The sequence below is a fragment of the Williamsia sp. z71 genome, from assembly GCF_059553375.1.
Map to the genome: position 1 here is coordinate 1 of NZ_JCANWX010000011.1, position 115343 is coordinate 115343.

Below are 115343 nucleotides of genomic sequence, written 5' to 3' on the forward strand. Positions count from 1 at the left end.
CTGAGCTGGGTGTGGTCGCAGAGACCAGAGAGAAGCGACTGTTTACTAAAAACACAGGTCCGTGCGAAGTCGTAAGACGATGTATACGGACTGACGCCTGCCCGGTGCTGGAAGGTTAAGAGGACCGGTTAATCACTTCGGTGGTGAAGCTGAGAATTTAAGCCCCAGTAAACGGCGGTGGTAACTATAACCATCCTAAGGTAGCGAAATTCCTTGTCGGGTAAGTTCCGACCTGCACGAATGGCGTAACGACTTCTCTGCTGTCTCAACCACAGACTCGGCGAAATTGCATTACGAGTAAAGATGCTCGTTACGCGCGGCAGGACGAAAAGACCCCGGGACCTTCACTATAGCTTGGTATTGTTGTTCGGTTCGGTTTGTGTAGGATAGGTGGGAGACTGTGATACATGCACGCCAGTGTGTGTGGAGTCGTTGTTGAAATACCACTCTGATCGTATTGGACATCTAACTTCGGACCATGATCTGGTTCAGGGACAGTGCCTGGTGGGTAGTTTAACTGGGGCGGTTGCCTCCTAAAATGTAACGGAGGCGCCCAAAGGTTCCCTCAGCCTGGTTGGCAATCAGGTGTTGAGTGTAAGTGCACAAGGGAGCTTGACTGTGAGACGTACATGTCGAGCAGGGACGAAAGTCGGGACTAGTGATCCGGCACCGGCAAGTGGAAGCGGTGTCGCTCAACGGATAAAAGGTACCCCGGGGATAACAGGCTGATCTTCCCCAAGAGTCCATATCGACGGGATGGTTTGGCACCTCGATGTCGGCTCGTCGCATCCTGGGGCTGGAGTAGGTCCCAAGGGTTGGGCTGTTCGCCCATTAAAGCGGCACGCGAGCTGGGTTTAGAACGTCGTGAGACAGTTCGGTCTCTATCCGCCGCGCGCGTAAGAAACTTGAGGAAACCTGTCCCTAGTACGAGAGGACCGGGACGGACGAACCTCTGGTGTGCCAGTTGTCCTACCAAGGGCACCGCTGGTTAGCTACGTTCGGAAGGGATAACCGCTGAAAGCATCTAAGCGGGAAGCCTGTTCCAAGATGAGGTTTCTCACCCTCTTAGCAGGGTTAAGGCCCCCTACAGACCATGGGGTAGATAGGCCAGAACTGGAAGCCCGGTAACGGGTGCAGGTGACTGGTACTAATCGGCCGAGGACTTACAACCAAAACAAACAAAGTTTGTCACGCATCCACTGTGCAATATCTGAAACAACACACAAACAAACAAATGATCAGCACTAATCATTGACTTGATTTGTGACGATGGTTGTTTCACATTGTTACGGCGGCTATAGCGGTAGGGAAACGCCCGGTCCCATTCCGAACCCGGAAGCTAAGCCTACCAGCGCCGATGGTACTGCACCCTAATCAGTGTGGGAGAGTAGGACACCGCCGAACACAATTTGCGAATACCCTGTATCCGATTCCAGCAATGGACTCGAATACAGGGTATTTTGCTATGTCCAGGCCATTTCTGAGGTCCTCGACGTTATCTGGGCACAGCCAGGGCGTCTGGTGCGTAGTATCCGACGATATGAGCACCCCTGAGCCTCGGCTGCTGGTGACCACGTCGCGCATGCCGTTCGCGGTCGATGAAATCCGCAAGCTGGGGGCGGCGGACAGGGACGTCACCGCTGCCGACACCTTCAGGGCGTCGCCCGGCAGTCATTCGCGGGGTGCAGCGCGGCACGTCCAGGTGCCGGCGCCAGTGCAGGACACCGCTGCGTTCATCGACGCGGTCGATGCTCTGATCGACAAGCACGAGATCAATTGGCTTCTCCCGATGTTCGAGGAAGTGTTCTACCTCGCCGCGCATCGTGACCGTTTTGAAGGTCGCGCCGAACTGTTCTTCCCGTCGTTCGAGACGTTGGCGAAGGTTCACGACAAAGTGAGCTTCAGTGGGATCTGTGAATCGTTGGGCCTACCGGTGGCGACGTCGATTGTCGCGACATCGAACAGTGAACTCGTCGAGGCGGTGACGCACTGGGACCACTGGTTCGCTCGGGCGGCCTTCGGACGAGGTGGACTTGATGTCATCACCAACTCCGGCCAGCTGGCCGGGGAAGGATCACTCGAGGACATCACGCCCACCCCCGAGGACCCGTGGCTGGTGCAGGAGTACCTACGCGGCGTCGACCGGTGCAGCTGGAGCGTGGTTCATCACGGCGAAGTGGTCTTGCACTCCTGCTACGAGCACGCACTCACCATCGACGGTCGCGGTGGCATCGTCTACGAGTCGGTGGACTCACCGGAATCATTGGAAGCTGCGCAAACCATTGCGCGCGAACTGGATTGGCACGGTCAGATCAGTTTCGACTACCTGATGACAGACGACGGCGTGCACCACATGGTCGAGTGCAACCCGCGCCCGACGGCGGGTTGTACAGTCGCAACGCCGGAGGAGTTCGATGCGGCACTGTTCGGCCCCAGGCCCGACTCCCCGGTCGTGGTCCCGGCCGGACGCAAGCGGGCGATCAAAGCTGCCGCGTTGCGCGATGCGCTGAAACATCCGACCCGTGCGCGTACCGATTTCGCCGCTGTCCGGGGCGCGGCTGATGTCTACGAACAGCCGCACGATCGACTACCGCTGTTGTATTCGGCGTTGTCGTTGCAGCATGTCCTGAAGTACCGCAAGACGTTGGGACTCAGCCGGAACAAGAAGGAAGAACTGATGGCAGCGCAGTTCTTTGATGTGTTGTGGAACGGTTCTGCGATCAATTGATCGGGTGCACGGCCCGTAGCGAAAACGCTGCGGGTCCGGCTCACGAGATCAGATCGGCAACCGGCGCGCTGACCGGCGGGCGACCGCCGTCCACTCTGCCCACAGCGTTATAGTTGCGTCATGCAACACGACAGAAGTGGGGCAGTCGCGCAGGTACACGAAGAACTCGTGTACCTGGTCCGTGAGGTGATGACGGGCGAACGCCCGGCCGAGGGATCGGCCACCTTTGCTCAGCACTCGGTTCTGTCGTACATCGCGCGTCACCCCGGTTGCCGGGCCACCGACATCTCGGATGCATTCGAGGTGCACCGCTCGACGGTGTCACGCCAACTTCGGCAATGCGTCGACGCCGGCTGGATCCTGGTGGCACCGGGTCCGGTGCGGCAGGGACACCCGCTCACCTTGACCGACCTGGGCAGCGACGTTCTCGCCGTCACCGACCGCGAGCGGCTCGAGCAAGTGCAGGACCGCGTCCAGGACTGGTCGACAAGCGACGTCGATGAGTTCGCAACCATGCTTCACCACTTCCGTTCCAAGACCACGCCCGTCCGCACGGGTACCGAGACACCCGGAGATGACCACAGTGCGTGAGTACACGGCTACAGCAAAGTTCACCATCGCCGACGACGACGCCCTGGTGCGAACGGTCTACCGGCACGCCGAGCAGACACCGGACCTGGTGCTGTTCTCCCGTCCCGACGGCGACACCTGGCGCGATGTCACCGCCACCGATTTCGCCGAACTGGTGACCGGCGTCGCGAAGGGACTCATCGCGCGCGGCGTGCAACCGGGGGACCGGGTGGCATTGCTGTCGGCCACCCGCTTCGAGTGGTCCCTCTTCGACTTCGCCATCTGGGCGGCCGGGGCGGTGTCGGTCCCGATCTACGACTCCTCCTCGTTGGATCAGATCCGGTGGATCGTCGAGGATTCCGGTGCGGTGCTGGCGATCGGGGAATCTGCCGTACACACAGCGGCGTTCGCGACCGTCGGTGTCGACGCCCTGGCCATCGATGAGGGTGCGGTCGACACCCTGATCGCCGCCGGCCGCGAGCAGAGTGAGAGCAGCGTCCAGGAGCGCATCGCACAGATCCGCGCCGACGACCTCGCGTCCCTGGTGTACACCTCCGGGACCACCGGTCGCCCGAAAGGCTGTCAGCTCACACATCGGAACTTCCTGTCCGAGGTCCGGGGCATCCTGACGGCCAGCATCGGTACGGTCGCCATCCCCGGCAATCGCATGCTGACGTTCCTGCCGCTGGCGCATGTCCTGGCCCGCGCGGTGTCGCTGGCGATGTTCGAGGCGGGTGGGACGCAGGCGCACTGGTCGGACTTCAGCACCATCGTCGGACAGTTTTCGCGGTTCAAGCCGCACGTCATCCTCGGCGTACCGCGGGTATTCGAAAAGGTCCGTGACTCCGCCGCACAATCCGCAGCCAAGGGTGGTGCGGCCAAGAAGGCGATCTTCGATTTTGCCGAGAACACCGCGGTGCGCTACAGCGAGGCGCTCGACACGGGTAAGCCGTCGTTGTCGCTGCGGTTGCAGCACAAGGTGGCAGATCGGCTGGTGTACTCGAAACTGAAGTCAGCGCTCGGTGGTGAATGCTGGTTGGCCATCTCAGGTGGCGGTGCGCTGATGCCGCGGCTGGGTCATTTCTTCCGCGGTGTGGGTGTGCCGATCTACGAGGGCTACGGCCTGACCGAGTCCACCGCGGCGCACTGCGTGAATGTGCCAGGGGCACAACGGATCGGCAGTGTCGGGCAACCGATGGGCGGCAACAGCGTACGCATCGCCGAGGACGGTGAGATCGAGCTGGCCGGCGGCGTCATCTTCGACGGCTACTGGCACAACGACCAAGCCACCGCCGACGCCTTCGACGACGGCTGGTTCCGCACCGGCGACCTCGGTGCCCTCGACGACGACGGATTCCTGACCATCACCGGCCGCAAGAAGGACCTACTGGTCACCGCCGGCGGCAAGAACGTGTCTCCGGGTCCCCTCGAGGATCGGATGCGCTCGCATCCGCTGGTCTCGCAGGCCGTGGTGGTCGGCGACGGCCGACCGTTCATCGCTGCGTTGCTGACGGTGGACGCGGACGTGCTCGGGCACTGGGGTGCCGAGAACGGCAAGGCCGACGGAGCCACGGCCGCCGAACTCCGCGACGACCCGGAATTGATTGCGGCACTACAACTCGCTGTCGATGACGCGAACTCGACCGTCTCCCATTCGGAGGCCGTCAAGAAGTTCACGATCCTCGTCCGGGACCTGACCGAAGAACATGGCGAGCTCACCGCCACGCTGAAGATCAAACGAAACGTGGTCTCCGAGCGGTTCTCCGCCGAGATCGACGCGCTGTATCGCTGATTGGCGGCCGAGTGACACTGTGGTGGCAAAGGGCCGATCGGCCGGATCATGTCAGGTCAGTGCGGATCTTTGTCGATTCTCGATCGTGCGAGATCTGCCGCGCCTTGGCCCAGTAGCAACCACAGCCCGGTGATGTCGTCGATCAACTGCTCGCGGCTCACCTCTAGATCGTCGTTCACCCACGACAGGATGGTTTGAGCGGTACCGCCGATGACAAAGGCCGGACCGGTCGCAGCCAAGGAGTCGCGTTCGAGTTCCACGTCGTGGACGTGTCGGGCGTGTTCGGTCAGCACCATGGTCAAGCCGGCGATGGCAGCGCTACGTTTGCCCTCCTTGTCTACCGTCGTCGGGACGCCGCCGAGGAGGACCAGCGCTTTTCGCCGGTCCGCTCCCAGCACGTCGACAACGGCTTCCACGGCGGCCCGGGCCTGGTCCTCGAGCGATGATCCCACTGTCGCGAGATGGCTGTTGATGGCGGCGGTGCCGACTTCGGTCGCCACCTCATCGATGGTTGCATCGGCCACCTGATCGAGGTCGGCGAAGCTCTCGTAGAAGTACCGCTTGTTCAATTGCGCTTCGGAGCAGAGGCCGGCGACCGTCGTCGACCGCCAGCGGTTTTCCGCCATGGCGCTCAGGGCCACATCCAGGAGACGGGATCGTCGCTTCGCCACGCGCGCGGACGTGGTCGCACCCGCGTAACTGCGCTCGCCGACATTCGTCACGGGGCCAAGTCTTCCATCTCCACGATTCCGTACCCCTGACGGTGCTCAGATTGGTACCGTTCTGTGCCAGAAGACGAAGCCGGACGATTGCATATCGACTGGAGGATCCTATGACCGAACGGACGCAGACGCCATGACGATGTCGCTGGTGCCGTCGAGAGCGACGATGACCGATACGTTCCAACAGGTCGCGGCGCGCGCGGCGTCCCTGTATCCGTCATCGGTGCAGCCACTTGCCGTTCCGCCGCCGGGTTCTGGACTGCGGCCGGTGATGGGTAACTACGGATTGCCGGTGCTCGGGCACGTGTTCGAAAGCGTCGCGGAGCCTTTGGGATTCGCGCGCCGACGCTATCGCGAATTCGGCCCGGTGTCCTGGACCGGTGCACTCGGATTCAAGATGGCCACCGTGACGGGTCCAGATGCCCTGCAGGAAGTGTGGCTGGACAAGAAGAAGGTCTTCTCGAGCGAAATCGGTTGGCAGCCCATCATCGGCCCGTTCTTTCACCGGGGATTGATGCTTCTCGACTTCGACGAGCACCTCTATCACCGGCGAATCATGCAGCAGGCCTTCACCCGGCCGCGACTCGATGGGTATCTAGCGCTGAGCCGCCCGCTGGTCTCAGAGACGTTGTCCACCTGGACAGTTGGTGACAAGGTTCCGCTGTACGACCGAACGAAAGAGCTGCTGCTGGAGTTGGCGAGTCAGGTGTTCATCGGCGAATCACCCGATGGCGCAACGGCCCGCAAGCTCTCGCATGCCTTCGACGATGCCGTCGTGGGAGGGCAAGCCCTGATCCGACGTGACGGTGTGCCCGGACGGTGGGCACGCGGACTGCGCGGCCGACGATACCTGGAGAACTACTTCCGCACCGCGATACCAGGGCGACGTGACAGTGCCGGTGACGATCTGTTCACCGTGCTGTGCCAGTCGCAGACCGACGAGGGAAGCACCTTCACCGACGAAGACATCACCAACCACATGATCTTCCTGCTGATGGCGGCCCACGACACCAGCACCATCGCGCTGTCGATGCTGATGTATCACCTCGGCAAGGACCAGCCTCTGCAGAGGCGGCTACGCGAGGAAGTGCAGTCGCTCCCGGATGAGGCGTCGATGGACGACCTCAACTCTGCACCCCTGCTCGACGCGGCCTTCAAGGAGTCGCTGCGAATGTACGCGCCGGCCGGGACCCTGTTCCGGCAGGCCACCGATGACACCAGCATTCTGGATTACTTCATTCCGGCCGGTACCGAGATTGCATTGAGCGTACACACCTCGATGCGTCTGGATACCTGGTGGGATCGGCCAGATGAGTTCGACCCCAGTCACTTTGACGATCCAGCCGTTCTCGAGCAGATGCATCGCTACGCCTGGTCGCCCTTCGGTGCCGGGGCACACAAGTGCATCGGAATGTACTTCGCCGGTTCGACCGTCAAAGCCATCCTGCATCGTATGCTGCTGGACTTCGAATGGTCGGTGCCCGCGTCCTACACCCCGCTGATGACCTGGGGGACCGGCCCGACACCGGCCGACGGTTTGCCGGTGCGGCTTCGGCGGCGCCGAGTCGCGCACCCACCTGCCGTCTGATCGATCAGAGTCGAGCCTTGCTGGGCTGGCCCGTGTTACTGGGCTTCGTGCAGGTCAGCGATTGGTCAACCCGCGTTGTCGTAGGTGCGTTCTACCGTGTGCCACGGGGTCATCACCGATGACCAACGGCGCTGGGGAGGGCACCATGGCACGACCAAGTTTCGGTAGGTTTGACGACTTTGATGACGACGATGGCTACGGCGACAACCTCGGTACCGAGAGCAGCGTAGAAGCCGATTGGAGCGCACTTGGCAGTCGGCTGGGTGCACAACTCCGACCGCTCCGTCGCGAGGAGATCGTCGAGGTGGGGCGTACCGACCAGCCTCCGGGCTACCAGCCGTTGTTGAAGTTCACAGTGACCGGGTCGGGGCGTGTGAGATGCGCGATCGACGGGATGCCTCGTGCGAATTTCGCTGATGCTGACAGCTTTTCGGCGTTGCTGGCTCTGTGTGACGCCGTGATCAGACTCGGCTGGCGACAGTTGCGCAGTGGCGCATACATCAACGAGGCCAGCAAACGCGATCTCGACAAGCTCTTGGAGGCTGTCGTACGGTTGCTGCGTGATGAGTTCGAGGTAGAGCATCCTCTCTTCGTCATTGTCCGGAACCCGATTGGATCTCGGCCTCAACCGTCGCGGCCCACTGAGTTATCGGCGCGGAGGATCGGTGATGCAGAGACAGCGTCGCCATCCCTCGGGACGGTTCCACGTGACATGGCACATTTGCGCGAGATGACTCACAAGATCCTGACGGCTCGCTTCGGCGACCGGGTTCAGCTTGAGCAGAACGTCATTGGATTCAGCACCGATGTTGGCCTACATACGAATATCCTGGTCTCGCCGCAGGCGCTGCGTCTTGAGTTCTGCACGGTGTTGTCCCATCAGATCCCGGACATGGACCTACTCGGTGCGGTGATCGCCGAACACTCGTCGCGCTGGCCCGATGTTTCCATCGTCGTCACCAAAGGTCACGTGTTCGCGGTGCGCGCCATGGAGGCCGCGGTCTTCTCTCAAGCCAACTTGCTGGCAGCTCTGGCGGCCTGGCAAGAGTTCTGCAGTGACGGCGCAATCGACATCATCGAGCAACTACAACCTGACCCGTTGGATGACTTCGAATGCTCGCTGTTCAACGAGGTTCCGGAACGGTTGATCGACATGGTCGACCGGTACTCCCGCGGTGATCGATCAGGCCTGACACCGGACGAGATCGCACGCGGGTGCAGAGGCAACACCCCAATGCTGCGCCGGTACGCGCGTATCTGTTCCGACCAGATCGAACGAATGAACCTAGTGGAATTCGCTTCTCGGTCACGAGGAGGAGGTCCAGAAGCTGTTGCGGGATTTCGACGCGAGCGTGAGGCCATCGAGCAGTTCCTGCCGGCACTCGTAGCGGCGATAACCCTTGCTGCACAATATAATGGCGAGCGGGAGGCGGGGCGGTGGAGTTGAGGGGAATCACTGCTAAGTCACGTTTCGGCGTGGCTGGTTCTTCGCAAGAGGGCTGGATCGGGCCGGAACTTGCGCATGAGAAATGGCGTCGTCGTAAGTGACTCCGAAGAGCCACGATCATCTGCTCAGTTTGGGTCGAGCGAACCAACCACTTAGACATCCATGCGCCGGGCCGTTGACCGTCGGTGATGAGCAGGTAGAGTTCGACGGACAAGTCAGAACAGCGGTTCTGATCGGCGCTGTGGGGTGCTAGTGGGTCTCAGTTTGGTGTGGATCCTGAGCTCATGCTCAGAACTGCTGTAAAGCTGGCGGTGTGGCATGCGGATAGCGTGGAATTGTTTAAGGCGGGGCATGCGCGGCTCGGTGTATCCATCGAGTCTGGGTGGGCCGGGAGGTCAGGAGATGCGCTCTCAGTTGTCTTGGACAGTGGCGTAAAACTGCCGGGGATTTGACCAGCGCATCTCTCCGCAGAGGGGTTATCCGGGCCCCAGCAGGGTTCAGCCCAGTCGTAGGAACTGAGCTCGGGGTCGCCGGGCGATCCGTCAAAAGTCAAGATTGTCGAGATTCAGGAGTGAAGTCGAAAAGATCAGGATTTATGCGGCTGTGGGGATCGTCGATGCTGTGGGCGATACCAGTGGCATACGTGGTTTGTGCGGCGGGCTTTACCATTGCAATGGCGATCGGTCTCTTGAATGACAACTCTGCCGATTCGCTTCCGGACTTTTTGGGATCGATTCTCGTAGGCTTCTTCATATGGGGCACGATAATTTTCATCGGCACGTGTTACCTGCTGGTTCCACTGATCGGACTGGTCATTGCTGGGGTGCGATATTTTCTAGCTGCACGACCTTCGCGTCTACGAACGCGGCGACCGTGAGCGGCGCGCTATCAGCTGCCATTGTTCCCCCCTGGACTGCGCCCCACGGCCAGGTTTCACCGCTTCAGAGATTGCATCTGTTGTGTTCAAGAAGGATGGCGTGACTCACGCGACGTGGTAGGTCAGCTGGGGTCAAGGGGGTACATGCAGTGACAGCACGCGAGGTGGCACGAGTTACCTGCGGTCTCGTGCTCGGATTCGTATCTTTCGGTCTCGTGTACCTCAGCATCTTCATGATTCCGGTTCTGTGGGTTGCGGCTCCGCTCGTTGCCGGTCTCGCCTGTGTAGCGCTCGGGTGTTACGGGTACCGGGTGTTCGATGGAGAGTGGGCAGCGGTGGCATACGGTGGCGCAGGATTCGTGGGAGCTGCAGTCTTCGTCCTTCTCTATTTCTGGTGAGACTTGGGCGTAGGGCAAGGTTTACAGGCCGGCTAAGTCTCGATCCCTGTGGTTGGTGTCGTGATCACGACGAGCTGTTCGCTTGTGCTTGTGCGGACGCGGACGATGTCGCTGGTGCCGTCGAGAGCGACGTCGACCGATAATTTTCAACAGGCCGCGGCGCGGGCGGCGTCTCTGTATCCGTCGTCGGTGCAACCACTTGCGGTTCCTCCCGCGGGTTCGGGACTGCGGCCGGTGCTGGGCAACTACGGGTTGCCGGTCTAGTCGCAGGCGGTTGCCGAAGTCACGATGTGGCGCCATGATGGCGCCATGACGAGTGTGCAGATCAAGGATGTGCCGGAGGATGTTCATGCGATCCTTCGGCGTCGCGCCGCTGCGGCTCATCAGTCGCTGCAGGAGTACTTGCTCAGGCACTTGATCGACGAAGCCTCTCGTCCGACTGTCCAAGAGGTCATGGAACGGGCCGGGCAACGTGCAGGTGGGTCGGCAAGTTTTGACGATTCGGTCGGGCTGTTGCAGTCCGAGCGTGGCGAGTAGTCGTGATCGTTGTCGGCGCCAGTGTTCTGGTCACGGCGTTGGCGGACGACAACGTTGACGGTGTACGGGCCCGGTCACGACTGGCGCAGGAGGTCCTGGCGGCGCCGCAGATCCTCGACCTGGAGGTGGTGTCGGTACTGCGTCGACTCACACAGGCGAAGAAAGTGAACCAACAACGTGCGGAAATGGCGCTCGCCGATCTGATCGATCTTCCGATCCGGCGCAGTGACCATATGCCGCTCCTGAGGCGTTGTTGGCAGCTTCGCGAGAATCTCACGACGTACGACGCTGCCTATGTTGCCTTGGCCGAGGCTCTGGACGTGATTCTGGTGACCGCCGACAGACGCCTCGCGGAGGCTCCGGGCATCCGCTGTGCTGTCGAGGTGCTCGGGACGGGGTAGCAGTTGCGGTCTATCCATCGAGTTGAGTGACAGGCCGCGTGGCTTTCAAACATTCTCCGACTCAGGGCAATCCGGCCCGGATGAACTCGGTGGAGTTCAGCCTCGACGAGCGCCTTCAGCGGGTGCATGTACCGCGAGTCGGTCGATCTGCTCGTGCTTCTTGATGAGGTCCAACCACACCGACCGATCGGACAGCGTCAGTGCGTTTGCCTGCTTCCAGGACCTCCACGGGTCGCCAATGGTGTTGAGGTTGAACAAGACCGCGTCGGTGGGGCCGGTGGACAGGGCCTCAGTCAACTCGCCGGACAGGGGCGGCCAGTCGTCGCCGGCGTCGTCATACAGCCGCTCAACGGTGCTCGACGATGGCCACTGCCGAAATATCTCGATGAGTGCGGCGTCGGGGAGTTCTGCAGTGACGGAGCGATCGACATCATCGAGCAACTCCACTCCGACGTGGAGAATGTGTTTGAATGCTCCTTGGTTCGTTGCTCCACCCCACGGCCGGATTTACATCACGGCCTCCTGCGTCGTACGTCAGGGTTCGTCGATTGTGCATGGGGTGCTGGAGAATACGGAGAAGTAGACGCTATCGGGCAGCTCTCTCGCTGAGATACCAATTCTGACGCCGCGGTCGTCTTTGTAGACTTTCTCCTCTGGGTACAACGACATTGGACCTCGCGGTTGAAGTCGATAGCCAGATTCGGCGAGAGCCTCGATACGATCGACGGCTTCCGCGATCTGCTCGGGGCGCGCCAGAAGCTCAGATGCCCGGACGCTCCAGGGAGGGCCCTCCCCGATAGCGTTCTTGTGGTAATTGCTGCACGGGGTCAGCGAGGCGTTCTGAGGTGCAATGGCGGTGGTGCCGGGGAAGATCAACCGAACGTTGTCGGTGACGATGGTGCGGGCCTCGGCTTCGGATGTAATTGACGCGTCGCTCTCTGCGTCATTCTCGTCGGCAGACGAGCAACCTGTCAGCAGGAGCACGGTGGCGACCAAGCATAGTCTGGCCGAGCTGTACTTCAGTCGGCGCAGCCTGCTCTCATTCGACAACGCGGAAGTCCCCGCTTCAAGTCGGCGGAATGCGCTGTAGCATCGTATCTTTCGGTCGGCTGGCGTGGTCATTCTGCGCGCCACTGGAGGCCGCAGATCAGCTCCTGCCGCAGCCGGGCAGGCGCGTGCCGGCTCAATACCATCGTTTCCTCAGATTGTTGCTCGACCTCACGGCCGTGATTGACACCACGGTCCCTGCGTCGTACGTCACGGTTCGTCAATAGTGCAGGGGGTGCTGGAGAAGACGGAGAAATAGACGCTGTCGGGGAGCTTGGTAGCCGTGATGCCTATCGTGACGCCGCGCTTGTCTTCGTAGGCCTTCTCTTCTGGGAGTGTCGGCAGTGGTCCATGCGGCCGAAGGCGATAGCCCGATTCAGCGAGAGCGTCAAGACGTCGGATCGCTTCTGAGACCTGGTCCGGTCCAGTCAGCGATTGAGATGCTTCGGCGCCCCACGGTGGACGCTCCCCGATGGCGTTCTTGTGGTAGTTGCCGCAGGGCGTCAATGTGGCATTCTGCGGCGTGATGGTCGCGATTCCCGGGAACATCAACCTAACGTTGTCGGTCACGATGGTGCGGGCCTCAGCTTCCGATTCGATTGCGGTCTTGTTGGCCTCGTTGCCATGGGATTGTGAACAGCCTGCAGATAGCGCGGCAGTGACAATCGCGAAAACTGTTATCGAAAGGCCGCGGCGCAGTTGCGAGGTGATGGTGTTACGTGACATCGATTGTCGGTCCCAACTCTGGATTGTCGGTCACGCGGGGGGCGGGCGATGAGATAGTTCACGGACACGAGGTCCGCAACGTGCTCAACCGGCTGTCCATCGCGCGTTGTCCATTGCGCGTTGGACTTGGTCAAGCGCGCCGTCGAGGTTCGCTGCGTTGGCGACGGAAGTGGTGGCTGCTTTTCCTAACCCGCCGAGATCCCAGCCTCTCAGCTGACCGATGGTTGGTCCACTAGCGAGGGACCCGGTTGTTCAGTGCACCAGCGGATTTGCATCGGTGGTGCTGGTGCATACGAGCCCTTGGCGATTTCATCAAAATCGATACCGAACTCGGGAGGTGGCTGCGGGACAGCCCCGGGGCGGCCGCCACAGTAGGTGGTGGTGTCGGTTTTGGTGCCATAAGTGTGCCCCCCAAATCTCTGGCCGGCATCGCCGGCCACATCACGTCGCGGTCCCCACCGCGCGTTCACTATATCTGGAAGTCCGGCACTCGATCGGATCCACGATTCGGTGGACGACTGGGCGTCGTCGCACCCAGAACTGTCGGTACTCGGCGCTATCTTGTCATCAGAGATCGGTTGAGGGGAGGCCACTGTGGACGAATCGGACAAGACATCGGACGTGCAGGAGTGGTTGGGCATGACGACGTGGATCGTCGAGTCGCTCGCCGACAAACCGGTCGGTTTCATCTTCGAGATGGGTCCGAGCGGCTACGTCTATCACGATGATGACGAGGACGAAGACGAAGACGACGTTGCATGTGTTCAGGTCCAGATGCTGGCCGGCGGCGTGATGATGCTTCGACGTTCGCGGTCGGTGCTCGGCCACTTGTTGATCGCCGACTACTCGTCCGACAAGCTGCCCCTGAACCGTTGGCTCTTCAACGACAACTTCGATGACTGCACTGACGGCTACATCTTCATTCGTGACCCGGAACTCGTCGCCGACGCCTGCGTCACCTGGTTCCGCGACAATTGCGGAACGCGCTCACCCAACGACCTCGGCTGCGAATACCGCTACCCGGACGGGCTTTTGCCGCCGGCGGGGGACTAGCGCCGCGTTTTCGGAGACCGCAGGGGTTCTATCTGCATCGGATAGTTGTTTGAGATTGCTCGGCGTGCAAGGAGCGCTATGGAAATATTGATGCTCGCGCTGTGCAGGGCCACAGTCACATTGCCGCCGCGGCTGATTGCGCGGATGGCCGTCACCGCTAGCCCGTTGCTTCAGCCGTGGCGCGCGCTGGTGCCTCGACCCGATCTGACGGACCAACAAGCTTGGGAGTGCCTCTGGCGGGATGATGCATTGATCAAATCGGCGCTGAAGATTCCGGGGAAGTGGACAGCCAACGCGACATCGGACCGACTCGCCGACACGGTGGCACTGTATCTAGCGCGTCCAGACGTGCCGGCGGGCCGTATCTCACTCCTCCGCACACGACTCGACTCGGACCAGCTACGTCGAATTGATCTGCTGCGCAGAGTGACTGGACTGGACGGTAGCGACCTGGTCTGCCGTGAGATCGTGGCTGAGCCGCCCCCGGGATCGCTGCGAGGCGAACACGTTGGGAAGCGGGAACTGGCGCTGATCGAACGCTATCGACAGGCGGCGCGCGACGCGGATGAGGAGCGTAAGAATAAGGCGAACAACGTTTTCGAACGTATCCTTAGGAAGGACGGCTTGATCGCGCGAGCCGAGGAGGCCCGGCGATCGGATCGGGTCGATCAGTTGTTGACGCTGAAGGCTTGTCTGTTTGGGCGGGGCTCTGTCGCCGCACGCCCCGAGGATGCGGACTTCGGCACGGCGCAGTATTTGTTGACGCTCGGTCGCACCGCATCGGTGTATCACCACAGCGACCCGGAGTTGGGTCAAGTGCTTTCGGTACTGCGTCCCATCCTGCGGGCATACATCAACCCGGGGTACACGCCACCGAGGAGTTGGGTGTCTGACCGGCTGCTGATCTTCGGGGAGGCAGGCACTGTGCCACTGGGGTATTCGATCGATGGAGAAGAGGGCAACTATCTCGTTTCGCGCTTCGGCTCGAACCTGAACAAGTACGAAGCGCTCGCAAAACTGGCAGCGGCGAACAAAGACGCGCCGCTGCGCGACCTCTGCAATCGGGTAGAGGCGGAGCAGTTGGCGCGTCATCGGTGGATCGTCGAACAGCAACAAGGAGGAATCAACAATGAGTGAAACCAGTCAGAGAACTGAACCGGATTTCGTCGCGATTGCCGACGCGATTGCGGTGGAAGCACACCACGGTCAGACGGATAAGCTCGGCCACGACTACATCGACCATCCGCGGTCGGCGGCACTCGGATTGACCCCCCCCCGAAGGCAATTGCGGTTGCGGCGGCACTGCTGCACGACGTTGCCGAGGACTCCGGGTTCACCACGTCAGACCTCGCGGATCGTGGCGTTCCTACAGACGTGGTTGCTGCGGTGCTGCTGCTCACCCGACGCGACGATGTTGCGGATAACGACTACTTACGCGGCGATCGTCAAAGTTCGGTGGCAATGGCCTGGAACTGACAATGGCACTGGCGGTGAAGCTTGTGGGCCTGGTGGCAGCGCGGGTCCGCTGCGATTTGATCTGCTTGACACGACCCTGCTGTACCGACGTCTCGGAACCCGTCGGAGAAGGAGAGCCGGTGGATTGGTGGCGGGTCCCCGCGCACGCCAGATGGCGTCTACCGCCTCGAATGTTCCATAATTTAACGGCGTCCACGGTTGGGGCCCCGGATTTGTGACATGAGTATTGGGACACGTGTAGACCCAGCACGGTGTTACGAATGGTCGATGTGCCGAAACTGATCGTTTATGAAACGCTGAGGTTTGGGAGTGGACTGCGCCAAGATTGACAGGAGGTACCTCGGCTCGCTCTCCGCTCAGAGTGTCCGGGAGTGAACGAGATCTTCCGATGATTTGGTCTGCTCTGATCTCCCTGTCACTGGCGGCAGGTCTGCGTCGCGGCCGCGACGCGAGGTGCACGCCGTCACGGTCTGCGACACGCACCAAGATTGTGAGACCGATCCGTCGCCAGCACTGACGAGGCAATGTAAGTGCCCCGGGGTGACCCAACGAGTGTCAGGCATGCCAGACCGCCTACATAGAGGTTGGGTTGGACTATCCTCGGACGCTGCTGAGTTGGCCCTCCAAGGAAACTGGGATGTGTAGTTCTATCTCTTTGCCGTCCGGCGACGTGGTTTCGCCGCTGAGGTATGGAGGGGATCACTGAGCTCGCGGTACTGCTCGAACAGGATGTCTTGCCGCTCCAACTCGGTGATATCTATGGACTTGATCCCGAACAGTTTGTCGACGGCTACATCTAATCTTCGGTGCGCTTCGAGTAGCTCCGTCGACATTGTGACTGGATCGTAGAGATCGGCTAGCGATTTGCTGGGCTGCAGCTGACGTACCGAGAGAATTCGTTCGGCCCCTGAAATGATCTGTTTGCGAACATCATTGCTCGTAGGGGGAAGTGGGAACGTGTTCCATGTCAACAGTTTGTTGAATCGAAGATCAGACTTGATCCGTCCTCCGACAGCGCGCTGCCATGCAATAAACATGGCCGAAGACATGATTGCGAAAACGAACCCATCTGCATCGGCGGCGAGAAAATTTGCATCACTACAGATTACGTCCGCGGGGAACCTATCGCTGAGGAAGTACGGGCGATTCTCGCTAACGTGCCGAGGAATGCACAGGTAGGAAGTTGGTGGCTGCGCGATCTGGCGGAACAAGTGGGGCGTTGCCGCTGCTTTTCTGGTCGAAGCAGCCTTGCTGTCGAGGCGGAAATCTCGAACGCCTGCTACTCGTGATCGGAGCAAGGCGCTTTGTTTGAGATCCGCGGTGGCCAGATCTACAAGCCAGAGACAGTGGCGGGGAGTGTTGTGGAGCAGTTCGCGAGCTCCGACATAACGGTGCAAGTACTTCGCAGCGACCGGATCAGCAGCAAATTCTTCGTATTCGTCGGGCTCGACAATAAAGTTACCGCCGTCCGTGGGCTTATTTCCGTACGCAACTTCGCCGAGTTGAAGATTTAGGGGTTTGGTGACCGGATGCACGATCACCGGACGTCCTGTGCCGTGATAAGGCGTTAAATAGGGAGTAATCGCTTTGACCCCCGCTATCTCCTCGGCGGGTGACTCCGGTTTGGCGTAGTCAAAAAGCCGTGGCTGGCTCGGTTTCTTGGCAAACCCGATGATGGTGCAGTGAACCACGGCCTGCCCGGTGGCTTCCGATGTCCATTTGAAAGTTCGGTGGGCGAACTTGATGCGCCAGTTGTCATCAAAGATCGGCTCGAATAATGGCGCAACAGCCTCGCCCTGCGTGATGGAGTTAGTGGTGACGAAGGACCACTGAGCTGTTGTTCCACGCAGGTAACTGAGGGTTTTGGCATGCCAGCCGGTGACGTAGTCGAGAGTGCCGTGGTAGCGATCACCCCATACAGCCTGAAGGTCCGCGGTTTGCTCTTCTGACCGTAGGGAAATGCCTAGCCATGGCGGGTTGCCGAATACATAGACGTCGTCACTGGGGGGTAGGACTCGCCGCCAGTCCACTTGCAAAGCATTGCCGTGGTAGATAGTTGGCGCAATAGCGATGGGTAGGCGGTCGGGCGCGAAGCCGAACTCGATCGCCATCCGCTGATTGGCGAGGTGATCCACCAGAAGCATCGCAGTTTCGGCGATCCGGGCTGGCCACTCGTCGATCTCGATGCCAAAAAAGTGGTCTAGAGTGACCCGAATATCGCTGGTGACGTCAATGCTGAGCTGCGCTCGCTCTACCTTCTTTGTCCGCTCTACGTTCTTCGACGCGTCCGCGAGGTCGAGGTCTCTTCGGCGCTTAAGAATTTCAAGTTCGAGTGCGCGCAGTTCACGGTATGCAACGACGAGGAAGTTTCCGCACCCACATGCTGGGTCCATGAAGCGGCTTCGCGCGAGATCGTTGTGTAGCCGGGTGAGCTGGGCTTTGTTATCCCAAGCTCGATCAAGTCGATCGTGGTATTCATCGAGGAACAGAGGACGGATAGTTTTGAGTATGTTCTCTTCGGTGGTGTAGTGCTCTCCGCCAGCGCGCCGTGAGTCTTTGCTCTTGACTGTCTGGAACATCGACCCGAACACCGCAGGGGAGATGATCGACCAGTCGAACTCGCAGGCGGTGAGCAGCGCGTCTCTGAGGGCTGAGGTCAGGGGTGGGAGTCTCAGCGGTCCGTGGAAGAGACCGCCGTTGATGTAGCGGAACTGTGCGTATGGGCTGTCTGCCGAAAGCTGGCGCCTCGTCTCGTCTGTGTCGAGGACGTCGAATAGGCCTTGCAGGTCCTTGTGAAGCGTGCTTGCGGTGGTGTCTTCGCGCAGGTACCGCTCAAACAGCCCTTCTGGTTTCCACATGTCGGCGTCGTCACCGAAAAGTAGGAACAGCAGCCGGGCAAGGAGCAGTGTGGCGTCATGTTCGCCGACGCCGGCGGTTTCGAGTTCTGTGTAGAGGGTCCCCATGAGGCGGGCGGCTGCGACGGATGCAGTTTCAGCTTCGTGGTCGAAGGCGTCACGCATCTTGTCGAGCAAGGCAACGAGGGTGATGTCCTCGTCGAAGGCGAGCTCGATCGCCTGTAGACGTTGGGCCAAGTGAGTAGAACGATCCCCGACGAGATGTTCGTGCACAAGGAGTTTGGCGTTAGCGCTGCCGAGCTGGGCCCGCCGCGGCCACCGCCATTCTTGCCGATGCTCGTTGCTGAAAATGACGAGCCGTTCGTGGTTGTCCTGGCCGACGAGCACGTCTATTACTCGTTGGATTTTCCGCGATGGCAGGACCGGGCTGTGCCAGATACGTAGGCCCTTGTAGCCGGCGATCTGGGTGAGTGTGAAGGTTTCGTCGTCGACCTCGAGGGTGAGGTTGGGTTGGTCGGGGTTGTTCCAGCCGAGTTCGTCGATGAACAGGGTGCGGAAGTCGCGTGCGTCGACGAGGTCGAGGAGGCGGGTGCTGGTCACGAGCGAACTCCCATGCTGGAAACGATGCGGATCGGGTCTTTGCCGCTGCGAGAGGATATGACGAGCTGACCGTCGCGGTGCAGGGCGGTGATGAGGGCAGTTAGGTCCTCGTCGCTGGACCCGTTACGGACGGCGCGGCGTAGACGGTGGTCGGCGTCCTTGGCCAGGGGGTGCTGGAACAGTTCGTCGAGTGCGGCCTGGGTATCGGCAGCATGGTTGTGCAGGGTTTCCCCAAGTCTCCGCCACAAGGTGCGTCGGACACCCCGTAAACGGCCCGCTGCGACTGAGGGCGTAGCAAGAGGACCTCGGACGAGGTCTACGAGCAGGCTGTCATGGTCGTCAGAGTGTTCGAGCCCGAGCTCTTCCGGGGTGGCCTCGAACGCGCGGAGAACTTCGTGGCCGGTGAGTAACCGGGTCTTCCCATCGACGGTTCCCTGGCCGAATCCGTCCATGCCGGATTCGGTTCGCACGTAACAGACCACACCGTCTCCGCTGTCGGTGAGGCGCCGGGCTCTGGTGGCCGAGATCATGTCTGGTAGCGCCGCGATTTTCGCGGTGAGGTCAGGATCATCTTTTTGGGCCTGGTGCCAGCGCTGGTAGGCGAGGCTAGAGGCATCGACGTCATCGGCAGCGTCCTGGTCGTCGAGATTTCCGTTGTACAGGTCGGCAATAGCCTTGACCTCGGTATCGCCGCCGAAGAATTGCTCATCGGATCCGAACGCTTCGGCGTTGGCGTGTAGGCGGTCGCTGATGCGTTGACGCAGGGAGATGACGTTGTCGACGGACTCGTGGAAGAACGAATACAACAGCACCGTGTCAGCGCGTTGGCCGACACGATCTACACGTCCGGCGCGCTGGATCAGCCGGATGATCGCCCACGGCAGGTCGTAATTGACCACGATATGCGCGTCCTGCAGATTCTGGCCCTCGCTGAGGACATCGGTGGCGATCAAGACCCGCAGCTCGTCTTCTTCTGCGGTGGCCGGTTCGTGACCAGGCATAGTGTTTGATCGGGGGGAGAACCGGTGCGCGAGTTGGGTGGGGTCCTCGCTGTCGCCGGTGGCAACGCCGACCTTGCTGATGCCGACATCGTGCAATGCGGCTCCGATGTATTCGGCGGTGTCCTTGTACTCGGTGAACACCAGAACCTTCTCTTCGAGGTGCTCGGTGCGTAGCAGGGTGATTAGGGCGTCAAGTTTGGAATCCCGGCTTGGTTCCCACTCGCCGTAGGCAACCAGCAGTGACCATATGGCGTTGGTGTCGGTGCGGAGGTCCTCCCGCAGTTTCGGGGAGAAGATCTCCGGACGAATCCACCGCACCCCGGCCGGATTTGCCGCGACTAGCGCCTCGTAGCGGCGGGACGGTTCCTCACTCACCCGGTCCTCGGTGGCGAAGTCGTCGGTGTTCGGATCTTCGTCCTCCCCGAAGGTGTTCTCGGCGATAGTTCCAGTCGGGATCGCCAGCCCGTTGTCGATCGCGTACGAGAACAGTTCATTGCGGGCGACGTGCCGTTTGAGAGACAGTGTGAACGAATGCCCGCAAGAGGAAAGTCTCTTGTAGAAGGTGGTGCGCACGAACCCGGCGACGTTGCCTCGGCCACGGTTGAGGTTGTCGACGAACTCTTGTTCCAGCTCGGCCAGTTTCGCAGACTTCAAGACGTAGCTGCCGAGTTCATAGCGAGGCAGGATCAGCGCGGTCAGAGCATCAAGGGTGGTATCGCTTGCCATGAGTGCGGCCGGATCGCCGGCGCCGAAGGAATGATCGACGGGTCTCGGGATCCGCTGAGGGAACGCGAAACGTTCACCGTTGGAGAACTCGAGGTACTGGCGGCCTTCGGAGTCAGTGAGTGAGTAGTTGTTTTTGATGAACGTGCGCGTGCGCCGCACCAGATGCTCACTCATCAACCGTTTCCAGTCGTCGGGATCCTCTGATCGGCGAAACGCGGCCATGGTGGTCGTTTTGCCGTCGACTTTGTCCGCCAGTCGGGGATCGGAGGCCATCGCATTGACCGGTGAGATTCCGAGATCGTCGTCATCGTCGATGTACAGGGCGAGCTGATTGGCCACGTCCTGGAATCGAATGTTGTAAGGGGTAGCAGTCAGCAGCAGTGCCTTGCTGTCGTTCGCATGGATATAGTCCTGGATCGCCTTGTAGTCGCGGCGGGTGTCGTTGCGCAACGTGTGGGACTCGTCGACGATGACGAACGCATACCGACGCAGGTTGGGCAGGATTGCGTGCGCCATGCTGTACGGGACGACCCGACCGTGCAGGTCGTACGCCTGGAAGTGCTCCTCCCACATAGAGACCAGGTTCTTCGGGCACACCACCAGCGGCATGTAGCCGTGCTCATCACGCAGCATCAATGCCACCGCGATCGCGGTCAATGTCTTACCGAGACCGACAACGTCACCGAGCATGGTCCCGCGTTTAGTCATAATCCGCCGAGCCAGGGTCCGCACCGCGGTGGCCTGGTATTCGAGCAGCTGCTTACTGATCTCGGACGGCACCGAGTACTCAGCCAATCCCTCGCGGACGTCGCGAGAAAGGTCGTAACAGACCTTCAGGAACACCTCGTACGGGCGCCGAGGCTCTTTGCGAACCCATGACTCATCGAGCAGATCGAGCACGTCGGCGGTGACCGGACGGCTGAACTTGTCACTCCAACGATCCCCGAACCAGTTCGCCAAGGTTTCAGCACCGTGGGTGTCGACGACGTCGACGTTGAGCTCGAGGTTATGCGTCAGGCCTGGGGCCGTGAGGTTCGAGGAACCGACGAACCCGGTGATCGGATTGTTCAAATCCTGCCGGTGACAGATATACGTTTTCCCGTGCAGCGGACGGCGGGTGAATACTCTGATTTCCACCGCCCCTTGGGCGAGCAGATCTCGCAACGACTGCAACGCAGCACGATCGGCATTGGTCGGTAGCCCACGCATCAGCTGAGTCCGCAGCTGCTCGAGGAGCTGGGCTTTGCGTTCGCGGGCCACGTTCCTATCCGCGTCGGGGCGCGGGCTGCCATCGACCCCGGCCTGCAGCTCCTCCAGGGTTTCCTGCTGTGGACCGGTCATGACCATCCCGATGAGGATCCGCACCACCGGGCTGGCCGCGCCGGCAGCCACCTTTTCTTTGACCAGCGGATCGAACGTTGCCCAGCCTCGGAGATTGAAATAACCGACCGCCACATCCATCCGATGTGACACTGCCAGCGTCTGTTGAAGATGCGTACCGAGGTCGGATTTGATGTTGTCGAAGATCCTGGTCACTCAGCAGCGCTCCTCATTGGGAAAGGTTCCAGAATAAGTTATACGGGGCTGGCAGAAGCTCCCGAAACGTGACGGAACGCCGAGCACCCTCCTCGGACTCTAGGGCCGTCAACTATGATTGTGCAGCCCGTCACTCGCACTTTGTGAAGAGCGGGTGGACCCATGGGCTGAGCGCGATGGCTGCTTCCGCCTCTGTTGTAGAACCTGAGGTTCTGCATCTGCTGGCGTGCCCTCGCTCGCCAGGAACTGAAGTGATCAAGCGATCGTTGCTTGGGTCATTCAATGGGTTTCCATGTTCCGATTCGTTGGCTGGTGAATTGGCCGTCGCCAGCTTCGATGGTCACCACGATCTGTTGTGCCGAGGACACGAAGTTGTTGTCAATGATCTCACCGGACTTCGTGGTGCGTTCCCAGTACCCGTCGGTGATCAACTGGCCACGCGCCCCGGTGGCTTGGTATGTGGCGGGCGGCATTTGGTTGGGCCCGGTTCCAACAACATGGGTGCCGTTACCGAACCAGTATTCGATGTCCCCGGACCGGACGCGCCTATACGTCTCCTTGATCTGGTCGTCACCGAGCATTTCGATTCCGGTGGAGAGCATCTCAGGACTCCGCGACCGAGAGCATGCTCACACTGTTCATCGGCGTCATGTTCGGTGTGAACGCGGCGCAGGCCGGTGTGGCGCAAGTGTCGGCTCTGATTGCGAAGCAGGTGGCCAAGAAGCTCCCGCAGCAAGCGCTGACCAAGGGCACCATTTACCCGATAGTCAAGAAGGTTGCAACGGTTCTCGGCGTTCAGATGACCAAGCAGATCTTCGCAAAAAGCGCAGCCAAGATCGTTCCGCTGGTGGGGGCAGCGGTCTCGGGGAGTCTCACGTTCGCCACATTCATGCCCATGTCCAAGCGGCTCCGAAAGCACCTCGCGAGCCTGCCGTTGACCAAGCCACGCCATGTGAGCGAGCCAGAGTCGTTCGGGCGCACGGTCATCGCGGAGTAGTCCACGTTTGACCAGGTTCGTGAGGAGCCTCGCCGTCACGAAGTCACGAGTCGGGAGCTGTTGTGCTGTACGCATCGCGATTGGATTGCCACTCGGTTGCTCACCCGACATAACGATCGCTTATCGGAGGCAAGTAGGCCGCGCGGATCTGTCGTTCGTAGCTCGAGGACGGCTATGCGGGCGGTTCGCTGTGTCAAGGGGGTGCTGGTTGTTGTGACGGCTCCGGGAGGGTTCTAGTCAAAGTCGCAACTCCGACTGTCTTCCTGAGGCTAAGGGGCGCGCGATACGTTCGGCCGATGTGCAGCTGGCATGTCCCCAGTAGGTGAGTCCACATCATGTGGCCCGACTATCGGGGACCTGCCAACAGCCGTCCAGTAGGGGCCTGGTCGATGTTCTCGTTGCACAGCCACATTCCGGGATCGGCACGAAATCTGCTCCGCAGATGAGGGCTGAGTTGTCCGGGACTCGACCGCCGGGCTAGCAATTCCGCCACGATCAGCCCAGTTGCTCGCTGTGGAAATCTGCCTGGGATATCGCCGCTCTCGTGGTGCTGTCGTCGGCTATGGCCCTCGAACGGTTGACATGTTTCTGAAGAGGCTGCCTTGCGGCGCAATGCACGCGAAATTGTCAACGGCGCACGCCCCAGGACGCTGGCGATCTGCCGAATGCTGCGTCCAGCGGCGGAAATCGGCGATCTCGACTCGCTCGCCTTGGGGTGAGAAGTGAACACTTACCTCGGGGTCATCAGTCGGTCCAGCGCGGCACGAAAGTGATAGCGTCATCGCCGCGATAGATCTTGCGCCCGCGACCAATTGTTCCCAACGGTTCGGGACCGCGCCGGCCCCTACGGCGGCGGAGTGTTCCACCTGCGGCAAGGAGCTCCATCAACCGACGACGTTTGGCCGATTGTGGACGGTGACCGACCCCTTTCTTCACACGAAGAGACAAAACACCGCCCTCCAGAATTTAAAGAGCGCTGTACGAGCCGGAGGAACCACCCCGGGTTGAATGCCTACTTTGGATCAATACCGCTACGGATACTCCGTGACGGTAACGTCGTGGGTGTCCGTCGTGGAGAACGAACTTACGTATTGAACGACTGCAGTTGACATTTTGGCGCCCGAGACGTGATTCTGTCTCTCTCTGCCTATGCTGGGGATTTGCGCTGATCGAACGACGGAGGATTGAATTGGCAAGTGAGCTAGCCGATTTCTTGGAACCGTCACCGCAATCTTTGGCAGCACAATGGCGATCGATTCTGAACCGCGGCGTCGTCGCGGCGGGGCAGCGTCAGGAGAACTTTGTTCCCTGCGAAGTCGTGCTCTGTCTGTGCGCATCTCTGCTAGTCGACCACCGCAGATTCGGCAGTAGTTCAGCGCATCGTGCTGGGTTTCCGGTACCGGAGCTCGCGCGTTTGTTCCGTCGTCCTGCGACGAGTGTTATCGCGAAGATGGCCAATCTTGACGGTACGAGAAGTCATGGGGGTAAGCATGACCTCCAGGTCGGTTCTGTTCTCCTATCGGATCGACTTGCACTGCAGGTTATCTATCTGAAGATCATCGGTTCTGCACGAAGCCTCGGGATCGGTGTTGCGACGTTGCCGGACTTCCTCGAGCTAGAGGCCGGAGATGAACTCTGGCTTCTCGGACAGGAAGAGCTTGATGACGTCGAGCTCGAGAACTCGGTGGCGGCGGAGGTCGAGAGCCTTGCGACTAAAGAACCGGATCTCCCGGTCGAGGTGACGCAACGACTGTTGACCGCTCGGGCTCGTGTGGGGCAACACCGATTCGCGAAAGGTGTGCTTTCAAATCACTTGAATCGATGCGTATTTTGCGGCCTGAGTGGTCACATTGGGGGTGTGCGCAGAAGGCGGATGCTTACGGCGAGTCACATCAAACCGTGGCGGGACAGCAACAACGACGAACGCCTCGACACTAGGAATGGTCTAACGGCTTGCCCAACCCACGACGTCGCGTTCGATACGGGGCTCCTGACTGTCGACAACCAACTCCGTATTCAGTACTCCAGCGGAGTAGAGGACGATTTTGCAACTGAGTCGCCTCTGCGGGCGGCGCTCGGAAAGCCCCCAGTCTTCGACAAGCTTTTGCTTCCGCCTACCGCCGTGCAGCCCGACTTTGCCTACCTGGATTGGCATCGCGAAAGAGTATTCGTACGGTGGTGAAATGTTCATCAGGCGAGCTTGCGGGGGGTTGCACTTGATGCCGCGGCTATACGATCTGGCTTGTTTTGTGTACAGAAATTCGCGAGTAGCACCGTGAGCCGGAGAGTATTCGACATTCGAGATTGATGGCCACCGGGCCGTGGTTTGAAGCTGTCTGTGATCACTTTGTCTCGGGCGCTTGTGATTTCATCTGTTTGGATGACCTAGCGCGCCGGTGTGGGCAACTCCGGCTGTGAACGCAAAGGTCAACGGCATGGAGAACCTTTTAGCGTGACGGCGGAATCGCCTGAGGGTCAAAGAAACCCGTGTTCGATCGCCATTGTTGTCGCAGCGATGGGCAATGATGCAGTGATGACCGCTGACGCCCATGACGCACTCGTCGCAGCTGTCCAGCGCGCCAAAGCTGGGAACTCTCTGTCGCTGGTGACCGTCACTGTGCCCAGTAGCGGTGCAGGCCGCGACGTGATGAAGCACCTGGCGCGGTGTGGTGGTCTGGCGAATACCCATGTGATGACGGTTGGACAGGCGGTGAAACTCCTCGCAGCGCCGGCGCTCGCGCCACGCACGCCGTTGGACTATCCGCTGCTCGAGGCCTCTGTGCAAAAGGTCCTTGCTGACGAACCGGGGCTCTTCACGGTAGTCGCTAACGAGCCGATCACCGCGCAAGCGATCGCCGGTGCATCGCTGGCTCTGTCTTCTCTCGCGGACCCGACCACCGAGAACTCAACGCGGCTCGTCGACGACATGTTGCGCGTTCATCGACTCGCATCGAGTGCGCATGCGTCCGCTTACTACCTGCCCCACGAGGAGTACGCGGTCGCAGCCGATCGAATAGACAAACTGGGAACCATCATTGTCTTTCAGCCGTGCGAATCCGATCCTGCCGCGGCGAAGTTCTTGCGTGCGATGCAGGTCCGCGGCGAGACGATCGAAATCAACCCAGAAATCACCGGGACCATGGTCGCCCACACCTCTGACTCGGACGACGAAGTGCGGGCCGTCACCCGCATAGTGCGGAAGCACCTGGCCGCGGGCACTCCGGGCCACCGCATCGGTGTCTTTTATGGCGCCGACGATCCGTACCTGCACCTGATACACGAGCATTTCGCAAGCGGAAGGATCGAGTTCACTGGGCCTGACTGCCGTTCGCTCATTGATCGACCACTGGCACGGTCACTACTCGCGCTCCTGCAACTCGACGTTGATCTGATGCCCCGCCGCGAACTGCTGGCGGTCCTCGCAGAGCGATCCCTGAAGCGACCAGTGATCAATGGCAAACCGATCGCGTTGCCGTGGCTTGAAAAGCTGACTCGCAAAACCGTTCCGATCGTTGGCGGCGGTGATTGGGAGCGGCTGACTGACGTCGATCCGTCGAAACGCGAATACGAAGCGGCTATTACCCTTTACAGGTTTGTCGGGCAGCTGCAGGCTGTGCTTCGGCAGATCACGTCAGCGCCCACGTGGTCTGACGTCGCTACCTTGCTGCTCGGGTTTCTCGAGCAATGGTTTGTTCTCTCGTCAAAGGGCGACAACGACCCGACTGCGACTGATGCTGATGCCATTCGACTGATCTGCCAAGAACTCACCCTCTTGGATGGGATCGCGCCAGCGCCGAATGCACCAGGCCTAGTCGACGCTTTAACCGCCCGAATTGATCGCGTCAAGCGTACCATAGGGAAATTCGGCACAGGTGTCTCCGTTGGCCCGATCAGCGCCGGCGTCGGACGGGACCTGGACGTCTGCATCGTCCTTGGGGTGGCCGAAGGAATCGTACCGGCACGTCGGCGTGAAGATCCCCTCCTGCCTGCCGAACTCACTGGACGAAAGCTCGCTGAAGAGATCGACACTCAGCACCGGCAACTGGTGCTTACGCTGGCCGCCGGTAGGGAGCACCGGATAGTCACCTTTCCCCGCGGTAGCTTGCGCGGCGGCGCAGAGAAGGTTCCGTCGCGTTGGCTGCTCCCAACGCTGAAACACCTCGCCGCCAAGCAAATTGATGTGGTCGGTTGGCCGGATCAGACCAAGGGCGTTGAATCGATCGTGGCCGTCGAGTCGTTCGACGTTGCGACCCAGAGGACAGACCTGCGGCTGGGAGCCTCCGCAGGCTCGCCTACTGAATGGCGCCTTCGCTCGCTCGCAGAGGTACCTGCCAAAGATCGACGCGGACTACTGAGTGACACCGTGATCGCCCGGGGCATGGAAATGCGCAGCGACCGGCTCAACGGGCGATTCACGCGTTTCAACGGCAATGTGTCGGCAATCAAGGAATTGGTCACCGTCTTCGATCGGCCAATCGCTCCCACGAGTCTTGAGCAATGGGTCGATAGTCCGTACCGCTTCTTCGTCCGTAATCTGCTGGGAGTCGATGCGCTCAAAGATCCCGACGAAGTTGCCGAACTGGACGCCCTGACACGGGGCAACCTCATCCACGCGGTACTCGAGCATTACATCAAAGCGGTGATTGAGGGCCGAGATGCGACGCTCGACCGTCTTTTGACCACTGCAGACGAGGTGCTCGACGACGCAATCCTGGATGCGCCGGGGTGGTTGCCCCAACTCTGGGACAAGGACCGGGCCATCATCCGCCGCGATTTCGAGACCTGGTTTGAGCACGACACGTCCGACCGCACCGCTGGGTGGGCGCCGATCGGTGTGGAGCGGCAGTTTGGTCGCAGCGACGACACCGATGAGGTCTTCATCGAACTCGACACTGGCCGCCTGACTTTTAGAGGGTCCATCGACCGGATCGATTGTCACGGCGATGGCCGAATCAGGGTGACTGACTACAAGACTGGACAGGCTAGGTTTTCTAGCGGGATAGGGGAAGCGAACCCTACGCTTGGCGGCAAGAAGTTTCAGCTGCCGGTCTATGGACTGTTCGCCGCGACTCAGGCCGAGCAGATCAGTGTTCGCTATTGGTTCGCGACCAGCACCGGAGATTTCAAGGTGATCGAGTACCCGATCACCGAAGCGGTCACAGAGATCTTCCGTACCGACATGTCACTGATCCATAGTGCGGTGACCTCAGGCTATTTTCCGCCTAAGCCCAGTGGCCAGTCGTGGCCTGACGCTCTCGTCGACCTCATCGGTAAGGCCGGCCTTGAGCGCGCCTGGGTGAATCTCGAAGGCACCAGCGAGTTGGCCGACTACATTGCGAAGCACGGAGGCTGAAGATGAGCACGGGAATAAGCACCTCCCTCGTTGACGAAGCGGCACGGCGACGGATCACAGCTGATACCGCAACCTCGCTCTTCGTCGAGGCCGGAGCCGGGAGCGGCAAGACCCACGCACTCGTTCAGCGCATCTGCCAACTGGTACTCGTGGACGGGGTTGAACTCGACAGCATCGCCGCCATCACTTTCACCGAAAAGGCCGCTGCCGAACTCCGCGAACGCGTCCGCGCAGAACTGTCGAAACATGAAACCCCGCGGGCGACGTCGGCGCTGAATCAGGTGGACACGGCGGCTCTGGGCACCCTCCACGCCTTCGCCGCTCGAGTGGTGTCGGAGCACCCGCTGGAAGCGGGTGTACCGCCCCGAATTTCGATGGTTGACGCTATGGGTTCGCAGCTTTCCTTCGAACGACGCTGGCGCCGGATGCGGACCACGCTCTTCTCTGATGAAGCCACTGCGCCCGCCGGCCTCGCTGAGGCAATGCAGATCGTCATTGGCGTTGGCGCGAAGCTCGTCCAGGTCCGCACTCTCGCCGATGCACTCGACCGCAGCTGGGACCGACTCAATCCCGGAGATACCCCGCCGCTCATCGCGGAGCACGCCATTGACGATGTCTTGATGGCTGCCGACGAGGTTGTTGCTTGCCGGCTCCAATGCACGGACCGGGGCGACAAGCTCTTCGCCAAACTCGACGACGTTGAGCAGTGGCGTACACAGATGGCTGCCGGGGCCAGTACTGGAGCGTGGCTCCCGTTGGTTGATAAATGCCCAGGACCTGGCAGCGGCGGGAAGAACGCCAACTGGGGTGGCGGCAACCGTGCCCGCGAGATCAAGGACGCCATCAAGGATCTGAAAAGCCTTGCCGCGCAGATGCGGTTGCGATACGCGTCGACGGCGCTCGAAGTCGTCATCTATCACCTGGCGCGCGCCGTCATCACCGAAGCCCGCGAACGGCAGCGGAGCGGCGAATTGGAGTTCCATGACCTCCTGGTTCATGCGCGCGATGTCCTGGCTGACGAACACGTGCAGCGCGCAGTCCACACGAGGTATCAGCGAGTACTCCTCGACGAGTTCCAGGACACCGATCCACTGCAGCTGGAGATCGCCCGCCGCATCGTCGCCGGTACCGACGAGGCAGGCCGACTCTTCACCGTTGGCGATCCGAAACAATCCATCTATCGTTTCCGCAGAGCAGACATCGTGTCGTACATGGCAGCCAGTGACGCGACACCAGACGGCGACGTCGTCCAGCTGACAACCAATTTCCGTTCCACGACAGGGGTTCTCGAGTGGATCAACGAGGTGTTCAGCGCACTCATTCTTCCCGACCATCACGTGCAGCCGACCTACACTCCGCTGCATCCTGCCCCTGGTCGTCCCTCGTGGACTGCCGAATCTTGGGGGCCTACGCCCTTCCTGTTCGCAGACAACTCAGACGCTCGCGAGGACGAACCTGCGTCGGACACCGAACGAGTGCGGGTCCGTGAGGCTGACGATGTCGCACGGATCATCGAGACTGCCGTAGGCCGCGGCTGGCAGAAGGAGAAGTTTGACGGCGCGGAGTACCAACACTCCCCGGTGAGGCTGAGCGACATCTGCATCCTTGTCCCGTCCCGAGCGGTGCTCGCATACCTGGAGACGTCTCTCGATGCTGCTGGTATCGAATTCCGTTCCGAAGCATCATCTCTGGTCTATTCGACACAAGAAGTGCACGACCTGCTCGTCACCGCGCAAGCGCTGTCGAACACTGCAGACACTGCAGCACTCGTCGCGGCGCTCCGCACCCCGCTGTTCGGGTGCGGGGACGATGACCTACTGCGGTGGAAGGCAGCGGGCGGAAAATGGAACTGGTATTCCGAGGCGCCGACTGGGTTTGAGGACTCTCCGGTTGCCGAAGGTCTCACCTACCTGCGGACGATCTATCGTGACGTTGGCCGGCACACACCTGGTTCGTTACTGAGCACGCTTGCGACCGACCGGCGCGTCTTCGAAGTTTCGATGGATTCGCCGCGTCATCGGGACGTATGGCGGCGGCTGCGGTTTGTCATCGACCAGGCGCACGCCTGGTACGGAGAAGATCGTGGTGGGCTCCGCGACTATCTGGCGTGGGCACAGACGCAGCAGGAAGAAAACGCGCGTGTTGCGGAAGCCGTTCTGCCTGAAATTGGTGTGAACGCAGTCCGCATCATGACGATTCACGCCGCCAAGGGACTGCAATTCCCGATGGTGATCGTCGCTGGTATGAGTGGTGGCTTTCCGACCAGCAAAGCGCCACTAGTCTGGGATGGCGACGGTAAAGCGTCGGCCTACCTGTGCGGGGGAGTGGAGAGCCTTCACTACGATGCGCTGGCCAGTGCCGAAGATCTGCACACTGAGGCAGAGCGAATTCGGCTCCTCTACGTGGCGTGCACGAGAGCCGAGAGCTTGTTGGCAGTATCCGGGTACCGAGGCAAGGGAAAGTGCTGGGGCAAACTCTTCGAACCAGCACTCGAAACCCTGCCCAACGAGATTCCGGAACTGGTCGATCCCGTTCGAGATGACGGAGAGGCCGTCCCATCAGGGTCTGCGACCGAGAGCTGGGAGCAGTGGCTCGTCGCCACCGAGCGTGTGGCGGCGTTCTCGGCACTCCCATCGTCGATCCCCGTGACGGACATCGTGCACGAAAAGCGTTCGGAGGCCGCTAGAATACTGGACGGATACCGCACGGCTCGGCTGCTGACAGACCCGGTCGAAGGCGAGACGGTCGCTGCCGCAGTAGGCTCCACTGAAAGTGGCGCGGCGCTGGGGACGGCCCTGCACACACTGATTGAAGCCGGTGGGCTGATCGTCGATCTCGACGATGCCTTTGACGACCGGGCGCGAACTACGGCACGAGGCGCAGGACTGGCTGATGAAGAGCGGTTCGTGCTGCTGGCTCGCTCCGCGCTGTCGTCGGAACCGGTGCGGCGAGCCGCTGACCGCGAACACTGGCAAGAGATGCCGCTGGGTGGGCTCGCGCCCGGGAGTGACATCGTGGTGGAGGGCATCGTAGACCTCGTTTATCGGGAAGACGGCGGCTCTCTGGTCATCGTTGATTACAAAACCGATGTTGGCGTGTCGGCAGCGACGCTCGAGCAGTACTGGGCGCAATTGGCGATCTACGCAGAACTGCTGCGCGCCGCGGCGAACGAGACCGTGTCTGAACTGGTCCTCGTGTTCTGCCGACCCGGAGATGCTGTTGTGCTGCGCCGGTCCCTCGCCGGCGTTCAAGGTTGAGGAGGTCGTTGTGCCGATAACCCACCCGGAATCGCCGCGTTTCGCCAATGGGGCGGAGCATCGCGTGTGGCAGGAGCTTGATCGTCAGCTCGGCGATGAAGACTTTGTCGTGGTCGGGCAGCGGGTCACTGATCACGACAAAGACCATGAAGCAGATTTCGTTGTTGCTATCGATGGGCTCGGCATTGTCTGCCTGGAGGTCAAGGGCGGCGAAGTTTGGCACGATGGGCTCGACTGGAGACAGAACCGCGGCGGCGTTCACGTGACCATCGACCCAGTAGCCCAGGCGTTTGGCGCGTGTTACGCGCTGCGCGGTTTCGTGGAGGGCGATCATCGGTGGACTCAAGGTCGCGTCCGTTGGGATCACATGATCGTCCTCCCGAACACCGAATTGCCGCCGGATTTCGCGGTGCCAGAGTGCCCGCGGTGGAAAGTGATTGACCGAACGCAGTTAGGAAACATCGCAGGCTCGATCCAATCCGTGTTGCAGCACCGAAGCGCGAATCCCGTACTAGGTGACGACGGTATCGACCAACTCAGACTCGCGCTTGCCGGTAGGGGATTGCCACAACGTGACGTGGTTGCGCGTGCGCTCGAAAACGAGGACGCGTCAGACCTTCTCACCGATCAGCAAGCGGTGATCTTGAATGCGATCAGCCTGCTCAACCGGGTAGAAGTGCGCGGCGGAGCGGGGAGCGGCAAGACGCACCTGGCAGTTGAGCAGGCGCGACGGCTCACCCGTGCCGGCCAGCGAGTCGCGTTGATCTGTTATTCGCACGGACTCGCTTCATACCTCGAAAGACTCCCTGGCGAATGGTCCCGTAGGCAGAGACCCGCGTACGTAGGGGAGTTTCACGCACTCGGTGTGCAGTGGGGTGCCCCAGCGGGGCCTGATGAGTCGGTGAGAACTGAAGAGACGGCCAAGTTTTGGGAGCGCGACCTGCCGCATCAGATGGCGGACCTCGCAGTAGCGCTCCCACCGGGCAAGCGGTTCGACGCGATCGTCATCGACGAGGCACAGGACTTTGCTGACCAGTGGTGGGAGCCGATGCTTGCATGTCTCAAAGACTCCGAAGACGGGGGCATCTTCCTGTTCAGCGATGAAGGGCAACGGGTGTTCGATCGTCAGGGTGCGCCGCCGGTACCGTTGGTGCCGCTTGTCCTTGACCACAACATGCGGAACACACGGCAAATCGCTACGGCGTTCGAGCCGCTTGTCGGGCAACGTATGCGGCTGTTGGGCGGTGATGGTCCTGAGGTGACGTTTGTGGCGTGTTCACCGGGCGAAGCCATCAACTGTGCAGACGATCAGGTCGAACTGCTGATAGACGAGGGCTGGCGGACAGAGGATCTCGCTCTACTGACGACGGGTAGTCGACACCCAGAACAGGGCGAACGGCAGAGCGACGGTAACAAGGCCTACTGGGATACTTTCTGGGACAAAGAGCAGGTCTTCTATGGGCACGTGTTGGGTTTCAAGGGCTTGGAGCGAAGGGCCGTGGTTCTGGCGTTGAACGAGTCACGGCCGCGCGACCGTTCAAGGGAACGCCTGTACGTCGGACTGTCGCGCGCCCGAGATCGTTTGGTGGTGTGCGGGGATCCGGCGTTTCTTCGAGAGGTCGGGGGGAGTGACCTCTCGGCAAAACTTAGAGCGGATATCGAATGACGTTGTGAACCGGGAGTTTAGACGGCGGCGCGTATTGCAACGGCCAAGAGCTTGCCGCCCTGGTGCCACATGGAGTCCGAGATCTACATGTTCTCAGCTACCACGGCTAAAGTGACAGCGATGAGCCAGATCAGTCCCGCGTCACTCAGATTGTGGGAAACCACCCATCTGGAGCGATGCCTGGTCGAGCGCCCGACCGTATCGGTGGGGAGAAAAGAATCGTTGCGACACAGTTCAACAATGGCCCTTCGGCTCTGGGGATTCTGCGGGGGGAACGTCTCGACGTTCTCGGGTCGGTTAGTTCGGGACAGATTGTTGTCTTCGAACCGAAGCGCGGTCTTGATTTCCGAATCCATTCGCAGGCAATTTCGTAAGCGGCGCTGGTGGCCGGCTTCAGCAAAGCCAAGCAAGTGGGTGCGGCAACGCTCTGCGTGGGATAGCGATGAATCTGCATGCGACACTACGTTTACCAGTGGTGTGTTCGGTGGGAGTTTAGTGAGCGAGATAGGGGCAGGATGGCTATTGACCGTGATCGCGGAGTGCGTCGGGCTTCTGTGGGTGAAGTCTTGGCGGAAGATCTATCGATACCGCCCTACCAACGGCCATACAGCTGGAAGCCAACAACTGCAGTTCAACTCCTGGATGACATACGGGCAGCCTTCAGGGGGCGTGAACAAACTGATGTTGCTTCTGGGGTGCGGTCCAACGCGTCTTACGTCCTCGGCGCAGTTATCCTGCACCGAGATGAAGACGCCGAGAAGCTCAACGTCGTCGACGGCCAGCAGCGCCTGCTGACGTTGACGATACTGCTCGACCTGCTAGACCAGACATCCACGCCAAACGGAGTTGATGTAACCCTCTCTGCCAGTGACGACCCAGCGGCGCCTATCGTCGTAGCGCGACAAAGGCTTGCGAGCAAGGTGAGCCTTATGGAGGACGACCCTGGAAAGCTCGCTGCCTTCGTACGAGGGAACTGCCAGTTGATCAGGGTTGAGACGGACGACGCGGACGAAGCGTTTCGGGTATTCGATTCGCAGAACTATCGTGGGAAGGCGCTGCTGCCTCACGACTTGCTGAAGGCGCACCACGTCCGCGAAATGCATGATGAGACGGAAACGATGAAGGCGGCACTCGTGGAGGTCTGGGAGTCGGTGGCCGACAACGAGCTTGATCGACTCTTCTCCACCTATTTGTGGCGGATCAGACAGTGGTCGCGCGGCTTTTCTGCGCCCGTATTCGCATCGAGACACGTCGAAGCCTTCAAGGGGCTCACGATGAGAGATGCCCACGCTCCGTCATCGCGATACCACCTTGCCGCACAAACAGCGGTGCCGCTGCTCGCAGCATGGACAATATTGTCCGACGAAGGTGAGCGAGAAGCGGCTCGAACCCGATTCCAGCTTGACGCGCCGACACCGGCCGGACGGCCGTTCTTCGAAATGGTCACGTTCATGCTCGCCGAGCTGAAGAGGCTGCGACTTGAGGGTTACAGTGAAGAAAGCTGGGATGCCTACGCATCCACCGACCGAACCCTCAGTGAAGAGAAATCTAGGTCGAAATATCGATACGTCTCAGAGCTGTATCTCGCGGCCCTTCTCTACTACACCAACAAGTTTGGTGACTTAGAGATTGCCGAAGCGAAACGCTTCCTATTTCGGTGGGCGTATTCCTTGCGCACAGAGCTCCAGCGTGTTCAGATGGTTTCAATCAACAACCATGCAAAGAACCTTGCTGACGGACAGTCGGCTTTCGTGCTCTTGCGAAACGCGGATAAACCGACAGAACTCCGACGACTTTCGGTGGACGTTAGAGGCAGAGATCAGAATCCAGAACACATGAAGGCGCTACTCGATCTGTTGAAGGGCCTGGGTGGCTGATGCGAACGCAACTTGAAGCAGAGCTGTTTGCTGTGGGAGATTTATTCGCCGACAATCACACTCACTACGAGATCCCGATCTATCAGCGAAACTATGCATGGCGCAATGAACAGATCGATCAACTCGTCGACGATGTCTTGACCGCCGCGCGAGACCAGAATGTGGACGAGTACTTCCTCGGCAACCTGATAGTCGCCCCCAGGCCGCCAACGACAGGCGCAACGTATCTGACATACGAGGTGGTTGACGGTCAGCAGCGGCTCACAACCTTGTTTATGCTGCTGAAGCGGCTTGGCGTTCAGTTTTCAGCGACGCTGACATACGCCTCACGAAGAGCGGCCACCGACGCGTTGGCTCGCCTCTCGACGTCCGAAGATGATGAGGGATCAGGAATCCTGACCGGCTACAAGGTGATCGACCGTAGAGTCACCCTCCTGTCCAATTCGGGCGAAGACTTGAAGACTTTCAAGGAATTCCTCACCGAACGTGTTCGATTTGTGCTCGCAATTCTCCCCGAAGGCACTGATCTCAATAGGTACTTCGAAATCATGAACACGCGCGGTCAGCAGCTGGAGCAGGTAGACATCGTCAAGGCCCGCCTCATGAGCTATCTACGCGCGGATGCTCAGTGCGTCGACGAACAGCGCGCTTGCTTCGCGTGGATCTGGGACGCTTGCGCGGAAATGGACAGCTACCTCCAGATGGCGCTCACACGCGGCAACACAAGTCTGCGCGGCGAGATCTTCGGCGAAGCGTGGGATCAGCTTCGTGTTCGCAACTTCTCCGAACTCGTCAATTTTTGTCCGCAAGGTGAGGGTGAAACAACCATGCGGAGTGAATCAGTTGGCCTGCGGGACGCGCTCGCGATATATGCCCAGGCAGCCGAGAAGCCGGTCGGCGATGACGACGACGAGAGTCGCTTTGAGACTCCGATCAAGTTCCCAAGCTTTCTTCTCCACGTACTCAAGGTAATGCACGATTCCGCAGACGGGGACAACGAACTTGACGGCCATCTTGACGACAGCAAGCTGATCAGGCGCTTCGACGACGAGTTCAAGGGTCTTTCGGAGTACGACCGATCGGACCATGTGAAGAGATTTGCAGAGGCACTAATGCGCTGTAAATTCGTCCTCGACAACTACCTCATCAAACGCGAGTTCACCTCGACGAACGGGGAAGACGGCGCGTGGTCTCTGAAGCGTCTAATCCGCGGCGAGAGTGTCTCCCATCGGGGAAGTGGGTCGAAAGTCACTGCCCGTTTTCCGTCCGCCTTCGCGGTGAGTCGCGAAGAATCGGATGCCGGCCCCAACGATGATGCGACAAGGGACGTGCTCCATCTTCAGTCACTATTGCGCGTGACGTACACGTCGCCGCGCACAATGCACTGGATAACAAGAGTTCTGAGAGAATCTGTGCACGATCTACCTAGGTCGGACGCGGCGGACAAGATCAGAAAGACGCTCCGCTCATACATTCAGCAGCAGGTTTATCTAGGGCTGCCGGGCGAGGAGGGGCCAACCGGCTTTCATATTGAGCGGATCGTCTACACTTATCTGGACTATCTGCTTGCTCGAGGCGCGAGTAGTCGCATGCCAGGCGACCCGGATTTCATTTTCGTGTTCAGGACGTCCGTCGAGCACTTCTTCCCTCAGCATGCCAACACTGACGATGATGGCTGGAATGCGGTCTCGCCTGAGGCCCGTGAGTTGAACATGTTCGGCAACCTTGCCCTCGTCAGCGTGAGCGCTAATTCGAAGTTCAGCAACGCGTTGCCGCGGCATAAGGCTGACAAGGATCTTGTGATCCGTCAGAGCATGAAGCTCCGGTTGATGGCGCACATCGTGAAGACGGCCGACCGATGGGACCCCAAGTCGATTCGGCAGCACGATAAAGAGATGGTTGATCTCCTGCGAGAGGACCTCCGTGCCAATGGCTTTGAAATCTGACGTCCCTATTGCCAGATCGCCGGCGGTCAGTCTTCCTTCTTTGTGGTCATGTACACGGCACGTTCAGAATTGAGCACTTTGGCCGGCCGGTGTGCCTTCGAGATGTCCGAGCCTCGTCCGACGTGTCACGGTAGGGACTCTCGGCGCATTTCGAGATTAGGTGCGAACGGTCGGTTCTCGGGCGATTGCGTTCATGACCACTGGGCCGCCGGCAGCTGTTCCGTCCGGGACCGTGTTTTAGACGGCGTTATATTTTTCTGCGTTGGCAGAATCCGAAATCGAGAGCATGACGTGAACGGGTCCTATTGGTATGCCTGATTCGATCGCCGTGTTTCTACCTGGCCTCATCCAATCGCCTCGACAGAACCACCAACCGCAGCGCGGTACGCAGACTCTTCACCGTCTCCGACCATGCCTTCTCTTCATGCTCACACGCCGCCACTTCTTCTTCGTCCTCATGCTTGAACGCGTCGGATACCGAACTGCGCCCGGCAAATCTCTGGTTCTCGCTCACTTTGATGTACCGAAGGATCGTGTCGCGATCGAAGTCGCAGATGGCTGCGATCTCCTGGGTAGTCAGTGGACCGGCATCGTCGTCATCGAGCTGCAGCAGACACAGCACCCTGCCGGCAGAGCCTCATCGGAATCTTCCACGGTCGAGCTCGCTTTGGGCACTGCTGAAGCAACCCGGCTGGCCCCGTCGCTCAGGGCGTCGAACCACTTGAGCATGGTCGAGCGCAGCACTGCGTCAGTGAAGACGGTCGCATCCATCCGGATCGAGACGCGGACATGTTCGTCGACGAGAAAGAACTTGACATCTGGCCACTTGCGGGAGAACTCCATGAGCGCCTTGGCGCCAGACGCCGGGTCCTGCGGTTCGACAACGAGATTGCTGAACATCTCGATGACCGGATCGCTTCCGTCGACGTGCAGCCACGACGTCACATCATTGACGGTGAAAACGATGTCACCGTCGTCGTCCTTCCTCGGCACGGAGCCCATCATGCGCTCAAGGGCGGCGTCGACGAGACTCTGGACTTGCCACTGGCCGGCCGCCTGAAATCTGATGTGCTGGATGGGTTCAGTCCCGCGCTCCTCAACGAAGAGTAGAAAGGTCGGATGGTGCACCTGCCAAAGTTCCTGCGCTACACCGACCGCGGCCAGAACGACGTGCTCGACGTCATCGCGACTACGTTCGACGACGCACTCGTCTTCGCTGATTGAACCCACTCGAGCTCCATCAGCAGAGACAGTTCACCATCGTCGAGGTCGCGATTTTGACCAAGAAGTGTGGGGCTCACGTGGCACCGCACCTCATCGTCGGCGGTGATCGCGAAGAGAGCGGTCGGGCCACGCCCGTCCAGGGCGCCGTTCGGCGCTGTGACCCGTACCGAGTCGGAGGCCTGCAAACCTGTCAGCCGGGATTGCAGCTCGGCACGGAACGCTGCCCATCCATCGGCAACGGAAGCGTCGAAGTCGAAGATGTTGGACATCGGGCACCCCCCTCTCTGTCGTCTGTGAGGCAAGGTTAGTGAGTGGGTCTGACAATTCCAGTCGGTCGGCCTGTCCGCTCGATCATGCGTTCGAAATAACACGCATGGAAGTAAATGTCCAGCCGCGCAACGGATTTCGATGTCAGACCCTTCCTCTACTTTTTCGTCGTAGATGGCAGTCGACTCCAACTGCTGCCGAGGGAGGGATTGGATCCGTGATGGACACAATGGATGAGGCGGGTGCCCGGACCACCGGGCCGAGATTGAGTGGGCGAGAGGTCGAGGTTCTGCGGACCTGGTTGATCTGTGACAGCAAAGAGGAAGCCGGCCGCTCGCTGTTCATCGGCGCGGCAACGGTCAACACCCACATCTCGCGCATCCGCGGGAAGTACGAGGCCGTCGGCCGGCCCGCCAATACCAAGGCCGCGCTGCTGGCGCGGGCCTTGCAGGACGGCCTGATCACCATTGATGAGCTCTGACTCCTGTGGCTGGTCTGTACGAGTACTACTCCGCCGACGCACCTCGCCTGAGGCGGCGTCCGGTCCTGTCTGTGGTGTCGAGTCCAACGTTCACCTAGAACATGGCTGCCGTGTGCATGGCCGTCGCGTTGGTTGCGACATCGATGGTGCATGTCGGGTGTCTGCTTGTAGGTGCGGTGGCGGCGATCGCTGTCCTGGCGACTGGGGCATGGCTCCGGGAGAGTCTGCCGAACGAACAGGTATGGGACAAAAGGGTATTGGTGGAGGCAGGGCGTCTCGTCGCCTCCCATGAGGTGGCTCAGTGCGGCAAGAAGGATCGCAAGTTTGTGGAGAAGGCGCGCTCCGTAGTTGCGGTGATTACCTCTTCGAAAGCTGCCACCGACGGGTGGTTGGGCGATGTGGATTTCGGGCGGATTTGTTCTGGATCGCCTCGTCGGCAGTGTAAGCGAGTGCGATGCACGAACTGATCGACAAGCTGAAGCCGTCGCGGCGCGCATCAGACAAGCAAGCTGTTGCCAACGGCCGGGAGTGGTTGGATGCCTGGTGGGGAAGCTCGACGAACGGGTTGTCGCTGGAGGAGAAGCGGTCGGGTGGCTGGGTAGGCTGGTTCGTTTGCAGCGTCAAAGTCTATGTGTCAAAAGCGCTCCAGGCGATCAGTGTCTTGCCGGGCTCGCAGTCGGGGACGACGTAGAGATCTGGTTAGTGTCGGCGCGTACTCCGACAACCTCGTCGACGTGGAGATAGCGGATGTGCCAGCAGTGGCGGTCTGAGGCAGGCAAGGACGGACTACGGCGAGGGCGATCCGACCACGTCGCAGACAGGGCCGGTGATGTACCCCTGCTCGCAGCCGTGTTGGGTTTGGATCTCCCCGCTGGTCGGTTCTTCGCCGCACGCGGTGCCACACCGCTCGAAACCGCTGATCACGCCATCGCCATTCTGATCTTGGCTGCCGGTCGGCGGGATGTAGGTATCACAGGAGGGTTCGTATCCGGTGGTTCCGTCCGAGTAGATGGCAGTGCCGGACTGATACAGCGAAAGGTCACCGCACACGAAAGTGACAACTTCTGGCGGAGTTTCAACCGACGGCGGGATCGGCGTCACCGAGCTCTCCGGCGATGGGCCGGGCGAAACCGTTGTCGAGGAGATAGGTGCATTGGCCGGCTGACTCGATACGACTGAAGAGCTGTCTGTCTCCGAGCCTTGAACGGTCGAACTGCAACCAATGACCAGCAGGGCGCAGCCGGTTACGACACCGGCCAGGCGGAGGTGCGACCGCATCATCGTCAGCATTTGGCAGGTCCACCGATCTCGATGGCCGAGAAGCCATGGGGAGTGGGTGTGGTTGCGGGATTTAATGGCTTCACAGGTGTCACCGTATCTTTGGGTTGCGCGTGACCACAGCCGCGCCAGCCTTGCAACCTACAGGCTGAGGTGGGCTAGGAGGTTGACCATTGACATCCACTTCTTCCCGGGGGCGATAATCCAGCCGCCGCGGGCCGCCGAGGCATGCAGCAGGTGGGGGGGTTCGTTTCACTCAAGAATTCCAGGAGCGTCAACTGTGTAATCCCCGCGACGTCCGACGGTGTTACGCCGACCTCTGAGGGTTGCGTCGGCGCCGCATCCGATCATCCAGCTGCGGAGGGCGGGTGGGAGGTGGTCGAATGTCCCCGCCTGCAGAGGCGGCTGATTGAAAATCCTGATTCCGGGTCCGGTAGAGAGACACCGCTGCCTTCGTCAGGACGCAAGCGACGGTCTCATGTGCCCACGTAGTTGTCCGGACACCGTGTCCGTGAAACTGGTCCCCGTGCACGTCGCACCTGGTAGCTTCCGCAGAATGGCACCCACCGTCGCACGCCGTTCCCACTTGCTGCTCAGTGTCCTGGCGGTGATGATTCTCGCCGCGGTGACCGTGCTCGCCGGGGTGGGCAGTGCGTCCGCGGCGCCGGTACCGGCGTTCTACCAACCGCCCGCTGAAGTCTCCGGCACCCCGGGGAGCATTCTTCGGTCCGAACCGTCACCGCTGGCGTTCAGTGCCCCGGCCGACGGTGGAGCCTTCCCCGCGACCGGCACCCGCATCATGTACGCCAGCACCGCCATCAACGGTGCACCGACCGCCGTCACCGGCACCTACTTCGAGCCGGCCATTCCCTGGGCTGAGCCAGGCCCGCGACCGGTCATCGCCGTCGCCGTCGGCACCCACGGTCAAGGCGATCAATGCGCCCCGTCGCGGCTGTTCAACTCCGTCATCCAGTACGGCGGTGGACTCGACGTGATGCTGCAGTACGAGATTGCTGCGATCTACGCGGCGGTCGCACAGGGCATCCCGGTGGTCGTCACCGACTATCAAGGCCTGGGCACTCCTTCTGTGCACGGGTACCTCAACCGGGTGGGCCAGGCCCATGCGGTGCTCGACGCGGCCCGCGCCGCCATCGACCTGAAATCCCTCCCGGGCAACACGCCGGTTGGGATGTGGGGCTACTCGCAGGGCGGGGGAGCGGTCGCCGGAGCCGCCGAACTGCACGCCCAGTACGCGCCCGAACTCAACGTCCGCGGAACATATGCCGGCGCCCCGCCCGTGGACCCATTGAAGACCCTGGCGCTCGCCGAAGGTGGAATCCTCACCGGTGCCGTCGGATACGCGCTCAACGGCGTCTACGCCGACTATCCCGAGGCCCGTCCTGAACTTGACCGGGTGCTCAACAGTGCGGGAAAGTCGCTGTTGCGTGAGACTGCTAACCAGTGTGTTCCGGAAACGCTGGCGCGGTACGCATTCCAGCGGACGAACGCGTGGACGAGTAGTGGCCGTCCCTTGGGTGAGGTGGCCACCGCCAGCCCGGTCCTCAAGCCCATCTTCGACCAGCAGCGTATCGGCACACTGACCCCCGAAGCACCGATTCTCATCGTGGCGTCCGACAATGACGACGTGGTGCCGTGGAGTAGCTCACGCGAAGTCGCTCGCGAATGGTGTGGTCGGGGTGCGACGGTGCAATTCACCACCTTCCCGCTGCCGCCGATACTCCCGGGAACCGCAGCAGGGCATGGCGTCCCGGGGTTCTTCGGTATCCCGACCGCGCTCGGTTGGATGATCGACCGGTTCACGGGGGTACCCCAGCAACGGTGCGTCATCGCCTGACCCGGTCACCGGGAGGCCTTTGAATCGCCGGTTCACCGCCTACTCGGTGGCCGACAAGCTGAATTAATAATCAATTCACGTCGGTGCAACATGGGGCGCGCTTACTGAAAGGGTCATTGTTCACTCTCCAACCGCCCTTGGAGGACAGCCACCATGACTCTGGTAACCGATGCCGATTCGTTGACCGGGAAAAACCTCACCATCGTGCGTGGAGCGTGTCCACACGATTGTCCCGACACCTGCGCCATGCTCTATCACGTCGAAGACGGCAAACTCGTTGATGTCAAAGGGGATAAGGACCACCCGATGACCAGAGGCGGGCTTTGCGTCAAGCTCAAGAACCTCCCCGAGCATCACTACCAGTCCGACCGGTTGATGCACCCGATGCGCCGCGTCGGACCCAAGGGTGCCGGCGAGTTCGAACGCATCACCTGGGACGAAGCACTGGCGGAGATCAAAGAGCGGTGGACATCGATCATCGACGAATTTGGCAGCCAGGCGATCATGCCGCACGCGTATCTCGGGCACCAGGGGGTGCTCAACGGTCTGACGTCGGGTGATGCGTTCTTCAACCGGATGGGCTCGACGGTGGCGGAGAAGACCTACTGTGAGTCCGGCTCGTCCACCGCCTGGCACATGACGGTCGGTGGTACCGGCGGCCTCGACATCGAATCGATGGCCCACTCGAAGTACATCATCGTGTGGGGCATGAACATGACCAGCACGAATCTGCACGGCTGGCCGTTCCTACTCGAAGCCCGCAAGAACAACGGAGCGAAGATCGTCGTCATCGACCCGGTTCGCACACGTACTGCGCGACAGGCCGATTGGCATATACCGATCAAACCCGGTACCGACGGCGCACTCGCCATGGGACTGATCAACGAGATCATCACGGAGGGCCTGACGGACACGGACTACGTCGAGAAGTACACCGTCGGCTACGACGAACTAGCGGAACGTGCGGCGAAGTACACGCCCGACTACGTCGCGGAGATCACCGGAATCCCCGCCGATGACATCCGAACCCTCGCACGCGAATACGCGACCAGTCAGCCCGCTGCGATCCGTCAAGGTGTTGCACTCGAGCGTAGCCGCGGCGGTGGCCAGGCGATTCGTGCGATCACCTGCCTGCCGGCGTTGGTCGGTGCCTGGAGGCATGTTGGTGGCGGCACGATGGAGATGCCGATCTGGGAGTTCCCGACGAAGTTCGACGCCATCTGTATGCCGGAATGGATTCCCGAAGGGACCCGCGTCATCAACGAACTCGACCTCGGTATGGCGCTGACCGGGGAGATGGAACTCGACCCGCCCCTCAAGTCGCTGTTCGTCTACAACTCGAACCCGGTGTCGCAGGGTCCGGCGCAGAACAAGACGATGCAGGGTCTGATGCGCGACGACCTGTTCACCGTCGTCAGCGAACACTTCATCACCGACACCGCCAAGTTCGCCGACATCCTCCTCCCGGCCACCATGCAGGCAGAACAACTCGACATCATGGTCACCTGGGGCCACCTCTACATCTCGCTCAACCAGCCGGCCATCGAAGCGCCGGGGGAGTGCGTGCCCAACGTCGAACTGTTCCGGCGACTCGCGAAAACCATGGGCTTCACGGATTCCTACTGGGACCGCACCGACGAACAAATGCTTATCGATTTCCACGACTGGGACGCACCGGCCCTGGAGGGCATCACGTTCGAAAAGCTCAAAGAGGTTGGCTGGATGCGACTCAACGTCGGAATGCCTGACGTTCGGGCACCGCACGCGGAGGGGAACTTCCCCACACCGTCGGGCAAGTGCGAGTTCAAAGCGAGTCTTGCTGAAGGCGGTAACTTTGTTGTCCCGGTATGGCGTTCGATGTACGAGGGGATGCAACCGGGCGGTTACGTCGATCCGTTACCCGACTACATACCGCCCTTCGAATCAGTCGCGTCGAACCCTGAGCTCGCCGCGAAATACCCACTGAGCATTGTGTCGCCGAAGCCGCACGCGTTCCTCAACAGTCAGTACGGCAATGCCGCGGACAAGCAGGTCGCCCAAGGCGAGCAGCTGGTCTTCATTCACCCGGCCGACGCCGCGGAACGCGGCATCGACGCGGGTGACCTCGTGCGGGTCTTCAACGACCGGGGCATGTTCCAAGGTCCGGCGGCCATGGAACCAAATCTGATGCCGGGTTTGGTGATGGCCAACGTGGGCCACTGGCAGAACAAGTGCTCCGGATCGACGGTGAATTCAATTACCGCGGACAGGCATTCAACTCTGGGCAATGCCGGGGTGTACTCGGACAACCTGGTGGACGTGGAGAAGGTGGACCTGCCGGCAGTGGCGGTATAGCGGGCCAACGGTGGCCTACGTCTCGCAGGCCACCCCGTCACCGTCGCGGTCGAGCTTGCTGCTGTAACCGGGCTGTCCCGCGTAGATCGGAGCTGCGCCGGCAGCGCGCACGGCGGCACAGTTCGCATAGGAGACCGACGGTGCGTCGATGACCGCTGGTGGCGTGTATACCGGCTCCGGAGGCGGCGTGTACGCGGGCGCCGGTGGCGGGGTGTAGGCGGGCGTCGGCGGCGGGGTGTTCGCCGGGCGAACCGCCGCGGGTGTGGAGGTCCTGGGAAGAGGAGTCGCGGTTTCTGTTTTGGCGACAGCGGGAGCCTCTGGCATCGCGGCGCCGCAGGTGCTGAGAACGCGTGCAATCGCGTCTTTCTCGGCCTGCGTGACCCACAGTTGGTATTCGGACTTCACGTCCACCTGTCGGGACACGTACGTACAGCGGTACGCCTTGCTGGGCGGCAACCAGGTGGCGGCGTCGCCGTCGCTCTTCTGCTGGTTGGTCGGGCCGTCGGTGGCCTGCAGGTTGCGCGGATCGTTGGCGAAGTCGATGCGCTGGGCGGGCGTAAGTTGCTGGGCGCCCTTCTGCCACGCATCCGACAACGCGACCACGTGGTCGATCTGGACGGCACTCGAGGTGTCCTGGCCGCGGAGGAAGTTGATCGACGTGGCCGTGTACGGGTCAGCGAGCACGCCGGACTGTACCGCGCACCCACGCGAACCCGCCTTGTAAACAATTTCGGTCAGATCGCGGCGCAGGATGTCGTTGCGGGTGTCGCACCCGTTGCGTCCGCCTTCGACGCTCACGGCATCGGTCCACGCGTCGCCGAATTGGCCTCGGTCGTACCCGGTCTTCGGCGCGCGGCCTTTGACCTCCAGTGCGTTCAGCTTGGTCATCGCCCGGTTGGCCCCGGAAGCGTTGTTCACCTGCGCGACGGGCGTCGCGACCGGGAGCGGCTCCTCGGTGGGGGTGGTGGTGGTCGTCGTCGTGGTTGTTGTGCTCAGGGGAGCGGGTGCCTTGTCGGCGACGGAGGTCGGTTTATCTTCCTCGGTCACCGCGCCGATGGCACCGAACACCACCAGTGCCGCCACCAACCCGCCGGCAATCCACGGCCACTTGCGCTTTTTTGTGCGCTGCGGCGGACCGGACGGTGGGCGGTCCCAGTTGGAGGGCATGGCGAAGGGATCAGGCATGGGGGAGGGGTGGCCTTTCGGGGCGTGCGCCGTCGGAGGGAATCGACGACATTCATACAGATATAGCCACCCGGGCCCTAAGTGTTACAGGGACACACTGGCGTGATTATTGATCACGTGTTCGGGCTGCTCGAAGTGCGCGAAGTTGTTCCGGGTACACATTGAATTCAACTACCGCGGATCGGCATTCAGCTCTGGGCAATGCGATAGCGCTGCGTGTAACTCCTCTGTGCTTTTTCCGGGGTGTCGGGGTCAGCACGCTAATGTCAAGTGCAGCAATGGAAAAGAGAACTGCGTCGCGTCCATCGTTCGGACTACACGTGGAGAATGAGCTGGAGGAAGAATATGTCGGTCAGCCTGGGCAAAGGCGGAAATGTCTCTCTGAGCAAGCAGGCTCCAAACTTGACGGCAGTCGGTGTCGGTCTCGGTTGGGATGTAAGGGACACCTCCGGGGTCGACTTCGACCTGGACGCGAGCGCCCTCGCTGTCGATTCGAACCGGAAGGTGCTGAGCGACTCCTTCTTTGTGTTCTATAACAACCTCACCTCGCCCGATGGTGCGATCGAGCACACCGGGGACAACCGAACAGGGGAGGGCGACGGTGACGATGAGCTGATCAATATTGATCTGCGTGCATTGACGCCGGGAGTGCAGTCGATCGTCTTCCCGGTCACCATCCACGATGCTGCCGCCCTGGGGCAGAACTTTGGGCAGGTCGTGAATGCCTTTATCCGTGTGGTCGACCAGGCGGATGGCCGTGAACTGGCCCGATTCGACCTCAGTGAGGACGCGTCGACGGAAACGGCGATGATATTCGGCGAGATCTATCGCCGGGAGGCTGAGTGGAAATTCCGTGCGATCGGGCAGGGATATGCGTCGGGCCTTGCTGGAATCGCCCGTGAATACGGTGTGAATGTGGGCTGATCGGGCCTATTTGCCAGACTGGTGCGGTGGGTGCGCGATCTGGATGGTTAAATGCGTTGCGAGGCTTACGAGTCGGTGTCATCTGTTTGTATGACAGGCCAATTGGCAGCCGAATTCGATAGCCAGGTAAGGCTGTTGCGGATCGTAAACGTGTCGTACTGGTTGCGTCGCGCATCGGCAATCTACAAATGGGCTGACCTTTGCTTCGGCGGAGCTCTGTCCATACCAGCATTTGAAAGAAGTATTGTGTCAGCACCATTCGACCCGTTCGGATCAGGCAGTAGTGCCGTGCCGAACCCAAGTTCCGTACCCTCTCAACGCGCATTCGGTTCCGCGCGTGGCAACGGTGTACCCCAGCCGGGAGCGATCCAGATCGCAGGCCCGCCCACCGGTTTGCTGATAGCCGCCGGCGTGACTGCAGCGCTGGGTGTGGTCGTCGGGCTCATCGGTCGTTCGGACTGGTTGTCGATCGTTGGATGGGCGTTGTCGGGTCCGATCGCCATCGGGATCTTGGCCGCGTACACGCTGGGTGATACGAAGCGCAGATCCGCGCCGATCTATACCAGCCCTGGCTGGGTGACCGTCGCGTACGGCGCAGTTGTTCTCATCGCTGTCGTCGGAATTGTCATTGGTGCACTGGGTTTCGCGTTCTGGGTAGGTCGGCAATGAGCGTTAAGATCAGAAAAGTAGCACAACTGCTGGCAATGTTCTTCTGTGTCACGGTGATTGCTGTTGTACTGGCGCCGACAGCGAACGCGGATGAGGGCGACGGGGCCACTCAGTTCGGCGCGTGTCTGGCGGCGCAACAGTCCGGGCAGATGCTGCTGATGATCGACGAGTCGACGAGCCTGCAGACGTCCGATCCGGACGCCGCGCGCGTCACGGCGGCGAAGTACCTGACACAGCAACTGGCGCGATTCGCTTCCGATTCCGGGGTGAAGATCGAGGTGGCAGTCTCCGGTTTCGCCGACCAGTACCGCAGCGAACTCGGATGGACTGCGCTTGACGAAGCGTCGTTGCCCGTCGTGGAATCCAGCATTGATCGCTTCCGGGACCGCAACACCGGCGTCGACACCGACTACTGGCTCGCACTGGACGGAGCGCGTCAGCAGTTCTCGGAACCGGCACCCGCCGAGGTCGGAGGCGGCAACTGCCGCGCCGTTGCCTGGTTCTCTGACGGAAAACTCGACTTCACTCCGCGAGGCGGAGTGGACAAGCCATATGCGCCCGGTGTCGACCTCAACGGGCAGGCCGGTGTCGATCAGGCCGTCGCGGCAGCTACCGAGAGCATCTGTCGCTCGGGAGGTTTGGCGGACCAGCTGCGGTCGTCGGGAATCGTCACCTTCGGCATCGGACTCGCGCCGGCGGGTTCCTCGCCGGCGGACTTCGATCTGATGAGTTCGATCGCCACGGGTGAAGCGAAACCCGCGGCATGTGGCGACTTGACGTCTCCGATCCCGGGCGACTTCTATCTCGCCCAGGATATCGATGACCTGCTGTTCGCCTTCGACGCATTCAGCACGCCCGGCCAGGCTCCGCTGGAAAGCGAAGCGACCGTCTGCGCTCGGGTGGTCTGTGAAGCGGGCAAGCACCGATTCGTTCTCGACCGCTCGGTCGGCAACGTCAACGTGTTGGCCACGGCCGATGGTGCGAATCTGGTGCCGAGCCTGGTGTCACCGAAGGGTGATCGGCTGCCGCTCGACAATCGGGCCGGTGGAACAGGCGACCTCGGTGGCGTGAAAGTCGACTACCAGTGGCCGTCGCAGAAGACCGTGTCCTTCGAGATGAGCAATGTGCAAGCGCCGCAATGGCAGGGCGTGTGGGCCTTGGCGTTCGTTGATCCGGCCGGCGATTCGGGGGCCACAAGCAAATCGAACATTCATATCTCGGGTGATCTCGTTCCGTCCTGGGACCGTGATCAGAATGCCGCGCTGCACAGTGACGATGCCGATGTCCCGGTGACGTTCTCCATCGTCGACGGGCAAGACACCAAGATCGATCCCACGGAACTACTGGGCAAGGCGAAGTTGTCGGCGACGCTCGTCGACAAGGACGGGAAGAGCTATCCCGTCGTCTCCGATGTGGATAAGAGCGCGATCTCGAACCCGGTGACGATGGATCTCTCCGGGGTGCCCGCAGGCGGCGCGACCATGCGACTGTCGCTCGCGATCACCACCGCCGACGCCACCGGTGCCAACGGCCAACGGGTGCAGGGCACCCCGCTGACACCGCGGTCCATCGACATCCCGGTGACCATCGATCCACCGCGAGGCTTCCCCGCGGTCGGCAGCACGATCGACTTCGGAACCGTTGAGGGCAAAGGAAACTTCAAGGGTTCGCTGACCGTGACCGGTCCCGGATGCGTCTGGCTGCCGCAAGAACCGGCCGCGAAGGTTGTTGCGGCTCCGGATGGTGTGGACGGACTGACAGTCACCGCATCGGCGACGTCGGCCGACAACTGTGTGACGTTGTCCGAAGGACAGCGGGAGACGTTGCCGGTGACCCTTTCGATTCCGGATGCGGCCAACGGTGTGGTCAACGGATCGGTGCAGGTGATGGTCTCACCTCCGGATGAACCCGAGCGGGCCGTGGCGGTGCAGGTGTCGTTCACCGCGGATCTGCAGAAGCCGTTGAACACCAGCAACTTTCTGATCGCGCTCGTCGTGGCACTGATCCTGGGCCCCGGTGTGCCGCTACTGCTGCTGTACTTGGCGAAGTGGTTCACGGCGCGGGTCCCGGCCAGGTCACTGCGTGCGCAGCAGATTCCGGTCACCGTGAGCGGGGGATCGGTGTTGCGTGACGGACAGCCGTTCGCCATCAGGGATCGCGACCTCGTCGAGTTGGTTCGAGGCTTGGACAAACCTGCTCGTCGCCTTGACCTCGGTGGCATCGAATTGATCACCCGAACCGGTTTGTCGCCGTTGGGTGCGGGGTTTGTCGTCGCCAAGTCCGGTGACCGAGCCGGTGCGGGCAGCAAGACACCTGCCATGCATGGCAAGACGCCGAACGCTCGGTTGCCATTGGCGGTGCACAACACATGGTTTGTGCTGCACGACCCGAACGGCCCCGCCGATCGGGCCACCGTGGTGCTCCTCGCCGGTGGTGACGCCGGGCCGCAGCAGGTCAACGCGCTCGTCGAGGACATGGTGAGGCATCTGCCGCGCACTCTCGAAGACCTGCGCTCACGGTCGACGGTGACCACCCCGAGTGGTCCGGCGGCTCCACCTCCGACGGCGACGACGGCGTTCAATCCGTTCGGTGGTTCCGGGTCGCCCTCTGCGTCACCGGCTTCGGGGGATCCATTCGGATCTGCCCCACGACCAGCTGCTGACCCGTTCGGCGGGCAGCAACGGCCGGGTTCGCAGTCGCCGAACCGTCCATCGCTCGAAAAGGGTCCTCCGGGAGCTGCTCCCAGCACTCCTGACGAACCATTCGATCCATTCCGTCGCTGAAGTCGATCAACGCTATGAAGGGCTAGAAGAGTATGAGGAGATTTCTGGTTGTCGGCTGCGGTGGTTCGGGAGGCGCAACGCTGGCCTACATGATGGACCAGTTGCGTTCGGACCTCGCTGCATTCGGCGTCACGCAGATCCCGGCCGGTTGGCAGTTCGTGCACCTCGACGTGCCCACGGCTCCGTCCCCGGGGCCAGACGGACTCGGCAACGTCCGCGACCAGGGTGGCGCTTATGTCGGCACCGGACCGCAGAGCGACAGCTACAAGGTCCTCGACAACGCCATCTCTCAGCGCCTGGCATCGGGCGGTGAGCTGGACGGTTTGGCAACGTGGGCACCGCGCGACCCCAGTTCTATTCACACCCCCTTGAGTACCGGCGCCGGTCAGTATCGCGCGCTCGGCCGGATGATCACGTTGAGCCGGGTCGCGAAGGTGCGGGAAGAGCTGCAGCACAGCTGGGATCGCCTGTTCCGCGTCGAAACCGAAAGCGAGATGCGACGGCTCGACCTCCCCGGTTCGGGTAAGTACGATGCCGGCGAGAGCCCCGTTGTGCTCGTGGTGTCGTCGATGGCCGGCGGTGCCGGAGCTTCCATGGCCCTCGACATCTGCCGGATGCTGACACTGATCCCGGGCGTCGACCCACGTCTCATGGGCGTGTTCATGGTTGCGCCGGACATTTTCGACAGCCTGGATTCGTCGGCGATCACCGGTGTGCGCGCGAATGCGTTGGCCATGCTCGGTGAGATCGTGGCGAGCCAGACCGGTGCCGCCCGTGAACACGATGTCTCGATCCTCCGCGCCCTCGGGCAGCAAAATGGCGAGGGTGAACTGATCCCGTTTGCCCGGGTCTTCCCAGTTGGACGTTATGTGGGTGCTGAGCGCACCCTGTTCGGTGACGGTTCGCCCGAGGCCGTGTACCGCGGTCTGGGTAGGGGACTGTCGGCGTTGATGATGAGTAAGTCTGCGTCGCAACAGTTTGTAGAATGGGACCTGTCCAACGGTGGCGGAACCGCAGGCAATCGCGAGTTCATCGGCTGGGGCAATGGGCAGTGGGACAACCTGCCGTGGGGGTCGTTCGGGTTCGCCAGCTTGAGCATGGGCCGCGATCGGTACGCGGAGTACTCGGCACAACGCCTCGCCCGGAGCAGCGCCGAACGGTTGCTGCGCGGCCATCTGCAACCCGGTAATCCGGCTTCTGACGATGACCAGGCCGCGGCGATCCTGGACAGTCAGTGGTCCAACATCTGCAACGAGCTCGAACTTCCGGTGACTGCCGGCGAAGCAGTTGTCGGGCAGTGGATCACGAACACGGTACTGCCTCGTCAAGATGTCATGAGTCTGTCTGCACACGTGGTGAACACCAATCTGCGCGGCTACATCGACGCCCGCGACGGTTTGAACGCCACTCACTGGGTGTCGAGTGTGCACAACGCGCTCTCCGACCGCCGCCAGTCATTACTGGACGGCAGCCACGAGCAGGCCTACTCGTGGGGTTACCGCTGGCACGTGGCCTTCGCTCAGCGCCTGGAAGCGGTGACCACGAAAGCCATTGCACAGCTTGGCCTCCCGTATGCGACAGCGCTGGTCAAACGGGTCTCGCAGTACATGCAGAACGTGGTCTTGCCGAGCGCGCAAGACCTCGCCAAGTACAGCCCGTCCGATGTCACCGAACTGCCGGCCGAGGTGACCAGCACGCTCAACGGCCTCCGCGGCAACCTCACCAGCACCTCAGAGATCCTGGCCCGCGTCCTCGAGGGAAGCCAGGGAACAATCGAACGCCAGATCTACGCGTCCCTGTCGAACCTCGTGAGCGTCGCCGCCGGCTCAATGGTGGGTGAAGTCTTCGATCCGTTGATCGAGGCACTGAACGAATCCCACATCCTGCTGCGTACGGCCGCCGGGGAGCCGGTTCGCGACGTGGGTCTCGCGCGGCTGCAGACAGACGAATATGCGGCGTGGCCGTCTGACTCGGATGCCTGGGTGTCAGATAGGTTCTCTGAAGCCAACAACGAAGTCATGCTGACCAGTTCAGCCGACTTCAAAGAGCGGTATGAAGTCGATCTGCCGCTGTCCGTCGGTGCCTCAGCTGTGGGGATGCGGCAGTTCAGCGAGGCTGTGGCGGTCGCCACCACCTACGCCATCACCGGCCAATGGGCGACCAACGATGGCAGCCACGCGCCGGCCGAAGATCAGCCGGTGGTAGAGCGGACCGCCGATTGGAAGTCACGGGCGTTCGTGACCGATCCGGCGACCGGTGAATCCCGGATCTCTTCGCCGGCCCGTTTTGACGTGCACGTCCGACCGGCCGAGCTTCTGAACCGGTCTCGCAAGTTCATCGAGAGGACGGGCGAATCGTTCGACCGTTTCTGTCGAGTGTCGTTGCGGGAGTACCTGACCGGTGTCGGAGAGCCGGAGTCCGAGTTGGCTCGGCGCCATCACGATATCGTGGCAAAGTTCGGCGAGGCGATCAACCTGGCCCGACCGCTCGCGAGCGTGAACGAACAGGCCATGCAGGCGATCCACAACACCCAACAGATGAGCTACCGGTTCAAGTTCTCGGCGGTGCCGTTCAAGGGCCTACGCGTGGCAGACGAGCTGGCGTCGGCGCTCAATGAGTACTCACGTATCGACAACAAGACCAAAGACGTGCTGGCCCGGGCACTGACCAACGAGTCGAAGATCAAACGCGTCGACATCTTCGGGTCGTACCCCAACTATTCACCGCTGGCGTTCAACTCCGTCCTCGAACCGGCAGCGCGTCAGTGGTTCGGGGCGTCTGCCTCACAGCGCCAGGCCTTCTGGCGGATGCGCCGCTCGCGGCCGCTCGCCGCCTCGCTGCCGATGCACCCGACCGAACGACGTGCGATGGTCGCCGGATGGACCCTGGGTCGTGTGATCGGCCAGGTCTCGCTGCCACCGGAACCCTACGACGAGGCAGCCCGGGTCTGGGACGGCGAGACGAGCGCCTGGCGGAATTTCCCCAATCCGCTCTTGACACCGCCCTCGCAGTTCACGGCCGAATACGATTGGATGCCGGCAGTTCTCGAGTCGATATTGCTGGCGATGGCCCAGTCCCATGAGCCGCCGGTGATGTCGTCGATGCTGCCGTACCGGGCGCTCCGCCGAATCTACGATTCGTCGGCCGAAGACGAGGTGTCGGGCGTTCACGGCCTGGCGGCTCGGACCCATCTGTCTCGCTGGCTCCGAAGCGGTGACACGGGGACGGGGCTGGCGTCGGCGGTCGAGAACACCGGACCCGGTGTGACCATCGATGAGCGTGCCGAAAGCCTTCGAACCTACCTGCACAACAACCGCGACTTCGCCGGCACGCACTACCTTCCGCCGGGCCCACGTCCGGAACCGGGATTGCCCCCGGCCCCCGGCGGCGGTGTCTTCTCGACCATCACAGTCCGCGACCAGGCCTCGGCCACCCCGATTTTCCGTGACCTGGCTCCGGACGTGTACTGGGCGACCAGTCAGATCATCGACATGATCGACGGATGCGTCGAACAGGCGAAACGGCCGGAATCGTCAGCACCGGTGCAAACGATCGCTCCGACGTCTTCAGTGATGGCGTTCGAAGTTCCCAAGGGAGGGACGTTCTGACATGGCTGCAGTCACTGTCTTCATCGCGCCGCACGGCATCGCAGACGGAATCCTCAGCGCCCTTTGTGATCTCTCCGCCGGAGGGTTGATCGAGCCTTTTGTCTGGGTGACCGAGGCGCCGACGACCGAGGTTGTCGTCAGTGTGTCGGAGGGGCGTGCGTACGACACGACACTCCAACAGGTGTTGTCGACGCAGCGGATCGACGTGCTCCGGATCTGCGTCATTGTTCCACTGGTGGGCATCGTGGCTCCGGCGTCGGCCGGACAAGAGCATCGGATCGCCGATCTGCTCGCGTCCACGTCGGGTGGCGCGCGCATTGTCCGGGTGCGATGCATGATTGCCCGGCCCGGAACCGTTGCCGCACAGTCCCCATCCGTGCTGGACGGATGGCACAACATCCTGGTGGCGCCGGAAGACGCACAGGGCCCTGGGATGGGGCACGTCCAGTTGGAGCCGTCGACAGATCCAGTCGAAATCGGTCGCCATTGCGCACCGGCTGCGGTGGCATTGCTCGGATTGTGGAAGGGCCTGGATCATCGGCCGCTTGACGACGCACCGGTGCTGCCCGGCCAGGTGGTGCGGTTGGCGCGATCGTTCTACCGCAAGCTCGACACCTCCGCGGCGGAGGACTCGCTCCGTGCCCAGGTTCTCGCTCAGGACGGGACGCTGCCACTACCCAGCGATCAACGTTCCACAGTGGTCTACATCCAAGACGTCGGATTGGCTGCTCGGACAATGTCCGATGAGCTGTGGCGCAAGTTCGACCCGGTTCTCCAAGGACCACGCATGCCCTATGTGGCCGAGAGCTCATCCGAGATCGGGGTCTGGGCCGCAATCAAGATGTTCTTCTCGTTCATGGGCGCTGCACTGCGCAATGCCCCTGCCGCCTGGTACGGACGTTTGGTGGACGGGGTCTCGGCCGGAATCGCCTCGACGGTGCATGCCACCATCTTCGGTGCCGCCCCCTCAGCGTACGACGTGGTGGCACGAGGTCGCACCGCGGAAGGTCATCTCGCGGGTTGGACCGAGATCGGTTCGGCATCAGGACAACTGAGCAGTGTCCTGGCCGACCCGACCGAAGGTCGGACGCACAACGCGGCGGTGGACATGTCGACACTCTGGCAGGACTACGCACGGGCAGCTCTCACGTTGGCCGATGGTGGTGCCCGGTCCTCGGATCTGACACCCGTTCAGGTCGGTGCAAATCGTGGAGTTCTCGGCCGGTCTGCGGATGTCGTCCCGGGGCCTGCACAGCGCTTCAACCAACTTCCCGGCATCGTCGCGGCAACTGTCGGAGTCGATGGGGTCGACGCGACCGACGCCCTCGGCATCAAGCAGCTGCGCCAGAAGCTGTCCGTACTGGAGCAGGAGTCCAACCTGGGTCTCGATGCCCGTCGGACTGCCTCTGACATCGACAACTGGCAACGCGAAACCTCAGGAAGCTTCGGCGTACAGGTCGGTCGCCGGCTCGCCGACAGCTTCGAGAACACTTTCCGTGAGGTGCAGCACCTGATGGAGAAGTTGCGAAACAGTCAAACCCTGCCGGAACAAACGACAAGCAGTCATGGGCGGTTCGCGCGGATAATCCAAGTCGGTGCGGTCCTGGCCGTTCTTGTTGCCGCGCTGCTTGTCTGGGGGGTGGTCGACGGACTGCTCGATTGGTGGTTGGCGGCGGTGATCTACGTGGTGCTCCTGCTGCTTTCGACAGCGGTGTGCGGAATCGCCTTCATCAGAAGTCAACGAGACCTGTTCCAGCAACTGAATCGGCGCAAGTCTGTCATCTCCGAACAGGAGGTGGACCGGCAAAATCTTCGTACCGGACTTCGTGATCTGGAACGTCTGTCGCAGGCATACAGCCAATATCTCTCGTGGAGCAGAGCGCTGGGAACGTTTCTCGCACAACCCCTCGGGCCCGATCACGCCGAGAGCCACGCTGATACCAGGATCGCCTGGGGTCTGCCCATGTCGGTCGCCACGGGCTCAGCCCATCCCGTGGCCGAACAGGTCGCCACCACGGCGCACTATGTGCGGCAGGATCTCTTCGGGCTCGGTTGGTTGACCGAATCCTGGGATGGGCTCGTCGGTAACGCCACCCCCGCTGCCGGACGCGCCGAACGCGACATGGAAGCCGAGCTGAGCCGGTTGTGGACCGCCCCCGGCCAGGGGTCGGGATCGCAACTCGATCGCTGGTCGAACGCTCTGTTCAGTGGTCAGATCACCTCCACCGGTGCCGACCTCGTGTGGAATCGTGCTCGCGCGAATCTGATGGGACCGAAATCCGAACTGGTCCAACGCCTGGTGGGGACTGTCGACGTCCCGGGAGTCGGCACTGACCGCGCCGTCAGCATTTCCGACTTCTTGTGTCAGATCGACCGTCCCACTCCGCCCAGCGGGAACTTCGACCGGATGGTCCTGACCGACATGGCCACGACCGCCGGGGCGGCCGAGGTACGCGACGATGTCAGAACTGCGGCACGGAACGGACTCGGGATCATTTGTGCGGCAACGCAACTGTCGGGTGCGTTGTCGATCGACAGTCTGACCCTCGACGCCCGTCGTCGGACGGACATCGAATGGAACGAAGAGGTACCGCAGATGCGTCCGGAACACACTGCACCGGCCGAACCGGTCTCGGAGAGTCGGCGATTCGCGCCTCCGAAGCTGGGCGAGGGATTCGGATTCTGAGATGACGAACATCAAACAACAGAAACGGGAAACCGCACTCCTCGTGTGGGCGGTAGCCGCGGCCGATGGCCACGACGTGCCATCGGAAGAGCAGCTCTCCACGATCGCTGCCAACCCCGAAGCACTGAGCACGTTGGCCACGGAGGGCCCGGTACTCGCGTGGAAGGCGACGATCGAGTACATCCTGCACCAGGTCAGGTTCGGGCTCGATCCGTATGCCGTGGTGCAGAACCTTCCCGGAGAACTCCTGGCGCCGGCAGAGATTGCAGCCCCGCCGCAACACGGTCGCGAACACGTGAGCGTGACGTCGTCCGGTCCTGATGCGATCGATTCGCGGACCGGTGATGCGAGCCGGCCCGCCCCTCTATCCGTGCCCTCTTCGGGTGGTTCCGTGACCGCAGATCCCGTCGAAGCGTTGATGCAGTGGCGTTCGCAGCGAATCGCTGATGGTGTGGAGTCCGCCGGAGCGATCAAAGACGCGACGCTGATCAAACTGGTCAAACACAAATTCGTCTCCGAAGACCAGATCCGTAACAAGCTCCAGGGAGCAGATCCAGCCCTCGCGGCCGAGATGGCCGTGATCTTGGCCGAGTTCTTCCCAGACGAGGCGCTTGCGTCTGGCGGATCGTCGGCACCGGCAGGTGTAGTGGCGCCGGCAACCCCAGTACCCGCTGAACGAACGACCCCGGTCCCGTCCGCGCCCGTCGCGAGTGTGGGCACCGACCCGGCCACAGTTACTCCGGTGGTCGATCGGGGATTGGGGCTGGCGCACAGGGACTTCTGCGAGTTCGAATACGGCGAGAATCCGGTCGAACCCGGTGCGGTGGTGATTGTCAAAGGCCCCGACGGGCATCGCGTGACCTGGGAGCCGTATCTGGCCTCACCCGACGACACCGTGATCTACCGGGTGGTGTCCACCGAAGACGAATTCCCCCACAAGCCCGAAGCCGGCGAGCTTCTGGTTGCCACCACCGAAATCGAATTCGACGACACCCGGTTCTTGGCCTCGGCGGTGCGCACTTTCCAGGTGTGGTGCCACGTCGGCACTGACGTCCGCACTGCAAGATACCAACAGCCGGTGCTCGTTGCACAGGGCGAAGTGGTCAGTCCGGTCGCAGACTTCAACCTGTTCGAAGACGAAGGACGAGTCATTGCGCAGTGGAACGTCTTTCCGGGTACACGGGCGGTCCGCGTCTTCCGGGTGCCGCTGAGCGAAGGTGTTCGAGGATTGAACGATCCCCGCCACCAGATCCTCTCCAACGAACCCAATCTGACCGGATTCGTCGACACGGAGGTCACTCGGGGCGAGCGTTACCTGTACCGCGCGTTGGCAGAAGTGAGTGTGGGCAACAGTGTGCGGCTCGCCAATCCTGTGCAGAAGGACATTGCCGTATCGGTTGTGCTGCAACCTGTCACCGACCTACAGGTGACCCTGAGCGGTGATCGAATCGGGGAGTTCGAACTGCGTTGGTCAACACCGCCGGCGGGGCGAGTTGTGATCTACCGGAGCCCGACCCCGCCGCCGGCAGATCTCGAGTTGTCGGAGATGCCGTATGAAGCCCTCGCACCGCAAGGGCTCGATGATGCCGCTCAGCTGAAGCACCCTGTGGTGGCGGCTGATTCGGTGTCGTCGCGCATGACTGCAGTGCCCTGGCACGGCGGGTGGGATCGCACGTATTTCACACCCGTCACCATCCTGGCCGACCATGCAAAGGTCGGAAAGGTGAGAGTCCAGACGCGCCCGCTGCCGGCCGTCACAGACGCCCGCATCATCGAGCGTTTCGATGCCCAAATCGCTTCGTTCGGATGGCCGCCGGGAGCGCGCAGCGTGCTGGCATATGTCGCCCCACGCACCGTCCCCGCCGAACAAGCCATTGCCGGTCGCCCCGACGAGGAAATCCATCTCCGGCACCATCTCCGTGACGGCGGCCTGACCTTCTCAAAACAATTGCCGGCGGGTTGCATCGTCTATTTGGTTCCGGTGTCGTACTCCGGGGGTGCGCAGATTCGTGGTGAGCACACCGGGATCCCGTACCCTGGCCTCGCTCGCATCAAATACTCATTTTCCGAGGTCCACGCTGACGCGAATGGTCGAGTCGTTGCCATCCAGCTGGAGAGCGACGCCGACTTTGACGCGCCACCTCCATTTGTGATGGTGCACAACCTGAACCGGTTTCCGTTGGGACCTTACGACGGAGTCACCGTTCCCTTGATGTCGCCCCATTCACAGCAACGGGCGTGGCAGCTCGTCGTCGGGCGGTTCATGAAGAGTCAACCGGAGAGCGGGTGGCGTGCCCTTCTGCCCAACCAGCCCGGTTACGTCCGTTTGTTCGCGGACACACGTGGCATGACTGAGTCCGTCGAAGACGGCGGCTTCCCGGTCCGACGCGTTGCCCTCGCCGACCCGCCGTTGGCCTCGCTGCGACTGGATACCCAGGTGGGGCCGGCAACGTGACGCCACGCGCGTTCGACGAGGACGAGCGTCCTGGGATCACGTCGCTTCACAAAACGGGCCGGTACGGGGAACTGATCTACACGTCATTCGACAACGGATCAGGTAGCGGCGGTGGGTGGCAGGTGAAGGACAAGATCGGCAACCTGACACCGGCGGACATCGATGCGATGACAGAACGCATCGTCACCAAGTTCGACGTGGGCTCGCCGCTGCCCCAGTTTCCGACCATTGCGACCATCGAAGGGCGTCCGGCGCGGCTCGCGTACGACGCACTCCCTGATGGTGCCGGCGTCTGTTGGCACACGGTGGATGCAGGTCTCGATGGCTCCGGTCGGCCCGGAAATGTCTTTGCGCACGTCGTACTGGATGATGACTTCGCCGAGCGGCCGTCGCTTCGCCCGATCGAGTTGTGGAACTCGCCGGATTGGCTACGGCCCTATAACGCCCAAGCGGTCCGCGCGACTACGTTGTCCGGCCGTCAGCGCGTTCAGGCCGGCGCACTCATCACCATGGGCAAAGCCGTGGACTTCCTGCTGGAGACGTACCGCGAAGGTGTGATCCAGGTGCTTCTCGATGCGGTCTACGACGCGATGGCGGGTGGGCGGCCCGTGGTCCTGTTGACCGCGACCGCTGACGCTCCTCAATGGATCGGTGCGGTGAGTTACTTCATGTCGCCGGGTACCGCCCGTCGCTTCTCGTGGACAACACATGACAACCCCGAACTCGCGCTCGCCGACGCCCGACGGGGAATGAACCTCATCTGCGTTCCGAAGAACGGCGTCGAACTACCGGCCGCAGACTGGGTCGTCATCGACGCCGACGAAGAAGACCCGCCATTGGGCGCACTGGGTGGCAAAGGTCATACGCCCTCGACATCGGCCTTCGAGGTGCCGGTCTCGCCGTGGTCGTTGCTCGCGCAGGCGGCGCTGGTTGATGCCGACCGTGCGATGCGGGTGATCCGGTTGCAGGACGACATAGCTCGTGAAGTCGGGGATCGCGACCTTTCGCCGGTGTGGCCAATCGCGGTGGCCAGTCGGTTGCTGGGACTCGGTGACGTCGACAGGGAATCCGCGCATGCGGTGACCGACGATCATCCGTCGCACCTCGGTAGCTCCGAGCGGCTTCGCGACCTCGTCGAGAACCTCTACGTCGCGGACGCGCCCACGACCCCCGTCGAAGCGATGGGGCGGCTCGCCCGGATCAGATACGCCGGAGGCAGCCAATCCAGAGCTGCATTGCAACTGGTCAGGTGTGCGCTGGGCTCCGAAGCGTGGCTTGCTGCACCCGACACGAACATCGAGTCGGTGCCGGTGTGCCGCAATGTTGACTTCGGTCGCTTGCACGATCAATTCACGCTATGGCTCAACGCGATGCAGGCCTCGCTGTCGGCAGTGACACCGCCGCCATCGGAATCCGTAGTGCTCTCGGCGTTGCGGGTAGGCGAATTGTTGAATCGGGTGGCCCGCCCGGGACCTGGGCTGGACGCCGCGATGAATGCCCTGTGCGACCTCGTTGAGGTTTCGGGTGTCGAGTTCTTGCGGGCGCGCTCTCGTGCGGGCGCCTTTGCGAAGGCAACCGCGGATATTTCGGGCGCCACGATGTCGTTGGTGCTGCAGCGTGTTGTGGCAACAGTCATTCATGCGCCGCAGGAACTGGACCTGACTGTGTGGCGATGGCTGTTCGGAGACAACGGCATTCAGCCCGGTCTCGGCGCTACCGGATCCATCATGCTCGACCAGCACGTGTGCGAGCTGTTCCCGCTCTATATCGCCGCCCTGTTGGACGATCCTGCCGCGGACCCGGTTTCTCCGCAGCGGAAGGCTGAGCTGGTCTACATCGCTGTCGAGTGTGTGATGGCGTTACGTGGCTACTCGGTGCTCGAACGCTATGAGCGGGTCGCGCGGCTGATCAGGCACCATTCACTGACGACGGTCCAGTTGCTGAACCTCATCGACAGGTATCCGCAGAACGTCCTGCCCGCCCTGGCCTGGCGACGTGTGCTGTACGCACCTGCGTCCGAGGACCTCGATCGTGTGGTCGACTACGTCTGCAATTACCCTCTGGCGCAACCCGATCCTCTTGACGATGCCTCGAAGTTGGTCATCGCGGTAGCCCGTGTCCGATCCGCGTCAGCGTGGGCCGACTTCGAAACGCGCTGGGCACTCACGCTCATGGACAACGAGGTGCAGTTGCTGGTGAGCGAGCTGCACCCAGAAGTCTTCGACCACGCCGACAAAGATGTGTGTGTTCCGTTGGGTGCGCTGTTCATAGCCGCGCAATCACGAGGTCGCACGTGGGCGTCGATCGACGCGCCGGGGGTTGACCGGTTGGCGAAACGGCTTCACTCGTTTCAGCCGGAACTGGTCGAGTGGATCGACCGGCTCGTGGAGCGAGACGTCATCGACATCGCGTGGATAGCCGGTGAATCCGCCAGCTCACAAATGGATTTCGGCACATCGCCGATCGCGTTGTGTGCACGGGTAAACGTCGACCATTCTCCGGTCACCTGGATGGATCGGACGATCGACAAGCAGCTCTCCAATGCCACCTACCGCGGACCGACAACTGTCGAGGACGTACGGGACGCCTTGTGGGATTCCGTGCGTGGCCTCACCGCTGCAGAGGCCGAGCACTTCTTTTCCGAATACCGCACGGCCGGAAAGACGTGGCTGCGCGAGCGTGGACTTCTCGCCCGCGATTCGTCGCGTCCGCGCTTCTCATTGACCAACCGAGAGGATCACACCTGATGGTGACTTACGTACTGGACGGAACCAGTTCCGCGCAGCTGCCGAAGCGGCCGCTGGCCGTCACCATGTCGGTCACCGGCGCCGTGGATGCAGCTGCACTGGTGGCCCGCAGAGACGGCATGATCGACACTTCGGTGATCGCCCACAGTCCAGGGATGTTGATCGTTCCCCGGGTCGATCACGACGTGGTCATTTCTGCGGTGCCTTCGGGAACCCTGTCAACGTTTCCGCAGGGGACCGTTCTGCATGTGGCAGTGGGTCTTGACAGCTCGAACGATTTGGATCCGGACCGGGCCCAGTTGACACCCCGGGACGTGTCAGGACTGAGCGCGCTCGAGTTGGCGGTGATAAGTCCGTCTGGCAGCGAACAGGTTTCGGTGACAACACGCCTGATCCGCCCGGAATTGCCACTGACGCCACTGGCTGCGCGGGCGCGGTCGGCAGCGCGTGGAGCACTCGGAGTCGACCAACTGCCCGCCGGACGCCAGTTGGAGGTTGTGGTCGTGGTGGACGCCAGTTTGTCGATGGCGTCGCTCATCTCGGACGGGAGTGTCGGTGCCGCGATACATATCGCCACGGGAGTCGCGGCGGTCTTGTCGGCGGGTGTGCCGGTGCGCGCGGTCCTTTCGGGTCGGACCGTCACCGAAGTTGCTCTGGAAGGCGACGATTTCACGGCGGCATTCGAATCGGCCGTCGCGTCCACGGGTATGGGAGTCGGTGCCGCGCTCGCAGAACCGGTGGTAGCTCAGGGCGGCGCACAGTTGACGATCGCCGTCACGGACGCGCCGACACAGGTGGCATCACGCGGCTTGAGTACACAGCTGGTGCTCTCGCCGTCACGCGCAGCCTTGACCGATCCCAATTTTGTGGGGGCGGTGTGTCCGCCTCCACTGCCAGGTGAGAACGCTGTCGATCGCCTTCTCGCCGAACCGGCACTGGTCGACGAAGTCGTCGGCCGCTTGTTGGCTGTGTTGAATGTCAGGAGCACCGCGCTGTGAACAAATGCCCACGCTGTTTCAACTTCCTGGGACCTGACTGGTTCGCCTGGACCGAAGCCGAGCCGTCAGTGTCTGAGACGGACGACCGGGCAACCGCTTTCAGCGGTCGAGATGTCCGGATGGGTAAGACCTGTGAATTGCGCAGGCCGCAGGATGCGCCTCCCGAGTGGGTTCCGGACATCGGTTGGGCAGAAGCGGAACTCGGAGGTGGGTCCGTTCTCGACATCTGCCCGATCTGCCATTTTGTGCTGCCGGATATGTGGCGTTGGGGTGTATCGACCTGCCTGGTGATGGCAGGTGCGCGAGCGACCGGGAAGACCGTGTACATCGCGGTCTTGATCAAACAGCTCGAAAAGTACGCCGAGCGGATGAATGTGGTGGTCGAACCGGCCGACGATCAGGTCGCGAAGCACTATGAAAATGTCTATGAGAGGCCGCTGTTCGAACAACGGGGCATCCTCCAGTCAACCCCGTCGTCCTCCACCGAAGGAAGTCCACAACAGGTTCCGTTGATCTTCAGCATCGGCATCTGGAACGGGGTCAAGCGCTACCTGGTCATCCGGGATGTGGCCGGGGAGGACCTCGAGAACAGCGAGGTCGGCGGCTATCCGTGGCAGTTCTTCGGGGCCGCTGACGCGGTGTTGTTCATGTTCGATCCGCTGAAGGTCGACGAGATCAGTGATCAGCTGCAAGACCTCGTGCCCGTCCAGACGAATCGCGGTGGCGACCCCAGAATGGTCCTTCGCAACGTGATGAAGCTGATCGACCGCGGAAGTCCGAAGCTGGCGATCATCCTGTCCAAGTTCGACGCGCTTCAAGCGCTACAGGACGTGCGAGGTAGCGAGTGGGGGCAGATCATGGCCAATGCCGGCGCCTCGTTCTCGCGTGACCCCGGTCTGAAGCTGGGGGTGTACGACGATGCCGACGGCGAGCTCCTCGATGCCGAGGTGAGCAGCTTGCTCCAGAAGCTGGACGCAGGCCCCATGCTCAGGAATCTTGAAAATCCCTACACCAGAGTGCCCTTCACCCACCGATTCTTCGCGGTGTCGGCGCTGGGTGAATCACCCCGAGGCGCAAAGCTTCACGCCAATGGCATAACACCTTTCCGCTGCCTCGATCCGATCCGATGGGTATTGGCGGAGCAAGGCGTGTTGTGAGCCGGCACGAGGTTCACGGAAAATCGCCGGATACAAGGTCGAGGTCGAAATGTACGTAACACCCCCCAAGGTCAAGGACAAGCTTGCCGATAAGTGGGCGAAAGTACTTGCTCCGGTGTTGGGAACCCATGAAGCGGTGTGGGCCTTTGCGCGGGTGACTCGTCTGAGGCCGCAAACGGAAGCCCTCGCGGTGACGAATCAGCGTCTTCTCGGTTTCAAGAGCTACGCGCTGAACGAAGCCAACTTGGTTGTATTCGCTGTTGCTGCCAGCGAAATCGTCAGCGTGAACTTTCCGGAGAAGTTGGGGGCGCCCAGGTTGGTCGTGACCACGAAGACGGGCGATATCAACTTCGGAGATATCCGGAAAGACGAGTTGGAGTACGTCCAGTACTACGTTCGCTACCTGGTAGACGCGAGCCGCAAGACCGCCGGTGCCGGCGGCGAGGGCGCGCGGGCGCCTCTCACCGACACGGAATCAGTTGTCAATGCACATTTGCAGCGTGGTGCGGTACAGGAGTCGGCCCCGGTCGTCGGCGTTCCGCTGGATGAGTTCTGGGCGAGGGCTGTCGGAAACAATTCAGGTCCTGGCGAATTGCCGTCGTTCATCATCAGCAATGGCTCGGCGGGCTTGTTGGTGGCGTTTGAAAACCGGCTGGTCATCGTGAAGGCGCATGCCTTGAACAGGGCTGCGTATGAGTCCCGTGGTGTTGCCTTTCCGTATGCCGACATCTCTGAGCTCGACTACCGGCGAGGGCTCTCAGACGGGGTGTTGGAAGTGCGCACATCGGATTCTGCCGGGGCCGCCCTGGATTCTGTAAGAGGTTGGGACGGATCGGCTCCGAACACGCTGAGGTTGCCGTGGGCCTTGCACGAGCAGGCAGCTCCGTATTTTGACGATCTCCGGCGAAAGGTGGCCGCGGCACAGCGGAGGAAGCCCGTATCGCTCTGGAAGCCGCCGTTGGAACCGCGAATAGTCGATATGCCGGCTGTTGAGACGGCCCCTGCGGAGAGCCTGGTCGTGGAGATCGAGAAGTTGGCCAACTTGTTCAATCAAGGGCTGATCGATGCTGACGAGTTCCGGGAAGCCAAGAGAGCTGTCATCGCGGCACATTCGTGAAGTCCGTGCTCACGGTCTGGCGATTGTGAGCACGGACCTACTCGAGAGGTGCCTAGCAGCTGCTGTTTTCACCGATCTTGACGACCGAGAGAACCGGATCGCCCTCGGTGATCGGCGTACCTGCTTCGGGTGTCTGCCCGACGACGACCCAGTTGCTGTCGATCACCTGATTGCGCCCTTCACCGGTGGCGTCGTCGCTACGCGAGTAGAAGACCCCGTTTTCCTGGATCAGGTCTTGGGCGTCTTGCAGGTTCATGCAGACGACGGCAGGCATGATGCCACCTGCCGCTGTGGTGGTCGTGGTGGTCCTGGTGGTCGGCGCGACCGGTGCAGGCGGGACGACTGCGGGGGTTGAGGCCGGCGCAGGCCTGGCGGTGGTCGTCGGTTCTACGGTGGCCGTGCTGGGCGCGTCGGTGACCGCTGACACCGATGAGCTTGCGGCTGTTGTGGACGTGTCCTTCTCCTCGTCACCTCCGCCGGCAACAGCAGCGATGACAAACAGCACGATCACAGCCCCGATGCCACCAAAGATCCACGGCTTCTTGGACTTCTTCGGCGTTTGGCCGGTTGGATTGCCGTCACCCGGGTTGGCCCATGAGGGCCCTCCGGAGTTCGAACCATTGAATGGAGGTGGGGGAGGTGGTGTGGTCACGAGATCCGTTCTTTCTGTTGTTGATACCGAGTGCATCGGACAGTGATCCGCTTCGAGGAAGCGGGATACGACTCGGAAGGATGGTCAACGTCTCCGGACGCCGAGGATGACGGCCATGGTGAGACGATGTGGTGAGAGCCCCTCGGGCACATCGAGGGTGGAACTGGCCGGCACGTTTCGCGGAACGATCAAGGGCGTCAGCTGGTTATAGTAGCGGCGACCGAAAGCGTTACAGAATTTTTGGGAATCATGTTGGGCTGTAACGGATCACCCGAAAATTCATCTGAACAAATGATTGCGGCCCGGTATGCGGGCAGACTCAAATCCGATCGGGCCGACAGTGCTGTTTGATGAGCTCGGGGATTACAGCTCCGGCCTCTCGCGTTCGAAAACGCTCAGCGAGCTACTGCACTACGGATCGCGTCGGCGAGGCCGGCGTACCCGACTTCGACAGGCTTGACGCGGGTCTGAAGACTGTTGATGGTGACTGATTTCTGTCAACCAACGCGCGGTTGATCGCCGAGGTCGGGGAGACGAGAAACGTCCACTGGTCCAGGTCGAGTGGATCGGCGCGGTCCCGGTCAGTGGTCCCGAAAACGCAGAAGACGTAGACATCTGCCTCGCGACGGCGTGCCTCGGAGTACGAGTTCGTTTCGGCGAACCACGCCGTTGCGGGGCTGACGCTGAACGAGATCGCGGACGGCGACCTCTGTTTCCAAGATTGAAGGTAGGCAGCTGACTTCACCTCGACACGCAAACCGTCCGCCGTCACGAGATCGTAGGCATCCCATTCGCGTCGGACGTCGCCGTCAACACACCCCAGTGCCATCCCGACGATGTACTCGGCGAGTACTCCGCGTGTGGTGTTGCTGAGCAGATCCGACGTGGACCACTCCCAGAAGTCTTGGATCGCTCCAGGTGATGGGTTTCCTCGATGTGTGAACATGGCATCGGGCCGCCGACGACATGCACTCTGGTACTCGCCGGTGAATGCTTGGGCTCGTTCGTTCACCGCCCGAGCATAGGGCAGGCAGCGGCTCGGGGGCTCCCACCGCTAGAACAGGTCACCCTGCAATTCGAAGCACTCTCATGGCAATGATCCGACAGCACCAGCCGACGTCGCACGATGCGGTGTTGTACGGCTTCGACGGTGCGTCGCTCACATTCGGTAGTCGGAAAGCTGCACTCATCTCGCTGACAGCCCCGCCGAATCGCGATAGATGAGGTTTGTCAGCGCAGTCGTTCGAAATGCCGTCGCACGTCGAAGTGGTGCCACTACCGAGTTGAGCCCCGCGCTACGGAGAGTGCGTCGTACTACTCAGAACTGCGATGACCACCCCAGCGATGGTCAGCACCCCGACGACCGATGCCATGATCCACGCCAACCGACGACGGTGTTGCCGGGCAGCGTTGATGCCGACGCCGATGCTGATCAGGATTGCCATGGAGTACAGCGAGATCCCTAGGGTCAAAGCTTCGGGCGAGATCTCCAGGGCGGTGGCGCGTTCAGTCACGGACCCCAGTAGAACATTCGTCCCGACCCGTCTTTCCGGCGAGCCGTCAGTGCGCTGCCGTGGCCTTCTTGCGCTTGGGGATCACATGCATGATCGCCACGATGATGGCGCCGACGACAAGACCGACGACCGCCGACGCGGTGGTCCCGCTGATCCAGGACAGCACGCCGCCGAACCAGCCGTGGACGAGTTCCTCCGCCCAGTGTTCGAGGTGGTGCAGTTGGTCGGCGGGCCAGTGGAAGCCGGCCTCACCGATGTTGATCAGCAGGATGTGCCCGCCGACCCACAGCATCGCCGCGATGCCGACGACCGTCAGCGTGGTCATCAGCTTCGGCATGGCCGAGACGAGTCCGCGGCCGACCCGCTGGCTCAGCGTCGACTTGCGCCCGGCCAACGCCAGACCGACGTCGTCCATCTTCACGATCAGCGCCACCACGCCGTAGACCAGCGCGGTGATCAGGAACGCGACGGCGATGAGGACCAGTAGACGCGTCACGAACGGTTCGTCTTCCACCGAGGACAGCGAGATCACCATGATCTCGGCCGAGAGGATCAAGTCGGTGCGGATGGCGCCGTTGACCATCGTCTTCTCGAACTCCGGGCCGCGTTCGGCGGCCGGCTCTTCGTCAGCACCGTGGTGGCCGGCGAAGGCCTCGTAGACCTTCTCGGCGCCCTCATAACAGAGGAACAGACCACCAGCGATCAGCAGATACGGCAGAGCCGCGGGGAGGAACTGGCTCAGCAGCATGGCCACCGGCAGGATGATCAGCAGCTTGTTGCGGATCGATCCGATCGCGATCTTGCCGACGATGGGCAGCTCGCGGGCCGGGGAGAACCCGTGAACGTAGCGCGGGGTGACCGCAGTGTCGTCGACGACGACACCTGCAGCCTTGACACTTGCTTTACCTGCTGCGGCCGCGACGTCATCCAGGGTCGCCGCAGCGGCCCGGGTGATCGCAGCGACGTCATCCAGCAGTGCGACGAGACCGCCGGCCACAGGTACCTCCTCGGTATGGGTATTCCTTCTCCCGAAGGATACGGCGTCGACGACTGTGGTCGCGGTTTGGCGTATCCGAATCCCCTGCCAGCTGCTGAGGGCGAGGTGCAGAATGTCGCCCGACGAACCCGGCCGCACCCATTTGGCATCAGCGATCCACGTGTTCGCATTACAAAACCAAACGTCCTTTCGTGAGACGGTTTTGTGGATGGCGTTGTGGCAGGAGGGATTCAAGGGCAGAGATACTACTACCGGGTAACCGATCCCGGTGCGCACCAGGTGAGTTCGTAGGTCAGAATGTGGGCATGCGAGTTCATGGCAGGTGGCGCCGGTGACCGATCGCGGTGTTTTGCGGGTGGGTGTGATCGACGACCATGAGTCCGTGGTGGAGGGGTTGCGGGCGATCATCGAGGAGGGCACGGACATGGCCTTCGTCGGTGGCGCGGAGACGGTCGATGAGTTGCTGCAGTCGACCTCCGATATCGGACTGGTGATCCTGGACCTGCGATTATCCGACGGCTCGTCCCCCCATTCGAATGTCACCCGGTTACGCGAAGCCAACATCGAAGCGCTGGTCTACACCTCCGGCGACGAACCGTTCCTGGTGCGGGAAGCCGCTTCGGCGGGTGTGCTCGGGGTGATCCGGAAGTCGGCGCGTAAAGCCGAGATCCAGGAGGCGATCCGGACGGCCGGTGCGGGACGGCAAGTGGCGTCCGTCGATTGGGCTGCCGCGCTGGATTCGGACCCCGGCTTCGTCGACCTGCCGCCCCGGTTGCGGCAGGTACTCGAACTCTATGCGTCGGGGGAGCCGACGGTGCGGGTGGCGAAGGAGACCGGCCTGTCGCCCGAAACGGTCAGCGACTACGTCGACCGGATCCGCAAGAAGTATCGGGACGCGGGACGGCCCGCACCCACCAAAACCGACCTGTACAAACGAGCGATTGAGGACGGATGGCTACCGATTCCGCGCCGCTTCCGGCGGTAGCTGCCGCGCTCGGGGACGAAGCCAAACCCGCCGGACAGCGCATCCTGCAACAGTTCTCACTGTTTGTCGGCGGTGGCTACCTTTTTTATCTCGTGCTGGTGATCCCCAACATCGGGGAGTCCATGGACGTCATGGCCGGGTGGTGGACGGTCACCGCGATCGTGCTGATCTTCGGCTCCGGACTCGCCATGGGAGCCCGCGCGATGCGGAGCAGCGCCCCTGTCCTACGCAGAACCGCGTCGGCGGCAGCGATTGCCTACGTGGTGGCTTTGGCTCTCTGGCCATTGGGCTGGGACGGAGTGCTCTTGGTCAGCGAACGGGGGATGTGGTTCTCCCAATTCAGTGGACTTCCGGCGATCGTCGCCGCAGCGGCGTGGCGGGCGCGGTGGGCGTTTGCCTACCTGGTCGGGGTCACCGTGGTGGTGCAGCTGATCAACCACGAGGTCCGGGTGCCCGAGTTCAACGGCCCGGTGATCCCCGAGATCGCGTGGGCTTTCGCCTTCTGCCTGATCCCGTTCTCCGCCGCGGTGATGGCCATCAGGACCGCCGCGATCCTCGACGCGACGCGTGAATCGGCTTATGCGGCAGCGGCGGAAGCGGCCGCGTCACAGGCCAGAGCATTGGAACGAACCCGGTTTGACGCACTGACCCACGACGGTGTGATGTCGACACTGCTCGGCGCCGCCCGCCAGGGCGCTTCGCAGCGTCTCGCCGAGCAGGCCAAACGCACCCTGGCCGACATGGACGGATTCCATAAACAACCGACGGATGACGACGTCCTTCCGGCCAACGCCGCAGTTGCCCAATTGCGCGGCGCGGTCGTCGATGCCGATCCGACCATCGCAGCGAAGGTCACGAAAAGCGATGACGCCCAGTCATATCCGGTGAATGTGGTGCTGACCATCGCCGCAGCGACCACCGAAGCGGTGCGCAACAGTGTGACCCATGGCGGCCCGGACGCGACCCGAGATGTCGCCGCGCGCTTCGAAGCCGACTCCATCGAGGTGGACGTCTGTGATGACGGCGTCGGATTCGATCTGCGTGCGGTGCCGCCGCAGCGTCTGGGACTTGCGGTCAGTATTCGGGGTCGGATGTCGGTGCTGGACGGCGGTCGTGTCACCGTGGAGTCAAAACCTGGGCACGGCACGCGGATTGCCCTGCACTGGACGCGACCGCAATGATCAGCCGGTCACAAGCGCAGGCACCTCGGGACATCACCGCGATCCTCGGGATGCACACGCCGGCGGCCAAAGGTGTTGTCGCGGTGTACATCGTCGCCATCACCATCGTCGCCATCGAAACCCGGCAGGGAATCAGTTCATTTTGGCCGGTCGCCGTGGGCGTGGTGGTGCTCGCGGCGGGCACCATCGCCCTGATCACCGTGCCGGGAGACCCGCTGCCCATGCCGCTGACCTGGGCCCTGGCCGCGGCCGGACCGATCGCGTCCGCGCTGATGCTCTCGGTGATGCCGGTTCCGTTCGAGGTGCCGCTCCAGGGGTGGACGCACGGCGCGGGCACAACGATTCTGTGTTTCATGGCGGTGCGCGGACGCTGGATCAGCGCCTGGTGGGGGCTGCTCGGGATGGCGCTGGTGTACGGACTCTGGGCCACGTTCACCGACCAGGGTTTCCTGTTCGGTGCCGGGATGGTGGTCATCGACGCCGGGCCACTGGCGATGGCGACGCTGCTGTCGTTCACGCTGCGCCCCAACGGTAAAGCCGTGTTCGCCCTGCGTGATGCCGCCACCGCGCGGATCGCGGCGCTCTCGGCGGCTCGTGCGGCCACCGAAGAACGGGATGCCCGTCTGCGTCAGCTCGACGAGATGGCCAGACCGCTGCTGGAACGCATCGCGACCGCCGAAGAGTTCACCCCGCAAGAGGCGGCCACCTATGAACTCGTCGAGGCGAACCTGCGGGACCGCCTGCGGGCACCCGCACTGACGAGCCCCGAGATCGATGCGGCGGCGCGGCTGGCCCGGGCCCGTGGCGTCGAGGTGATCCTCATCGACGATCACGGGATGGACGCGACGCCCGCCGATATCAGGGAGGTGCTGCGGGCTCGGATCATCGAAACCCTGCGCGATGCTCACGACGGCGAGATCTGTGTGCGGATCCTGCCCCCGGCACGATTGGCGCTGGCCTCGATCTACGTGCATGACCGGGCCGGAACCCGGCGGATCACCTTCGACCACACCGGGGTCGAAGCCCAGACCTAGCGGGGGGGGGGCCAGCGCCGCCGAAGCCCTTTTCGATGCCCCGATTTGTGCGGCCCCCCACTCGGGGGACCCCGCAAGACGCGTCTGGTGCGGCCGTCGTCGACGACATTAATTTCGGGTACACCCCGCCGGTCAATCCGCCGCCGGACACTGAAGATTGGAATCACCCGTGGACACGATCGCAGTTGCCCTACCCGCGACCAGACCGTCCCTGAGCGCGCGCGAGATCGAAGTGCTGCGTGCCTGGCTCGTCTGCGACACCAAAGACGCGGCGGCGCGCACCCTGTTCATCTCCGGCGCCACGGTCAACACCCACATCACGCGGATCCGCGACAAGTACGACGCCGCGGGACGACCGGCGGTGACCAAGGCGATACTGCTCGCGCGTGCCCTCCAGGACGGTCACATCACCGTCGACGAGCTCTGAACGTCAGTCTTTGGTGACCGTGGCGTCCTTGAGCGGGCGCGCGACCTGCTGCGTCCACTTGTACAGCCAGGCGATGACACCGACAAAGGCGAGGACGCCGAGGATCTCGGCCCAGCTGCTGAAGCTGTCGCCGACAACGGCCAGCGGGCTCTCGTCGCCGGTGGCCGCGACGATGCCGGCGAACAGCACACCGAACAGGCTCTCGCCGACGATCAGACCGGTGGCCAGGAGCACGCCCATCCGCTTCTTGCGTTCGACGTTGCCGCCGGTCCTAACGGCCCACCGGTTGTAGATCGTGCCGAGGATGGCACCGATCGGGATGACCAGGGTCAGCGCGATCGGCAGGTACATGCCCATACCGACGGCCAGCGGCGGCAGGCTGAGCTTGCTGGAGGACCGCGACAGGATTTCGTCGACGATGATGACACCGACGCCGATCAGGGCGCCGAGACCGATGAGGTTCCAGTCGAGGTCGCTGCCGAAGACACCTTCGGCCAGGGACGAGATCAGCGCGGCCTGCGGGGCGGCGAGTGCGTCGTCGCCGGCGCCGGGGGCTCCGGCGAAACCGAAGGCCGTGTTCATCAGCCCGAGGATCGGCGGGATGATCGCCGACCCGAACAGCACGCCGATGATCAGCGCGACCTGCTGCTTCCACGGCGTGGCACCCACCAGTTGACCCGTTTTGAGGTCCTGCAGGTTGTCGTTGGAAATGGTGGCGACACCGAACACCACCGCGGTCACGAACAGCGTGAAGGCGATCAGCGCGGTGTTCTGCGCGTCGTCGGCGTCGCCGTAGACCATCTTGATCAGCAACGCGGCGAGGATGGCGACCAGGATGCCGACACCCGAGATCGGGCTGTTGGACGAACCGATGAGGCCGGCCATGTAGCCGCAGACCGCTGCGACCACGAGGCCGATGACGAAGACGAAGATGATGCTGACGGCGATGATGCCGGTGGCGGTGCCGTGCAGGGCGGTGTTGTGGATGAAGTCCCAGAGCAGCAAACCGATCGGAACCAGGGCCACCAGGATCACACCCGCAACCATGGTGATCGGGATGTCCTGCTCGGTCAGGTCGACCTTGTCGCCCTTACGCCGCGCCCGCGCCGAGACCATCGAGTTCTGGATGCCTCGCAGGATCGGGCCGATGATCTTGAGTAGCGTCCAGATCGCGGCGATCGCGATGGCGCCGGCACCGACGAAACGGACGTCGGAGGAGAAGATGCTGCTGACGCCGTCGAGCAGCGACTCACCGGCGGGGAGATTGCCGTTGGTCTGAATGGGGAGCAGGATGCCGAACGAGATGACCAGGCCGACGAGCATGGCGATACCGACGGTGAGTCCCACCAGGTGTCCGACACCGATCAGGGCCAGCGACAGGCTCGCGCCCCACATGGTGCCGCCCGCGCCGACCTTGATGGCACCGGCGAGGGAGCTGCTGATGACCTTCAGCGCCGCGACCAGGGAGAACCCGGCGGCTGCGAGCGCGCCCACCACGATGATCCGCATCCCGCCGCGGTTTTCTTCGACGCCTGCGGTGGAGTCGCCGACCTTCAGCACCTCGGCGGCGGCCACACCTTCGGGATAGGGCAGATCGGATCCCGTCACCAGTGCCCGTCGCAGCGGGATGGAATACATGACCCCGAGGATGCCGCCGATCGCACACAGCGCCACGGTGATCCAGTAGGGAAACCCGGTCCACCAGCCGACCATGATGAGGCCGGGCAACACGAAGATGATGGCCGAGAGGGTGCCTGCCGCCGACGCGATCGTCTGGACGATGTTGTTCTCGACCACGGTGTGGTTGGCGAAATTGCGCAGGATGCTCATCGAGATGACGGCCGCCGGGATGGCGGTGGCGAAGGTGAGTCCGACCTTCAAGCCGAGGTAGACGTTCGCGGCTGTGAATACGAGAGTGATCAGACCACCGAGGATGATCCCTCTCAGCGTCAGCTCGCGCAGACCGGACGACTTCGTACGCGTTGCCGTCACATCATCTGTGGACATTTGCGGCTACCCCTCACACCAAATGGGTTCGTTGATCGATCACCCGCCGCGATCCGACGGTGGTCGTTGACCTTGACACTCTATGTGTCAACGTTATGTCTGATCGTTGCACCCCGCATTCACGGTCGCGGATGTATTTCAGCTCACATGTCGGGTGGGCTGTCACCGATCCGCCGGTTGCGCCGTCTTGGCCGAGATCGGGTCGAACCTGCAGCTGAGACGACCTAGGGATTCGTCGACCACGTCGTTCGCGGATTGGACCACCGAAAGTCTGTTGCAGGAATTCGGTCGATTCGCGGGCGAGCCGCAGCGGGGTGTTCGGTGGCTGGTCCGATTTGGCGCCGTTACATCTCGGGCAGGAGAGGCCGAACGGTCTCCGGGCTGTCGGTGCCCGGCGATACGGTGCGCCCACGAGTCGCCCATGGGGATGGGCGACGACAGCAAGGGGGAAACAATGTCTGCAGGGGTGGAATTTCGTGTCGGTGCGCTCGCGAGCGCGTGCGAACGAGAACTCGGAGATCCGGCGGGATGGATCACGCCGCGTGAATATCCGAAAGCGTTGGCGCTGTGCATCATCGACGCCATCTATTCGACGGGTGCGCGTCATGTGACGGTTGAGAACATCTTTGAGCGGTACGGCATCTACCGGGCCGCGCAGGGCGGTGACATCACGCGTGACGGAGCGCCCGAACTGCTCCGGACGTTTCACGAGTTGGGGGACGCGTCGGAGTGGGCATCCACGATCGGCAATCGAAGGCCGACATCGTCGACGCCCGGTGCGCCGCTGAAAGCGCAGGCGGTCAAAGAGGCAGCGGGCCGATTTGTCGACCTCGGGATCGAGACCACCGCTGACCTGCGCGATGTGGCCGATTCGGATGCTCTCGACGCGGTCAAGAAATCGTGGCTGGCGGTGCCGGGTCAGCGCTCGGGTGTCACCTGGGCGTATGTACTGACGCTCGCAGGAGTCCCTGCCGTGAAGGTCGATCGTGTGATCGTGAACCATGTCGCGCGTGTTCTGGAGATCCCCGTCGACGAGGTGACGCCCGCGGTGGCGAGCGAACTCATCAGAGATGTCGCGATACAGAAGCACTGGAACGTTCTCCATACCGAACACGCGATCTGGCGTCTGGGATCCAAACGTCCGGTACGCGAACCCGTCCTCCCGGTATCGACTGAGTAGCGAGTTGCTCTCGCGCACCGGTCGGTCGTTCGGATCGCTCGGTGCGCGAGGCCGGCTTTTGAGATCTCAAAAGTGATGTGGGGCAAGGGGCTTGTCCGGACAGGAATGACCGGTTTCTGGATACGGATATGAATGGCGAAGTCACGCTTGTCGATTCGTGGTCTCACAGGGGTGAGTCGCAGACTATCCGCGCGGCCGCGGATCGCAAGATCAACGGAGCCAGCAGCTTTGGGCAACAATATTTTTGTTGTGAACAATGCCCCCCGTTCGGGGGGCATTGAAAAGGCTGGCTGGATGTTGTCGGACTGTGCCACTAGCTTTAGTGGGAGACAGGCAGTCAAACCCTCGGCTGTCGAACGAAAGATCGGATCGAAAATGTTCACGATGAATCAGGCGACCGCCGAGATACTGGCCAGGCCGAGCTTGAGTGCGCGGGAGATTGAGGTCCTTCGTGCGTGGCTGCTGTGCGACTCGAAGGATGTCGCTGCCCGCACGCTGTTCATCTCCTCGGCAACCGTGAACACCCATATCGCGCGGATCCGCGACAAATACGACGCGGTCGGTCGATCGGCCACGTCGAAGACCTCGCTGCTCGCACGCGCGCTCCAGGACGGCCTCATCACGGTTGAGGAACTCTGAGTACTGCTTGAAACACCGCCAACTTCGGCCCGCTGAGGACCGACGAAGGGTCATTTACCCTTGTCGGTGCCTCACGGGGTCGAAGTTGGTAACCGTCGTGGCGTGAGAATGGTCGGCTAGCTGTTGTTTTCGTTCTGGTAGATGTCGGGGATGCCGTCGTGGTTGTCGTCGCGCTCTTCTTCTTCCTGAATCCTGCGGTAGTGCCGATTTCGGGCACGCAACAGGATTGATGCGATCAGGGCCGCGCACAGCGATCCGGTCAGCACGCCGATCTTGACGACTTGGTCGCGCTCGGTGCCCAGGCCGAAGGCTAGGTCACCGATGAGTAGCGAGACGGTGAAACCGATGCCGGCGAGGATCGAGATGCCCAAGACGTCGATCCAGCGAACGCTGGCGTCGAGGGAGGCACGCGTGAACGCCGATAGCAGTCGGGTGGTGCCGAAGATGCCGATCGCTTTGCCGAAGACCAGGCCGAAGATGATGCCCAGGGCGATCGGGTCACTCAACGCATCGGTCAGACCGTCGAACCCGCCGATCGCGACGCCGGCGGCAAAGAACGCAAAGATCGGGATCGCGATGCCGGCCGAGATGGGCCGGATCCGGTGTTCGAAGTGCTCGGCCAGACCGATGCCGGCTTCCGGGCCGCCGGCGGCCTTGCTGCGAAGCACGGGAACGGTGAACCCGAGCAGAACACCGGCGACCGTAGCGTGGATCCCGGACTCATGGACGAACACCCAGGTCAGGGTGGCCAGCGGAATGAGCAGCCACCAGGACCGGATTCGTCGCTGCACACAGATCGCGAACAGCACCAGCGGTACCGCGGCGAGCGCGAGCGCGCCGAGATCGATGTCTTCGCTGTAGAAGACTGCGATGACGGTGATGGCGAGCAGGTCGTCGACCACGGCCAGGGTGAGCAGGAACGTCCGCAACGCCACCGGTAGATGCGTGGAGATGACCGCCAGGACGGCCACCGCAAACGCGATGTCCGTCGCGGTGGGAATGGCCCAGCCTTGCGTGGCGCCATCGCCGACGTGGGCGGTGAACGCCACGAAGATGATCGCCGGCACGATCATGCCGCCGACCGCTGCGGCAATCGGGAGGACCGCACGTTTCGGATCGCGGAGGTCGCCGGCGACGAACTCACGTTTGAGCTCGAGGCCGACCACGAAGAAGAAGATCGCGAGCAATCCGTCGGCGGCCCAGGTGGCCAGAGACAAGTCGAGGTGCACGCCCAGGGCGTCGGTGCCGACCCGGAACTCGCTCAGCTCGACGTACGCATCGGACCACGGCGAGTTCGCCCAGATCAGTGCGACCACGGTGGCCACCAGGAGGATTGCCCCACCGATGGTTTCTTTGCGGAGGATGTCGGCGATGCGCGACGCCTCCGCCCATGAGCCGCGGGCAAAGAGTGTCGAGGGGGTTTTTCGATCCTGCGCTGACAACGTTGTGTCCTGTCTAGGGGTCGGAGAAACACGACACGCGCGGACCGTCGAAACAACGGCATCTTGAGCACGCGGCCGACCAGACTTCCCGGCACACCGCCGGTAACTTTACCGTCTCGCGATCAGTGCGGGCCACGTGGCGCCGGAGAATCGGAGGCAATGGCGTGGATCGGCACATAACGCGGCAGACTGTTGCCCATGTCTGAGGAAGATCTGAAGCCGGCTGCGTCCGGCAAGGCGACCACCCAAACCCGGTCGCCGCTGTTCGGTTGGTCGCCGGCCGGGAGCAACGAGGTGGTTGCTCCGACCGAACGGCTGTCGTGGCCGCGCACGGTGGGCATCGGCCTGCAGCACGTGGTGGCCATGTTCGGTGCGACATTCCTCGTTCCGGTACTCACCGGATTCCCGCCGGCGACGACGCTCCTGTTCTCCGGCATCGGCACGATCCTGTTCTTGCTGATCACCCGCAACCAGTTGCCGAGCTACCTCGGTTCGAGTTTTGCGATCATCGCTCCGGTGCTCGCCGCGACGGCCTCGCATGGGCACGGATCCGCGCTGGGCGGCATCGTGATGGTGGGCGCGGTGCTGGTCGTCATCGGCGTGGTGGTGCACTTCGCAGGCACCGGCTGGATCCACGCGTTGATGCCGCCGATCGTGACCGGAACCATCGTCGCGTTGATCGGCCTGAATCTCGCGCCCACGGCCAAGTCGAACTACGAGCAGGATGCGGTCACGGCCACGCTGGTCCTGGTGCTGCTGATTGCCTCGCTGGTGCTGTTCAAGGGACTGCTCGGACGACTCGCCATTTTCACCAGCGTTGTCATCGGCTACCTGTTCGCCCTGGCCCGCGACAAGGTCGACACCGACCCCATCGGAGCCGCCGATTGGGTCGGCCTGCCCGATTTCCAGGCGCCGACGTTCCATCTGTCGGTGCTGCCGATGTTCTTGCCGGTGGTGCTGGTGCTGGTCGTCGAGAACATCGGGCACGTCAAGTCGATCAACACGATGACCGGGATCAACTACGACCACAAGATCGGTCGCGCCTTGGCTGCCGACGGTATCGCCACGGTCTTGGCCGGCAGCGGCGGCGGTTCTGCCACAACGACGTACGCCGAGAACATCGGTGTCATGGCGGCGACCAAGGTGTACTCGACGGCCGCCTACTGGGTGGCCGGCATCGCCGCGGTGCTGCTGGGTATGTCGCCGAAGGTCGGTGCGGTGATCGCATCGGTCCCGCCGGGTGTCCTCGGTGGTGTGACCACCGCGCTCTACGGTCTGGTCGGCATCCTGGGCGTGCACATCTGGGTGACGAACAAGGTGGACTTCTCCAAACCGGTCAACCAGTTCACCGCCGCCATCGCACTCGTGATCGGTATCGCCGACTTCTCGTGGACGATAGGCGATTTGAGCTTCGGTGGCATCGCACTCGGTGCGCTGGCGGCACTCCTGATCTACCACGTCATGCGCGTGGTCGGCGGCTGGCGCGGAACGGTTGTGGTGGACAAGGCGGACGTCGAGTAGACGTGCACTGTCCCGACTGATCGCCCCCTCAAGCTTTTTGAGGGGGCGATCTTTTGTCTGTCACACCAGTTCCGATTTCAGACACAAGGGTGGGGCGCAAGGTTTAAAACATGGTGATTGCAACCCGAAAGCCCAGTGTCGCAAGGCAAATCAAATTCTACCCCTTGACGTCTGGTCCATCGACCGCATAGATTCCTCCTCACCATCCAGAGCGACCGAGAGACTTGGCTCGTCGACGTCGCAGCAACCCCGTCGCAGGACGTGTGGGTGCTACCGCCAAGAACGATGGAGGAACGATTATGGATCGCGCTTCGTGGAGACGTCTGCACGTCGACCTGTGCCGAGCGGGCACCGGCGTCTGTACGTAGGTCTGACCCACCTCACCCACACATTCTTGCCCTATTGGAAGGCCCTTCAGCGATGCTCGCTGCGCGCATACACCGGTGGTCACAGTGACCCAGATAGATATCCGCTCCACGCTCGACGAATCCGCGGCGGTGGACGACGCCGACCTGGTCATCGCGCGGAAGTGGCATCCATGGCGTTGGATCATCGCGATTGCCGCGCTGATCGTTGTCGCCCAGTTCTTGCACGGATTTGCGACCAACCCGGGCTGGGATTGGGGGACGTTCGCGCAGTACTTCACCGCGTCGTCGGTGATGTCTGCGTTGTGGCTGACCATCCAGTTGACGTTCTGGGGATCGCTGTTCGGATTTGCGATCGGCATCGCGCTGGCCGCGGCCAGGCTGTCGAAAAATCCGGTACTGCAGGTGATTGCCTGGTTCTACATCTGGGCGTTTCGTTCGATCCCCTTGATCGTCCAGTTGCTGTTCTGGTTCAACCTCGCGTACCTCTATCAGTCGCTGTCGGTGGGAGTTCCGTTCGGGCCGGGCTTCTTCGAGTTCAATGTCAACAACGTGATCAGTGGTTCGGCTGCGGCCATCATCGGTCTGGCGTTGCACCAGGCGGCGTATTCGGCGGAGATCATCCGGGCCGGGATCATCTCGGTGGATCAGGGTCAGCTCGAAGCCGCTGCCGCACTGGGTATTCCGAAGCGCCGCGAGTTCTTCAAGATCATTCTGCCGCAGGCGATGCGGGGAATCCTTCCGAACGCCGCGAACGAGGTCATCAGCTTGTTCAAGGGCACTTCGATCGTGTCGGTCATGGCAATTGCCGAGTTGTTCTACCAGGTGCAGGTCATCTACGGGCGCAGTGGACGGGTCGTCCCGCTGCTGATGGTTGCCACGGTCTGGTACATCGTCCTGACGTCGATCTTGTCGGTGGTGCAGTTCTACGTGGAGCGGCACTATGCCAAGGGCGCGCTGCGGACCATTCCGTTGACGCCGGTGCAGCAGATCCGAAAGCGGTTCTCCGACATCTCCTTTGCTCCACGCGGGGCGACCCGATGACCGAGGCGATAGAGAATTCGAGGTACGCGGTCGAGGTCAGGGGAGTTCACAAGTCTTTCGGCGACCTGGAGGTGCTCAAGGGCGTCGATCTGGTGGTTCGCCCAGGTGAGGTCACCGCGATCATCGGTCCGTCGGGATCAGGCAAGTCGACGCTGTTGCGTGCCCTCAACCACCTGGAGAAAGTCGATCACGGCACCGTCCGTGTCGATGGTGACCTGGTGGGGTACAAACGCAGGGGAAACAAGCTTCACGAGCTGAGCAACAAGGAGATTCTGCAGCAGCGCTCGCGGATCGGTTTTGTGTTCCAGAACTTCAACCTGTTTCCGCATCTGACCGCCCTGGAGAATGTGATCGAGGCGCCGATCTCGGCACAGAGACGCAAGCGGTCGGACGTCGAGCCCGAGGCAGTGGCTTTGCTCGAGCGCGTCGGCGTCGGTGAGAAGGCGCACGAATACCCACGCAGGCTCTCGGGTGGGCAGCAGCAGCGGGTTGCGATCGCTCGCGCACTTGCACTGCGGCCCAAGGTGATCCTGTTCGACGAGCCGACATCAGCGCTCGATCCCGAACTCGTCGGCGAAGTGCTCGAAGTCATCCGTGGGCTCGCCCGCGACGGTGCGACGCTTGTCATCGTGACCCACGAAGTGGGTTTCGCACGAGAGATCGCCGACACGGTGGTTTTCATGGATGGCGGCGTCATCGTCGAACAGGGAACCCCGACCGAACTCATCGACTCTCCCAAGGAAGAACGCACCAAAGCCTTTCTCGCGCACGTCCTCTGAACCGTCTTCACTCAATCCGACAAGCAAGGAACAATCATGTCCAGAACAAGCCGTCGACTCGCGGTCGTCGCGTCCGCATTTGCCACGCTCGCATTGCTGGTCACCGGGTGCAGCGAACCCGCTGCCGAGTCCGAAGTGGTCACGTCCGACGGACAGAGTTTCGACCTGTCGCCGGAGCAGTCCAGCCGAGTTCGCGTCGACAAGGTCGACGACATCGCGGCCAAGGTGCCCCAAGCGATCCGCGATCGGGGCACGCTGGTCGTGACCGGTGCCGGCGGTACCGCTCCACCGCTGCGGTTCTACGCCACCGACGACAGGACGATCATCGGATCGGAGGTCGACTTCACGTACCTGATCGGCAATATCCTCGGCCTCGACGTTGATCTGAAGGTTGCTGACTGGTCGCAGAACTTCGTCAAGATCGACTCCGGTGAGAACGACCTGTTCATCTCCAATGTCACCGTGACCGAAGAGCGCAAGGACAAGTACGACTTCGCCACGTACCGTTTGGACAACCTCGCCTTCGAAGCGCCCAAGGACAGTGGCTGGAAGGTCGAAGGCCGCAAGGATATTGCGGGCAAGAAGATCGGAGTCGGTTCCGGAACCAATCAGGAACAGCTGCTGGTCGACTGGAACGAACAAAATGTCGCCGAAGGTCTCGCGCCGGCAGAGATCGCGTACTACCAGAACGCATCCGATTACTACCTGGCTCTGGGTTCGGGTCGCATCGACGGATACTTCGGCCCCAACCCGTCGTCGGTCTACCACGCTGCGACCTCGGGCGACACCGAGGTGATCGGCGTGTTCTCCGGTGCGGGTGATGCACTGCAGGGCGAGATCGCGGTTCTGACCAAGAAAGACAACGGCCTCATCGAAGCCATCAACGAGGCGATCAACCACGCTATTGAAGACGGCAGCTATCAGAAGGTCATCGACCGTTGGGGCCTGCAGTCCGAGGCCGTCACCGTCTCGGAGATCAACCCGCCCGGACTTCCACGTACCGAAGGATAGGTCTCCCGATGGAGGGAAGACGAGTGAGTGCACGACCCAGTGGAGCCGGCCGAGCGGCCACCGCCACGGCTGATACTGCACACCTGCAGATCACCACGGTCCATCAGGACGATCCGCTGGCTTCCCCGCTGATCGAGGAGTTGGCTCTCGAGTACAGCTCTCGTTACGGGCGCAGCCCGGGGGAGCAGTACAGCGAACTGCGGGCCTATCCCGCAGAGGAGTTCGCGCCACCGGGGGGTGTGCTGATCGTCGCATTGGCCGACGGTGCCCCGGTCGCCGGTGGTGCGTTCCGTCAGTACGACGCCACCACCGCCGAACTCAAGCGCATCTGGACGGCGTCGGCGTACCGGGGCCGGGGGTACGGCAAGGCAATCGTGGCAGAACTCGAGACGATCGCAACCAGCCGTGGCTATCGCCGAATCTTTTTGACAACCGGATGGAACCAGCCAGAGGCAGTGGCGTTGTATCTCGCTGCCGGTTACACGCCGCTGTACGACACCACACTGCCCTCCGACGAGGTCGGCGTGCATCCGTTCGAGAAGAATCTGGATTCGAAAGAGGTTTGTGCATGAGCGTTTTCGCCCTGGGTATCGAGCTCGATGGGGAGGGACGTCATCCGGCGGCGTGGCGACGGGCATCTCATGCACCTGACGCCTTGCTGACCGGAGAGACCGTGCGACGGAGAGTGGCTGCTGCGGAGAACGCCGGCTTCACGTTGGCGACGTTCGACGACTCGATCGTCGGTGCGACCAGCGAGATCGTCGGTCGCATCGACGCGCCCAACCGGGCGGCCTTCGTGGCCGCGACGACATCGACCATCGGACTTGTACCGCTGATCGGTACGACATACGCCGAACCGTTCCATACGGCTTCACAATTGGCCACTCTCGACTACGCGTCGCGTGGACGGGCCGGGTGGATCGCGGCACCCGTCACCGACAGTGCCGCGTCGAAGGTATGGGGCCGACCCGTGGTGGTGGGCGAGTCAGAACGTGCACGCGAACAGCATGATTCGATCACCGGCGCCCGTGATCTGTGGGACTCCTGGGAGGACGATGCGGTGATCCGTGATTTCGCCTCGGGCCGGTTTCTCGATCGAGACAAGCTGCACTACATCGATTTTCAGGGTGAGAGTTTCTCCGTGAAGGGTCCGGCGATCGTTCCCAGGCCACCGCAGGGACAATTGGTGGTGTTCGGAACCGCGGGCGACGTCGATGTACGCCTGGTCTCGGAGCCTTCCGTCGCCGCGATTGCCACGGCCGCGAGGGCCTGCGACGGGGTTGCCTTTGCCGAACTCGATGTCACCCTCGACACCGCCACCGAATCGGGTGCCGAGCGACTGGAGCATATGAACTCGTACACGCCGGCCCAGGAGTCGCGGCGTCTCCAATTCATCGGCAGTGGAGATGAACTCACCGAACTCCTGACGGAGTTGGCCGGCCATGTCGACGGTGTCAGAATCCATCCGGCCGTCGTCGATGAGGATCTGGTGGTTCTCGCTCGCCACGTGTTGCCGCGCCTGTTCGCCGCCGGCATCAGCCATCGTCCGGTGCCGGGGTCGACATTGCGCGCCAACCTCGGCCTCACCCGTCCTGCAAGTCGCTACCAGAAGGCCTGATACGTCATGACCGTTCTCCGCCCCGATGCCCACGTGCACTTCGGCGTCTTCTTCCAGGGCGTCAACCACACCACCATCTGGTCCGATCCGGCGAGTGCGTCGCAGATCGACTTCGAGAGCTTCCGCCGTGTGATCACCACTGCAGAACGCGGATTGTTCGACGCGTTCTTCCTCGGCGAAGGCCTGCGTTTGCGCGAACAGCAGGGCAAGATCCTCGATCTCGACATCGCCGGACGGCCCGATGCCATCGCGCAACTGGCGGCCCTCGCCGGGATCACGTCGCACATCGGACTCGTTGCGACCCAGAACACCACGTACAACGAGCCGGCGGACCTCGCCCGACGCCTCGCTGGACTCGATATTCTCTCGGGTGGCCGCGCCGGGTGGAATGTGGTGACAACCGACAACGCGTGGACGGGGGAGAACTTCCGGCGCGGCGGGTTCCTCGACCACGAACTGCGGTACGAGCGTGCCGGACAGTTCATCCAGGTCGCGCGAGAGATCTGGGATTCGTGGAATGACCATGCGATCTCCTCGTCTCGGGATGCGGATTCCTGGGCGGCCAAGGATGCAGTCCGTATCGTTCGCCACACGACGTCGCAGTTCGACGTCGAGGTGACCCCGACCCTTCCGCGCAGCGCCCAGGGGCATCCGGTGATCTTCCAGGCCGGTGACTCCCCGACCGGGCGTGACTTCGCGGCCGCCCATGCCGAGGTGATCTTCTCGGCTCACGGAACGCATTTCGATGATGCGCTGGCGTTCGCGACCGACATCCGGGCGCGCCTGCGCAAGGCCGGCCGACCGGACGATGACATCAAGATCCTGCCCGGTACCCAGATCGTGTTGGCGGAGAACGCCTCGGAGGTCGAGGAGAAGGAGCGGTGGGTCCGCGAGGGGCAGTTCACCGGGCAGACGGCGCTCTCGCTTGTCGGGCAGGTGTGGGGCCGTGACCTTTCCGATCGTGATCCCGATGGTCCACTACCTGAGGAGGATCCAGTACCGGCACCTATCTCGGTGACGCGAGGGGCGGCCCGGGACGGTAAGGACCCGATCGTGATCGCCCAGGAATGGCGGGCATTGGCCGAGGCGAAGAATCTGTCGCTGCGGGAGGTGGCCATCGCGACGACGGCGCGCTCCGGATTTGCCGGCACACCAGGACAGGTGGCCGACGAACTGGTCAAGTGGGTTCGCAGTGGTGCGACCGATGGGTTCAACATCTCGCCGTACATCGTGCCGGGCGGGCTCGATGACATCGTCAATTGGTTGGTGCCGGAGCTGCAAGAACGCGGCGCCTATCGGACCGCGTACGACACAGATACCCTGCGCGGGCACTTGGGCCTACGTGAACCACTGACGCGACGCGAGCGCGGTGGCAGCGATATAGGCGCTGCAGGTTGACCCACGCGCCTCCGCCCGATCTTCCCAGATGCTCGGCCTGGCACTGACTTTCGGCGACGATACCGTTGGCCGCAGTCTCGGGTTGCTGTGCGCGGTGGCCGACCGGAGAAGGAGGCGAGCATGAAGTTCTCATGGTTTCTGCCGACCGGAGGTGATGACGAACAACTCGGCGCAGGCTCGCATGGCGTCGGGATTGCGCGCGGCGGTACCGCCACCAGTGGCGTCGCAGGTAAGTCCGGTGCGCATCGCGCCGCAACGTTGGACTACCTGACAGAAGTCGCGCAAACCGTGGACCGCTTGGGGTTTCACGCCGTCCTGACACCGACCGGGGCGCACTGCGAGGATTCGTGGCTCGTGACATCTGCTTTGATCGCCGCCACCGAGCGGTTGAAGTTCCTCGTGGCGTTCCGTCCGGGTGCGGTGGCTCCGGTGCTCTCGGCGCAGATGGTCAGTACGTTCCAACGATTGTCCGGTGGGCGTGCTCTTCTCAACGTGGTTGTCGGCGGCGACGATTCGGAACAGCGTGCGTACGGTGACACGGCGGGCAAGGACGATCGCTACCGTCGGGCACAGGAGTTTCTCGAGATCGCACGAGCGGTCGGGAATGGCGAAGACGTGCGGGTCGACAGTGAGTTCTACACGGTAGAGCGCGACGGCGGCGGGTTCAGTGGGTACGATCCGGTGCCGCTACCGGAGGTGTATCTGGGCGGTTCCTCGGCGGCGGCGATCGAGGTGGCAGCGGCGCAAGCCGACGTATTCCTCACGTGGGGCGAGCCGCCGGCGGAGGTTGCCGAGAAGCTGGCCGTGGTCAAGGCCAGTGCCGCCGAGAAGGGCAGGTCTGTCCGAGGTGGCATCAGATTGCACGTCATCACGCGCGAGAGCGCCGGCGAGGCGTGGGATGCGGCGGAGAACCTCATCGCCGGCTTGGATGACGAGACGATCGAACGTCGGCAAAAAGCTTTGCGGACACTGGGTTCGGTTGGCCAACGCCGCATGCTCGACCTGCACGGTGGCGACCGCTCGAAACTGCTCGTCGCGCCCAACTTGTGGGCCGGGTTCGGCCTCGTGCGCGGGGGAGCCGGCACGGCACTGGTCGGAAGCCACGAGGAGGTGACCGAGCGCATCGAGGAATACCGGGACGTGGGTATCGAGGAGTTCATCTTCTCCGGCTACCCGCATCTGGAAGAGGCAGTGCACTTCGGGACCGGGGTGCTCCCCAGATTCCGCGAGGTCCCCGGCAGCTGAGATGGGCGCGGTTACCGGGTCGCCGCCACGCTCGGCTGATCGAAGTGTGCGCTGACGTCCACGCTGAGCAGTTCGGACGCCTGGAAATCGTTGTGACGAAAGAAGCGGTGCTGCTCGCGCGGAATGTCCCGGTGGCGGCGTCAGTGGTGAACGAGACCTCGGGCCCGAGGAAGCGGACCACGCCCGCACGGGAGAGCGCGAGCAACTGTTCCAGGCGCAGCGGAGGGGGACCGCTGGCGTGGCCTGCACCCATTCGGCCAGCGTGGGGCCGGGGCGCAGGGGCCCGTCGATCGTGGTGGTGTGGTCGGTGAACATCGTGACGTCGGCGGCGATGGAGTTCATCCACAGCAGCGGAGGTTGGCTTTCGCGCCAGATGCGGCCCGCCCCTGGAGGGAACGGGTCGATGACGTGGATGTGAAGGTCGCGGTCGGTGGCGCGGGCCAGCAGACGCTCGAGTACACCGGTTCCGCGTGGGCCGGCGCCGACGATCGCGATGGTCAACGGGCTCATGTGTCCTCTTCGTGGGTGTTTGGCGCACGGTCGAGGGTCAATGTCCGACGGTGGGGCGATCCATCGGGTGCTCGCCGATCCGAGCAACCTGGTATCCGCGGAACTGCGTACCGCCGGGTTCGAGGTGCGCACCGTTCGTGACGCCGGGCACGTCGTTCATCTGGACGACTTGGCAGGGTTCTTGGAGGCGCTGGATCTCGCTCGATTCGATGTGCCGGTGTCGACATGAGCGAACGCAGACGCCTGTGAAGACCGTCACCGGGGAGGTGGCATCGAGCTCGGAGCGCGGTTCGCGGAGGACGTCTTCACATCACGTTCCGCGAGAATCTGGAGTTGCCGGCTCTGCCGCCTCATGAAGCGACATGGATCTGACTCCGGCAAACCCGCCGTCGCCGAACACCACAGCCGAACAACACAATCGGACTCGGTCAGTCCGGCCGGAGTGCATCCACGTCGGAGGACGTGGTCCTGGCCTTGCGCCGGGTGCGATCGCCGGGCAACACCACCGCACGCAGACCGGACCGCAGGGCCTCTTTGGTGCAGGCCCATCCGTCGGCCTCGTGGATGCAGGCACGGGCCTCGTCGACGTCGCCGCGTTCGGCGGCGTCGTCTGCGGCGCGACGCCAGGAGATCGTCTCGTCGGTGCTGATCCGGAGGTACCGCAGGATCGCATCGCGGTCGTAGTCGCAGATCTCGGCGACCTCGTGGGGAGCGAGGACACCCGTTCCGTCCGGGTCGAGGTGCAGCAGCACCATCAGTGCCGGCGGTAGGCCGTCGTTGTGGTCGGCTGAATCAAGGGCGGCGCCCGTGACGTCACCGGTGACTCCGGCACACGCGATTTCGCGGGCGATCACGCCGGCGCCGATCCGCATGAACTTGAACCAGGCATGCATGGCGTCCTCGACAACCGAGGGCGTGAACACTTCCGCGTCGATGCTGATCTGGGCGACGGCGTGATTGTGGGAGATGACGAAGTCGACCTCGGGCCAGTGCGGGCCATGGATGTCGAAGACCGCGCGCACGTGCGGGTTCGTGTCGATGTCCGGCGCGAGCATCGTGAACAGGTCGACGTAGGACTCGGTGGTCCGCACCCGCAGCCACGAGGTGAGACCGCCGAGGGTGAAGGTGATGTCGCCGTCGTGATCTTTGGTGATGGGGTCGCAGGTCACCTGGGCCAGGACACCCTCGACCAGGGCCTGCAGGTGGGCCGGGCCGCTGGGCCGGACCGAGACGTCTGCCGGGGGTGCGCCGTCGTCGTTGCCCGGGACGGGTCGGTCGAAGAATGCGGGGTGCACCACCTGCCAGTGGTCACGGATCACCGCGGTGGCCTCGGCGGCGAGCCGGTCGACGTGGCGGCGACCGACCGACAGCGTGAACTCGCCCGAGTTCAGTGCCCGCCAGCCGCGTTCGAGCAGGGCTTGGGGAGCCGCGCTCTGGTCAGGCCAGAGGTACTTCGGGAACTCCGACGACAGTCCGCAACGGATCCGTCCGGCGCCGGTGACAGTGAAGGTCAACGCCTGCGCATGTTCTTCGAACGGGGTGTCGGGTCGGTCCAGGACGTAGTGGTCACCCTGCTTCAAATCGGCCAGGGTGTCGGCCAGCGATAGCCGGAACTGCGCCCACGAATCATCCATCGAACTGTCGAAGTCGAACGGATCGGTCATGGTTGCTCCTGACTGTTGCTGGACCGTTTGACTGTGACCCTATAGCGCATCTGATCGTTACGGTCATTTAGCACGTTCTACGTTAATGGCAGGGTCCGACAGATCCGTATCCGAGCTGGTCAGGTGCTTGTCTTGAACTATTTGTTCGAGGTGTGAGGTGGGCCTCTCCGCCGTAAGTTGATCAGCAGAGTCCGCCGAACCGGCTGTAGGGAGCACTCCGCGTGGCCAAGGTGATCGCGACCATCAGCCTCAAGGGAGGCGTGGGCAAAACGACGGTGACAGCCGGAGTCGCGGACTTCCTGGCCGGCGAGTTCGGGCAGCGGGTCCTCGTCGTCGACCTCGACTCCCAGATCAACCTGACCACGATGATGATCGGTGAGCAGCGCTGGCTGGAACTGAATCGAGCCGGGCGGACACTTGCCACCCTGTTCAACGACGCACTGGACGGCACCGCGGACTTCGCGATCGGGTCCGCGGTGCAGCGGTCGGTGTCGTCGGTCGGGGCGGTGACCGGCCTCGACCTCTTGCCGTCCTCGCTCGATCTCATCGAAGTGCAGGAAGAGGTCAGCGCGCTGCGGGTGCGGGCCGACGACACGTTGGCCGCGGTCACCATCCTGCGGGACGCGATCGCACCGATCCGCGACTCCTACGACTACATCCTGATCGACTGCCCGCCCAACGTCGGCCCGATCACCCTCAACGGCCTGGCGATGGCCGACGGCTACATCATCCCGGCCATCCCGGACGTGCTGTCGACCCACGGCATCCCCCAGATCCAGCGGCGGGTCAAGGAGTTCAGCGACGAGATCGGCCAACAGATCGTCGAACTCGGCGTGGTGATCACGAAGATGCGAGCGAACTCGACCGTCCACCAGTCGACGATCATGAAGCTACGGCGCGATCCGAACATCCAGAACGTGCTGCCGAGCTATTTGCCGGAATCCAATTCGATTGCAGGTGCAGCAGAGTTTCAGGTGTACTCGACGTTGAAGAGCAAGTACGGAACGCACGGCCAGTTCGATCGGTTTCGTGGACTGACAAGGAACTTGATGACGGAGGCGGAGCGGAAACTATGAGATCTCAGCCCGTTCCCGCCGTCGAGGCGCTCGATGATCCGATCGGCGCCTCGCTCCATGGCTTTCATGCCGACCTCGCCCAGGTCGCCGGGCGGGTGCGACGATTTGAGCCCGGAGTCTCGAAGTTCATGTCGATTCCCCCGGATCCCACACCTGACGATTGGGCGGCGGCGGCAGCCCTGGCGGTCTCGTCCGGGGTGATTCTGTTCAGTGCCACGCCCTACGCCGTACCGGAGTATTGGCCGGCGTCCAGCACTGTCGACCTCGTGCAGATGGTGGCCGAAAATGTTGGTGGTGCAGGTGATCCCGACGCGGTGATTCTGGATGAGGCCGACGTACCCGAGATGTTGGCGCTGACCGCAGCGACCAAGCCCGGTCCGTTCACGGCCCGGACCATCGAACTCGGAACCTACGTGGGTATCCGGGACCAGGGACACCTGGTGGCGATGGCGGGGGAGCGGATGCGGGCGCCCGGCTGGACGGAGATCAGTGCGATCTGCACGGCCCGCAGCCACCGCGGACAGGGCCTGGCGGCACGTCTGATCCACACCTTGGCCGGTCAGATCCACGCCCGCGGGGAACAGATGTTCCTGCATGCGGCGATCACGAACACGTCGGCGATCAGGCTGTACGAGCGCCTCGGTTTTCGTGAGCGACGACGTTTGGTGGCCACCGGTCTGAGTGAGATCTGACCCGGGTGTGAGTGACGCGGTGGCCGGTCACGCGTGCGGCTTGGAATTGAGCATCCGTTCGCGGAGGCTGTCGTAGATCGGTTGCGAACCCGCGAGCTGGGCGACCACCACGGCCATCGCCGTCGCCGCGATCATCGGAACGGTCACGGAGGTGACCGCAGTCATCTCGATGACGAGCAGCATCCCGGTCAGCGGGGCCCGGACCACGGCGCCGAAGAACGCCGCCATACCCACAATGGCCATCGCGATCTTCAGTGACGAGTCCACGCCCGGCACGAAAACGTCTGCGACACCGACGAATAGAACGCCCCAGAGGGCGCCGACCGCGAGCAACGGGGCGAACAGACCACCCGGCGTCGCCGATGCGTAGGACAAGGGGCCGGCGAACAACCGGACCACGAGGTAGCCGACGACCGCGGTCAGTGCGATATTGCCGCCGCCGATCAGCTTCTGCGCCAGGTCATCCCCGCCGCCGGCGGCCAGCGGGTCGACGACCAGGAGTGCACCGACGATCGCGCCGATGATGGCCGCTTTGACTTCTCGCGGGACGGTGGCAAAGCGCGCCACCAGATCGAGTGACCCGAGGATCAGCTTGTTGTAGAACACGCCGAGGACGCCGGTGAGAAGGCCGAAGACCACGAACACCGGCAGCAGGGTGATCGACGGGGAATCGACGTCGACGACCCGGAAATCGGGGTGGTCTCCCAGGATGATGCGCGAGCAACCCACCGCGACCGCCACTGCCAGCAACGTCGTGATGACCGTGCGCGCCCGGAACGTCTTGGTCACCTCTTCGAAGACGAACAACGCGCCGCCCAACGGGGCGTTGAAGGCAACGGCGAGTCCGGCTCCGGCAATGGACGTCTCCAGCAGGTGCGCATCGTCGTCGCCGAGCTGGACCCGGCGGCCGGCCTCGGCGCCGATCGCCGCCCCCATGTGGACTGTCGGGCCCTCCCTGCCCAGGACGAGTCCGGACCCGATCGACAGCAGGCCACCGAAGAACTTGGCAGGCAGCACCCGCAGCGGTGACGCCTTCGCCTCGCCCCGAGAAACCGCCTCGACGCGTTGGATACCGCTGCCCGAGGCCTGCGGGACCCACCGGACGATCAGCGCGGCCAGTCCCGCGCCGGTCGCGGTGACGGCCACCGGGATGAGCCACCCGGGTCCGGGCAGCTCGTGCGCCCACTCGAGCATGTATCCGCGCCACTGGTCGGCCTCGCGCAGGCACCACCGGAATGCGCCGCCGACGAAGCCGATCAAGATGCCGCAGACAACCGCGAGAACGCAGAGCATCCCGATCCCGCGTACCGAGCCGAGACCACCGTCGGAAACAGCCCGAGATTCCGCCATCGTGTCTGCTTCTCCCTGCGCTGACGTGGTGATTGTCACTGGATCGACGACTCTGCGGTAACTCTAGTGGCCCACTTGGCCCGGACCGGCGTCTTTGATGGCGGGTGTCTGAGGTGTACCTGCGGCGAACACCGGTCGTGGTCCGGTTCTAGAGTCGAAGGATGACGATGCGAAGGTCCTGGGCCGAAGACACTCGGCTCCCCGGGTCCACGGTGCGGCCGGCGCTGCGCCGGGTCGCCGACAGTTCGGCGTCGCTCGACGATGACGAGTGGATTCTGCTGCTGCAAGCGCAGGGTGACGAGCTGGACGAACTGTGTGAACTGGCAGATTCTGCCCGTCGCACCGCGGTCGGCGACGAACTCACCTTTGTTGCCAACCGGAACCTCGACACCGGTGCTGTGCTCGACCTCGGCGCATCGCCGCGACTCGAGGACCTCGTCGTCGAAGCCTGGACGCTCGGCGCCACCGAGATCTGCCTGCAGGGTCCGGTGCCGCAGTCGCGGCCGGCGAGCGACTACCTGACGGTGGTCGAACGTATCCGGGCCGCCGCGCCGGAGATGCATCTGCACGCCTATCGGGTACCGGAGGTGATCGATGCCGCCGACCGCCTCGGGATCACCGTCCGCGACTTCTTGTCGTCTGCCCGCGCCGCCGGGGTCGGCACTGTCCCCGGGACCGCCGCGCAGATACTCGATGACGCAATCCGGGAAGCGCTCTCGCCGACCGGTCAGGCGCTGCCGGTTCAGGCGTGGGTCGAGACGATCTCCACCGCGCACGATGTCGGCCTCAAGTCCACCGCGACGATGCTCTACGGGCACCTCGAACGGCCGGAGCATCAGGTGGCACATCTGCGGCTGTTGGGCCAGATCCAGGCGCGTACGGGCGGTTTCACCGAACTCATCCTGATGCCGATGCTGCCGGAGTTGGCTCCACCGCATCTGCGCGAGCGGGCCACCCGCGGTCCGTCGCTGCGGGAGACGCGGGCGGTGCACGCGGTGGCGCGGCTGATGCTGCAGGCGTCGTTCGATCACGTCCAGGCCGCCTGGCCCAAGCTCGATGCCGAAGCGCTCATGGCGGTCCTGCGCGGTGGTGCCGACGACGTGGGGGGCGTGCTGATCGACGGGACCCTGATGCCGGGCGCCGGCCCGGAGAGCGGCAGGCAGTTGCTGCCTGCCGATGTGGACCGCCTGGCCGCGGACCTGCGCCGGTCCGTCCGTCAGCGCACCACGCCCTACGGCTGCGCTCCAGCCGATCGTCGCGACGTCCTGCGACGGGTTTTTGCATGACCGGGCCGAACCCGCTGCCCGACTACGTCGATGTCGCGATCGTCGGGGCCGGATTTGCCGGGCTCGGGATGGCGATCCGCACCGCGCGCCGCGGCGACGAGAGTTTCGTGATCCTCGAACGGGAGAACGCGGTCGGCGGTACCTGGCGGGACAACCGGTACCCGGGGGTGGCCTGTGACGTGCCCGCACACGTGTATTCGTTCTCGTTCCGTCCGCCGGGCGACTGGGAATCGCTGTTTGCCGCGGGCGAACAGATCCACACCTATCTGGAGCAGGCGGCCGCGGAGGAAGGGCTGTTGCCGCACCTGCATCTCGGCGTCGACGTGACCCAGACGAAATGGCTGCCCGACGAACTGTGTTGGGCCGTTTCGACCACGGCCGGTGAACTCCGGGCGCGCGTACTGGTGGTCGCGGTGGGACGTCTGGCCGACCCGCTCGTTCCGCCGATCCCGGGGATGGATGCGTACCCGGGCAGTGTCTTCCACACGGCGCGCTGGGACAACTCCGCGCCGATCGACGGTGCTCGGGTCGGCGTGGTCGGCACCGGTGCCTCGGCGATTCAGCTGGTCCCCGAATTGGCGCGGCGCGCCGGGGAACTGGTGGTGTTCTCCCGCAGCGCGCCGTACGTGGTGCCGCGAGGCAACCGGCCCTACAGCCCGGCCGAGCGTGAAGAATTACAGGTCAAGGCCAACGCCGATCGTCTCCGGGAGGAGCTGTTCACCGAGGCGGACAAGGCTTTTGGGCAGCGCCGCGGCCTGCACCCCGACATCGACCAGATCCGTGACCGGGCGCTGGGCCATCTCCATGCGCAGGTCACCGATCCGGACCTGCGTGCCGACCTCACGCCGCACTACGAGATCGGTTGCAAGCGAATCCTGTTGAGCGACGACTTCTATCCCACCATGATCCGGCCGAACGTCACGCTCGAACCCTCCGCGTTGGCAGAGTTCGACGGGACCCGGGCGGTTGCCGCCAGTGGGAAGGCGTACGAACTCGACACCGTCGTGATGGCGACCGGTTTCTCCGCGGCCCGCCCGGAGTTCGCCACCCGCATCATCGGGGTCGACGGTGAACGGCTGTCGGAGCATTGGCGGGCCGGGATGGTCTCGTATGCGTCCACCGCCATCAGCGGTTACCCCAACATGTTCGTCCTCGACGGACCGAATGCCGCACTGGGCCACAATTCGGCGATCTACATGATCGAAACCCAGATCGACTACGTCCTCGGTGCGCTCGACCACCTCAACGACAGCGGTACCCGCGCGGTGGAGGTGACGGCTGCCGCCGAACAGGCCTACACCCGGGAGATCGACGAGCGCAGTGCGTCGACGGTGTGGCTCAGTGGGTGCAGCAGTTGGTATCTGGATCCGACCAGTCGTCGGCTCACCCTGCTCTGGCCCGGCACCGGGCGCTCGTTCCGGGAACGCAACGGAACGTTCGACCCGTATCACTACGAGCGCATCTGGGCACCGGATTCGGTCGACCTGCCGGTCTGAATCGTCCCCCTGAGCAGGCTCGGAGGGCAGGTTTCCCTCGGCGTCCCGCCAGGGGGCGGTTTTCGTCGGCGCATCGAGCTGTCACGTTTGCGCCGGCTGTCTCGTCTACCCCATAGCGGCGCACCCGCGCCGAGGATTGGGAGGAACAGACATGGCACGGATACCAGCACTGGCGCCGCGGGACGCGGGTCTGATCGTCAAGAGTGCGTACCGGTACACCGCGCGAAGGTTCGGGTCGGTGCCCGAGCCGTTTGCGATCCTGGCACACCACCGGGGCTTGTTCCTGGCGTCGGGAGTGCACGAGAGTGTGGTCGAGCGGGCGTCAAAGGTGTTGCCGCCGAACATTCGTGAGATCGCGGTGTACCGCACGGCCTGGGTGGTCGGCTGCTCCTGGTGCATCGACTTCGGCACGATGCTGCAGAAGCACGACGACCTCGACATCGACCGTTTGCGGCAGATCGCCGACTACGAGACGTCGCCGGCCTACAGCGACGATGAGCGGGCCGCGATCGCTTACGCGGACGCGGTGACCGCGACGCCACCCACGGTGACCGATGAGCAGGTCGACGACCTGCGCGAGCGATTCGGGGTCGACGGACTGATCGAGCTGACCTACCAGATCTCACTGGAGAACCAGCGCTCCCGGATGTACGCGGCGTTGGGCATCACCGATCAGGGATTCTCCACGGATTCGTGCCGGGTGCCCTGGGCCGTCGACGGGGCTACCTCGGAGACAGGCACCAACTGAGCGGCATCGATGGCGGACAGCTTGGCGGGGTCGGCGATGTCGTAGATGGACACGACCAGGCCGTCGCGGACAACAAAGCAGACCACCCGGGCCGGTGAGGCGCGACGATCGCCGTCGGCCGCCCAGCCGGCGGAGTAGGTGCCGAGTTCGCCGTTGACCCGCACCGGGATCTGCAGGGCGAGCGCATCGGGCCCGTAACGGCGCAGGAGCCAGAACAGGAACCGGGCGACGCCGGCGGCACCGCGGATCGCCTTGACCGCGGTGGGGGTGGTGCGGTTGGCGTCGCCGACGACCATCGCGTCCGGGTCCAGAGCAGCCAGCACCGCATCCATGTCACCGGCCGCCATCGCCGCGACGAGACGACCGACGGCTTCGGCCTGTTCGGTGTCGCTGACCGGGGCCGGAAGGTCGGAGACGATTCGGCGGGCTCGTGAGGCGAGTTGGCGTGCCGAGGGGGTCGTGGACCCGAGGATCTCGGCGATGTCGGCGAAGGGCACGCCGAATCCGTCATGGAGGACGAACGCAACGCGCATTGCCGGGGTGAGGGTTTCGAACAGCACCATCGCGGCGTAGCGGCTGTCCTCTGCCGCGATGACGGCGTGCAGGGGATCGTCGTACTCGGGGGAGGGGACGACCTGCGTCACGACCGGCTCCGGAAGCCATTGGCCCACATGCTTTTCGCGGACGACAGCGGCGGATTTGAGACGGTCCAGACAGATTCGTCCGACCACGGTCGTCAGCCAGGCTCCGAGATCATCGATCGAGTCGCTATCGGCCGCATCGAGGCGCAACCAGGATTCCTGGACGGCATCTTCGGCATCGCTGATGCTGCCGGTGATCCGGTACGCCACCGACAACATCCGGCTGCGTTGCTCTTCGAAACGCTCCGCGAAGGTACCCATCGGATCGGAGTCCACGTGCCCGCTCCCTCAGGCCGCTATCGCGGCATGCATCTCCCACACGATGACCTCGGCATCGGAGGTGGCGGTCAGCTGCTGTCCGCCATCACCGTGGACGCGGACCGCGTCGCCGGTGCCGAGCTCCCCGACGCTCTCCATCTCGACCTCACCGCGCGGGACGAAGACGTGCAACAGGGGAGCGTCCGGCAGGGTCAGTGGACGCTGCCCGGGGGTCATGCGCGCCACATGCATGGTGGCATAACGATTTTTGATGCGGATCGCGGAGTGGTCGGCGTACCGGGGCATGCCCGAGGCCACCGGAACGAATCCACCGGACAACAATTCATGGTCGATCTCGAGTTGCTCGTATCCCGGTGTGATCCCGGATTCGTCGGGGACAACCCACATCTGGACGAAGTGCACCGGATCGTGGGTCTCGTCCGCGCTGTCCTGGCGCCAGACGTCGTTCTTCTCCGAATGCATGATCCCGGTGCCGGCGCTCATCCGTTGTGCCAGGCCGGGGTAGATGACGCCGTTGTGTCCCATCGAATCCTGATGGACCAGGGAACCCTGCAGAACCCAGGTGACGATCTCCATGTCCTGATGGGGATGGGTATCGAAACCCTGCCGGGGCAACACGATGTCGTCGTTGTTGACCATCAGGACGCCGTGGTGGGTGTTGGCCGGGTCGTAGTGGTGGCCGAAGGAGAAGGAATGTTTGGAGTCGAGCCAGCCCGCATCGGTCTTGAAGCGGCTGTCGGCGCGGCGGAGGTCGAATCGGGTGGGAGGTGTTGCGGTGGTCATCGGTGGGGCCTTTCGGGTGGAGCGGTATCGCCTACAGGTCGTGCCTAGAGAACGTGCGAGCCGTACATCTCGCCGAGCGGATCGGCGATGAGTTCGAGGCGGGCGCCATCGGGATCGCGGAAGTACAGCGACACCTCGCTGTGTTCGATGAGTTCAACGCCTGCGTCGATCAGCTTGTCGCGCAAGTGTTTCCAGCGCTGCGGTTCGACACTGATCGCGACGTGGTGCAGTCCGCCGAGGACTTCCTGGTACGGCCCGACGTCGAGGCCGGGAAAGTCGAAGAACGCCAGGAGGTTTGAGTTGCCGATGTCGAAAAAGAAGTGCGAGGAGCCGGGATAGTCGCGGTTCTCGATGAGTTCGGTCAGCGGGAACTCGAGCAGGTCTTGGTAGAACCGGACGGTGCGTTCGACGTCGCCGCTGACCAGTGCGGTGTGGTGCAGACCGCGGGCCGAGGACGCCGGCCGGGAGTCGGCGGGTACCAGGTGTCTGGCGCGGATCGCCTCACGTCTGCCCGCGTATTCCTGCGAGCGCTTGTTCTCGGTGTCGGCGGTGCTCATGGCCGGTCCTTCCGTGCGGGGGGTCTTCATCCAGTGTGCGCTTCGAGTGGCCAGAGGTAAATGGTTGCGTTGTCAACTACTTTGGTAGCGTATCGCAACTGATTGCGTTGTCAACTACTTTGGCTATGCTCTGAACCGTGGAACCAACACAGTGGCTCAGTGAGGACGAGCAGCGGACCTGGCGCGCGTACCTGGATGCGACCCGGTTGCTGTTGCGGACGCTCGATCAGCAGCTCGCCCGGGATGCGGGCTTGTCCTTCACCGACTTCGAACTGCTCGTCGTCTTGTCCGAGGCGCCGCAGCGCCGACTGCGCATGCGGGATCTCGCTGATGCGATCACCACCACACGAAGCGGCGCCACCAGGGCAATCGGTCGTCTGGTGGACGCCGGATGGGTCTGCCGCGTCGAATGCGAAGACGACAAACGGGGCATGTTGGCCGAACTGACCGACGCCGGGATGCAGAAGCTGACCTCGGCGAGCCCCGGACATGTCGCCGCGGTCAGGCGAAATGTGTTCGATCTGCTGAGTACGCGCGATGTTGCCGTGGTGGGCCGGGCATTCGCGGACGTGCGTGAGCACCTGCAGCAGCCGCCGGCATAGGCGCCCGGTCGATCGCCGACTCGGTCGGCTGCGGGGGTTGGCGAAAAGTCGTTGCGGGTGCAAGCAGCTTGCCGAACCCCAAGTGCGCACGGTCGGCAACTGATCGTTGCTGATGACAGGGCGCGAGATCGCGTTTGTTCCGTGTGACATTGCAGCACCCCGGGGTCATCGATGACCGGGGGGTTTGAACCCGACTGAATCTAACCGTTCCACGGTGGGTGGGCACCGGCCTACTGTGCACAAGGATCATCAAGAGCGACTGAGAGACCCGGCTCGCTGACGTCGCAGCAACCCCCCGCCTCGGCGGGTGCGGGTGCTACTGCCGGGACCGATGAAGGTTGTGTCATGTCATCAGTTCAGGAGTCCGGGTGAAGTTTCTGTTGATCAGTTTGATCACCCACACGCCCCACCCGTTGTCCGGCGAGACCGTGTCCCCGGCGCAGCGGTTTCGAGAAGTGATCGACACTGCGGTCCTCGCAGAGGAATTGGGGTTTGACGGCTTCGGGGTGGGCGAACGGCACGAGAGGCCGTTCATCTCCTCGTCGCCACCGGTTGTGCTCAGTAACATCGCCGCACGGACCTCGACGATCGCGCTGTTCACCGCGGTGACAACGCTCAGTCTGCTCGACCCGGTCCGCGCCTTCGAGGACTACTCGACCCTCGACAATCTTTCCGGCGGTCGACTGCAACTGATGATCGGCAAGGGTAACGGCGCCGCGCAGGCCAAGCTGTTCGGAGTCACCGAGGCCGACCAATGGGAGCGCAACCGCGAAGGTTACGAACTCTTCCGGCGACTGTGGGAGGACGACACGGTCACCTGGACCGGCAAGTACCGTCCGTCGTTGATCGACGCCGAGGCGTTGCCCCGCCCGCTGCAGAAGAAGATCCGCGTCTGGCACGGTAGTGCCACCAGCCGCGAATCAGTCGACCTGGCAGCGTTTTACGGGGATCCGCTGTTCTCTGCCAACGTCACCAACCCGGTCGAACCCTATGCGGCATTGATCGACCACTACCGAGCGCGGTGGGCGGCATACGGGCACGACCCGGCGGATGCTCTTGTGGGTGCCGGATCGGCCGGGTACTACGCCACCAAGAACTCGCAGGATGCGATCAACACCTACCGCCCGATCTTCGATGCCACCTTGGCGAGAATCGGGTCATTCGGTCTGCCGCTGGTGTTTCCGACCCTCGAAGACGCTGTGGAACGCAGCTCGCTACTACTCGGAAGTCCACAACAGGTGATCGACAAGGTGTTGCGGTACCACGAGAAGTTCGGCCATGAGGTGATGCATCTGCATGCTGACGCCGGCGGCCTGAGCAATGCCCAGCACCGCGACTCGCTCGAACTCTTCCAGTCCGAGATCGCCCCGGTGCTGCGGCGCGAGATCCCGAGTCGCCCGATCGCCACTCCCACCGCGTTGGAGGTGCTGTCGTGACTGCCCCGACCCGGATCCCGCCGTCGACACATGTCGGCCGCCGCACGTCCACACGTTTCCTCTGACACTTCGAAAAAGGACAACCATGCCAGTAGAGTTCCTGGGGATCGCAGCCACGAATGACGGCACCGAGACCCACCCTCGTACCACCGCCGGTTCGTTCGACCGCGAGTACACACTCAAACTCGCTCGTGCACACGAGGATTTCGGGTGGGACCGGATCCTGTTCGCCTATGGCGCCGGTGCTCCCGAACCCGCGGCGGCCGCCTCGTACATCGCAAGCAACCTCGACCGCATCGAGATCCTGCTGGCGCACCGTCCCAATGTCTCGTACCCGACCTTCGCCGCCAAGACCTTCGCCACCCTCGACCAGATCTCCGGGGGACGGGTGACGGTGCACTTCATCACCGGCGGCAACGACACCGAACAGCAGCGGGAAGGTGACTTCCTGACGAAAGACCAGCGGTACGAACGCACCCGTGAGTACATCCAGATCGTCAAGAAGGTGTGGACCAGCCGCGAACCGTTCGACCACAACGGCACCCACTACCGGTTCAACGACTTCGTCTCCGATGTCTTCCCGGTGGCGCAGCCACGGCCCGACATCTCCTTCGGCGGGTCGTCGCCGGCCGCCTATGCGGTAGGTGGCGCGGAGGCTGACATCTACGCGCTGTGGGGTGAACCCCTCGAGAACACCGCCGAGCAGATCGCGTCGATCACCGCCTCCGCGAAAGCTGCAGGTCGACAAAAGCGCCCGCGGCTACAGGTCGCGTTTCGGCCGATCATCGCACCGACCGATGAATTGGCCTGGCAGAAGGCCGAATCGATACTCGGTCAGCTCAATGCCCGGGCAGCCGGCGCCGCCCAATTCCCACGCGGATTCTCTCTGACATCGCCTCAGAACGCCGGCTCTCAGCGTCTGCTGGAGATAGCTGATTCAATCGACCGCTTCGGAGCCGCGGGATGGACGGCAACGGCCAAAGCGACCGGGGGCGGCGGAAACTCCAATGCGCTGGTCGGTTCTCCGGAGACGGTGGCGGCCGCGCTGCTCGAATACCACGACCTCGGGATCGAGATCCTCTCGGCGCGCGGCTACGACCTGCTCGACGACGCGATCGACTTCGGCCGGTATGTGATTCCGATCGTTCGTGAGGAAGTCGCAAAGCGCGACAGGGATATCCAGGGTGTGGCGTGATCGAGTTGGTTCAAAACCAACCTGATTTTATTGAAGATATTGGGGCGCAACGGTTTAACCTCATCAGTGAGTTGACAGTGGGTGAAGCAGCCGCCGCTTCGCCGCAGAAGCGTGCCACCGCCAGGATCGACGAAGGAAATCGATGAATGCAAGTGTGTCCCGACCGCTACTCGCCGTATTCGGCGCGGCGCTGATGACAGCAACCCTGCTCAGTGCCTGCGGGTCCGACGCCTCCGGCGGCGAGGGCGACGCCGGCCCCGCCACGCCGGGTGGAACCCTGCGCTACGGATTGTCCGGGGCGCCGACCTGTTCGGATCCCGCTCAGGGCGCCACCAACCAGACGATTTATGTCACCCGCCAGGTGGTCGACTCCCTGACCGACCAGGATCCGGGAACCGGCGACATCACGCCGTGGCTCGCGGAGAGCTGGGAGATCAGCCCGGATGCCAAATCGTTCACGTTCAAGCTCCGCGACGGTGTGACATTCAGTGATGGCACGCCGCTCACCGCGGAGTCCGTGAAGAAGAACTTCGACTCGATCCTCGCCCTCGGCGCCGCAAAAACCCCGCTGGCCTCGAGTTATCTGTCCGGTTATATCGGAACCACCGTGGTCGACCCGCTGACGGCGAAGATCGACTTCAGCACACCGAACGCGCAGTTCCTGCAGGCCACATCGACCTCGCAGCTCGGTCTGCAGGCCGACGCCACCATCGCCCAGACCGTCGAAGAGCGGTGCCTCGGGACCAATATCGGCAGCGGGCCGTTCACCTACGCGGACTGGCAGCAGGACCGGTCGGTGTCGCTGGTCAAGCGCACCGGCTACAACTGGAGCTCACCGGTCTTCGCCCATACCGGCGAGGCGTATCTCGATCGCATCGACTTCACCGTGATCCCGGAGTCGGGCGTGCGCACCGGATCGCTGTCCTCCGACCAGCTCGATGCGGTCAGTGATGCGCTGCCCCAGGACGTGCCGCAGATCGAAGCGGTCGGTGGCCAGGTCCTCACCACGCCGAATCCGGGCATCACGTTCGGATTCCAGCCCAATGTCACCCGTGGGGTCCTCGCCGATCCGGCTGTGCGGCAGGCGATCATCCCGGCCATCAACCGACAGGAACTCGTCGACACCGTATTGGGCGACGACTTCAATGTGGCCACCAGCGCCCTGGCCGCGAATACGCCCGGGTACACCGACCTGTCCTCGGAGGTGACCTTCGATCAGGACAAGGCGCGCTCAATTCTGGACCAGGCAGGGTGGGACGAAGGTGATGATGGAATCCGGGAGAAAGATGGACGAAAGCTCGCTTTCACGCTGTCGTTCAGCGCCGTGTTCACCGGTAATCAGGCAATTCTCGAGTTGGTCCAACAGCAGCTGAAGGCCGTTGGGGTGGATCTGCAACTCGGTCTCCTGTCGAATGCCGAGTTCACCGCGTTGCAGGCAAGCGGAGACTACGACGCGTTGTACTACAACAGCACTCGCGCCGACGGAGACATCCTGCGAACGACCTTCGGACTCGAGAGCCGCAACCTGAATCAACGTGGCCCGATCCCGGTGCTCGATGAGGCCCTCACCGAGCAGCTCGCGACGACGGACACAGCGCAGCGCGGCGCCCTGCTCGCCACCGCGCAGGAACAGGTCATCTCGGACGGGCTCTGGATCCCGACGACCGAACTGTCCCAGGTCATCGGTATCGGATCGACGACAGAAGACCTCAAGTTCGACGCCTCGGCCAGACTCGTGTTCTTCGACACCTGGATCTCCGGGAACTGATCGTGATCCGCTATGTCGGACTGCGGGCGCTGCAGGCGGTGGGCGTGCTCTGGGCATCGTTCACGGTGGCCTTCCTGATCCTGTTCGCCCTACCGTCTGATCCGGTCAGCATTGCCGTACAGGGCAATTCGGCGACGCCGGTAGATCAGCAGGCCGTTGCGGATCTGCAGGCCCGGTACGGACTCGACGAGTCGTTGTTGTCGCAGTACTGGACCTCGCTCACCCACGCGATCCGCGGCGACTTCGGTACCTCGATCTCCACGGGGCAACCGGTCACCACCGCGATCGGCGACGCGGTGCCCAACACGCTGGCACTGGCACTGTCCGCGTTGATCCTCGCGCTGCTGTTCGGTGGGCTGATCGCCTTTGCGACCACCTATACGCGGGCCGGGTGGTTGCGTACTGCACTGCAGGCGTTGCCGCCGTTGGGTGTTGCGGTCCCGACGTTCTGGGTGGGGCTGATGTTGTTGCAGGCCTTCTCGTTCAACCTGCACCTCTTCCCGGCGTTCGGGGACAGTGGCTTCTCGACTCTTGTGCTGCCGGCGATCACGCTGGCTCTGCCGACGGGTGCGGTGATCGCCCAGGTCCTCGCCTCGAGTATGGGCACCACCTGGCGGCAGCCGTTCGTCGAAACGGCACAGGCCAAGGGAGCGAGCCGGTTCCGGGTCGTGACGCATCATGTCGTGCGGCTGGCCAGCATCCCGGCGCTGACCATCGCGGGCGTGCTGATCGGCAATCTGATCGCCGGCGCGGTGGTTGTGGAGACCGTCTTCTCCCGGGCCGGGGTCGGCCGCCTGATGCAGACGTCGGTGATGGCCCAGGACATCCCGGTCGTGCTCGGCATCGTGGTGCTCTCGACGGTGGCATATGTCGTGATCAATCTCGTCGTCGATCTGCTGTACCCACTCATCGACCCGAGGATCGTCGAGACGTTCCGGAAGAAGCCGCCGTCCACCGACGCCCCGGCGTCCGGCACCACCGAGAAGGAGGCCGCGCATGTCTGACCTCGTCCTCGCCGACAACGAGATCCGGGCCCGCGAGGCCGAGGCGGCACGCCCGCCGGACAAGCGTCCCGTACGCCGGAGCTTCGGGGTACGGCACATCCTGCGGCATGCGGTGCTGGCATTGGCGATCATCGTCTTGCTGTTGGTCATCGGTTTCGCACTCTTTCCCTCGGTGTTCGCCAGTGGTGATCCGTTGACCGGTGTGCCGGCGGACAAGTTCGAGGCACCGAGCGCCCGGCATTGGTTCGGCACCGACAACATCGGTCGGGACGTGTACACCCGGGTGGTGCACGGATCTGGACTGTCCTTGACCGCAACGCTGTTGGCGGTGGGGATCGCGCTGGTCGTGGGCACGCTGATCGGTTTGCTCTCCGGTTCGATCGGCGGCATCGTCGATGCGGCCCTCATGAGGGTGGTCGATGTGCTGCTGTCGATTCCGGCATTGCTGCTGTCCTTGGCGCTGGTCACCGCGCTCGGCTTCGGGACGGTCAACGTCGCGATCGCGGTCGGGGTGGCGATGGTCGCCAGTTTTGCCCGCGTCACGCGGTCGGAGGTGTTGCGGGTCCGCCGCGCCACGTATGTCGAGGCCGCTTTTGCCTCCGGCGTCCGCCGGCCGACAGTGCTCTTTCGGCATGTCCTGCGCAACTCGTACGCACCGGTGATCTCCCTGGCCGCAGTCGAGTTCGGCATGGCCATCCTGGCGGTCTCTGCGCTGAGCTTCCTGGGATTCGGTGCCGCGCCACCGACACCGGAGTGGGGATCGTTGATCGCCGAAGGCCGCAACTATTTGGCCGTCGCGTGGTGGATGACCACCCTTCCCGGACTCGTGATCATCGCGGTCGTGCTCTCGGCCCACCGCGTCGGCCATCATCTTGATCGAGGCGGGGTTCGATGACCAATCCAACACCGGTGCTGAAGATTTCAGGTCTGCACGTTCAGTACGGATCCGACGCCGCCGCCGCGGTCGATGGGGTGGACCTCGAGGTCGCACCCGGCGAGGTCGTCGCCATCGTCGGTGAATCCGGGTCCGGCAAATCCACCACCGCCCACGCCATCATCGGGCTGCTACCCGGGACCGGGCGCATCACGGCCGGGACGGTGTCCTTCAAGGGGAACCGGATCGACAATGCGCCCGAGCGGGCGCTGGAGAAGATCCGTGGCGCTCATATCGGGTTGGTGCCGCAAGATCCGACGACCTCGTTGAACCCGGTGACCCGGATCGGCGAGCAGGTGGCCGAGGCGCTGCGCATCCACGGCCGGGCCGACCGTCGCCGGGCCCGGATCGAGGCGCTGCGCATTCTCACCGAGGCCGGACTGGACAATCCGGAACTCCGCATGCGGCAGTATCCACAGGATCTGTCCGGAGGACAGCGGCAGCGTGTGCTGATCGGTATCGCCCTGGCGTGCGAGCCGGATCTGATCATCGCGGACGAACCCACCAGTGCACTCGATGTCACGGTGCAGCGCCGGATCCTCGATCATCTCGATGAGCGCATCGCCGCGACCGGAGCGGCAGTACTCCTGATCACCCATGACCTCGGTGTTGCCGCCGACCGAGCGGACCGCATCGTCGTCATGAGCGAGGGGCGGATCGTCGAAACCGGTACCGCGGAGGAAGTACTCACCGATCCTCGGCACGACTACACCCGCAAGCTTCTCGCCGCGGTTCCGAGCATGACGGCGGTGACGGCTGTGTCGGCACGCAGGCCCGGGCACGCAGAAGCCGCTTCGGCGCTGCTGTCGGTTCGGAATCTGTCGAAGACCTTCCGCGTCGGACGCGGCAGTTCGCTGCTCGCGGTCGACGACGTCTCGTTCGATGTGCCCAGGGGGCAGACGTTTTCGCTGGTGGGGGAGTCCGGATCGGGTAAGTCCACGACAGCGCGGATCGTGGCCCGGCTCGAGACCGCGTCGTCCGGCACGGTCGGGTTCGAGGGTCATCAGATCTCGTCTGTGCGCGGCAAAGAGCTGCGTGCCCTACGCCGCAGCGTACAACTCGTCCACCAGAATCCGTACGCCTCGTTGAATCCCAAGCTCACCGTCGACAAGATCGTCGCCGAACCGTTGCAGGCCTTCGGGATCGGGACGGCACGAGATCGGCGCGAGAAGGTGCGCGAACTGCTCCACCGAGTTGCCTTGGGGGACAAGTATTTGTCCAGGCATCCGGCGCAACTGTCCGGGGGGCAACGCCAGCGGGTGGCGATAGCCCGGGCGCTGGCACTCAATCCACAGTTGGTGATTCTCGACGAACCGGTCTCGGCGCTCGACGTCTCGGTCCAGGCACAGATCCTGGACCTACTGGCAGAGCTGCAGCGAGAACATTCGTTGAGCTACCTCTTCATCTCCCACGACCTGGCCGTGGTCCGGCAGATCAGTGACGGGGTCGCGGTGATGCGCAACGGTCGGATCGTCGAAACCGGCCGCATCGCAGATGTTTTCGACGACCCGCATCACGAGTACACCCGAGAACTCATCGCGGCGATCCCGGGAAAGAAGATCGCTCTGCGATGACTGGGAACTGCTCGGTGATGGTGCCCGCAGCCGACTCCCGAACTAACCGATGTTGACGCCGTATTCGCGGGCGATGCCGGCCAGGCCCGAGGCGTAACCCTGACCGATGGCACGGAACTTCCACTCGTTGCCACGGCGGTAGATCTCACCGAAAACCATTGCGGTCTCGGTGGAGGCGTCCTCGCTGAGGTCGTAGCGGGCCAGTTCGCGGCCGTCGGAGCGATCGATCACGCGGATGAAGGCGCCGTGGACCTGGCCGAAGCTCTGGCCGTGCACATCGGCATCGTGGATGGTCACCGGAAAGATGATCGAATCGACCTGGGGTGCCAGCGCCTTGAGGTCGACGTTGATCGCTTCGTCGTCTCCCTCACCTTCGCCGGTACGGTTGTCGCCGGTGTGCTCGATCGCGCCGTCAGGGGATCGCAGGTTGTTGTAGAAGACGAAGTACGAATCGTCGAGAATCTTCTTGTTGCTGTCGATTCCGAGTGCGCTGGCGTCGAGGTCGTAGTCGGCTCCGGTGGTGACACGGACATCCCAGCCGAGTCCCACGGTCACCGCCGTCAGGTTGGGGGCCTCTTTGCTCAGCGATACGTTTCCACCCTTGGCCAGGCTCACCGACATCTTGATCCTCCGTATTACGCAGTTGCTTCTTTCTGGTGATCAGGTGTGTTCAGCCTACCGGTGGTCAGGGGACGAGATAGGTGCTGTCCCCAGGGCAGTGGCCCTTTATCTGGCCCACCGTAATTTGATGTGCTGGCCGGGCCGGATCTGTGCGGCGAGGTCGACGTCGTCATCGACAACAACGCCGACCACGGGATATCCGCCGGTGACGGGATGGTCTGCCAGAAAGATCACCGGCTCGCCGCTCGGTGGCACCTGGATGGCGCCGCGCACGATGCCCTCACTCGGTAGCTGTCGTCCGGGATCGCGGTGGGCGATCCCGGAGGCGTTGCCGCTCAACCGCATTCCGACCCGGTCGCTGCGGTCGGATGCCTGCCAGTGGGTGTGCACCAGGTCGTCGGCATCGTCGACCCAGTTGTCTCGCGGTCCGCGATGCACGCGGAGTTCGACCTTGTCGGTGGTCGGGGTGGGCACCGCGGCGATGTCGATTTCGGCCAGATCGCCCGGTCGCGGCCCGACGTCGAGGACATCGCCGACCGCCAGTGGGGCGGGCCCGAGTCCGGACAGCGTGTCGGTGCTGCACGACCCCAGCGTGGCGGGCACGTCGAAGCCGCCACGTGCGGCGACGTAGGCGCGCAGTCCGGCGCGGGCCATGCCGAGGGTGACCACGTCACCGGGCAGGAGCCGAAAGTGTGCGTTCATCCCGACCGGACGCGCGCCGGATCCCTTGTCCACCAGCACATCCAGATCTGCGCCGGTGACCGCCAGCCAGGCCTCCTGCTGTGCGCGCAGGGACAGGCCACCGAGGGTCACCTCGACTGCGGCAGCTCCGTCGTCGTTGCCCAGGAGTCGATTGCCCAGCGCGTGGGCGCGTCGGTCGGCCGCACCCGATCTGCCGACCCCCAGTGCCGCGAATCCGGGTCGTCCCCGGTCCTGCACGGTGCTCAGCGGTCCGGTGGCCAGAACCTCGAATGCCGTCATGGCCGGGCCTCGCGGAACTGCACGAGGGCACCAGGCCGCAGGAGCGCCGGCGGGTTGCGCGTCGCGTCCCACATGGACAGATCCGTACGACCGAGCAGTTGCCAGCCGCCGGGTGAGGTGCGTGGATAGATGCCGCTGAACTCGCCGGCAAGTCCGACCGCACCTGCCGGAACCCGGGTCCGTGCCTCGTCGCGGCGGGGCACCTCGAGCCGGGCATCCCCGCCGATCAGGTAGGCGAAGCCGGGCGCGAACCCGCCGAAGGCCACCTTCCATGGTCGTCCGGTGTGTGCTGCGATGACCTCGGTGGTGGTCAGCCCGGTGAGCCGGCCGACCTCACCGAGATCTTCCCCGTCGTAGGTCACCGGTACTTCGACGACGAGGGCGCCTGCGGTGGTGTGCGAGGTCGGGGTGTCGGCGGACTCAGGGGCAATCGAACCCACGGCGGTGCGGAGTGCGGGCAACCGGGTGGGGGAGTCGGTGACGAGCAGAACCGTCCGGGCGCCGGGGATGATGTCAACGATCCCGGGCAATTCTGCCTTGGTGAGGGCGAAGGTCCAGGCGATGGCCGCGTCGGTGGTGTCCACCTCGATCATCAGTGATCGATCGCCGTAGGCGAGTGGGTTCATGTGAACGCTTTCACCTCGACACCCTCGGCTGCGAGCAGGTCGCGGACCGCCACTGCCATCTGCGCGGCAGCCGGTGAATCTCCGTGTACACAAATCGAATCCACGTCGATGGCGACATCTGTCCCGTCGACGGATTCGACCACCGACTCGGTCACCATCCGCAACACCCGGGCGGCGACGACGGCAGGATCGTCGAGCATCGCCCCGGGCTCGCCGCGCGGCACCAGGGTTCCGGCCGCGGTGTACCCGCGGTCGGCAAATGCCTCCCGCACCACGCGCAGGCCGCGTTCCTCGCCGAGGGCCAGGAGCCGCGAACCGGGAAGACCGAGCAGGGCCAGCTCGGGATCGAGTGCTGCGATCGCATCGACCAGTGCCAGTGCGTGTTCTTCATGGTGGACGGCGGTGTTGTACAGCGCACCATGGGGTTTGACATAGGTGACGCGTCCACCGACGGCCGCGGCCAGCGCTTGCAGGCCACCGATCTGGTAGACGATGTCGTCGGTCAGTTCGGTGCGGGTGGCGTCGACGAACCGCCGACCGAAACCGGCGAGGTCGCGGTAGGCCACCTGCGCCCCGATCCGGACACCTCGATCGACCGACCAGCCCGCGGTGCGGGCGATCGTGCTCGGGTCACCGGCGTGGAAGCCGCAGGCGATGTTGGCGCTGGTGACCACATCGAGCATGGCCTCGTCGTCGCCGAGGTCCCAGCGACCGAACGATTCACCGATGTCGCTGTTGAGGTCGATGGTCATCACAGGTCTCCAAACGTCGTCAATGGCTCGTAACCGAGGTCCCAGGATGTTTCCGCAACGAGAAGGATTGTTCAACAATCCTGCAATCCTACGTTCTCGTAGACTCCGGATGTGGAGAACGAGTCTGGACTGGACGACGTGCTCGACGTGTTGGTCGCGGCCCGCGGGGACGTGGTCCGCACGTCGTCCGCCGAGCGGGCCGCAGCGATCTTGCGTACCCAGGTCGACGAAGGGCGGCTGCGATCGGGTAACCGACTACCGGAAGAGTCGATCGCGCGCGCGCTCGGTATCTCGCGCAACACGCTGCGGGAAGCGCTCAGCCGGCTGGTTTCCGAACGCATCCTCGAGCGGGTACCCAATCGAGGTGTTCTCATCCGGACGCCCGGCGCCGATGACGTGCGGGACGTCTACCGTGCGCGTCGGGTGATCGAGTCGGGGGCGATCCGGGTCGGTCGCGGAGCCCAGCCCTACCTGGACGCGATGATTGCCGCAGTGGAGGAGGGGCGGGCCGCGATCGCGGCGGGCGATGGCGACGCGGTGGCCTCGGCGAATCAGCATTTCCATCGTGCGGTGGTGGCTCAGGCCCGCAGCAATCGCCTCGACGTGGAGATGAACCTGCTGCTGGCAGAGATGCGGCTGGTGTTCTTCCGCAGCGCATCGGCGCGTGGCTTCCACACGCGGTATGTCGAACGAAACGCCGAGATCGTGGACCTGATGGCCGCCGGGGACATCGAGGAGTCGGCCGCGGCGATGGACCGCTACCTGTTCGACGCCGAAACGCATCTGCTGACGCAGTTCGACTGAACTGGTGGGTCAGTCGCCCGAAGTGGTGTCCCAGCGGGCGACAACACGGTAGCCGCGGCCCCGGGCCCCGACTCCCACGTCGAGTGTCCCGCGACCGGATTCGACCCGTTCGCGCATCCCGGTGATGCCCAGGCCGGTACCAGGCTGCGGTGCAACAGGTTTCGGACCACCCGGCCGACCGCCGTCGTCGGACACGCTCACCACCAGTCGATGCGGCGGATCGGCGGCCACCGAGACCTCCACGATCGGTGCTACCCCCGCGTGGCGACGCACGTTGCTGAGGGATTCCTGGACAACGCGATACGCCGCCACCCCCATCGCCGACGGCACCGAAGCGGCGTCCCCTTCGCTGTCGAAGTTCACGATCAAGCCGTCCGCACGGGCGCGCTCGATGAGACCGGGGATCTGACCGAGTGTCGGCGCCGGCGTCAGGGGAGCTGCCGAGTCACGGTCCCGCAGGGCTTCGAGCATGGTGCCGAGCTCGTCGAGGACCTCGCTACTGGCCGCTCGGATGGCCTCGAGGGCAGGTTTTGCCTGCTGCGGGTGCCGGTCGAGAAGATGTGCCGCGACACCGGCCTGCACATTGATGGTGGCCAGCGCGTGGGCGACCGAATCATGCAGGTCGCGTGCGATGTTCAGGCGTTCATCGGTCATCGCCTGCCGACGACGCAACTCGTCGCGTTCACGCTGGGCCGCAGCGCGTTCGGTGCGCGCCGAGAGCGCGATACCCGCCAGGGCCAGCGTGAAAGCCCACGCCGGGCCGGCGATTCCGATGGTCCCGAGTGCTCCGGCGCCGATCCACCTCCCGGCGATCACCCCAGCCGACATCACCGCGGCACCCACCAGTGCCACCGTGCGGGAGGCGCGATACCCACCCAGTGCCATCGACAGTGGTCCCGCCAAAAGTGCTGGGCCACCGGGATATCCGCGGGCGAGATAACCGAAGACCACGGCCGCGGCGACACCGATCATCACCTGTGGGTGGCGGCGGGACAGAGTCAACGACAGGGCACCGACGATCCCGAGCGTGATCGCGAGACCGTCGATGGACCGGCCGTCCGGACCGGTGTGCCCGAGGGAGCTGCCGAGGACGACCAGGATGACCACCACCATCGCAAGTGCCAGGTCGGGTCCGCGCACGCCGAGTTCGCGCACTCTGTTCGACCATCTGACGTCCACCTGGCCGATCGTAGGGTCGATCGGTGCCTGCGCGCGTCGGTTTGCCGTTGAGATCGCGCCCGGCGACTGATGTTCAGGGTGCGAACGTACGGCAGGTGTGGAGATTGGCCGGAAGGCGGTCGCTGCGCGCGGCGGCGGTGGTTACGCTCGGGAAAAGCAACGAGGACTCGTCGAACAAGGTGGCGGGCGGAACCGGGGTTTCATGATTCGGGTGGTACTGGCTGACGACCAGCTCTTGGTACGGACCGGGTTTCGCGCGCTGCTCGACGCCGAGGACGACATCGAGGTGGTCGGGGAGGCCGCTGACGGAGATGAAGCAGTCGCGGTGTGCGTCGACCTGCGGCCGGACGTCATCATCATGGATATCCGGATGCCCGGCTGCGATGGATTGGAGGCAACCCGGCAGATCGTTGCCCGCGACGATCTGGCTGCGGTGAAGGTGCTGATCCTGACCACCTTCGAACTCGACGAGTATGTCTTTGGGGCGCTGCGAGCCGGAGCCAGCGGGTTTCTCGTGAAACACACCCAGCCCGCCGAACTGATCCAGGCCGTGCACGTCATCGCGGCCGGTCAGGCGCTGTTGTCACCGGGTGTGACACGGCGACTGATCACCGAGTTCGTCCAGGAACCCGCCACAGCCACAGCCCCGGCACCGGTGGCGCCGGATGCCGTCGTCGAGTTGCTCACCACGCGCGAACTCGAGGTGGTCCGGTTGGTGGCGGCCGGGTTGTCGAACGACGAGATAGCCGCCCGATGGTTCGTCAGCAATGCGACGGTGCGCACCCACGTGAGCCGGGCGATGACCAAACTCCAGGCCCGTGACCGGGCACAGCTGGTGGTGTTCGCCTACCGGCACGGGCTGGTCCACATCTGACGTAGTGCCGATGTCGACATCAGGCTGACGACTTCGGGCTCCGGCCACGGCATCGTTGCCCGCATGGAAACGAACACGACAATCCACGATCGGACATCGGGGATCGAGTCGGCGAATCAGGATGCGGACGTAGCAGTTTCGGTGCAGGGTCTGACGAAGAGATATCGGAATCGAACCGTCGTCGACAACGTGTCCTTCACGGTGCCGGTTGGTTCGGTCACGGGTCTGATCGGTCCGAACGGAGCCGGAAAAACCACCGTGATGGCGATGTTGCTCGGTCTCGTCAAACCGAGCGGTGGTGACGGAACCGTTCTCGATGCGCCGATTCATCAACGTGCGCAATATCTTCCGCGAGTCGGTGCGCTCATCGAGTCGCCGGCATTTCACCCGTCCGTCTCTGCTCGGGACAACCTGAGATCTCTGGCGGTCTTATCCGGTCAGGCCACCGGCGGTGTCGACGGGCTACTGGACCTGGTTGGTCTCGGGGATCGGGGCAAGGACCGCTTCGGCAGTTATTCGCTCGGGATGAAGCAGCGACTCGGAATTGCAGCTGCCCTGCTCGGTGACCCCGAACTGGTGATACTCGACGAGCCGACCAACGGCCTGGATCCCCAGGGCATGCAAGAGGTTCGGGACCTCATCGGGCGCATCGCCGCGCAGGGACGCACCGTCATCGTGTCATCGCATCTTCTCGCCGAACTCGAACAGGTCTGTGACTGGTTGGTGGTCCTGGACCACGGCGGACTCGTCCACGCCGGAACACCGCAATCGCTGGGAGCCACGGCCGATGCCCTGGTCCTGGCACCCGCGGACGAATCACGGCTCGCCGATCTGGGGGCCATCGCACAGGCGACGGGGCTCGAGGTCAGCCTGGACGGGATCAGTGTGGTCATCGCCCTCACCGACGACGACGATGCCCGGCGATTGGCCGCGGAGATCAACGCCCGGGCCCATGCAGCCGGGATCGTCCTTGCCGAATTACACCATCGCCGTGCCGATCTCGAGGCCCGCTATCTCAAATTGATCCACACGTCCCCGATCTGACATCTGGAGAATTTCTGGAAAGGCATGTGATGAATCTGCTGAATTCTTTTCGGTCCGAATGGATCTTGCTGAACCGGCCACGTCTGTGGGCGGGCCTGGGAATCACCACCGTGGTGTTCAGTGTGCTGGCCACCTGGCTGCTGATAGAAGCCGCGCAGCCTGTTGGCCGCGGAGGCGACGGACCTCAGGTGTCTCTCGAAGCGCTCGTCGGGTCCGGTGGCGCCACCGCTGCGATCATCGCGTCGATGAGCGTCGCCACGGTGCTCGTGGTCGCAGCATTTGCGGCCGCGATGGGAAATGAGATCAGCCGGGGTACGTTGCGGGCCGCGCTGACCCGCCAACCGAGCCGGTTGTCGCTGGTCACCGGAAAGCTCGCGGCACGAATCAGCCTGGCCGCAGTGCTGATGGCCGTGGCACTGACCGTCGGAGCGCTGACCGCGGCGGTGGCGGCACCGTCGGTGGACGTCGACACCGCCGGCTGGTTCGGGGCAGATGCGCTCGGCAGTGGGCTCACAGACTACGGCCGGCTGTTGGTGTTCGTGGCGATGTACGCCCTGATCGGGACAACAGTTGCGGTACTGGTGAAGTCGACGCCCATCGCGCTGGGAATCTGCCTGCTGTGGTTCGGACCCGTCGAAAACGTCCTTGCGGAAAACCGTGTCTGGGCGGAGCGCTGGTTCCCGGGGTTGGTCATGCGGTCGCTGGTGCAGCCGGAGCGGCCAGGTGCGTTGTCGCAGGCGCAGACCCTGACGACGCTGGCGATCTATGCCGTGGTCTGTGTGGGCGTGATCGGTTTGACGATGTCACGCCGGGACGTCACCGCAGGGTAGGTTTCCTCGCGGCCGGCTACTCGCGGGCGAGGGCGATCAGCTTCTCGATGGTGCGCAGATTCCGTCCGGTGCCCTGGACTCCCAATCCTTTGGCGATGACCGGCGCGGTGAGTTTGGACGTCCCGGCGCCCGCCTCGTAGCGGATGTGGAGGTTGTCGCCGATGACCTCGAACACGTCATTTCCGAAATCGCGGCGGTGGAACGTTGCGACCGCAGTTGGTTCCGGGGTTGCGGTGAGGCAGTAGACGTACGAGTATTTCGGCTCGACGACATCGAACGGGTGCTCGGCCGACGCGGCGGCGAGATCGTCCGCCGACCTGCTGATGACCTCGCGAAAGTAGCCGTAGCGCTTGGTGATCGCCTCCTCGAGTGCGCGGTCGAAGGCGGCGGGATCGTCGGGCGGTGTGCACAGCAGGTTTCCGGAGGCGATGTACGTCGAGATGTCGGTGGCGCCCAGGTCGGCCGCCATCTCTCGGAGTTCGGCCATCGGCAGCTTGGCGCCACCGACGTTCACCGCGCGAATGAGAACCACTCGTTGTGCCATACCGTCGATTGAACACCCCGGAGGCCGGGCCGGGGCGGACCTCTACGATCGTAGGCATGGCTGATACAGACGACTTGGTCGAGCAAATCCTTTCCACCTACAAGACCATCACCGTTGTTGGTGCCAGTGCGTCCCCGGAAAAGCCCGCGCACAAAGTCCCGGTGAGTATGCAGAAGCACGGATGGCGCATCATCCCGGTGAATCCCAAGGCGGATGAGCTGTTCGGTGAGAAGGTCTACCGGACCTTGGCCGATATTCCCGAACAGGTGGGTCTGGTCGATGTGTTCCGCCCGTCGGAGGACGCGCCGGAGATCGCCCGCCAAGCGGTGGCAGCCGGCGCCACGGCACTGTGGCTGCAACTGGGGATCGTGTCGGCGGAGGCTCGAGAGATTGCCGAGAAGGCCGGCCTGCTCTACGTCGAAAACCGCTGCCTGATCATCGAGCGCCGCCGGGTGGGCCTGGACGCACCGCAGTAGCCCAGATGTGTCCGGTGTCGGGGTGACTACCCTGTCACCGGTGAACACTTTGACCCGCACCGACGGACCCGGGGCGGTTCGGCTGGCCGTTCGAACGTCCGGTCCGCTGACCGGCAAACCGGTGTTGCTGGTCCACGGCATGGGCGGCGATCATCAGACCTGGCGAGCGCTGGCCCGGGAGTTGCGCGCCGGGGGTCGGACGGTCATCACCTATGACCAGCGCGGGCACGGTCGTAGTTCACGGTCGCCGTCCTACCTGCTGAACGACTTCCGTGATGATCTGAGCTTTGTCCTCGACGGGCTCGGCGTCGACGAGATCGATGTGGTCGGGCATTCCCTGGGCGGTCAGACCGCGATCAGGCTCGCCGCGCTCGATCCGGCGCGGATCGGGAAACTGGTGCTCGAAGAGATCCCGCCGATGCCGCGTGATCAGGCCGACGTCGACGAACACATCGTGCCGTTCAGCGGCGTCGCCGACCGGCTACGTGGGCTGTGGTCGACGGTTCGTTATCCGAGTCCGGTGCTGCGGTTCGATCACCGGATGTCGGACATCGTGGCCCGCCAGTTCGAGGCCGTCGACGCCGACTGGTGGGAGTCGTTGTCACAGCTGACGTTTCCGACCCTGGTGGTCTCGGGTGGCCGACGCAGTTTCTTGCCGCCGCGCCATCTGCTCAGTCTGTCGGAAGCTCTGCCGGACGGGCATTTCGGTCAGATCGAGGCCGGTCACAGTGTCCACCGGGACCGGACCGGTGAGTTCAACCGGCTGGTGACCGACTTCCTGCGTTGACGGATCTGTGTTGGTTGTTCATCGCGTCGATCAGGAATAGCGCACGATGCGCGACAGCTTCTTGGCGTCGGTGAGCATACTGTCGATGATCGCGCCGGAGACCGCATCGAACTCCTCGGCGGCCCGATGGAGACGCTCGGATCCGAGTTCGTCTTCGGCCGCGACGAGGTACTCGTCGGAATCGTCCTCGGTGCCGATCCTGATCACCCATTCGAGTTTGGCGAGTTGGCGATCGACCTGTTCGATG

97 protein-coding genes, 2 rRNA genes, 1 pseudogene and 2 riboswitches (1 of these 102 running past the window's edge) are annotated in these 115343 nt (G+C 63.0%); of the genes and pseudogenes, 67 read left to right on the forward strand and 33 right to left on the reverse strand.

Annotated elements, in window-relative coordinates; genetic code table 11:
- The 5 genes from AC51GR_RS22885 to AC51GR_RS22905 form a co-directional block, all read left to right on the forward strand.
- Positions 1-1172 (forward strand): 23S ribosomal RNA (locus tag AC51GR_RS22885); the annotation flags it as partial.
- A gap of 115 nt (positions 1173-1287) precedes the next feature.
- Positions 1288-1404: ribosomal RNA gene (gene rrf, locus AC51GR_RS22890) — 5S ribosomal RNA — on the forward strand.
- 136 nt (positions 1405-1540) lie between these two features.
- Positions 1541-2728, forward strand: coding sequence for an ATP-grasp domain-containing protein (locus tag AC51GR_RS22895; protein ID WP_496326960.1), 1188 nt, complete (start codon positions 1541-1543; stop codon positions 2726-2728).
- 120 nt (positions 2729-2848) lie between these two features.
- Positions 2849-3319, forward strand: a complete 471-nt coding sequence (locus tag AC51GR_RS22900) for a MarR family winged helix-turn-helix transcriptional regulator (protein ID WP_496326961.1) — start codon at positions 2849-2851, stop codon at positions 3317-3319.
- Positions 3312-5090, forward strand: a complete 1779-nt coding sequence (locus AC51GR_RS22905; RefSeq protein ID WP_496327104.1) for an AMP-dependent synthetase/ligase — start codon at positions 3312-3314, stop codon at positions 5088-5090. The genes AC51GR_RS22900 and AC51GR_RS22905 overlap by 8 nt, the downstream gene beginning before the upstream one ends.
- Before the next feature lie 56 nt (positions 5091-5146).
- On the opposite strand, the gene AC51GR_RS22910 is transcribed toward AC51GR_RS22905, so the two are convergent.
- Positions 5147-5812: a TetR/AcrR family transcriptional regulator gene (locus tag AC51GR_RS22910; RefSeq protein WP_496326962.1), complete on the reverse strand. Its 666-nt coding sequence runs from the start codon at positions 5810-5812 to the stop codon at positions 5147-5149.
- 133 nt (positions 5813-5945) lie between these two features.
- Here AC51GR_RS22910 and AC51GR_RS22915 point away from each other — a divergent pair, with 133 nt between their 5' ends.
- Positions 5946-7400 carry a cytochrome P450 gene (locus tag AC51GR_RS22915; protein WP_496326963.1) on the forward strand — a complete coding sequence of 485 codons (1455 nt, stop codon included), beginning with the start codon at positions 5946-5948 and terminating at the stop codon, positions 7398-7400.
- 145 nt (positions 7401-7545) lie between these two features.
- Positions 7546-8847, forward strand: coding sequence for a TY-Chap domain-containing protein (locus AC51GR_RS22920; protein WP_496326964.1), 1302 nt, complete (start codon positions 7546-7548; stop codon positions 8845-8847).
- Positions 8848-9396: 549 nt separating this feature from the next.
- On the opposite strand, the gene AC51GR_RS22925 is transcribed toward AC51GR_RS22920, so the two are convergent.
- Positions 9397-9621: a hypothetical protein gene (locus AC51GR_RS22925; RefSeq protein WP_496326965.1), complete on the reverse strand. Its 225-nt coding sequence runs from the start codon at positions 9619-9621 to the stop codon at positions 9397-9399.
- Positions 9622-9873: 252 nt separating this feature from the next.
- Between AC51GR_RS22925 and AC51GR_RS22930 the strand changes: the two genes are divergently transcribed.
- The 3 genes from AC51GR_RS22930 to AC51GR_RS22940 all read left to right on the forward strand — a co-directional run bounded on the left by AC51GR_RS22930 (position 9874) and on the right by AC51GR_RS22940 (position 11060).
- Positions 9874-10122, forward strand: coding sequence for a hypothetical protein (locus tag AC51GR_RS22930; protein ID WP_496326966.1), 249 nt, complete (start codon positions 9874-9876; stop codon positions 10120-10122).
- A gap of 309 nt (positions 10123-10431) precedes the next feature.
- Positions 10432-10659 (forward strand): FitA-like ribbon-helix-helix domain-containing protein, encoded by a 228-nt coding sequence (locus AC51GR_RS22935; protein ID WP_496326967.1) that lies wholly within the window; start codon positions 10432-10434, stop codon positions 10657-10659.
- Positions 10660-10661: 2 nt separating this feature from the next.
- Complete coding sequence (locus AC51GR_RS22940) at positions 10662-11060, forward strand: type II toxin-antitoxin system VapC family toxin (protein WP_496326968.1); 399 nt, start codon at positions 10662-10664, stop codon at positions 11058-11060.
- Positions 11061-11156: 96 nt separating this feature from the next.
- Here AC51GR_RS22940 and AC51GR_RS22945 read toward each other — a convergent pair whose 3' ends face one another.
- From AC51GR_RS22945 to AC51GR_RS22955, 3 genes are all read right to left on the reverse strand, one after another.
- Complete coding sequence (locus AC51GR_RS22945; RefSeq protein WP_496326969.1) at positions 11157-11501, reverse strand: hypothetical protein; 345 nt, start codon at positions 11499-11501, stop codon at positions 11157-11159.
- 93 nt (positions 11502-11594) lie between these two features.
- Positions 11595-12056, reverse strand: coding sequence for a hypothetical protein (locus tag AC51GR_RS22950; RefSeq protein WP_496326970.1), 462 nt, complete (start codon positions 12054-12056; stop codon positions 11595-11597).
- Between the two features lie 261 nt (positions 12057-12317).
- Positions 12318-12833 carry a hypothetical protein gene (locus tag AC51GR_RS22955; protein ID WP_496326971.1) on the reverse strand — a complete coding sequence of 172 codons (516 nt, stop codon included), beginning with the start codon at positions 12831-12833 and terminating at the stop codon, positions 12318-12320.
- Between the two features lie 594 nt (positions 12834-13427).
- Between AC51GR_RS22955 and AC51GR_RS22960 the strand changes: the two genes are divergently transcribed.
- Positions 13428-13886: a hypothetical protein gene (locus AC51GR_RS22960; RefSeq protein ID WP_496326972.1), complete on the forward strand. Its 459-nt coding sequence runs from the start codon at positions 13428-13430 to the stop codon at positions 13884-13886.
- 78 nt (positions 13887-13964) lie between these two features.
- Positions 13965-15023 carry a hypothetical protein gene (locus AC51GR_RS22965; RefSeq protein ID WP_496326973.1) on the forward strand — a complete coding sequence of 353 codons (1059 nt, stop codon included), beginning with the start codon at positions 13965-13967 and terminating at the stop codon, positions 15021-15023.
- A gap of 986 nt (positions 15024-16009) precedes the next feature.
- Here AC51GR_RS22965 and AC51GR_RS22970 read toward each other — a convergent pair.
- From AC51GR_RS22970 to AC51GR_RS22980, 3 genes are all read right to left on the reverse strand, one after another.
- Positions 16010-18817 (reverse strand): class I SAM-dependent DNA methyltransferase, encoded by a 2808-nt coding sequence (locus tag AC51GR_RS22970; RefSeq protein WP_496326974.1) that lies wholly within the window; start codon positions 18815-18817, stop codon positions 16010-16012.
- Positions 18814-22080 (reverse strand): helicase-related protein, encoded by a 3267-nt coding sequence (locus tag AC51GR_RS22975; RefSeq protein ID WP_496326975.1) that lies wholly within the window; start codon positions 22078-22080, stop codon positions 18814-18816. The genes AC51GR_RS22970 and AC51GR_RS22975 overlap by 4 nt, the downstream gene beginning before the upstream one ends.
- Positions 22081-22355: 275 nt before the next feature.
- The gene (locus AC51GR_RS22980; RefSeq protein WP_496326976.1) at positions 22356-22682 is read right to left on the reverse strand and encodes an Rv1352/Rv1906c domain-containing protein; all 327 of its coding nucleotides are present in this window, start codon (positions 22680-22682) and stop codon (positions 22356-22358) included.
- A gap of 23 nt (positions 22683-22705) precedes the next feature.
- On the opposite strand from AC51GR_RS22980, the gene AC51GR_RS22985 reads away from it, so the two are divergent.
- Positions 22706-23077, forward strand: coding sequence for a hypothetical protein (locus tag AC51GR_RS22985; RefSeq protein ID WP_496326977.1), 372 nt, complete (start codon positions 22706-22708; stop codon positions 23075-23077).
- 346 nt (positions 23078-23423) lie between these two features.
- Here the strand turns inward: AC51GR_RS22985 and AC51GR_RS22990 are convergent, their stop codons facing one another.
- Positions 23424-23807, reverse strand: coding sequence for a helix-turn-helix domain-containing protein (locus AC51GR_RS22990; protein ID WP_496326978.1), 384 nt, complete (start codon positions 23805-23807; stop codon positions 23424-23426).
- A 720-nt stretch (positions 23808-24527) separates the two neighbouring features.
- Between AC51GR_RS22990 and AC51GR_RS22995 the strand changes: the two genes are divergently transcribed.
- From AC51GR_RS22995 to AC51GR_RS23020, 6 genes are all read left to right on the forward strand, one after another.
- Positions 24528-25259, forward strand: coding sequence for an HNH endonuclease (locus AC51GR_RS22995; RefSeq protein WP_496326979.1), 732 nt, complete (start codon positions 24528-24530; stop codon positions 25257-25259).
- 351 nt (positions 25260-25610) lie between these two features.
- On the forward strand, positions 25611-28430 hold the full coding sequence (locus AC51GR_RS23000; RefSeq protein ID WP_496326980.1) for a PD-(D/E)XK nuclease family protein: 2820 nt from the start codon (positions 25611-25613) through the stop codon (positions 28428-28430).
- 2 nt (positions 28431-28432) lie between these two features.
- Entirely contained in the window at positions 28433-31687 is a 3255-nt protein-coding gene (locus AC51GR_RS23005) for a UvrD-helicase domain-containing protein (RefSeq protein WP_496326981.1), read from the forward strand.
- 10 nt (positions 31688-31697) lie between these two features.
- A complete protein-coding gene (locus AC51GR_RS23010) occupies positions 31698-33353 on the forward strand; it encodes an NERD domain-containing protein (RefSeq protein WP_496326982.1) in 1656 nt (551 codons plus the stop codon).
- Positions 33354-33907: 554 nt separating this feature from the next.
- Positions 33908-35230, forward strand: coding sequence for a DUF262 domain-containing protein (locus AC51GR_RS23015; protein ID WP_496326983.1), 1323 nt, complete (start codon positions 33908-33910; stop codon positions 35228-35230).
- Positions 35230-37176: a DUF262 domain-containing protein gene (locus AC51GR_RS23020; protein ID WP_496326984.1), complete on the forward strand. Its 1947-nt coding sequence runs from the start codon at positions 35230-35232 to the stop codon at positions 37174-37176. The genes AC51GR_RS23015 and AC51GR_RS23020 overlap by 1 nt, the downstream gene beginning before the upstream one ends.
- Positions 37177-37510: 334 nt before the next feature.
- On the opposite strand, the gene AC51GR_RS23025 is transcribed toward AC51GR_RS23020, so the two are convergent.
- The 3 genes from AC51GR_RS23025 to AC51GR_RS23035 are packed head-to-tail and all read right to left on the reverse strand — an operon-like array spanning position 37511 to position 38669.
- Entirely contained in the window at positions 37511-37798 is a 288-nt protein-coding gene (locus AC51GR_RS23025; RefSeq protein ID WP_496326985.1) for a hypothetical protein, read from the reverse strand.
- On the reverse strand, positions 37753-38406 hold the full coding sequence (locus AC51GR_RS23030) for a T3SS (YopN, CesT) and YbjN peptide-binding chaperone 1 (protein ID WP_496326986.1): 654 nt from the start codon (positions 38404-38406) through the stop codon (positions 37753-37755). Before AC51GR_RS23030 ends, AC51GR_RS23025 begins: the two co-directional genes overlap by 46 nt.
- On the reverse strand, positions 38322-38669 hold the full coding sequence (locus AC51GR_RS23035) for a TY-Chap domain-containing protein (protein ID WP_496326987.1): 348 nt from the start codon (positions 38667-38669) through the stop codon (positions 38322-38324). The genes AC51GR_RS23030 and AC51GR_RS23035 overlap by 85 nt, the downstream gene beginning before the upstream one ends.
- Before the next feature lie 218 nt (positions 38670-38887).
- On the opposite strand from AC51GR_RS23035, the gene AC51GR_RS23040 reads away from it, so the two are divergent.
- Entirely contained in the window at positions 38888-39148 is a 261-nt protein-coding gene (locus AC51GR_RS23040; RefSeq protein WP_496326988.1) for a LuxR C-terminal-related transcriptional regulator, read from the forward strand.
- A 454-nt stretch (positions 39149-39602) separates the two neighbouring features.
- Complete coding sequence (locus tag AC51GR_RS23045; RefSeq protein ID WP_496326989.1) at positions 39603-39839, forward strand: hypothetical protein; 237 nt, start codon at positions 39603-39605, stop codon at positions 39837-39839.
- 95 nt (positions 39840-39934) lie between these two features.
- Here AC51GR_RS23045 and AC51GR_RS23050 read toward each other — a convergent pair whose 3' ends face one another.
- The gene (locus tag AC51GR_RS23050) at positions 39935-40438 is read right to left on the reverse strand and encodes a hypothetical protein (protein WP_496326990.1); all 504 of its coding nucleotides are present in this window, start codon (positions 40436-40438) and stop codon (positions 39935-39937) included.
- Between the two features lie 544 nt (positions 40439-40982).
- Between AC51GR_RS23050 and AC51GR_RS23055 the strand changes: the two genes are divergently transcribed.
- Entirely contained in the window at positions 40983-42281 is a 1299-nt protein-coding gene (locus tag AC51GR_RS23055) for a lipase family protein (protein ID WP_496326991.1), read from the forward strand.
- A 153-nt stretch (positions 42282-42434) separates the two neighbouring features.
- The gene (locus AC51GR_RS23060; RefSeq protein ID WP_496326992.1) at positions 42435-44615 is read left to right on the forward strand and encodes a molybdopterin-containing oxidoreductase family protein; all 2181 of its coding nucleotides are present in this window, start codon (positions 42435-42437) and stop codon (positions 44613-44615) included.
- A gap of 15 nt (positions 44616-44630) precedes the next feature.
- On the opposite strand, the gene AC51GR_RS23065 is transcribed toward AC51GR_RS23060, so the two are convergent.
- Complete coding sequence (locus AC51GR_RS23065; RefSeq protein WP_496326993.1) at positions 44631-45800, reverse strand: GmrSD restriction endonuclease domain-containing protein; 1170 nt, start codon at positions 45798-45800, stop codon at positions 44631-44633.
- Positions 45801-46145: 345 nt separating this feature from the next.
- On the opposite strand from AC51GR_RS23065, the gene AC51GR_RS23070 reads away from it, so the two are divergent.
- From AC51GR_RS23070 to AC51GR_RS23115, 10 genes are all read left to right on the forward strand, one after another.
- Complete coding sequence (locus AC51GR_RS23070; RefSeq protein WP_496326994.1) at positions 46146-46724, forward strand: TerD family protein; 579 nt, start codon at positions 46146-46148, stop codon at positions 46722-46724.
- A 90-nt stretch (positions 46725-46814) separates the two neighbouring features.
- Entirely contained in the window at positions 46815-47393 is a 579-nt protein-coding gene (locus AC51GR_RS23075; protein WP_496326995.1) for a hypothetical protein, read from the forward strand.
- Positions 47390-50176: a vWA domain-containing protein gene (locus AC51GR_RS23080; protein WP_496326996.1), complete on the forward strand. Its 2787-nt coding sequence runs from the start codon at positions 47390-47392 to the stop codon at positions 50174-50176. The genes AC51GR_RS23075 and AC51GR_RS23080 overlap by 4 nt, the downstream gene beginning before the upstream one ends.
- 32 nt (positions 50177-50208) lie before the next feature.
- Positions 50209-53784, forward strand: coding sequence for a tubulin-like doman-containing protein (locus AC51GR_RS23085; protein ID WP_496326997.1), 3576 nt, complete (start codon positions 50209-50211; stop codon positions 53782-53784).
- Position 53785: 1 nt separating this feature from the next.
- A complete protein-coding gene (locus AC51GR_RS23090; RefSeq protein WP_496326998.1) occupies positions 53786-56470 on the forward strand; it encodes a hypothetical protein in 2685 nt (894 codons plus the stop codon).
- A gap of 1 nt (position 56471) precedes the next feature.
- Complete coding sequence (locus tag AC51GR_RS23095; RefSeq protein ID WP_496326999.1) at positions 56472-58925, forward strand: SaeA-related protein; 2454 nt, start codon at positions 56472-56474, stop codon at positions 58923-58925.
- Positions 58922-61672 (forward strand): GAP1-N2 domain-containing protein, encoded by a 2751-nt coding sequence (locus AC51GR_RS23100; RefSeq protein ID WP_496327000.1) that lies wholly within the window; start codon positions 58922-58924, stop codon positions 61670-61672. Before AC51GR_RS23095 ends, AC51GR_RS23100 begins: the two co-directional genes overlap by 4 nt.
- The gene (locus AC51GR_RS23105) at positions 61672-62670 is read left to right on the forward strand and encodes a hypothetical protein (RefSeq protein ID WP_496327001.1); all 999 of its coding nucleotides are present in this window, start codon (positions 61672-61674) and stop codon (positions 62668-62670) included. The genes AC51GR_RS23100 and AC51GR_RS23105 overlap by 1 nt, the downstream gene beginning before the upstream one ends.
- Positions 62667-63827 (forward strand): P-loop NTPase family protein, encoded by a 1161-nt coding sequence (locus AC51GR_RS23110; protein ID WP_496327002.1) that lies wholly within the window; start codon positions 62667-62669, stop codon positions 63825-63827. The genes AC51GR_RS23105 and AC51GR_RS23110 overlap by 4 nt, the downstream gene beginning before the upstream one ends.
- Before the next feature lie 49 nt (positions 63828-63876).
- A complete protein-coding gene (locus AC51GR_RS23115) occupies positions 63877-64944 on the forward strand; it encodes an SHOCT domain-containing protein (protein WP_496327003.1) in 1068 nt (355 codons plus the stop codon).
- A 52-nt stretch (positions 64945-64996) separates the two neighbouring features.
- On the opposite strand, the gene AC51GR_RS23120 is transcribed toward AC51GR_RS23115, so the two are convergent.
- The 4 genes from AC51GR_RS23120 to AC51GR_RS23135 form a co-directional block, all read right to left on the reverse strand.
- A complete protein-coding gene (locus AC51GR_RS23120; RefSeq protein ID WP_496327004.1) occupies positions 64997-65455 on the reverse strand; it encodes a PASTA domain-containing protein in 459 nt (152 codons plus the stop codon).
- A 544-nt stretch (positions 65456-65999) separates the two neighbouring features.
- Entirely contained in the window at positions 66000-66608 is a 609-nt protein-coding gene (locus AC51GR_RS23125; protein ID WP_496327005.1) for a hypothetical protein, read from the reverse strand.
- 283 nt (positions 66609-66891) lie between these two features.
- Complete coding sequence (locus AC51GR_RS23130) at positions 66892-67110, reverse strand: hypothetical protein (RefSeq protein ID WP_496327108.1); 219 nt, start codon at positions 67108-67110, stop codon at positions 66892-66894.
- 46 nt (positions 67111-67156) lie between these two features.
- Positions 67157-68107 (reverse strand): DUF808 domain-containing protein, encoded by a 951-nt coding sequence (locus AC51GR_RS23135; protein WP_496327006.1) that lies wholly within the window; start codon positions 68105-68107, stop codon positions 67157-67159.
- Positions 68108-68438: 331 nt separating this feature from the next.
- Between AC51GR_RS23135 and AC51GR_RS23140 the strand changes: the two genes are divergently transcribed.
- The 4 genes from AC51GR_RS23140 (at position 68439) to AC51GR_RS23155 (ending at position 71734) form a co-directional block, all read left to right on the forward strand.
- Positions 68439-69092 (forward strand): response regulator, encoded by a 654-nt coding sequence (locus AC51GR_RS23140; protein WP_496327007.1) that lies wholly within the window; start codon positions 68439-68441, stop codon positions 69090-69092.
- A complete protein-coding gene (locus AC51GR_RS23145) occupies positions 69059-70273 on the forward strand; it encodes a sensor histidine kinase (RefSeq protein WP_496327008.1) in 1215 nt (404 codons plus the stop codon). Before AC51GR_RS23140 ends, AC51GR_RS23145 begins: the two co-directional genes overlap by 34 nt.
- Positions 70270-71307, forward strand: a complete 1038-nt coding sequence (locus tag AC51GR_RS23150) for a DUF8320 family protein (protein WP_496327009.1) — start codon at positions 70270-70272, stop codon at positions 71305-71307. The genes AC51GR_RS23145 and AC51GR_RS23150 overlap by 4 nt, the downstream gene beginning before the upstream one ends.
- Before the next feature lie 169 nt (positions 71308-71476).
- Positions 71477-71734: a LuxR C-terminal-related transcriptional regulator gene (locus AC51GR_RS23155; protein ID WP_496327010.1), complete on the forward strand. Its 258-nt coding sequence runs from the start codon at positions 71477-71479 to the stop codon at positions 71732-71734.
- A 3-nt stretch (positions 71735-71737) separates the two neighbouring features.
- Here AC51GR_RS23155 and AC51GR_RS23160 read toward each other — a convergent pair whose 3' ends face one another.
- Positions 71738-73741 carry an OPT family oligopeptide transporter gene (locus AC51GR_RS23160; RefSeq protein ID WP_496327011.1) on the reverse strand — a complete coding sequence of 668 codons (2004 nt, stop codon included), beginning with the start codon at positions 73739-73741 and terminating at the stop codon, positions 71738-71740.
- A gap of 454 nt (positions 73742-74195) precedes the next feature.
- On the opposite strand from AC51GR_RS23160, the gene AC51GR_RS23165 reads away from it, so the two are divergent.
- A complete protein-coding gene (locus AC51GR_RS23165) occupies positions 74196-74921 on the forward strand; it encodes a DUF8548 family protein (RefSeq protein WP_496327012.1) in 726 nt (241 codons plus the stop codon).
- A 384-nt stretch (positions 74922-75305) separates the two neighbouring features.
- Entirely contained in the window at positions 75306-75560 is a 255-nt protein-coding gene (locus AC51GR_RS23170; RefSeq protein ID WP_496327013.1) for a LuxR C-terminal-related transcriptional regulator, read from the forward strand.
- Positions 75561-75676: 116 nt separating this feature from the next.
- On the opposite strand, the gene nhaA is transcribed toward AC51GR_RS23170, so the two are convergent.
- Entirely contained in the window at positions 75677-77002 is a 1326-nt protein-coding gene (gene nhaA / locus AC51GR_RS23175; protein ID WP_496327014.1) for a Na+/H+ antiporter NhaA, read from the reverse strand.
- A gap of 198 nt (positions 77003-77200) precedes the next feature.
- Here nhaA and AC51GR_RS23180 point away from each other — a divergent pair, with 198 nt between their 5' ends.
- The 8 genes from AC51GR_RS23180 (at position 77201) to AC51GR_RS23215 (ending at position 85983) form a co-directional block, all read left to right on the forward strand.
- Positions 77201-78523, forward strand: a complete 1323-nt coding sequence (locus tag AC51GR_RS23180) for a uracil-xanthine permease family protein (protein ID WP_496327015.1) — start codon at positions 77201-77203, stop codon at positions 78521-78523.
- A 199-nt stretch (positions 78524-78722) separates the two neighbouring features.
- Positions 78723-78815: riboswitch (SAM riboswitch) on the forward strand.
- Between the two features lie 151 nt (positions 78816-78966).
- Complete coding sequence (locus AC51GR_RS23185) at positions 78967-79932, forward strand: amino acid ABC transporter permease (RefSeq protein ID WP_496327016.1); 966 nt, start codon at positions 78967-78969, stop codon at positions 79930-79932.
- A complete protein-coding gene (locus AC51GR_RS23190; RefSeq protein ID WP_496327017.1) occupies positions 79929-80711 on the forward strand; it encodes an amino acid ABC transporter ATP-binding protein in 783 nt (260 codons plus the stop codon). Before AC51GR_RS23185 ends, AC51GR_RS23190 begins: the two co-directional genes overlap by 4 nt.
- A gap of 36 nt (positions 80712-80747) precedes the next feature.
- Positions 80748-81722 (forward strand): ABC transporter substrate-binding protein, encoded by a 975-nt coding sequence (locus AC51GR_RS23195; RefSeq protein ID WP_496327018.1) that lies wholly within the window; start codon positions 80748-80750, stop codon positions 81720-81722.
- 23 nt (positions 81723-81745) lie between these two features.
- Positions 81746-82294, forward strand: a complete 549-nt coding sequence (locus tag AC51GR_RS23200) for a GNAT family N-acetyltransferase (protein WP_496327019.1) — start codon at positions 81746-81748, stop codon at positions 82292-82294.
- Positions 82291-83340 (forward strand): LLM class flavin-dependent oxidoreductase, encoded by a 1050-nt coding sequence (locus AC51GR_RS23205; protein WP_496327020.1) that lies wholly within the window; start codon positions 82291-82293, stop codon positions 83338-83340. Before AC51GR_RS23200 ends, AC51GR_RS23205 begins: the two co-directional genes overlap by 4 nt.
- A 6-nt stretch (positions 83341-83346) precedes the next feature.
- Positions 83347-84738, forward strand: coding sequence for an NtaA/DmoA family FMN-dependent monooxygenase (locus AC51GR_RS23210; protein ID WP_496327021.1), 1392 nt, complete (start codon positions 83347-83349; stop codon positions 84736-84738).
- Positions 84739-84858: 120 nt separating this feature from the next.
- Positions 84859-85983 (forward strand): LLM class flavin-dependent oxidoreductase, encoded by a 1125-nt coding sequence (locus AC51GR_RS23215; RefSeq protein WP_496327022.1) that lies wholly within the window; start codon positions 84859-84861, stop codon positions 85981-85983.
- A 243-nt stretch (positions 85984-86226) separates the two neighbouring features.
- Here the strand turns inward: AC51GR_RS23215 and AC51GR_RS23220 are convergent.
- Positions 86227-86493: pseudogene (locus AC51GR_RS23220) on the reverse strand (FAD/NAD(P)-binding protein); the annotation flags it as partial.
- A 40-nt stretch (positions 86494-86533) separates the two neighbouring features.
- Here AC51GR_RS23220 and AC51GR_RS23225 point away from each other — a divergent pair.
- Positions 86534-86722, forward strand: coding sequence for a hypothetical protein (locus tag AC51GR_RS23225; protein ID WP_496327023.1), 189 nt, complete (start codon positions 86534-86536; stop codon positions 86720-86722).
- Between the two features lie 199 nt (positions 86723-86921).
- Here AC51GR_RS23225 and AC51GR_RS23230 read toward each other — a convergent pair whose 3' ends face one another.
- A complete protein-coding gene (locus tag AC51GR_RS23230) occupies positions 86922-88157 on the reverse strand; it encodes a TY-Chap domain-containing protein (protein ID WP_496327024.1) in 1236 nt (411 codons plus the stop codon).
- 221 nt (positions 88158-88378) lie between these two features.
- Here AC51GR_RS23230 and AC51GR_RS23235 point away from each other — a divergent pair, with 221 nt between their 5' ends.
- Together AC51GR_RS23235 and AC51GR_RS23240 are read left to right on the forward strand one after the other, a co-directional pair.
- A complete protein-coding gene (locus AC51GR_RS23235) occupies positions 88379-89233 on the forward strand; it encodes a ParA family protein (RefSeq protein WP_496327025.1) in 855 nt (284 codons plus the stop codon).
- The gene (locus tag AC51GR_RS23240) at positions 89230-89925 is read left to right on the forward strand and encodes a GNAT family N-acetyltransferase (protein ID WP_496327026.1); all 696 of its coding nucleotides are present in this window, start codon (positions 89230-89232) and stop codon (positions 89923-89925) included. Before AC51GR_RS23235 ends, AC51GR_RS23240 begins: the two co-directional genes overlap by 4 nt.
- 27 nt (positions 89926-89952) lie before the next feature.
- Here the strand turns inward: AC51GR_RS23240 and AC51GR_RS23245 are convergent, their stop codons facing one another.
- Entirely contained in the window at positions 89953-91275 is a 1323-nt protein-coding gene (locus AC51GR_RS23245; protein ID WP_496327027.1) for a ClC family H(+)/Cl(-) exchange transporter, read from the reverse strand.
- Positions 91276-91436: 161 nt separating this feature from the next.
- Here AC51GR_RS23245 and AC51GR_RS23250 point away from each other — a divergent pair, with 161 nt between their 5' ends.
- The 3 genes from AC51GR_RS23250 to AC51GR_RS23260 all read left to right on the forward strand — a co-directional run bounded on the left by AC51GR_RS23250 (position 91437) and on the right by AC51GR_RS23260 (position 94805).
- A complete protein-coding gene (locus AC51GR_RS23250) occupies positions 91437-92561 on the forward strand; it encodes an FO synthase (protein WP_496327028.1) in 1125 nt (374 codons plus the stop codon).
- Positions 92558-94057: a flavin-containing monooxygenase gene (locus AC51GR_RS23255; protein ID WP_496327029.1), complete on the forward strand. Its 1500-nt coding sequence runs from the start codon at positions 92558-92560 to the stop codon at positions 94055-94057. The genes AC51GR_RS23250 and AC51GR_RS23255 overlap by 4 nt, the downstream gene beginning before the upstream one ends.
- 151 nt (positions 94058-94208) lie before the next feature.
- The gene (locus AC51GR_RS23260) at positions 94209-94805 is read left to right on the forward strand and encodes a carboxymuconolactone decarboxylase family protein (RefSeq protein ID WP_496327030.1); all 597 of its coding nucleotides are present in this window, start codon (positions 94209-94211) and stop codon (positions 94803-94805) included.
- Here AC51GR_RS23260 and sigJ read toward each other — a convergent pair.
- From sigJ to AC51GR_RS23275, 3 genes are read right to left on the reverse strand one after another with little or no spacing between them, the layout of a single operon-like run.
- Positions 94730-95707, reverse strand: coding sequence for an RNA polymerase sigma factor SigJ (gene sigJ, locus AC51GR_RS23265; RefSeq protein WP_496327105.1), 978 nt, complete (start codon positions 95705-95707; stop codon positions 94730-94732). The two genes, AC51GR_RS23260 and sigJ, sit on opposite strands and share 76 nt — an antisense overlap.
- Before the next feature lie 27 nt (positions 95708-95734).
- Positions 95735-96508 (reverse strand): pirin family protein, encoded by a 774-nt coding sequence (locus tag AC51GR_RS23270; RefSeq protein ID WP_496327031.1) that lies wholly within the window; start codon positions 96506-96508, stop codon positions 95735-95737.
- A 44-nt stretch (positions 96509-96552) separates the two neighbouring features.
- Positions 96553-97065: a VOC family protein gene (locus AC51GR_RS23275; protein WP_496327032.1), complete on the reverse strand. Its 513-nt coding sequence runs from the start codon at positions 97063-97065 to the stop codon at positions 96553-96555.
- A 137-nt stretch (positions 97066-97202) separates the two neighbouring features.
- Here AC51GR_RS23275 and AC51GR_RS23280 point away from each other — a divergent pair, with 137 nt between their 5' ends.
- From AC51GR_RS23280 to AC51GR_RS23315, 8 genes are all read left to right on the forward strand, one after another.
- Positions 97203-97667: a MarR family winged helix-turn-helix transcriptional regulator gene (locus AC51GR_RS23280; RefSeq protein WP_496327033.1), complete on the forward strand. Its 465-nt coding sequence runs from the start codon at positions 97203-97205 to the stop codon at positions 97665-97667.
- Between the two features lie 243 nt (positions 97668-97910).
- Positions 97911-98005: riboswitch (SAM riboswitch) on the forward strand.
- A 30-nt stretch (positions 98006-98035) separates the two neighbouring features.
- Positions 98036-99103 (forward strand): LLM class flavin-dependent oxidoreductase, encoded by a 1068-nt coding sequence (locus AC51GR_RS23285; RefSeq protein ID WP_496327034.1) that lies wholly within the window; start codon positions 98036-98038, stop codon positions 99101-99103.
- 85 nt (positions 99104-99188) lie between these two features.
- Positions 99189-100298, forward strand: a complete 1110-nt coding sequence (locus AC51GR_RS23290) for an LLM class flavin-dependent oxidoreductase (protein WP_496327035.1) — start codon at positions 99189-99191, stop codon at positions 100296-100298.
- The gene (locus tag AC51GR_RS23295; RefSeq protein ID WP_496327036.1) at positions 100295-100444 is read left to right on the forward strand and encodes a hypothetical protein; all 150 of its coding nucleotides are present in this window, start codon (positions 100295-100297) and stop codon (positions 100442-100444) included. The genes AC51GR_RS23290 and AC51GR_RS23295 overlap by 4 nt, the downstream gene beginning before the upstream one ends.
- Positions 100441-102066 carry an ABC transporter substrate-binding protein gene (locus AC51GR_RS23300; RefSeq protein WP_496327037.1) on the forward strand — a complete coding sequence of 542 codons (1626 nt, stop codon included), beginning with the start codon at positions 100441-100443 and terminating at the stop codon, positions 102064-102066. Before AC51GR_RS23295 ends, AC51GR_RS23300 begins: the two co-directional genes overlap by 4 nt.
- A 2-nt stretch (positions 102067-102068) precedes the next feature.
- Complete coding sequence (locus AC51GR_RS23305) at positions 102069-103070, forward strand: ABC transporter permease (RefSeq protein ID WP_496327038.1); 1002 nt, start codon at positions 102069-102071, stop codon at positions 103068-103070.
- Positions 103063-103965 (forward strand): ABC transporter permease, encoded by a 903-nt coding sequence (locus AC51GR_RS23310; RefSeq protein WP_496327039.1) that lies wholly within the window; start codon positions 103063-103065, stop codon positions 103963-103965. The genes AC51GR_RS23305 and AC51GR_RS23310 overlap by 8 nt, the downstream gene beginning before the upstream one ends.
- Entirely contained in the window at positions 103962-105578 is a 1617-nt protein-coding gene (locus AC51GR_RS23315; RefSeq protein WP_496327040.1) for a dipeptide ABC transporter ATP-binding protein, read from the forward strand. Before AC51GR_RS23310 ends, AC51GR_RS23315 begins: the two co-directional genes overlap by 4 nt.
- A gap of 42 nt (positions 105579-105620) precedes the next feature.
- Here the strand turns inward: AC51GR_RS23315 and AC51GR_RS23320 are convergent, their stop codons facing one another.
- The 4 genes from AC51GR_RS23320 to AC51GR_RS23335 all read right to left on the reverse strand — a co-directional run bounded on the left by AC51GR_RS23320 (position 105621) and on the right by AC51GR_RS23335 (position 108558).
- Entirely contained in the window at positions 105621-106199 is a 579-nt protein-coding gene (locus AC51GR_RS23320; RefSeq protein WP_496327041.1) for a TerD family protein, read from the reverse strand.
- Positions 106200-106304: 105 nt separating this feature from the next.
- On the reverse strand, positions 106305-107180 hold the full coding sequence (locus AC51GR_RS23325; RefSeq protein WP_496327042.1) for a 5-oxoprolinase subunit C family protein: 876 nt from the start codon (positions 107178-107180) through the stop codon (positions 106305-106307).
- A complete protein-coding gene (locus tag AC51GR_RS23330; protein WP_496327043.1) occupies positions 107177-107806 on the reverse strand; it encodes a 5-oxoprolinase subunit B family protein in 630 nt (209 codons plus the stop codon). Before AC51GR_RS23330 ends, AC51GR_RS23325 begins: the two co-directional genes overlap by 4 nt.
- The gene (locus AC51GR_RS23335) at positions 107803-108558 is read right to left on the reverse strand and encodes a LamB/YcsF family protein (protein ID WP_496327044.1); all 756 of its coding nucleotides are present in this window, start codon (positions 108556-108558) and stop codon (positions 107803-107805) included. Before AC51GR_RS23335 ends, AC51GR_RS23330 begins: the two co-directional genes overlap by 4 nt.
- A 111-nt stretch (positions 108559-108669) precedes the next feature.
- Here AC51GR_RS23335 and AC51GR_RS23340 point away from each other — a divergent pair, with 111 nt between their 5' ends.
- Complete coding sequence (locus AC51GR_RS23340) at positions 108670-109362, forward strand: GntR family transcriptional regulator (RefSeq protein ID WP_496327045.1); 693 nt, start codon at positions 108670-108672, stop codon at positions 109360-109362.
- 9 nt (positions 109363-109371) lie between these two features.
- Here AC51GR_RS23340 and AC51GR_RS23345 read toward each other — a convergent pair whose 3' ends face one another.
- Entirely contained in the window at positions 109372-110541 is a 1170-nt protein-coding gene (locus tag AC51GR_RS23345) for a sensor histidine kinase (RefSeq protein ID WP_496327046.1), read from the reverse strand.
- Positions 110542-110743: 202 nt separating this feature from the next.
- Between AC51GR_RS23345 and AC51GR_RS23350 the strand changes: the two genes are divergently transcribed.
- The 3 genes from AC51GR_RS23350 (at position 110744) to AC51GR_RS23360 (ending at position 113289) form a co-directional block, all read left to right on the forward strand.
- Positions 110744-111415 (forward strand): response regulator transcription factor, encoded by a 672-nt coding sequence (locus AC51GR_RS23350; RefSeq protein WP_496327047.1) that lies wholly within the window; start codon positions 110744-110746, stop codon positions 111413-111415.
- A gap of 63 nt (positions 111416-111478) precedes the next feature.
- Complete coding sequence (locus AC51GR_RS23355) at positions 111479-112459, forward strand: ABC transporter ATP-binding protein (RefSeq protein ID WP_496327048.1); 981 nt, start codon at positions 111479-111481, stop codon at positions 112457-112459.
- Positions 112460-112488: 29 nt separating this feature from the next.
- Positions 112489-113289, forward strand: a complete 801-nt coding sequence (locus AC51GR_RS23360) for an ABC transporter permease (RefSeq protein ID WP_496327049.1) — start codon at positions 112489-112491, stop codon at positions 113287-113289.
- A 16-nt stretch (positions 113290-113305) separates the two neighbouring features.
- Here AC51GR_RS23360 and AC51GR_RS23365 read toward each other — a convergent pair whose 3' ends face one another.
- Positions 113306-113833, reverse strand: coding sequence for a DUF1697 domain-containing protein (locus tag AC51GR_RS23365; RefSeq protein WP_496327050.1), 528 nt, complete (start codon positions 113831-113833; stop codon positions 113306-113308).
- A 56-nt stretch (positions 113834-113889) separates the two neighbouring features.
- Between AC51GR_RS23365 and AC51GR_RS23370 the strand changes: the two genes are divergently transcribed.
- The gene (locus tag AC51GR_RS23370; protein ID WP_496327051.1) at positions 113890-114309 is read left to right on the forward strand and encodes a CoA-binding protein; all 420 of its coding nucleotides are present in this window, start codon (positions 113890-113892) and stop codon (positions 114307-114309) included.
- A 40-nt stretch (positions 114310-114349) separates the two neighbouring features.
- Complete coding sequence (locus AC51GR_RS23375) at positions 114350-115096, forward strand: alpha/beta fold hydrolase (protein WP_496327052.1); 747 nt, start codon at positions 114350-114352, stop codon at positions 115094-115096.
- A gap of 30 nt (positions 115097-115126) precedes the next feature.
- On the opposite strand, the gene AC51GR_RS23380 is transcribed toward AC51GR_RS23375, so the two are convergent.
- Positions 115127-115343, reverse strand: partial view of a hypothetical protein gene (locus tag AC51GR_RS23380; RefSeq protein WP_496327053.1) — the final stretch only. Its footprint extends 812 nt past the window's final position; 217 of the gene's 1029 nt are visible here — the last part of the coding sequence; the start codon falls outside the window, past its right edge; its stop codon occupies positions 115127-115129.

Coding starts and splice junctions, on each gene's coding strand:
- AC51GR_RS22895 (WP_496326960.1), top strand. CDS start 1,541: ATGAGCACCCCTGAGCCTCGGCTGCTGGTGACCACGTCGCGCATGCCG.
- AC51GR_RS22900 (WP_496326961.1), top strand. CDS start 2,849: ATGCAACACGACAGAAGTGGGGCAGTCGCGCAGGTACACGAAGAACTC.
- AC51GR_RS22915 (WP_496326963.1), top strand. CDS start 5,946: ATGACGATGTCGCTGGTGCCGTCGAGAGCGACGATGACCGATACGTTC.
- AC51GR_RS22920 (WP_496326964.1), top strand. CDS start 7,546: ATGGCACGACCAAGTTTCGGTAGGTTTGACGACTTTGATGACGACGAT.
- AC51GR_RS22925 (WP_496326965.1), bottom strand. CDS start 9,621: ATGAAAATTATCGTGCCCCATATGAAGAAGCCTACGAGAATCGATCCC.
- AC51GR_RS22935 (WP_496326967.1), top strand. CDS start 10,432: ATGACGAGTGTGCAGATCAAGGATGTGCCGGAGGATGTTCATGCGATC.
- AC51GR_RS22955 (WP_496326971.1), bottom strand. CDS start 12,833: ATGTCACGTAACACCATCACCTCGCAACTGCGCCGCGGCCTTTCGATA.
- AC51GR_RS22965 (WP_496326973.1), top strand. CDS start 13,965: ATGGAAATATTGATGCTCGCGCTGTGCAGGGCCACAGTCACATTGCCG.
- AC51GR_RS22980 (WP_496326976.1), bottom strand. CDS start 22,682: ATGCTCTCCACCGGAATCGAAATGCTCGGTGACGACCAGATCAAGGAG.
- AC51GR_RS22985 (WP_496326977.1), top strand. CDS start 22,706: ATGCTCACACTGTTCATCGGCGTCATGTTCGGTGTGAACGCGGCGCAG.
- AC51GR_RS22995 (WP_496326979.1), top strand. CDS start 24,528: ATGGCCAATCTTGACGGTACGAGAAGTCATGGGGGTAAGCATGACCTC.
- AC51GR_RS23000 (WP_496326980.1), top strand. CDS start 25,611: ATGACCGCTGACGCCCATGACGCACTCGTCGCAGCTGTCCAGCGCGCC.
- AC51GR_RS23005 (WP_496326981.1), top strand. CDS start 28,433: ATGAGCACGGGAATAAGCACCTCCCTCGTTGACGAAGCGGCACGGCGA.
- AC51GR_RS23020 (WP_496326984.1), top strand. CDS start 35,230: ATGCGAACGCAACTTGAAGCAGAGCTGTTTGCTGTGGGAGATTTATTC.
- AC51GR_RS23035 (WP_496326987.1), bottom strand. CDS start 38,669: ATGTCCAACATCTTCGACTTCGACGCTTCCGTTGCCGATGGATGGGCA.
- AC51GR_RS23040 (WP_496326988.1), top strand. CDS start 38,888: ATGGACACAATGGATGAGGCGGGTGCCCGGACCACCGGGCCGAGATTG.
- AC51GR_RS23045 (WP_496326989.1), top strand. CDS start 39,603: ATGCACGAACTGATCGACAAGCTGAAGCCGTCGCGGCGCGCATCAGAC.
- AC51GR_RS23050 (WP_496326990.1), bottom strand. CDS start 40,438: ATGCTGACGATGATGCGGTCGCACCTCCGCCTGGCCGGTGTCGTAACC.
- AC51GR_RS23055 (WP_496326991.1), top strand. CDS start 40,983: ATGGCACCCACCGTCGCACGCCGTTCCCACTTGCTGCTCAGTGTCCTG.
- AC51GR_RS23060 (WP_496326992.1), top strand. CDS start 42,435: ATGACTCTGGTAACCGATGCCGATTCGTTGACCGGGAAAAACCTCACC.
- AC51GR_RS23065 (WP_496326993.1), bottom strand. CDS start 45,800: ATGCCTGATCCCTTCGCCATGCCCTCCAACTGGGACCGCCCACCGTCC.
- AC51GR_RS23070 (WP_496326994.1), top strand. CDS start 46,146: ATGTCGGTCAGCCTGGGCAAAGGCGGAAATGTCTCTCTGAGCAAGCAG.
- AC51GR_RS23075 (WP_496326995.1), top strand. CDS start 46,815: ATGACAGGCCAATTGGCAGCCGAATTCGATAGCCAGGTAAGGCTGTTG.
- AC51GR_RS23080 (WP_496326996.1), top strand. CDS start 47,390: ATGAGCGTTAAGATCAGAAAAGTAGCACAACTGCTGGCAATGTTCTTC.
- AC51GR_RS23085 (WP_496326997.1), top strand. CDS start 50,209: ATGAGGAGATTTCTGGTTGTCGGCTGCGGTGGTTCGGGAGGCGCAACG.
- AC51GR_RS23090 (WP_496326998.1), top strand. CDS start 53,786: ATGGCTGCAGTCACTGTCTTCATCGCGCCGCACGGCATCGCAGACGGA.
- AC51GR_RS23095 (WP_496326999.1), top strand. CDS start 56,472: ATGACGAACATCAAACAACAGAAACGGGAAACCGCACTCCTCGTGTGG.
- AC51GR_RS23105 (WP_496327001.1), top strand. CDS start 61,672: ATGGTGACTTACGTACTGGACGGAACCAGTTCCGCGCAGCTGCCGAAG.
- AC51GR_RS23115 (WP_496327003.1), top strand. CDS start 63,877: ATGTACGTAACACCCCCCAAGGTCAAGGACAAGCTTGCCGATAAGTGG.
- AC51GR_RS23145 (WP_496327008.1), top strand. CDS start 69,059: ATGGCTACCGATTCCGCGCCGCTTCCGGCGGTAGCTGCCGCGCTCGGG.
- AC51GR_RS23150 (WP_496327009.1), top strand. CDS start 70,270: ATGATCAGCCGGTCACAAGCGCAGGCACCTCGGGACATCACCGCGATC.
- AC51GR_RS23160 (WP_496327011.1), bottom strand. CDS start 73,741: ATGTCCACAGATGATGTGACGGCAACGCGTACGAAGTCGTCCGGTCTG.
- AC51GR_RS23165 (WP_496327012.1), top strand. CDS start 74,196: ATGTCTGCAGGGGTGGAATTTCGTGTCGGTGCGCTCGCGAGCGCGTGC.
- AC51GR_RS23170 (WP_496327013.1), top strand. CDS start 75,306: ATGAATCAGGCGACCGCCGAGATACTGGCCAGGCCGAGCTTGAGTGCG.
- AC51GR_RS23180 (WP_496327015.1), top strand. CDS start 77,201: ATGTCTGAGGAAGATCTGAAGCCGGCTGCGTCCGGCAAGGCGACCACC.
- AC51GR_RS23190 (WP_496327017.1), top strand. CDS start 79,929: ATGACCGAGGCGATAGAGAATTCGAGGTACGCGGTCGAGGTCAGGGGA.
- AC51GR_RS23195 (WP_496327018.1), top strand. CDS start 80,748: ATGTCCAGAACAAGCCGTCGACTCGCGGTCGTCGCGTCCGCATTTGCC.
- AC51GR_RS23205 (WP_496327020.1), top strand. CDS start 82,291: ATGAGCGTTTTCGCCCTGGGTATCGAGCTCGATGGGGAGGGACGTCAT.
- AC51GR_RS23210 (WP_496327021.1), top strand. CDS start 83,347: ATGACCGTTCTCCGCCCCGATGCCCACGTGCACTTCGGCGTCTTCTTC.
- AC51GR_RS23215 (WP_496327022.1), top strand. CDS start 84,859: ATGAAGTTCTCATGGTTTCTGCCGACCGGAGGTGATGACGAACAACTC.
- AC51GR_RS23225 (WP_496327023.1), top strand. CDS start 86,534: ATGTCCGACGGTGGGGCGATCCATCGGGTGCTCGCCGATCCGAGCAAC.
- AC51GR_RS23230 (WP_496327024.1), bottom strand. CDS start 88,157: ATGACCGATCCGTTCGACTTCGACAGTTCGATGGATGATTCGTGGGCG.
- AC51GR_RS23240 (WP_496327026.1), top strand. CDS start 89,230: ATGAGATCTCAGCCCGTTCCCGCCGTCGAGGCGCTCGATGATCCGATC.
- AC51GR_RS23245 (WP_496327027.1), bottom strand. CDS start 91,275: ATGGCGGAATCTCGGGCTGTTTCCGACGGTGGTCTCGGCTCGGTACGC.
- AC51GR_RS23250 (WP_496327028.1), top strand. CDS start 91,437: ATGACGATGCGAAGGTCCTGGGCCGAAGACACTCGGCTCCCCGGGTCC.
- AC51GR_RS23255 (WP_496327029.1), top strand. CDS start 92,558: ATGACCGGGCCGAACCCGCTGCCCGACTACGTCGATGTCGCGATCGTC.
- AC51GR_RS23260 (WP_496327030.1), top strand. CDS start 94,209: ATGGCACGGATACCAGCACTGGCGCCGCGGGACGCGGGTCTGATCGTC.
- sigJ (WP_496327105.1), bottom strand. CDS start 95,707: ATGGGTACCTTCGCGGAGCGTTTCGAAGAGCAACGCAGCCGGATGTTG.
- AC51GR_RS23270 (WP_496327031.1), bottom strand. CDS start 96,508: ATGACCACCGCAACACCTCCCACCCGATTCGACCTCCGCCGCGCCGAC.
- AC51GR_RS23275 (WP_496327032.1), bottom strand. CDS start 97,065: ATGAGCACCGCCGACACCGAGAACAAGCGCTCGCAGGAATACGCGGGC.
- AC51GR_RS23290 (WP_496327035.1), top strand. CDS start 99,189: ATGCCAGTAGAGTTCCTGGGGATCGCAGCCACGAATGACGGCACCGAG.
- AC51GR_RS23300 (WP_496327037.1), top strand. CDS start 100,441: ATGAATGCAAGTGTGTCCCGACCGCTACTCGCCGTATTCGGCGCGGCG.
- AC51GR_RS23310 (WP_496327039.1), top strand. CDS start 103,063: ATGTCTGACCTCGTCCTCGCCGACAACGAGATCCGGGCCCGCGAGGCC.
- AC51GR_RS23315 (WP_496327040.1), top strand. CDS start 103,962: ATGACCAATCCAACACCGGTGCTGAAGATTTCAGGTCTGCACGTTCAG.
- AC51GR_RS23320 (WP_496327041.1), bottom strand. CDS start 106,199: ATGTCGGTGAGCCTGGCCAAGGGTGGAAACGTATCGCTGAGCAAAGAG.
- AC51GR_RS23325 (WP_496327042.1), bottom strand. CDS start 107,180: ATGACGGCATTCGAGGTTCTGGCCACCGGACCGCTGAGCACCGTGCAG.
- AC51GR_RS23330 (WP_496327043.1), bottom strand. CDS start 107,806: ATGAACCCACTCGCCTACGGCGATCGATCACTGATGATCGAGGTGGAC.
- AC51GR_RS23335 (WP_496327044.1), bottom strand. CDS start 108,558: ATGACCATCGACCTCAACAGCGACATCGGTGAATCGTTCGGTCGCTGG.
- AC51GR_RS23350 (WP_496327047.1), top strand. CDS start 110,744: ATGATTCGGGTGGTACTGGCTGACGACCAGCTCTTGGTACGGACCGGG.
- AC51GR_RS23355 (WP_496327048.1), top strand. CDS start 111,479: ATGGAAACGAACACGACAATCCACGATCGGACATCGGGGATCGAGTCG.
- AC51GR_RS23360 (WP_496327049.1), top strand. CDS start 112,489: ATGAATCTGCTGAATTCTTTTCGGTCCGAATGGATCTTGCTGAACCGG.
- AC51GR_RS23365 (WP_496327050.1), bottom strand. CDS start 113,833: ATGGCACAACGAGTGGTTCTCATTCGCGCGGTGAACGTCGGTGGCGCC.
- AC51GR_RS23370 (WP_496327051.1), top strand. CDS start 113,890: ATGGCTGATACAGACGACTTGGTCGAGCAAATCCTTTCCACCTACAAG.